Here is a 113,328-nt window from a genome sequence, read left to right as displayed (position 1 = left end):
CGGCGGTCTCGGCCAGCCGCTCGGCGGCGTCGTTCTTGCCGGCCCGTCTGGCCGCCGCCGACACGGTGGAGGAGGCGAGCTCGTCGGTGATCGTCGAGGTGACCCGGTCGGTCAGCTCGTGCGCCTCGTCGATGACGAGCAGGTCGTGCTCGGGCAGCATGAACCGCCCCTCGAAGGCATCGATCGCCATGAAGCTGTGGTTGGTGACGATGACGTCCACCTCGGCGGCAGCCGCCCGGGAGCGCTCGACGAAGCACTCGGCGACCACCGGGCAGCGGCTGCCGAGGCACTCGTGAGCGGTCACCGACACCTGCCGCCACGCCCGGTTGGTCACGCCCGGCACCAGCTCGTCCCGGTCGCCGGACTCGGTGACCTCCGACCATTCACGCAGCCGGGTCACCTCGTCGCCGAGCCGGGACCGCTCCCGGTCCACCTGGCCCATCGCGAGCAGCGCGTCCTCGTCGTCGTCCGGGAAGCCGCCGACGAGCTTGTGCTGGCACAGGTAGTTGGAGCGGCCCTTGACCAGCCCGAACGTCGGCCGTCGCCCGAGCAGCGGCTCGAGGGCCTCCGCGATCCGGGGCAGGTCCCGGTCGACGATCTGCGCCTGCAGCGCGAGCGTGGCGGTGGCGATCACGGCCGGCTTGCCGGTCCGCACCGCGTGCGCGATGGCGGGCACGAGGTAGGCCAGCGACTTGCCGGTGCCGGTGCCGGCCTGGACGAGCAGGTGCTCCTCCCGCTCGACCGCGCGCTCGACCGCCCTCGCCATCTGCAGCTGTCCCGGTCGGTCGCTGCCGCCGACGCCCCCGACGGCCGCCCGGATCAGGTCCTCGAGGTCGTCGGTCGCGGGCATGGAGCCAGGGTATGCCGTGGCGCCCACGCCCGCCGCCACCGTCCACAGGCTCGGCCGAGCGCCCCGGTCGGGCCCCTGCCAACGGCGCCTGAGCAGAGAAGCACGCTCGGCGCAGGGGTTGCTGCACCTGTCTCGGGCACCCTTCTCTGCTCAACTGGGGTGCGGGGGCCCACGGAGCTGCCCTCGCCTGCCCCCGCCCTGCTCAGGCCCCGACGGCCAGGACGCGCTCACCGCCGGTGTAGACGTTGAGGCTTTCCCCGCGGTTGAAGCCGACGAGGGTCATCCCGGTCTCCTCGGCGAGCTCGACGGCGAGCGAGGAGGGGGCGGAGACCGCCGACAGCATCGGTATGCCGGCCAGCGCCGCCTTCTGCACCAGCTCGAAGGACGCCCGTCCGGACACCTGCAGGACCGCGCCGCGCAGCGGCATACCCCGGTCGCGCAGGGCCCACCCCACGACCTTGTCGACGGCGTTGTGCCGCCCGACGTCCTCGCGCAGGCAGGCCAGGTCGAGCGCGCCGTCCTCGCTGCGGAGGAACAGCCCGGCCGCGTGGACACCGCCCGTCCGGTCGAAGACCGCCTGCGCCGCCCGCAGCCGGTCCGGCAGCGCGAGCACCTCCGGCAGCGGGTATACCGCCGCGTCCTCGCCGAGGTCGTGCGCCCCGGTGCGGCGCACCGACTCGATCGAGGCGGTGCCGCACACGCCGCACGAGGACGAGGTGTAGACGTGCCGCTCGAGGGACGGGTCCGGCGGCGCGACGCCCGCGGCGAGCTGCACGTCGACGACGTTGTAGTCCCGCAGCCCGTCGGCGCCGATGCCCGAGCGGTAGTCGATCTGGGCGACGTCCGCCCAGGACCCCACGACCCCCTCGCCGTGCAGGAAGCCCACGGCGAGGTCGAAGTCGTCACCGGGGGTGCGCATCGTCACCGAGAACGACCGGCCCCCGACCCGGATCTCCAGCGGCTCCTCCCCCGCCACGACGTCGGCCCGGTCGCGCTGCGTCCCGTCCGCGCGCAGCCGCCGCACGCGCCTGCGCTGGGTGACCCTCGCCATGGCTCCACGCTAGCGGTCCGCGCCGCCGCTCACCGCACAAACCCGTGGCCGGTCGGCCGGTCCGCCGCTACCGTCCGACCCATGGACCCCGCGACGCAGGACCCCAAGGCCACGATGCTGCGCTACCTGCGCGCCGCCCGCGAGAGCGTGCTGTGGAAGGTCGAGGGGCTGGACGAGCACGACGCCCGCCGTCCCCTCACGCCGACCGGGACGAGCATGCTCGGCCTCGTCACGCACCTGACCTGGGTGGACTGCGGCTACCTGGGCGAGTGCTTCGGCCGGACCTTCCCCGAGGCACCGCCGTGGGACCTCGAGGACCCGGCCACGGACCCCGACGCCGACCTGGTCGCCTCACCCGACCTGAGCCTCGCGGAGACGCTGGCGCTCTACCGGCGCGCGGCGCGGTGGTCGGACGAGACGGTGGAGCAGACCGCCCTGGACGCGACCGGGCACGTCCCCTGGTGGGGGCCGGACCGGGACCGCCCCACGCTGCACACGGTGCTGCTGCACCTCACCACCGAGACGCACCGGCACGCGGGCCAGCTCGACATCCTCCGGGAGGGGCTGGACGGCCGGATCGGGATGCGCCCCGACGTGCTCAACCTCGACCTCGAGACCGACTGGGCGGCCCACGTCGCACGGGTCCAGGCCGCCGCCGACCGCTTCGGCACCCCGGACGCCTGAGCCACCTCCTCGCCCGCAGGTATGCCGACCCTGTGGACAACTTCTGCGACCGGCGCCCGACCTGTGCTGGGCTGTCGCCATGGGGAACCGCACGCCACTGACCGCAGCAGCCCTGCTCGCCGTCGTGCTCGCCGCCTGCACCGGCAGCCCCGGCGAGACCGACGCCACCACCTCCACCGGGCCGACCCGCGACGACGCGGCGTCGACCTCGCGCGCCCCCGACGACCCCGCCGCCACGACCACCTCCGGCCCACCCGTGGCCGAGCCCGCCGAGCAGCAGTGGCAGATCGTCACGCAGCCGATGTCCGCACCGGTGGTGGAGGGCTCGACGGTGCTCTACTACGCCTTCGTCGCCGAGGCGATGCAGCTCGTCGCGGTCAGCGCGGCCGACGGGGAGGTCCGCTGGCGGGCCCCGGCGACGATGTCCTCGGCCGTCACCGGAGTCGGGGCGCGCGTGCAGGTCGTCGACGGGCAGGTGGTCCTGCTCAGCCCGGCCGAGGGTGGCTCGTCACGCCTCGCACGACTCGAGGTCCGTGACCCCGAGTCCGGTGACGTGGTCGTGCAGACCGACCCGCAGGAGTTCGCCGACCTGCCGGAGCGGTGCGCCGCGGACGAGGACCGCGTGTGTGCCCAGGTCTACCGCGGCGGCCCGTCCGTGGACGTCCGGCTGACCGACGACGGCACGCTCCAGGACGCCCCCGCCGAGGGCCTCCCCGGCTGGCAGGACATCGGCTCGCTCGGGATGGCCCGCGAGACCGGGCAGCACATCGGCCGGGTGGTGGACGGTGAGCTGCTGTGGGACCTCGACCTGGGCGAGGTGATCGCCCAAGGGGCCTCGACCAACACGGGATGGACCTTCCAGGACGTCCTCGACGAGGAGCTGATCGTGGCCTCGGTGGGCACCCGCGACGCGTGGTCCGGCGACACCGTGACCATCGACGTGACCGACTACGCCGCCTTCGCCCTCGATCCCGCCGACGGGACCCTCGTCTGGAAGGAGGAGAGCACGGACGCCTTCTGCGACATCGCCGTGCCGGACCGCGAGCCGGCGGACGAGCCGCTGCTCGCGTGCCGGTGGAAGTCCGGCACCGTGGTGGCCGGGGACGGCGACGTGGAGGCGGAGGACCTCGACGTGGAGCTCGTCCGCCTGGACCCGCGCTCGGGCACGACGCTCTGGCAGCTCCCGCTGGGTGACGCGGAGGGACAGGTCGACGGCTGGCGCCCCGTCGTGCTCCCCGGGACCGAGGGCACCGCGGTGGTCGGCACCGGCGAGGACGCGCTCGTCGTGGACCTGGAGACCGGCGAGGCGAGCCCGGCGCCGCAGGACCTGGTCACCTGGGACGACGGCGCCGGGTCGGTCGACGTGCTGACCCACGGCGAGCGCCGCAGCGTCAGCCGCGTGGGCGTCGTCGACCCCAGCACGGCCGACGGCTCGGACACCGTCACCTGGCCGCTGGCCGGGCACGTCGGCGCCGAGGTGGAGGTGGGCGGCACCGAGCTGCGGGTCGTCTCCCAGGACCGCTCCGTCACCGCCTACCGCTCGCCCTGAGCGCCACGCGTCAGCGGTTCGGTATGCCGTCCGGCGCGCAGATGAAGTGCGCCACGAGCGCGGTCCAGCCGGTCTGGTGCGAGGCACCGAGGCCGCGACCGTCGTCGCCGTGGAAGTACTCGCTGAAGGTCGGGTGGACGTCCCACAACGGCCCGGTCGGGTGGTGCCGCGGCGTACTGGGCCGCCGCCCGTCCGGCCCGGGGCGGAAGAGCGAGACCAGCCGCTCCTCGACCTGGTGCGCGACCTGCTCCATCCCCATCCGGCGCCCGGACCCGGTGGGGTACTCCACCTCGACCCCGGCCCCGGCACCGCGGCCGTAGATCCGTAGGGCGTCCAGCAGCAGCGCGTTGACCGGCAGCCAGACCGGTCCGCGCCAGTTGGAGTTGCCGCCGAACATCCCCGAGTCGGACTCGCCGGGCACGTAGCGCAGCGACAGGTGGTGCCCCGCGATGTCGACCTCGACCCCGTCGCGGTGCGCCGCGGACAGCGAGCGGATCCCGTGCGGCCCGAGGAACTCGCCCTCGTCGAGCAGCGGCGCCAGCAGCGCCTGCCACTGGTCCCGGGAGATGAGCGACAGGGTGCGCAGCGCATACCCGCGGTGGTTGGTGTGGATGAGCGCGTCGGCGAGCTCGGGGCGCCGCTCGGTCCATCCCTGGAAGAAGTCGGTGAGGTCCGGCAGCTCGGTCGCCACCCAGTTCGGGACGATCGAGATCCCGGTGAGCGGCAGCAGCCCGACCATCGAGCGCACCGGCATCCGGTGCGCCGTGCCGTCCTCGCCGACGAGCACGTCGTGGAAGAAGCCGTCGTCTGCGTCCCACAACGAGGTGTGGTGGGTGCCGAAGTCGTCCAGCGCCTCGGCGATCGACAGGAAGTGCACGAGGAACTTCGTCGACACCTCGTCCCACGCGTTGTCGTGGCGGGCCAGCTCGGCCGACATGCGCAGCATCTTGAGGCAGAACATCCCCATCCACGCCGTCGCGTCCGCCTGCTCCAGCCGCTGCCCGCCGGGCAGCTCCTCGCTGCGGTCGAAGAGCCCGACGTTGTCCATCCCGAGGAACCCGCCCTCGAAGACGTTGGAGCCCTCGGAGTCCTTGCGGTTCACCCACCACGGGAAGTTGAGCAGCATCTTGAGCACGATCCGCTGCAGGAAGTCGCGGTCCCGCCCGCCGTCGATGCTGTAGACCTGCCACGCGGCCCAGGGGTGCACGGGCGGGTTCACGTCGGAGAAGTTCCACTCGTAGGCCGCCAGCTGACCGTTGGGGTGCATCACCCACTCGCGGCACATGAGCAGCAGCTGCCACTTGGCGAAGAACGGGTCGACGTGGGCGAGGGCGACGCAGTGGAAGGCGAGGTCCCAGGTGGCGAACCAGGGGTACTCCCACTCGTCCGGCATCGAGATAACCTCGGCGAGGTTGACGTGCCGCCAACGGGTGTTGCGGCCGGACTGTCGGGTATGCCGCTGCGGTGGGGGCGGCGGCTGCGCCGGGTCTCCCTCGATCCAGCGACGCAGGTCGTAGAGGTAGAGCTGCTTGCCCCACTGCAGCCCCGCGAAGGCGCGGCGCGCGATCAGGGTGTCTTCCTCGCTGGTGCCGGCGGGGATCACCGCGGCGTAGAACGCGTCGCACTCCCGGCGGCGAGCGGCGAGGACGTCCTCGAATCCCGCTGCGGGAGAAGGCTCCCCGTCCAGATCGGTCAGCCGTAGCCGGACCGTCACGCTCGCACCCGGCGCAACCTGCTCAAAGGCCCACCACAGGGCCGCCTTGGTGCCCTCCTGGTCCGGGTTGGTGGCGTCGGCCTGCCCGTGGACGACGGCCCGGTTGATCGCGTCCTTGGGGTAGGCCGTCGTCCCCTCCCGGACGGCGCCCTCGCCGTAGAGCGCGGCCACGTTGGTCTCGTTGTCGCAGAAGAGAAGTCGGGCCTGCGCACCCTCGGCGCCCGGGCCCGCCGACCCCGAGAGCCGCACCCGACCCAGCTCGTGGTGCTCGCCGACGATCGCGACGTCATACCCCTCGCGCGGGTCGCCGGCCCACAGTCGCGGACGACGTTCGTCGAGCCCCCAGCTCCACGTGTTGCGGAACCACAGCTGCGGGACCAGGTGCAGCTCAGCGGGATCCGGCCCGTGGTTGGTCGCGGTGATCTCGACGCACAGGTCGCTTGGGCTGGCCTTGGCGTGCGTGACCTGGACGTCGAAGAAGCGGTCCTCGTCGAGCACCCCGGTGTCCGCGAGCTCGTACTCCTCGTCCCCGACACCGCGCTCGCCGTTGACCCGCACCAGCTCCTCGTAGGGGAAGGCCGCCTGGGGGTAGCGGTAGAGCCAGGAGGCGTACGAGTGCGTGGGGGTGCCCTCGAGGGCCCACCAGTACTCCTTGACGTCCTCTCCGTGGTTGCCCTGAGGGTTGGTCAGCCCGAAGAGCCGCTCTTTGAGCCGGTCGTCGCGACCGTTCCAGACCGCGAGCCCGAGGTTGAGGTAGCCGTCCAGGTCGCAGAGGCCGGCCAGACCGTCCTCGCCCCAGCGGTAGGCGCGCAGGTGGGCGTGGTCGAAGGGGAAGGAGGCCCAGGCGTTGCCGTCGGCGGAGTAGTCCTCCCGGACCGTCCCCCACTGTCGGGCCGAGACGTAGGGGCCCCAGTGCCGCCAGGCGGCGCGCGAGTCGTCGGAGTCGGCGAGGCGGTCGTGCTCAGCGGTGCTCACGGCCGCCAGCGTGCCACACGCGCGCCGTCGGCAGCCCACACGGTGAGGCCCCGGCAGGACGGCCCACGCCCGCGCGTCTAGCGTAGAGGTATGCCTGCACGTGACCTCTCCGGCCAGCGCGTCGCCGTCGTGGGTGCCAGCGGCGCCCTCGGCTCACGCATCGCCCAGCACCTCGCCGACCACGGTGCCCGCCCGCTGCTCGTGGGCCGCGACGAGCAACGGCTCCGCGACACCGGCCTGGAGGCCCCCGTGGTGGTGGCCGACCTGGTGGACGCCGGCGCGGGCGACCAGGTGGCCGAGGCCGCCCAGGAGCACCTCGGTGGGCTCGACGGCGTCGTCAACGCCGCCGGCGTGGCCGCCTTCGGCGCGCTCGTCGACACCCCCGACGAGGTGATCGAGGAGGTCTTCGCCACCAACGTCATCGGCCCCGCCTTCCTGCTGCGCCGACTGCTGCCGCTGGTCCAGGAGTCGCAGGGCTTCGTCGTCAACCTCAGTGCCATCCTCGCCGAGCGGCCGATGGCCGGCATGGGCGCCTACTCCGCGAGCAAGGGCGCGCTCACCGCCCTCGACCGAGCGCTGGCGACCGAGCTGCGGCGCGCGAAGGTGCGGGTCATCGACGTGCGGCCGCCGCACACCGAGACCGGGCTGGTCGACCGCGCCATCCACGGCGAGGCACCGAAGCTGCCCGACGGGCTCGAGCCGGACGAGGTCGCCCGGCGGGTGGTGCGCGCGATCGCCGAGGACGACTCCGAGGTCGCCTCGGACGACTTCGGCGGCTGACCAGCCCCAGCCCTCCCGCTCCCCCGCCCGGCCCGGTCGGGCTGTGCCACACTGCGCCGATGCGAGCGGTGCTGGTGGTCGGGGCCGGGGTGCTCGGGCTGACCTGCGCCATCCGGCTGCTGGAGGCCGGTCACCGGGTCGACGTCGTGGCCGCCGACCCGCCGCCGGCCACGACCTCCGCGGTGGCCGCCGCCCTCTGGTACCCCTACCGCGCGCTCCCGCAGGACCGGGTCACCGCCTGGTCCGCGACGACCTACGACGTCCTCGCCGACCTGGCGCACGACCCGACGACCGGCGTGGCGATGCGCGTCGGCACCGAGCTGCTCCGCACGCCGCAGCCCGACCCGTGGTGGGCCGACGCGGTCCCCGACCTCACCCACGTCACCGACGTGCCCGGGTATGCCGGTGGCTGGCGGTTCACGGCGCCCGTGGCGGAGATGGGGACGCACCTGAGACTGCTGGCGGCGCGTCTGGAGGAGCTCGGCGGCACCCTGACCCGGGCCTACCTGGACCGGCTGCCCGAGAGCGAGGACGAGGGCGTCGACGTGGTCGTCAACGCCTCCGGGCTCGGCGCCGAGCGGCTCGGCGCCGACCCGACCCTGTCACCGGTCCGCGGCCAGGTGGTGGTCGTCGAGCAGGTGGGGCTGGAGCAGTGGTGGCTCGACCCGGGTGCGCCCGGCGGCCCGACCTACGTCGTCCCCCGCCGCGACGACATCGTGCTGGGCGGCACCGACCAGCCCGGCGAGCGGGACCGCGAGCCCGATCCCGCCACCGCCGAGGACATCCTCGCGCGGGCCGCCGCGCTGGTGCCCGCCCTCGCCGGGGCGCGGGTGCTGCGGCACGCCGTCGGCCTGCGACCGGTGCGCCCGCAGGTGCGGGTCGAGCGGGTGGGTGACGTCATCCACTGCTACGGCCACGGCGGCGCCGGCGTGACCCTCAGCTGGGGCTGTGCCGCCGAGGTCGTGGAGCTCGCCGGATGAGCGACCTGCAGTGCCCCGCCCGGATCGTGATCCATCACGATGCCGATGTCCTGGTCGGCGCTCTGTCCCGAGAACGGGTGCTGCACGTCTACAGCGGCGCGGACCCGGCTGCCGCTGCGATCGCGGAGCGTCTCGCGGTGGAGCTCGGGGTCGCCGGCACACGGTGGGCGGAGGGGACGGGCGCCCCCGCCGGGTCGTGCATCGCGCGAGAGGTGCTCGAGGACCTGGCGGACCGGCACCGGGGCGAGACGGTCGTGGTGGTGAGCCACGGCGGCGCGATCCTGGCGACGTTGGCGGCGCTGGAATGGCCGGGCCTCGCCGCCGAGCTGGCCCCCGGTGCGGGCGTGGTCCTGGAGCGCGACGGCGACGGCTGGCGGCATACCGGCACCGTGTGAGTCCCGCTGCCCGCCGCCGATCCCGGACCGACGTCGGGATAGCACAACCTGGATCGGCGAACGTCCCGATGACGGTCCTGCTGTCCCGTGGTCACTCCCGAGACGGAGCTCAGACGGCGTAGGCGCCGAGCTGCCCGTGCAGGTCGGGGTCGACCTTGGCCTCGACCCGGGTGCCCTCGGCGGTGTGCTCCTCGCGCAGGATCTCGCCCTCGTCGTAGAGCCGGGCGACGAGGTCGCCTCGGTCGTAGGGCAGCAGGACGTCGACGAGGATCTCCGGGCGCGGCAGCGCCGCCTCGACCGCCTCCAGCAGCTCCTGCACCCCGTCACCGGTCTTCGCCGAGACGACGACCACCCGCGGGTAGGCCCGCCGCAGCCGGTCGAGCACCTCGGGGTCCGCGAGGTCGGCCTTGTTGACCGCCACGACCTCGGGGATCTTCAGGGCGGCACCCTCGTCGATCTCGGCGAGCACGGCGTGCACCGCGTCGACCTGGCCCTCCGGGTCCGGGTGCGCGCCGTCGACGACGTGCAGGAGCACGTCGGCGTCGGCCGCCTCCTCCAGCGTGGAGCGGAAGGCCTCGACCAGCTGGTGCGGCAGCCGCTTCACGAAGCCGACGGTGTCGGAGAGCGTGTAGGCCCGGCCCTCCTCGCTCTCGGTGCGCCGGACAGTCGGGTCCAGCGTGGCGAAGAGCTGATTCTGCACCAGCACGCCCGCCCCGGTGAGCCGGTTGAGCAGCGAGGACTTGCCGGCGTTGGTGTAGCCGACGATCGCGACGCTGGGCACCTTGTTGGTGCGGCGGGAGGAGCGCTTGGTGTCGCGCACCGTCTTCATGCCGGTGATCTCGCGACGCAGCTTGGCGATGCGGGTGTTGATGCGGCGCCGGTCCAGCTCGATCTTGGTCTCACCGGGGCCGCGGGAGCCGATGCCCTCACCGCCGGCGACCCGACCACCGGCCTGCCGTGACATCGAGTCACCCCACCCGCGCAGCCGCGGCAGGAGGTACTGCAGCTGCGCCAGCTCGACCTGGGCACGCCCCTCCTTGCTCTTGGCGTGCTGGGCGAAGATGTCCAGGATCAGAGCGGTCCGGTCGATGACCTTGACCTTGACGACGTCCTCCAGCGCGCGCCGCTGGGACGGACCGAGCTCGCCGTCGCACACCACGGTGTCGGCGCCCTCGGCGGCGACGATCTCCCGCAGCTCGGCGGCCTTGCCGCTCCCGAGGTAGGTCGCCGGGTCCGGCTTCTGCCGCCGCTGGATCACGCCCTCGAGGACGGTCGACCCCGCGGTCTCGGCGAGGGCCGCGAGCTCGCGCAGCGAGTTCTCCGCGTCGGCCAGCGTGGTCTGCCCGTTGTCCTCCCAGACGGAGGCGAGCACGACGCGTTCCAGCCGCAGCTGGCGGTACTCGACCTCGGTGACGTCCTCGAGCTCGGTGGACAGCCCGGCGACCCGGCGCAGCGCGGCGCGCTCCTCGCGGTCGAGCTGGTCGCCGTCCCGCGCGGTCTCCTCCCCCCAGGACCCCCAGTCCACCTCCCGCAGGTCGATGTCGCTGTCCTCGCCGAGCGCCTCGGCGCGGCGCCCGAGCAGCTGGCGGCGCTGGGCGGTGGTGTCGTCGTGCGGCTGAGCCATGATCTCCTTCTGGTCCGGTGCTCGCAGGTATGCCCGCGCCCCGGCTCACGTCCCGGCTGGGTAGTCTCACCGCAGCCTCTCACTGGTGCAACGCCAGGAGCCAGAGATTTGTTGCCCGCGCCTCACGGGGTCACCTCGTCAGGTCCGCGAAGCGGTAGCGCGTCGGCCGGAAGGTGAAGCGTTCCTCCTCCCCGAGATGGTCCGCGGCGAACTGCAGATAGGCCTCCAGGGCGTCACCGCTCCGGTGGCGCGAGGCGATCGCCCGTGCCTCCTGCACCGTGGCCGTCCGGAAGAGCGCCCCACCGATCCGCACGCCGGGGTGGGAGACTGGCCGCGATGCCGACCGACCACTACTTCTCCGCCCAGCCGGCCTCCGACGACGGCCTGCGGCACGTGCGGACCCGCCTGGCGGGCCGCGACGTCGAGGTGGTGACGGCCGCCGGCATCTTCTCCCCCGACGGGATCGACAAGGGCACCCGCGTGCTGCTCGACCAGGCGCCCGCCCCGCCGGCCGCCGGCACCTTCCTCGACCTCGGCTGCGGCTGGGGGCCGCTCGCCCTCACCCTGGCGCTGGAGTCGCCCGACGCCCGGGTGCACGCCGTGGACGTCAACGAGCGGGCCCTCGACCTCGCCCGGCGTAACGCCGCCTCCCTCGACTGCGGCGAGGTCCGGGTCGACCGCCCCGACGACGTCGACCCGCAGACCCGCCTCGACCTCATCTGGTCCAACCCCCCGATCCGGGTCGGCAAGCAGGCGCTGCACGAGTTGCTGCTCACCTGGCTGCCCCGGCTCGCCGAGCACGACGACGCGGCGGCCTACCTCGTCGTCCAGAAGAACCTCGGCGCCGACTCGCTGCAGACCTGGCTGCAGACCAGCCTCCCTCCGGCGATGGGCCCGGTGCAGGTCACCCGGGAGGCGAGCAGCAAGGGCTTCCGGGTGCTGCGCGTCGCCCGCGCCTGACCCGCCATCTCACCCGGCGGCGACCACCGCGAGCGCCCGGTCGAGCAGGTCCGGCGCGTCGTGCTCGAGCCACGTCACCCTCGGGTCGGGGCCGAACCACGACTGCTGCCGGCGGGCCAGCCGGCGGGTCGCGGCCGCGGTGTCCTCGACCGCCTCGGCCTCTCCGAGCTCGCCGTCGAGCTGGCGCAGCGCCTGGGCATACCCCACCGCCCGCGAGGCGGTCCGCCCCTCCCGCAGCCCCTCCCGCTCGAGACCGCGCACCTCCTTGAGCAGCCCGTCCTCCCACATCCGCGCCGCGCGGCGCGCGATCCTCGCGTCCAGGACGTCCCGGTCCGCCCGCAGCCCGAGAATCACCGTCGGCTCGACCAGCTCGCGCGTCGGCAGGGTGGCGCTGAACGGTCGCCCGGTGAGCTCGATCACCTCCAGCGCCCGCACCACCCGGCGGCCGTTGCGCGGCTCGATCCGGGCGGCGGCCGCGGGGTCGCGGCGCGCCAGCTCTGCGTGCAGTTCCTCGGCGCCCCTCGCCTCCAGCTCGGCCTCCCAGGCCGCGCGCACCCGGGGGTCGGTCGGCGGGATGTCCAGCCGGTCGAGCAGCGCCCGGACGTAGAGCCCGGACCCCCCGACGACGACCGGGACCCGCCCGCGGGCCCGGATCGCCGCGAGGTCGGTCCGCGCCGCCCGCTGGTATGCCGCCACGCTCGCCTCCTCGCGCACGTCCAGCACGTCGAGCTGGTGGTGCCGCACCCCCTGCCGGTCGGGCACGGTGAGCTTGGCGGTGCCGAGGTCCATCCCCCGGTAGAGCTGCGAGGCGTCGGCCCCCACGACCTCCCCGCTGAGGGCCAGCGCGAGCCGCACCCCGAGGTCGGACTTGCCCGTCGCGGTGGGGCCGACCACAGCCACGACGGGGTGGTCGGCCGGCTCCCGCTGCTGCATGAGGAGCAGTCTGGCACCGGATCGCCACTGGCCCGGCCGGGCCGGTCCCCGTAGCCTGCCTCCATGACCTCCGAGCAGCCCTCCTCGCACCCTCAGCCCGACCGTCCCCGCACCGACGGCGGGCTCAGAGCCCTCTTCGACTTCAACTTCGACACCTTCGTCACCCCCAGCATCGTCAAGATCGTCTACGTCATCGCCACCGTGCTGGTCGCCCTCTTCACCGTCGTGCTCGCCATCGGCGGGTTGACGACGATGTTCCAGGGTGGCACCTCGACGCTCATCGGCCTGCTGACGCTGCTCGCCTCACCAGTCATCGGCCTGGTCTACCTCGCCTTCGTGCGGATGAGCCTGGAGCTGTACTACGCGGTGATCCGACTCTCGGAGGACGTGCACCACCGCGGTCGCCTCTGACCCGCCCCGGTTGCCGCCGGGTCCGGCGCGGTGCAGGCTGGCGTCATGAGCCAGCACCCGAGGGATGCGCAAGGACCCGAGCAGGGCACCTTCGTCGGCAGCAGCTTCGGCTCCGACGAGGACACGCAGGCCAGCGTGCCCGTCGAGGACGAGCACCAGGACCAGGGGGACCTCGCCGACGCCCAGCCGCCCGGCGAGGAGCCCGAGTCGGCGGCCGACCCGGTGGCCGGCCCAGCGCTCGCCGGCGACGTCGAGGGGATCGCGACCGAGCCCGCCCCGGGCGACCGCAACGAGCCGGTCTGAGCCGACGGCATACCCTCGGCCCATGGCGCGCCCCCCGATCGAGCTGCACATCATCGCCGACTCCACCGGCGACACCGCCGCCCGCGTGGCCCGCGCCGCCGCCGCGCAGTACCACGAGCACGACATCCGCATCGTGCGCCACCCGCGGCAGACGTCGTTGGACGGGCTGCACGACTCCTTCGCCCGCATGCGTCCGGACCAGGTGCGCACCGTCGTCTTCTCCACCGTCGTCGACGAGGCCCTGCGGCTGCGGGTGACCCAGCTCTGCGAGGAGCAGGGGGTGCCGCACGCCGACCTGCTCGAGCCCGCCGTGACGGCGCTCAGCGCGGTCACCGGGCAGGACCCGGAGCGGGTGGTGCGTCCCGTGGGCGTCGGCGAGGACTACTTCAAGCGGGTCGCGGCGATGGAGTTCTCCATCGCCAACGACGACGGCAACCTCTCCAACCACCTGCGCGAGGCCGACATCGTCCTCATCGGGGTGAGCCGCACCGGCAAGACACCCCTGTCGATGTATCTCGGCTACCTCGGCTACCGCACCGCCAACATCCCTCTCGTCCCGGGGATCGCCCCGCCCGAGCAGCTCTTCGACGTCCAGCGGTGGAAGATCGTCGGGCTCACCCTCGACCCCGAGCGGCTGCAGCAGATCCGGGGCCGCCGGGTGCGGGCCATGGGCAGCACCCAGGGCCACCGCGACGGCTACACCGACCTGGTGAAGATCTTCGACGAGCTGGACCAGGTCGCCCAGCTCCAGCGCAGCCTGGGCTGCCCGGTGATCGAGACCACCGACCTGGCGCTGGAGGAGGCGGCGGGGCGCGTCATCGAGGTGGTGCAGCGTCGCCGGCAGGCTGCCTCCGGCGGGGGGCGCGGAGGGCGGTAGGCTCCGAGACACCAAGCTCCGGGGCAGCGCGGCCCCGCCGAGACCGCGAGGAGACCGATCGACGATGGCCGGACAGGAACAGACCTACCTCTACGACATGTCCGAGGGCAACGCGCAGATGCGCTCCCTCCTCGGCGGCAAGGGCGCCAACCTGGCGGAGATGAAGCGGCTGGGCATACCTGTCCCGGACGGCTTCACCGTGAGCACCGCCGCCTGCATCGCCACGATGGAGTCCGGCGGCGAGTGGCCCGAGAACCTCTGGGAGGACGTGCTGTCCTCGCTGGAGCGGCTGGAGGAGCGCACCGGCCGCTCGCTCGGCGGTGACGCCGAGGGACGCAACCCGCTGCTCCTGTCGGTCCGCTCCGGTGCCGTCGTCTCGATGCCCGGGATGATGGACACCATCCTCAACCTCGGGATCGGCGACGACACGGTCGAGGCGCTCGCCGCCGAGGCCGACAACCCCCGCTTCGCCTGGGACTCCTACCGCCGCTTCCTGCAGATGTACGGCGAGGTCGTCGAGGGGGTCGCCCCGCACGCCTACGAGGACGAGCTCACCGCGCTGAAGTCGCGCCGCGGTGTGGAGCAGGACACCGAGCTGACCGTCGAGGACCTGCGCGAGCTCGTCGAGACGTTCAAGGACGTCTCCCGCCGCGAGCTCGGCCGGGACCTGCCGACCGACCCCCGCGACCAGCTCAAGGGCGCGATCTCCGCTGTCTTCGACTCGTGGGACACCCCGCGGGCCCGCGTCTACCGGCGCGCCAACGACATCCCCGACGACCTCGGCACCGCGGTCAACGTCATGCAGATGGTCTTCGGCAACCGTGGCGACACCTCGGCCACCGGCGTGTGCTTCACCCGCAACCCCTCCACCGGCGGCAAGGAGCTCTACGGCGAGTTCCTGCTCAACGCCCAGGGCGAGGACGTCGTCGCCGGCATCCGCACGCCCAAGTCGCTGGCCGAGATGGAGCAGGTGCTGCCCGAGGCCTACGAGCAGCTGCTGCAGACCATGCGCGACCTCGAGGCGCACTACAAGGACATGCAGGACATCGAGTTCACCGTCGAGGACGGCACGCTCTACCTGCTGCAGACCCGCAACGGCAAGCGCACCGCCGCGGCGGCCCTGCGCGTCGCGCGCGACATGGTCTCCGAGGGCGTGCTGACCCAGGAGGAGGCGCTGGAGCGGGTCGAGCCGAGCCAGCTGGACCAGCTGCTCCACCCGGCCATCGACCCCGAGCACGGCAAGGAACCGCTGGTCAAGGGCCTGCCCGCCTCTCCCGGCGCGGCCGTCGGCGAGATCGTCTTCGACGCCGACACCGCGGCGCAGCGCGGCGGCGCCGGCGACCCGGTCGTCCTCGTGCGCTACGAGACGACGCCGGACGACATCCACGGCGTCATCGTCGCCCAGGGCGTCCTCACCGCCCACGGCGGGATGACCTCGCACGCCGCCGTCGTCGCCCGCGGCATGGGCAAGCCCTGCGTCGCCGGCGCGAGCGGCATCCGCATCAACACGGCCGACAAGACGCTGACCGTCGGCGACCGGACCTTCTCCGAGGGCGACCAGATCACGCTGGACGGCTCCACCGGCGAGGTCTACGGCGAGGCGCTGGAGCTGGTGCCGCCGCAGATCAACGAGGACTTCGAGGCGATCGTCACCTGGGCCGACGAGGTGCGCCGGCTCGGGGTTCGCGCCAACGCCGACACCGGCGAGGACGCGGCGAAGGCCCGCGAGCTCGGCGCGCAGGGCATCGGGCTGTGCCGCACCGAGCACATGTTCATGGCCAGCGACCGGCTGCCGGCCGTCCGGCGGATGATCCTCGCCGACACCGAGGAGGAGCGGGCCGCGGCCCTGGAGGAGATCCTGCCGATGCAGCAGGAGGACTTCGAGGCGATCTTCACGGCGATGACGGGGCTGCCGGTGACGGTGCGCCTGCTCGACCCGCCGCTGCACGAGTTCCTCCCCGACCTCGTCGAGCAGTCGCTGCTCGTCCAGCGGCTCGAACTCACCGACGGCGACGCCGAGGAGCTGGCCTCCGCCCGGACGCTGCTCGCCCAGGTCAAGAGGCTCCACGAGCAGAACCCCATGCTGGGCACCCGAGGCTGTCGGCTCGCCATGCTCTACCCCGAGATCCCGGAGATGCAGACCCGCGCCATCGTGCGCGCCGCCCTGGCCGTGCGCGAGCGCGAGGGCGAGACGGCCGACGTGGAGATCATGATCCCGCTCGTCGCCTACGCCGCCGAGCTGAAGGCCCAGCGCGAGGTGGTCGAGCGCGCGGTCGCCGAGGAGCAGGAGGGCGCCGGCGCCCAGCTGGACGTCACCGTCGGCACGATGATCGAGCTGCCGCGGGCCGCCGTGGTCGCCGACCAGATCGCCGAGCACGCCGACTTCTTCTCCTTCGGCACCAACGACCTCACGCAGACCGGCATCGGCATCTCCCGGGACGACGCCGAGGGCGGCTTCCTCGGCGCCTACGTGCGCGACGAGGTCATCCCCCACAACCCGTTCGAGTCGATCGACCGGGACGGCGTCGGCGGGCTGGTCCGGATCGGCGCCGAGCGCGGCCGCAGCACCAGGCCCGAGCTCAAGCTCGGCGTCTGCGGCGAGCACGGCGGCGACCCGGCCTCGATCGGACTCTTCGAGGAGCTCGGTCTCAGCTACGTCTCCTGCTCGCCCTACCGCGTGCCCATCGCGCGCTTCTCGGCCGCCCGCGCCGTGCTGAGCCAGCGGGAGGGCGCCGAGGTGCGCACCGACGGCTGAGGACGACCGTATGCCCGCGACGGCCCCGGCCGGGCTGCTGCCGAGCCTGCAGGACCTCGGCGGCTTCTTCGCCCTCGCCGACCCGGCCGGGGAGCACGGGGACGCCCTGCCCTGGGTGGAGGTGCTCAGCCACGAGCGGCTGGCGGCACGCGCCGCGGACGTGCGGGCGGCGATCGCCGCCTCCAGCGGCGCACCTCTGGAGGACGTCGATCCCAAGGTCGCGATGTCGGCGCTGCAGGTCGGCCTCGCCTCCCGACTGTGGTCGGTGACGATGGCCGGCGCCGTGCTGCACGACTGGGTCCCCGACCTGGCCGCCGAGAACCTCGTGGCGAGTCCCGGGCACCGCGGACCCGTCCCGCTCGGGCTGAGGGACCCGGACCGGGGGTATGCCGTCCGCGGCACCGACGAGGCGACGCGCGTCGTGGGTGAGGTCGTGCTGGAGGACGGCCTGGCCGCGCTCGACGCCGGCTGCGCCCGGGTGGGGCGGGTGTCGGCGCAGGTGCTGCGGTCCAACTCGGCGTCGAGCCTGGTCGGGGCGGCCCGGGTGCTCAGCGCCCTGCGACCGGCTGCCGCCACCTCCGCCTGGGCGCTGGCGCGGGCGCTGCTGGGGCACCCCGGGCTCGCGCCCGGGGGACGCGTGGTCGAGCGGGCCGGGCTGCCCGAGGGCACCGGCGGGGCCATGCAGCAGCCCGAGGAGGCCTTCCTGCGCCGCGGCTGCTGCCTGTTCGACCGGCTGCCGGGCCATGGGCTCTGCCCCGACTGCGTGCGCGCCGAGCGCCGCCCCGACCTGGTGACGCCGGGCCACTGAGTCGAGTCCACGTCGAGGGGCTCCCGTGGGTCGACCCCGGCGGGGCCCTCAGCGGGGCCGGACGCTGCCCGTGCCCGCTTCCTGGTCGTAGGTGTAGACCTCGACGCCGTCGATCCAGGTGCGCAGCACGCGGGACTGGAGGTCCAGCGGGTCCCCCGACCACCACGCCAGGTCCGCGTCCTTGCCGACCGCCAGCGAGCCGACCCGCTCCTCGACCCCGAGCACCCGCGCCGGGTTGATGGTGACCGAGCGCAGAGCGGCGTCACGGTCCATCCCCTCGCGCACGGCCAGGGCGACCTGGGTGATGAGGTGATCGATCGGCACGACCGGGTGGTCGGTGATGATCGAGACCGCCACGCCGGCCCGGTCCAGGATGCCCGGGGCCCGCGGGGTGCGGTTCCGGACCTCGACCTTGGACCGGCTCACGATCATCGGGCCGTAGAGGACCGGGATGTCGTGCTCGGCGACGACGTCGGCGAGCAGATAGGCCTCAGTCCCGTGGTCCAGCACCAGGCGGTAGCCGAACTCCTCGGAGAGCCGGATCGCCGTCGCGATGTCGTCGGCGCGGTGGCAGTGCTGACGCCAGGGGATCTCGCGCTCGAGCACCTGCACCAGGATCTCGCTGACCAGGTCCGTGTCGACCGGGGTCTCCGACGCGGCCTGCCTGGCCTGGTAGCTGCGGGCGGCGGCGAAGGCCTTGCGCAGCACCAGCGCGACACCGAGCCGGGTCGACGGCGTCTTCTGCTGGTCGCCGTAGACCCGCTTCGGGTTCTCCCCCAGGGCTGCCTTGACGCCCGAGGGGTTGCGGAGCACCATCTCGTCGACGTAGCGACCGTAGGTCTTGAGCGCCACCGCCTGACCCCCGATGGGGTTGGCCGAACCGGGGTTGACGTTGACCGTCGTGACCCCGGCTCCGAGCGCGTCGTCGAAGCCCTGCTCCCGCGGGTTGATGGCATCGATGGCCCGCGCCGCGGCCATGACCGGGTCGGTCGCCTCGTTGCCGTCGACGCCGGCCCAGCCCTCGCCCTCCTCCCAGACGCCGAGGTGGACGTGCGCGTCGATGAGGCCGGGCAGGAGCCACCCACCGGCGGCGTCGACGACCTCGACGCCGTCGGGGACGTCCACCTCCGTGCGCGGACCGACCGCCGCGATGCGGCCCTCGCGCACGAGCACCGTCCCGTCCTCGATCACCTCGCCCTCGACGGGGACGACGCGGGCGCCGACGACGGCCAGGCTCGGGCTGCTGCTGCTCACGACAGGGACTCCTCTGCTCGGTGGATGACGTCCGACCCACCCTACGCAGGAGGTCTCGAGTGTGATTGACGCCTCACCCGGACCGGCCAGGTGGCGCGAGTTGACCCTTGTGCTACGGCGTGTCGCGATGGGAGGATGGGAACACTGACCTTGGCCCCGGCGTTGGCACAGGCAGTGACCGCGGTGCCGACCCCCGACCTGGCACCGCTCTCGAAGACGGACAACGAGGTGTCGTCGCCGCCCGGTGTGCACCGCTGATCCGGTTGCGGGCGACGACCACGACGACCCGCCCCGACCGGGGCACCGACCAAGGAGCAGACACTGATGGACTGGCGCAACCGCGCGGCGTGCCTCGAGGAAGACCCCGAGCTCTTCTTCCCGATCGGCAACACCGGCCCGGCGCTGCAGCAGATCGAGGAGGCCAAGGCCGTCTGCCGCACCTGCCCGGTGATCGACACCTGCCTGAAGTGGGCGCTCGAGACCGGCCAGGACGCCGGCGTGTGGGGAGGGCTCTCCGAGGACGAGCGCCGCGCCCTCAAGCGACGCAAGGCACGCGCCCGCCGCGCCAGCTGAGGCGCCGCCCCCCTCCGCACCCGTACCCCGTCCCCGCCCGAGGCCGTGACCCTCAGGCGGTGACGGACCCGCGAAGCCGCACGGTGAACCGCACGACGGTCCCGTGCGGCTTCGCCGTCTCCCAGCTGATCTGACCCCGCAGGTCGCTGATGAGGGCCTCGACGATCTGCGTGCCCAGGCCGTGACGCTCGGTGCCGGACGGGGCATACCCCGTGCCGTTGTCCGCGACGCTCACCTCGAGCAGGTCCTCGCCCGCCTCGGTGTCCCGGTGCCGGTGCGCGCTCACCACGACCCGGTAGCCCCCGCCACGCTCCTCCCCCTCCTCGAAGCCGTGCTCGACCGCGTTGTGGACGAGCTCGGCCAGGATCATCGCCAGGTGCGTCGCGTCGTCCGGGGGCAGCCAGCCGAAGGACCCCTCGAGCACCGGCTCCACCACGGCCTGGGTCGAGGCGACCTCCACCGTGGCCCGCAGCATGCGGGTGGCGACGTCGTCGAAGTCGACCTGCTCGCTGAAGCCCTGGCTGAGGGTGTCGTGCACGAGGGCCACCGTCGACAGCCGACGTCCCGCCTCGGCGAGCGCCTCCTGCGCCTTGGGGTCGTCCAGCCGCCGGGACTGCAGCCGCAGCAGTGCCGCCACGGTCTGCAGGTTGTTCTTGACCCGGTGGTGGATCTCCCGGATCGTCGCCTCCTTGCTCAGCAGCTCACGCTCCCGCCGTCGGATCTCGCTGACGTCCCGCAGGAGCAGCAGCGCCCCGACCCGCTCGCCGCCCCGGGTGAGCGGCACCGACCGCAGCGTGAGGTTCATGGCCCCGGTCTCGATCTCGGTCCCCCACGCGCCCGACCGGTGAGCACCAGCGGCACGGTCTCGTCGACGCTGGAGCCGCGGGCCAGCCGGGCCGAGACGATCTCCGCCAGGTCGGCGCCGTTGACGTGGTCGGTGTGCCCGAGCCGCCGCAGCGCCGAGACCGCGTTGGGGCTGGCGTAGTCGATGATCCCCTCCGCCGTGAGACGCAGCACCCCGTCACCGACGCGGGGCGTGCCACGGCCCACCCCGGTCGCGGTGTGGTCCATCGGGAAGGCACCTTCGGCGATCATCGAGAACAGCTGCTGGCTGATCTGGAGGTAGTTGACCTCCAGGCCACCCTGCTGGCGCATGTTCTGCAGGTCGGTGTGCCGGACCAGGACCGCGATGGGGCGCCCGGTGCGCACGACGGGGACGTACTGCTCCCGGACGAAGCCCACCTCGTCCGGGGTCGTGGACCGGCCGGTCTCCATGACCTGCGTCAGGAGCCGCTGCCGGCCCTCGTCGGGCGTCTGCCCGATGACGTCGTCGTGGTAGAAGTTGGGCCCCGTCGAGGGACGGGCGTGCGCCGCAAGGAACCACGGCGAGACGTGCGGGTCCGCGGCGTCGTCCCGCTGGACCGGCAGCCAGAGCGTCAGGTCGGCGAAGGCCAGGTCGGCCAGCATCTGCCAGTCGCCCACCAGCCGGTGCACCCAGTCGACGTCCGCTCCGGACATCGACGACCGCGACAGGGTCTCCCGCAGAACAGCCACGAGGAGAGTGTCGCAGAGGTCAGTCGGCCGATCCCTGCCGGACCAGGCCGCGCAGGGTCCGCAGCGCCACCGAGAGCGGGGCGAGGTCCGGCTGGTCCATCGCGCTCACCGTGCGCAGCACCTGGCTGGTCCGCACCAGCGCCTCTCGGTTCTCCGCCATCCACTCGCGGACCCGCTCCAGCGCCTCGGCGGACTCGCCGGAGTCGGTGCGCTCGACCACGGTGCGGGTGAGCCCGCGCATGACGCCGTAGAGGTCGTCCCGCAGCGCGCCCCGGGCCAGGGAGGACCAGCGGTCCTCGCGCGGCAGGTGCGAGACGTGGGTGAGCAGGTCGTCGATCCGGAAGGCCTCGGAGACCCCGAAGTAGACCTGGGCCACCTCGTCGACGTCCCGGTCCATGTCCTGGGCCAGCTCGACCACGTCCAGCAGCGAGTAGCTGTCGAGCAACGAGGCGAAGAGCGCCGCGAGCTCGTCCGGGATGTCGTTGGCACGGGCCCACTCCGCGCGCTCCTGCCACCGCTCCCGCTCGCTGCCCTGCAGCAGCTCCGGCAGTGCGGGGACCAGGCGTCGCACCGGCTCCGTGAAGCGCTCGATCTCGGCGTCCATCCCGGTGGAGAGCGACCGGTTGTTGAGGAACCACCGGGTCGCGCGGTCCAGGAGGCGGCGGAACTCGAGGTAGAGCTCGGTCTGGACATCGGTCGGAACGGTGTTGTCCAGCCGCTCCACGGCGGCGGTGAAGTCGGCCAACCCGAAGACGGAGCGGACGACGTGGAACGCGCGGGTGATCTGCGCGACCGTGGCGCCGGTCTCCTCCACGGCCCGGAAGGCGAAGGACACCCCACCGCGGTTGACCATGGCGTTCGCGATCTCGTTGACCACGATCTGCCGGCGCAGCGGGTGCTCGGTGATCTGCTCCGCGGCGACCTCCCGCAGCGGTTCCGGGAAGTAGGTGAGCAGCGACTCCGCGAGCGCCGGGTCGTCCGGCAGCTCGGTCTCGATGAGCGCATCCTTCAGGCCCAGCTTGGCGTAGGCGACGAGCACGGAGAACTCGGGGCTGGTCAGTCCCAGGCCCTCATTCTCACGACGCTCCCACTCGGCGTCGTCGGGCAGGAACTCCAGCTCGGGGTCGAGCCCTGCGTGCTCGCTCAGGTAGCGGATGAGCCGCTGGTGGACGGTCACCATGACCTCGCGCTGGTGACGGCCGTTGCCGATGAGGACGTTCTGGTCGTAGTTGTGCCGCAGCACCTTGTCCGCCACCTCCTCGGTCATCGAGGCGAGCAGCTCGTCACGCTCGGCCATCGACATCGTGCCGTCCTGGACCAGGGGGGTCAGGGCGATCTTGATGTTGACCTCGTGGTCGGAGGTGTCGACCCCGGCGGAGTTGTCGATGGCATCGGTGTTGACGTGCACCCCGTGCTCGGCCGCCTCGATGCGACCGCGCTGCGACAGCCCGAGGTTGCCGCCCTCGCCGACGACCCGGACCCGCAGGTCCTGGCCGTCCACCCGGATCGGGTCGTTGGCGCGGTCGCCGATCTGGGCGTCGGTCTCCGTGGAGGCCTTGACATAGGTGCCGATCCCGCCGTTCCACAGCAGGTCGACCGGGGCGCTCAGGATGGCGCGCAGCATCTCGTGCGGCGTCATCGACGTCACCTCGTCGGGGAGCCCGAGGCGCGCCCGGACCTGCTCGCTCACCGGGAGCGACTTCTGGCTCCGGGGGTAGACCCCGCCCCCTTCGCTGATGAGCGAGGTGTCGTAGTCCTCCCAGCTCGACCGGGGCAGCTCGAAGAGCCGTCGACGCTCGGCGAAGGAGGTCGCCGCGTCGGGGTCGGGGTCGAGGAAGATGTGCCGGTGGTCGAACGCCGCCACCAGCAGGATGTGCTCGGACAGCAGCATGCCGTTGCCGAAGACGTCGCCGCTCATGTCGCCGATGCCGACGACGGTGAACTCCTCGGACTGGGTGTCCAGACCCAGCTCCCGGAAGTGCCGCTTGACCGACTCCCAGGCGCCGCGCGCCGTGATCCCCATGCCCTTGTGGTCGTAGCCCGCCGAACCTCCCGAGGCGAAGGCGTCGTCCAGCCAGAAGCCGTAGTCCCGCGCGACCCCGTTGGCGATGTCGGAGAAGGTGGCGGTGCCCTTGTCCGCCGCGACGACGAGGTAGGGATCGTCGCCGTCGTGACGCACGACCCGATCGGGCTGCTGCACCTCGCCGCCGCGCCGGTTGTCGGTGATGTCGAGCATCCCGCTGATGAAGGTGCGGTAGGCGGCCCTGCCCTCCTCCATCCACGCCTCGCGGTCCGCCGCCGGGTCGGGCAGCTGCTTGGGGAAGAAGGCACCCTTGGACCCGGTCGGGACGATGACGGCGTTCTTGACCATCTGCGCCTTGACCAGGCCAAGCACCTCGGTGCGGAAGTCCTCGCGCCGGTCGCTCCAGCGCAGCCCGCCTCGGGCCACCGGCCCGAAGCGCAGGTGACTGCCCTCCACGCGCGGGGCATACACCCAGATCTCGAAGGCGGGGCGCGGCTCGGGGAGGAGCTCGAGCTCGCGCGGCAGCAACTTGAGGCTCACCCAGGCCTTGGGCTCACCGTCCTCGTCCCCCTGGTAGAAGTTGGTGCGCAGCGTCGCCCGGACGACGTCCGCGAGGCTGCGCAGGATGCGGTCCTGATCCAGGCTCGCGACCCCGTCGAGCGCGCGGTAGAGGTCGTCGGAGACATCAGCGGTCCGCTGCTCGCGCTCCTGCTCGCCCCCCTCGGCATCAGGGTCGAAGCGTGCCGCGAAGAGGTCGATGAGCAGCCGTGCGATGCCCGGGTTGGCGACCAGCGCCTCCTCGAGGTAGTCCAGGCTGAAGGTGCCGACCTGGCGCAGGTAACGCACCAGCGTGCGCAGGATGACCACGCGCCGCCAGTCCAGTCCCGCCGTGAGCACGAGCGAGTTGAGCGTGTCCGACTCACTGGCCCCGCCCCAGATCGCGGTGAAGGCGTCCTCGAAGGCGCGGGCCGCCTCCTCCTCCGTCCGGTGCTCGCCACCGGTCCAGACCGACTCCTCGCGCGCCCGCAGGCCGAAGTCGTAGATGTAGTCGGAGGAGCCGTCGTCGTCGCTGCCGTCGAGCTCGTAGGGGCGCTGGACGGTCACCTCGAGCCCGAGGTCGGCGAAGACCGGCAGGACGTGGGTGAGCGACATCGGGTCGGAGCGGTAGACCTTGAGCCGTCGCTCGGTGGCGGCGTCGCCCTCCCCGCGGTAGACGTGCGGCCGGGCCGAGGCCTCGCTGCCGTGCAGCTCACCCATCCGCTGCAGGTCCAGGTAGGCGGCCTCACCGTCGAAGTCCTCCTTGTAGGCCTCCGGGAAGGCGTCGGCGTAGCGGGCCACGAGGTCGCCCGTGGCCCCCTCGTCCTCGACGTGCGCCGCGACGGCGTCCGACAGGCCCTCCACCCACGTCCGGGTCACCGCCGCCAGCCGCTCCTGCAGCTCGGCCTGGTCCACCTCCGGCAGGTCGGCGTCCTTGGGGACCGAGATCACGAAGTGGAGCTGGGCCAGCGGTCCGTCGCCCACCCGGGTGGCGTAGTCCGCCAGCTCGCCGCCGTAGGCCTCCTCCAGCAACCGCTGCACCCGGAGCCTGTTGGCGGTGTTGTAGCGGTCTCGCGGCAGGTAGACCAGCGCGCTGACGAAGCGCCCGAACTCGTCGGGGCGGACGTAGACCTTCGCCGCCGGACGCTCCAGGAGCCGGACCACGTCGCCGGCCGTCGCCGCCAGGTGCTCCACCGAGGCCTGGAAGAGCTCGTCCCGGGGGTAGGCCTCCAGGATGCTCAGCAGGTCCTTGCCGCTGTGGCTGTCGGGCGCGAAGCCGGACTCCTCCAGCACCTGCTGCACCTTGGCGCCGACGATCGGGAGCCGCTGGGTCGACTCTGCGTAGGCGCTCTGGGTGAACAGCCCGAGGAAGCGGTGCTCCCCGACGACCTCGCCCTGCTCGTCGAAGCGGCGGATCCCCAGGTAGTCCAGCGGCACGGACCGGTGGACGGTGGCCCGGGTGTTGGCCTTGGTCACGGTGAGCAGCTGCGGCTCCCGCGCCGTCCGGGCCGCGACGGGCCGCAGCACCGTCGGCGACGGCTGGGCCCCGGTCTCCCGCAGGATGCCCAGACCGCTGCCGGGCACCGCCTGGAGCGCGAGCCCGTCGTCGGTGTCCACCAGGTCGTAGCTGCGGTATCCCAGGTAGGTGAAGTGGTGGTCGTCGATCCAGGTCAGGAAGTCGACGACGGGGCCGACCTCGTCCGACGGCACCGACCGGGGTGGACCGATCTCGAGCTCGGCCACGATGGCCCGGGCCCGCTGCCGCATGGCCTTCCAGTCCTGACAGGCGCGGCGCACGTCGGCGAGCACCCGCTCGAGGTCGTGCTGCAGCGCCGCGCGCCGGTCCGGGTCCGGCACACGGTCCACCTCGACGTGGATCCAGGACTCGACCCGGTGCCCCTCGCCCACCTGCGCGGTGTCGACGTCCAGCACCTCGCCGGAGCCCTCGTCGACGACGAGGCGCGGGTGCAGGAGTTGGTGCACCCCCAGTCCGTGGCGGGCGATCCCGCCGAGCACCGAGTCCACGAGGAAGGGCATGTCGTCGGTGACGACCTGGACCACCGTCTGCCGGCTGGTCCAGCCGCCGTCCTCGAGGGTGGGGTTGAGGACGCGCACCGCGGCCCGTCCTTGGGCCCGCTCCCCGGACAACCGGGCCATCGCCCCTGCCATCGCCGAGCGTTGCCCCTCGTCCCGCCCGGCCAACGCGGCCGGGGCCAGGTGGTGGAAGAACCTGTCGGTGAGCGTGTCGGTGGACGTCATCTGGTGCGAGCACTCCTTCAGGTCGCGGCATCAGGCCACGGGCGCACCACGACGTGCACCCCTGCCGTCAGGGTACCCGCCTGGGGACGAGCGCCGCACAGGACCCGGGCGGCTGCCTAGAGTGGTCTCATGTCCGTCCCCCGGTGGCCCTCCGACCCCGCGGACGCCACGGCCCCGGCCCCGGTCGACGCCGACCCCGGCCGGCTGCTGCGCGCCGCCGAGGAGATCAGCGGGCTGGCCCCGGACCTCGGGTGGGCCGAGGCCAGCGGACTGACGGAGGGGGTGCTCGACGCCGTGTCGCACCTGCTCGCCGATGCCGCGTCCAGGCGGGACACACCCCGTCCCCAGCCGCTCGTCGTCGGCGCCATCGGTGCCACCGACCGCCTCCCGGACCACGCCGGCTGCCGGGCTGCCGCGGCACGGCTCCGAGCCCACACCCCCGCCCTGGGCGACCACCCGGTCCCCTGGGTCGCCACCGCGGCAGGCGTGCTGGAGGAGGTGGCGGACCTGCTGGACCAGGTGGCGGACCGGACTCGACGCGGCGTGCTCGGGCCGGGCGACAAGGGCGTCGTGCTCCGGCGGCTGCACCGGTGCCAGCGACGCCTGCGCGCCGCGCTGCCCGCACCCTGACCTCAGGTCGTACCGTGAGCCCATGAGGATCACCGAGACGATCTCGCACCCCGCGGACCCGCAGCGCACCTTCGAGATGCTGACCGACCACGGCTACCAGGTGCTGCGCTGCGAGCGGTCGGGAGCGCTGGACCAGACCATCCAGATCGAGCCCGCGGCGGACGGCAGCACCACGGTGACCACGCGTCGGCACCTCCCGAACGACGGCATACCGGACATCGCCAAGACCCTCGTGGGTCCGCAGCTGCTCGTCGTCGAGACGGTGCGGTGGGGCTCCCCGGACGCCGACGGCGAGCGGGAGGGGGCCATGAGCCTGGAGCTGCCGGGCCTGCCGGTGTCGTTCACCGGCGGCATCCACCTGCGGCGTGCCGGGGAGGGCACGACAGACCACGTCGTGGACGGCGACCTCGAGGCCCGCATCCCCTTCCTCGGCCACCGCATCGAGCGCGAGGTGGCGGCACGGGTCAAGGAGTTCGTGCAGCTCGAGGAGGGCGTCGCCCGCGAGTGGCTGACCCGCGACTGAGTCCTCGGCGCCCCAGCCTCACCCCATGTGCGGGTAGCGGTAGTCGGTCGGCGGCACGAAGGTCTCCTTGATGACCCGGGTGTTGACCCACCGCTGCAGGTTGGCGGCCGAGCCCGCCTTGTCGTTGGTGCCCGAGGCCCTGGCGCCGCCGAACGGCTGCTGGCCCACGACGGCGCCGGTGGGCTTGTCGTTGATGTAGAAGTTGCCGGCGGCGAACCGCAGCCGCCGCACCGCCTCGTTCACCGCCGCACGGTCCTGGGAGATCACCGCGCCGGTGAGGGCGTAGGGCGTCACCGACTCCATCTGGTCGAGCATGGCGTCCCAGCCGTCGTCCGGGTAGACGTGCACGGCGAGGATCGGCCCGAAGTACTCCGTCGTCATCATCTCGTGGCTGGGGTCGTCCACGACAGCGACGGTCGGGCGGACGAACCAGCCCACCGAGTCGTCGTAGGTGCCTCCGGCGACGACCTCGACCCCGTCGTCGGCGTGCGCCCGGTCGATGACGTCCTTGTGCTTGGCGAAGGCCTTGGCGTCGATCACCGCACCCATGAAGTTCGACAGGTCGCGGACGTCACCCATGGGTATGCCCTCGGTGGTCTGCACCAGGTCGTCCTTCAGCCGGGACCACACGGAGGCGGGGACGTAGGCGCGCGACGCGGCCGAGCACTTCTGGCCCTGGAACTCGAAGGCACCGCGGACCATCGCGGTGCGCAGCACGTCCAGCTCGGCGCTGGGGTGGGCGACGATGAAGTCCTTGCCACCGGTCTCGCCCACGATGCGCGGGTAGGAGCGGTAGGTCGACAGGTTGCTGCCGATCTGGTGCCAGAACGAGTTGAAGACGGCCGTGGAGCCGGTGAAGTGCACCCCGGCGAGGTCGGGGTGGGCGAGGGTGACCTCGGAGATCGCCGGCCCGGTACCGGTCACCATGTTGACGACGCCGTCGGGCAGGCCGGCCTCCTGCAGCAGCTCCATGATCATGCTGGCGGCCCGCTGCTGGGTCGTGGCCGGCTTCCACACCACGGTGTTGCCCATGAGTGCCGGCGCGGTGGGCAGGTTGCCGGCGATGGCGGTGAAGTTGAAGGGGGTGACCGCGTAGACGAAGCCTTCCAGCGGCCGCTGGTCGATGCGGTTCCACGACCCGCGCGGGTTGCGCAGCGGCTGCTCGGTGAGCAGCTGCCGGGCGAAGTGCACGTTGAACCGCCAGAAGTCGGCCAGCTCGCAGGCGGCCTCGATCTCGGCCTGCAGCGGGGTCTTGCTCTGCCCGAGCATGGTGGCGGCGTTCATCCGCGCCCGCCAGGGACCGGTCAGCAGGTCCGCCGCCTTGAGGAAGATGGAGGCCCGCTCCTCGAAGGACATCGCGCGCCAGCCCTCGCCGGCGGCCAGCGCGGCGTCGACGGCGGCGGTGGCGTCCTTCTTGGTCCCGTCCCGCATCGTCCCCAGCACCTCGGCGTGGGCGTGCGGCTGCACGACGTCGATGGCCTTGCCGCCGCCGGTGACCTCCCGGCCCCCGATGACGTGGGGCAGGTCCACGGGGGTCGCCGCGATCTCGGCGAGCGCCACCTCGAGGGCAGCGCGCTCGGTGCTGCCCGGCGCGTAGTCCAGGACCGGCTCGTTCAGCGGGGTGGGGACGTCGACGATGCCATCCATCGGCACAGCTCTCCTGTCGGTCGTGGCCGGGCTCAGCCGGCGGTGTCGGTGCGCGCGAGGCGCTCGGTCAGCTCCAGCACGTGGTCGAGCTCGGTGGTGTCGAACCAGGACAGCTCGAGGTCCTCCCCCGGCGCGGGCAGCGGCTCGCGCCTCCCGGAGACGACGTCGTCCCCGAGGTGGAGTGCGGCCACCCGGGCGAGCTCGAGGACCCCGTCGACGTGGATCCACCCGCCGCCGTCCGCCCGGACGTCCCGGTCCTGCACGTCCGCCGCCGCGACGACCACGGGCGCGCCGCTGCCGGCGAGCGAGGCCGCCGCCGCCTGGGACGCGGCATACTCCAGCTCGTCCTCGTCAGCGGTGGGCTCGGCGGCGCGAGCCTGCTCGGTCACCGCCGTCGCGCGGAGCGGACCGGTCAGGCGACGCTCGTCCCGCAGGCGGACCAGGCTCTCAGCGCTCAGCGGCAGGTAGCAGCGCACGGTGGTCATCTGTGCCCTCCTCGTCACCGGTGGTGGCCTGGTCGCGCACCGGACCGGGTGCGGACGCCGCCATGGTGTCAGATCCGCGGTGCGCGAGCATGTCCGGGGCCGTGGGCGCCGGACCTTCAGCGTCCGACGCCCAGCAGCCCGGCCCAGCGAGAGCGACGGGGCGGGGCGCTCCCGGCTCCGTCCAGGTCCCGGGCCAGCTGCTGGATCGAGGTGCGGGCCGGACTGCCCGGCCGCGTCTCGGCGAGGGTATGCCCGTGCAGCAGCGCGGCGTCCAGCGTCTCCCGGTCCTCGGGGACGAGGCGCACCTCGTCGGTCCGCGCGAAGCGGCGCAGCGTCTCGGTGATCCGCCGCCCTGGCTCTGGCCCGACCGGTCCGGACCGCACCCGGGTCACGACGACCTGGTGCCGCGCCGTCGTCAGCGTCGGCAGCTGGTCCAGGGCCCGCACGAGCCGCTGCAAGCCCACCGGGTCGCCGGTGCCCACCACGACGACCCGGTCGGCCTCCTGCAGCGCGCACAGGGCTGCCCCGTTGCGCCGGGGCGCTCCGGTGTCGAAGGAGAGCTCCTCGTCCTGCTCGACCGTCGGTGCCACGTCCACCACCACCCAGCGTGCGACGGACCGGGCCTGCTGCAGCACCTCCGACAGGGCCGCCTCCCGCAGCTCGGTCCAGCGGTCCGCCCGGGGCAGCCCGGTGAGCAGCCGCAGCCCGGGACGGACCTGCGGGGCCAGTCGGAGCAGGGCCGTCTCGTCCAGCGACCCCTGGTCCGCGGCACGGGCGGCGGCGGCGCCCCCCGGCGACTCGTCCAGCACGGCGAGCGCCTGCGCCACCGTGGCGCCGTAGGTGTCGGCGTCGACGAGCACGACCGGGCGGACCGGGTCGGCCAGCTCGGCGGCGAGGTTGACCGCGACCGTGGTCCGGCCGGTGCTGCCGTGCGGGCCCCAGACGACGACCACCTCCCCCTCGCGCTCGTCGTCGTGGGTGGCCTCAGGGTCGTCCGGCGGCGTCGCCGCCGTCTCGTCGAGGTCGTGCTCGTCGGCCTCCGTGACCGGTGTCGACCCTGCCTGGGAGCGGCCGCGCCACCGGCCGAGCCGCCCACCCGTGGGCCGACCACCGGCCCGGGCGTCGGCAGCGTGCTGCTGGGCGGCGCGGCTGACCTCCAGGGAGCTCTCCTCGACCCCCTGCCCCGGCGCGAGGCCGTCCACCCCGTCAGCGGCCGCACCGTCGTCGAGCCCGGCGAGCGAGGCGTCCAGGTCGGAGGTCGAGCCGTCCATGGCCAGCGTCGCGTGCGCTCCCCAGCGGAGCAGCACCCGGGCCGCCTCGTCGTCGCCCTGCGGGTGGAGCCCCACGACCTGCGCACCGGCGTCGACGAGCGCGTGCACCATCTCCCGGTCCAGCCCGCGCACGTCCCAGGAGACCAGCGCCACCTGCGCGAGCCCGGCACGGCACACGCCGAGCAGCTCGGCGAGATCCGCGCACCGACGCACCAGATGCGCCTGGCCCGATCCGTCGAGGAGGGTCGCGACCTGGCTCTCCCACCGGGGCGCCACCGCGGTGACGAGCGGGCGGCTCACCCGTCCGACCCCACCTGCGTCCGCGGGGCCGGCACGAGGGTCAGCCGGGAGTCCTGGTCGACCGCCCCGATGACGTCGCCGACGCGGTCGGCCGGCACCACCAGCGACACCGACGAGCCGCCGATCTGGGCGCCGAGACCACCGGACTCCTCCGACACCCGGTCGACGACCGCGCCCGCGAGCAGCAACTCGGGGTCGAGATAGGCCTCCCCGACGGCCTCCGTGTCACGGCGGCTCACCCAGACGTCCACCGGCGTGCCCGAGGTCAGCCCGGAGACCGCCTGGGCGTCCACCGGCACGTTCACCGTCTTGTCCAGCGCCTCGCGCTCGGTGCCCACCGCCGCGCCCGGCACGAGCTCGCCCTCCATCACCCCGCGCAGCAGGTAGGTGCCCTCGGAGACCGGGGTGCCGGCGTCCAGGTAGTGCGAGGCCCCCTCGCCCAGCCGGACCTGGACGGGCACGAGGTCACCCTCCTCCAGCGGCTGCCCGGGCACGAGGTCCCGGGCCGCGGCATAGACCGGGCGGGTGTCGTCGAGCCCGGCGACCAGGCGCGCTCCGCCGGCCACCGAGAGCACGACCAGCAGCAGCCCCACGAGCAGCCTCAGGTCGCGCCACCCGGGCGCACGCAGCCGGCGCACCGTGCGCGGTTGCTCGCCCTGCCCTGTCGGTCCCATCTCCCGACCCCCTTCGTCGTGCGGCTCGCCCGCACGATAACCCGCGGCGGGCCGGTGAGGGCAGCCATCGTCCACAACCGTCCTCACGCACCGGGTGCGACGACCGTAGGATCGGACCGGACGACCGACGAGAGGAGGCCGGCGTGCCCGGGCCACGATTCCTGACCCTGCCCGACGTGGCGGACACGTTGAACGTCTCGCTGTCGCAGGTCAAAGCACTGGTCCGGTCCGGACAGCTGGCCGGCATCAAGCTCGGCGGGCGCGGCGTCTGGCGGGTGGAGAGCACCGAGCTCGAGGCCTACATCCAGCGGATGTATGCCGAGACGCGAGAGTCGTTGCACCAGGGCGAGGAACCTCGCTGACACCCTTCATCGCCGGTCGGCGGGGGTCCGGTCACAGGCGTCGGAGCATGGACACGGCGGCGTAGGGCACGGACACCGTGCCGCGCACGGCAGCGGCCCGGCGCGCCTCGTCGTCCGCGTGCCGGGCCAGGTCCAGGTGGTCGGCCAGCACCCGGTCGATCGTCCCGCTCAGGTGGTCACCCTCGCGGTCGTGGATCCGCACCGGCGCCCGGTCGCGGCTCACGGCGCGCAGCGCCTGGCGCAGCGACCGGCGTCGTGGTCGCTCGTCCACGCGTCCGGTCAGTCCCTCCACCGAGCGGAGCGCACCGGTCAGCACCAGGCTCTCCTGCTGCTCCCGCCGCTGCGCGTCGTGCAGCAGCAGCCAGTCGGGCCCGACGTCCACGAGGGTCCCCACGACCGGGCCGACCCCGCTGACCCGTACCCGCAGCGTCCGTCCGACGTCGGCCGCCAGCCGGTCGCCGAGATGGACCCGGGCACGTTCGGCCCGGGTGTGATCCGCCGCCTCGGTCTCGACCTCACGGCGCAGCCACTCGTGCTGCTGCGCCTCGAGGTCCTCGAAGAGCTGGTCCCACCGCATGAGGTCATCGTGCCACCGCCGCCGGACCGCCACGTGCGCCGTCCACACCCCTTGACTCCCCCGCTCCCAGCCACCTACGGTGCCACCAGTGGACGCAAACGTCCGCAAACGAACGCATCAGACCGTCGACGACGGTCAGAGGGAGGGGAGATGGATCCGTCGGGAAGCGACCTGCGGACGCGCGGGGCGGGGCCGGCCGGGTGCGGACTCGTGGGCACGGTCGGGGCCACGGTCGCGGGGACCGGACTGCTCGGACGAGCGGTGACCACGTGGCCGGGAGGCGGCCCCGGCCCGCTCGGCCCTGCGCTGCTCAGCGCGATGCTCCTGCTCGCCGCCGGGCTGCTGCTGGCGACCGGAGCGGTCCTGGCCGCCGCGACCTGGCACCTGCGGCCCGGCACCACCGGCGCCACGCGACGCACCACGCCATCGGCCCCGGTCCGCCTGGCGAGCGCGCTGCTCATCTCGATCTCGGCGTCGGCCGCCGCGGCCACCGGGGCAGCAGCGCTCGCCGCACCGCCGCAGACACCGGTGGTGCTCCAGCCCGGGGTGACCGAGGACACCCCCTCGGACGCCGAGCAGCCCTCGGGGACGCCGTCGTCCGCACCTGTCCCGACGCCCGGGTGGACGCCGACCTCCGGCCCCACGCAGCCGGCCCACGCGGACGTGGCTCTGGTCAGCGGCCGGGTCGCGGACGACCTCCCCGACCGTCACGTGGTGCGCCGCGGTGACACCCTGTGGGACCTCGCGCAGCGACACCTCGGTGCGGACGCGACGGCGGCGCAGGTCGCGCAGGAGTGGCCGCGGTGGTATGCCGCCAACCGCGGCGTGATCGGTCCGGACCCGGACCTGCTGCTGCCGGGGCAGGAGCTCGTGGTGCCCGGCACGACGGGACCGGGGCGATGAGCCGCGCGACCTCGGTGCCCGGCGTCCTGCACCTCACCCCCGTCGTGCCGCCCGAGCCGGGTGCCGATGGTGGCGACTGGCGATCGGGTCGACGCACGGCAGCGCCCGCCGAGGACTACGTGCAGGGGGCACTGGCCGTCGACTTCCGGCACGACGCCTACGACAGCTTCTTCGGGCCGCAGGCCACGCCCACCACCGACCTGCCCGAGGCCTCGGCCTGGGCGGAGCGGATGCTGCGTGCCGTGCTCGAGGTCTGCGCCGGCAGCCGTCCGGTGGAGCAGCTGTCGCGGTGGCTGTCACCCGACGTCCGGGACCGGATCGGCCGGCGAGGGCAGCTGGCCCGACGTCGGGCCGGGCGGCACCGGCCGCCCCGCGTCCGCACCCTGCTGACCTGCCACCCCGCCGACGGGGTCTGCGAGCTGTCGGCCGTCATCCTCCTGGACGGCCGGGTGCGCGCTCTCGCGGTGCGGATGAGCGGCGTGGACGGGCGGTGGGTGATCACCGCCTTCGAGCTCGGGTGAGCGCGAGACCACGGGCGATGACGTGACGCCCGGCTCCCCGTCCGGCGTCAGCGGCGCTGGCCCTGGGCGGCACGCCGCCGCTGGGCCCGATTGCCCGCCGCTGCCCCGGAGGCCGGCGCCTGGTCCCGGTGGCTGCCGTCGGCGCGCACGCTGCTCGGGCGCGCCTCGCCGTCCTCCGTGGGGGCCACGAAGGTCAGCGACTGCGGCTTCTGCGCCTGCTGGTCCCCGGAGGCCGCGACCTCGGCGAAGAAGAGGTAGCGGACGGACTCCTCCTTGATCGCCTCCATGACGGCCTGGAAGAGCTGGTAGCCCTCGCGCTGGTACTCCACGAGGGGCTCGCGCTGAGCCATCGCCCGCAGTCCGATCCCCTCCTTGAGGTAGTCCATCTCGTAGAGGTGCTCGCGCCACTTGCGGTCCAGCACCTGGAGCACCACGCGCCGCTCCAGGTCACGCATCATCTCCTCGCCGAGCTCGGCCTCCCGGGCGTCGTAGGCGTGCTGCGCATCGCTGGTGAGCTCCTCGACGAGCAGGTCGGCGGTCACCGCGGCCCGGCCACCGGCCCGGGCGACGACGTCGTCGATCGTCAGCCCCACCGGGTAGACCTGGCCCAGCTCGGACCAGAGACCCTCCAGGTCGAGACCGTCCGCGAGACCGCTGCCGCCGGCGCTGGTGACGTAGTCGGCGACGACGTCGTTGACGAAGTGGCGCACCTGCTCATGCAGGTCCTCCCCCTCCAGCACCCGCCGCCGCTCGGCGTAGATGACCTCGCGCTGCCGGTTGAGGACGTCGTCGTACTTCAGGACGTTCTTGCGGGTCTCGAAGTGCTGGGCCTCGACCTGGCTCTGAGCGCTGGCGATGGACCTCGAGACGATCCTGGACTCGATCGGGACGTCGTCCTGCATCCCCGAGGTGGACATGACCCGGTCGACCATCCCGGCGTTGAACATGCGCATCAGGTCGTCCTGCAGCGAGAGGTAGAAGCGGGACTCGCCGGGATCGCCCTGCCGCCCGGCGCGGCCGCGCAGCTGGTTGTCGATCCGGCGGGACTCGTGCCGCTCCGTGCCCAGCACGTAGAGCCCGCCCAGACCGACGACCTCCTCGTGCTCGGCCTGGACCGAGGACTCGGCCTGCTCCAGGGTGCTGTCCCACGCCGCCTCGTAGTCCTCCGGCGTGTCGTGCGGGTCCAGGCCCCGCGCCTGCAGCGCCGCGACGGCACGGAACTCGGAGTTGCCCCCGAGCATGATGTCGGTGCCGCGGCCGGCCATGTTGGTGGACACCGTGACCGCACCCTTGCGTCCGGCCTCGGCCACGATCGAGGCCTCCCGCTCGTGGTGCTTGGCGTTGAGCACCTCGTGCTTGACGCCGCGCCGGCGGAGCTGGTCGGAGAGGTACTCCGACTTCGCCACCGAGGTCGTGCCCACCAGGACGGGCTGCCCGGCGCGGTGCCGCTCGACGATGTCGTCGACGACCGCGGCGAACTTCGCCTCCTCGGTGCGGTAGACCAGGTCCGAGCGGTCCGCGCGGATCATCGGCATGTTGGTGGGGATCGACAGGACGCCCACCTTGTAGATCTGGTGCAGCTCGGCGGCCTCGGTCTGCGCCGTCCCGGTCATCCCGGCGAGCTTGTCGTACATGCGGAAGTAGTTCTGCAGGGTGACCGTGGCCAGGGTCTGGTTCTCGTTCTTGATCTCCACCCCCTCCTTGGCCTCGATCGCCTGGTGCATGCCCTCGTTGTAGCGACGCCCGGGCAGGATGCGACCGGTGTGCTCGTCGACGATCATCACCGAGCCGTCCATGACGACGTAGTCCTTGTCGCGGGTGAAGAGCTCGCGCGCCTTGATGGCGTTGTTGAGGTAGCCGATCAGCGGGGTGTTGGCGGACTCGTAGAGGTTGTCGATCCCGAGGTAGTCCTCGACCTTCTCGATCCCGCGCTCGAGCACGCCGACCGTCTTCTTCTTCTCGTCCACCTCGTAGTCGCCGGTGGACTCGATCCCGCGCAGCGGGTCCGCGGCCTCTCCGCGCTCCAGCCGTCGGACCACCTTGGAGAACTCGGTGTACCACTTGGTCGCCTGGTCGGCCGGGCCCGAGATGATGAGCGGGGTCCGCGCCTCGTCGATGAGGATGGAGTCGACCTCGTCGACGATCGCGAAGTGGTGCTCCCGCTGGACGAGGTCCTTGAGGGCGGTCGCCATGTTGTCGCGCAGGTAGTCGAACCCGAACTCGTTGTTGGTGCCGTAGGTGATGTCCATGGCGTACTGCTCGCGCCGTTGCGCGGGCGTCATGGACGACAGGATGCAGCCGGTCTCGAGGCCGAGGGCCCGGTGCACCCGCCCCATCAGCTCGGACTGGTACTGCGCGAGGTAGTCGTTGGTCGTGATGACGTGCACGCCCTTGCCGGTGAGCGCGTTGAGATAGGACGGGAGCGTCGCGACGAGGGTCTTGCCCTCACCGGTGCGCATCTCCGCGACGTTGCCTGGTGCATCGCGGCACCGCCCATGAGCTGCACGTCGAAGTGCCGCTTGCCGATCGTCCGCTTGCTGGCCTCCCGGACGGCGGCGAAGGCCTCGGGCAGGAGCTGGTCGAGGGTCTGGCCGTCGGCCAGCCGCGCCTTGAACCGCTCGGTCTCCTCGCGCAGCTCGGCGTCGGTCAGCTTCTCGAAGTCCTCCTCGAGCGCGTTGACCTGCTTGGCGACGGTCTCCAGCCGGCGCAGCGCGGACTTCTCCCCGGCGCGCAGGATCTTCTCGAAGAGGTTCGGCACGCGTCTAGGCTAACGGGCATGGCTGAGGATGCCGCATCGACGGCAGGGCCGGTGCGCGACGGGGACGGGGTCCGGCTGGTGCCTCCCGGCCCGGAGCACGTCCGGATGCTCGTCGGGCTCGGGCAGGACGAGCTGGCGCGCCGGTGGGGCGACGCGGTCCCCGTCCGTGACGAGACGCAGGCCCGCGCCGCGGTGGCCGTCGCGTCGCAGGGCTGGGCGGAGCAGCGGCCGTGGACACCGCGCCGCTGGGTGGTCGAGACGCGCGCGGGCGACGACGGGTGGCAGGGCGCCGGCACCGTGGAGTACCGCCCCGACGGTCACGGCGGCGTCGAGGTCGGCTTCGCGGTCCACCCCGAGCACCGGGGCCACGGGGTCGCCACCACAGCACTGGGTCTCGCGCTCGGGTATGCCTTCGAGCAGGACGGGGCGGCGTTGGCGCGGTGGCGCGCCGAGGTCGGCAACTGGGCCTCGCGCCGGGTCGCCTGGCGGCTCGGCTTCTCGGTACCCCAGCGGGTGCGTGGCCTCATGCCCGGGTGGGGTGAGGACACCGGTCCCCGCGACGGCTGGATCGCGACGCTGGCGCGCGAGGAGCCGCGGCGACCGGCATACCCCTGGCTGCGGACCCCGGTCCTGCGGGGTGAGCAGGTCGTGCTGCGCCCGTGGCGCGAGGACGCCGACGACGCCGCGGCACTGCTGTCGGTGGACGACCTGGCGCGCAGCTTCGTCGGGCCGGTGCTGCCTCCGGCGACCCAGGAGGGGGTCGCGTCGTGGCTGGCCGCACAGCGCGAGGGTGCTGCCGGCGGCACCGGGCTGCGGTGGTGCATCGCCGACGCCGAGGACGACGCCGCGCTGGGCCTGATGTCGGTCTTCGGCCTGCGCAGCCCGTTCGAGATGGGGTGCGGGACCGTGGGCTACTGGCTGCTCCCCTCGGGGCGCGGCCGCGGCGCGGTGACCGAGGCGCTGACCCTGGCGAGCCGGTATGCCTTCGGCGAGCTCGGCCTGCACCGGCTCGCCGCCGACGCCGACGTCCGCAACGCCGCGTCGCACCGGGCACTGCTGCGCGCGGGCTTCCGCTGGGTCGCCACCGAGGCGCAGGCCTGCGTCTACACCCAGGACGGCGAGCGGGAGGACAACGTGCGCTTCGAGCTCCTCGCCGACGCCGAGGTCCAGCAGGCTCCCCGCCCCGGACCCCCGGCGTCCGTGCTCGGGTCCGCGGGCGTGGACGGGACCGGGGACCGTGGCATCCCCACGCTGCGGACGGACGGGCTGGTGCTGCGGCCCTGGCGGTCGGACCCGGGCGAGGCTGACCGGATGGTCGAGGCGGCGACCGACCCGGTCACCCGGCAGTACCTGCCCGAGCTGCCCGACCCCTACACCTGCGCCGAGGCGCTGGGCTTCATCGACCGTGCGCTGCTCGCGGCCCGCCGAGGCGAGCAGCTGACCTGGTGCGTGGCGGAGGAGGGCTCGGACGTCCCCCTCGGCAACGTCTCGTTGAGCGGGCTCGACCGCGGGATGCGCACCGCTGAGGTCGGCTACTGGGCCCACCCGCAGGCCCGCGGCCGGGGGGTCGTCACGCGCGCCGTCGCTGCGGTGCTGCGGCACGCCTTCGCGGCGGAGGAGTCGTCCGGTCTGGGGCTGCGCCGGGTCTTCCTCCGGGCGGCCGCGAGCAACGTCGCGAGCCAGCGCGTCGCCCGGGCCGTGGGGATGCGCGAGGTGGGCCGGGACCGCCTGGCCGAGACGCTGCGGGACGGCACGGTGGAGGACATGGTGCGCTTCGACCGGCTGGCCGAGGACGACGAGCCGTCGGCACCGACCGACCGCTGAGGACCGCCCTCAGGCTGGCAGGTCGACCCGACCCAGTGCCAGCCACCCGGCCATCGCCTCGAGCTCGGCGAGCAGCCGCGGCGCGGCCCGGGCGACGTCGGCGCCGGGCTCCCAGTGGACCGCCCGGGCGACCAGCGCGCCGGCCTCCCGGTCGGCCTTGAGGTCCACCCGCCCGACGAGCTCCTCGTCGAGGAGGAAGGGCAGCACGTAGTAGCCGTGCACCCGCTGCGGCGCGGGCACGTAGATCTCCAGCCGGTAGCGGAACCCCCAGAGCTGCTCCACCCGTTCCCGCTGCCAGACCAGGGAGTCGAACGGGCTGAGCAGCGCCGCCCCCTCCACCCGGCGCGGCCGGCGGGCCTGCGGGTCCAGCCACACCGGACGGTCCCAGCCGCGGACCGTCACCCGCTCCGCCTCCCCCCTGACCTCCAGCCGCTCCAGCGCGGTCGCGACGAGCGGTCCCCGGACCCGGAAGTAGTCACCCAGGCAGCGCTGGCTGCCCAGCCCGTGTGCGCGCAGCGACATCCGCAGCAGCTCGGTGACCGACTCCAGCTCCTCCGGTGCCTGCGGCCCGCCGGGTGCGCGGAGCAGGACCTTCGGCGGCAGCACGCGCCGCGGCTCGGCATACCAGCGCTCGAACTGGCTGCTGCGCCCCGCGCTGGTCACTTCGCCGGTCTCGAAGAGGCACTCCAGGGAGGTCTTGACCGCCGACCAGTTCCACCCCCAGTGGTCGGTGCGTCGCGTCGCTCCGTGCGGCAGGTGGACCTCGACCTCCCTCGCGGTGAGCGGACCGTGCTCCCGGACCACGGCCTGGACCGCGTCGAGCAGCCCGGGGTGCTGGCGCTCCAGGTCCGCGCGCCAGGCCAGGGTCCGCGGGCGGCGCATCCGGAAGCCGAGGTGGGGCCACGTGTCCAGCCCGACCAGCGAGGCTTCGTGCGCCCAGTACTCCACCATCCGCCGGCCGGCACGGGCCCGGCCGCGCACCCCGGACCCGTCACGCAGCCGGTCGAGCAGGGTCTGGTCGTAGGGGCCGAGGCGAGAGAAGAACGGCAGGTAGTGGCTGCGCGTGAGCGCGTTGACGCTGTCGATCTGGACGACGCCCAGTCGGTCCAGCACGCCGCTCAGCTGCCGGGTCCCGGGCTCGCTCGGGCGTGGTCGGCCGAAGCCCTGTGCCGCGAGCGCGATGCGCCGCGCCTGGGCGGGGGAGAGTGTCAGCACGGTGCTCACCCTGCCACGGTGCACCGACGGGCCCGGCCCGGGTCGTTGTCGTCGTCGTCCTCGGGACCCGGGCCGGTGCGGGGGTCACCCGCAGCGGCGCGTCGACCCGGCCGCCATCAGGAGGCGACCGCCTCGGCGGCTGGCTCCTCCGAGGCGTCCCCGGGGTCGGCGTCCGCGTGGTCCAGCCGCAGCACGCCGTAGGACCAGCCCCTGCGGCGGTAGACCACGCTCGGCCGGTCGGCGTCGGCGTCGTGGAAGAGGAAGAACTCGTGGCCGACCAGCTCCATCTGGGACAGCGCCTCGCCGACGGTCATGGGCGGTGAGGAGTGCACCTTCTCCCGGATCTCGATCGGGCTGTTGCCCTGGGTCTGCAGCGCCTCGTCCACCGCCTCCTCCGGGTCCCGGGGGGCGTCGGGTGCGCTCGACCCGTTCGCGCGGTCGGCCAGCGGCTCGGTGGGGAGCCCGAAGGTCGCCTCGGCCACCGACGGGAGCCGGTGCTTGCCGGTGTGCGAGACCCGCCGCTTGTCGTGGATCCGGCGCAGCCGCTCGGTCAGCTTGCCCATCGCGAGGTCGAGGGCGGCATACTCCTCGTCGGCCGCGGCCTCGGCGCGGACCACGGTCCGGTGCACGTAGCAGGTGATCTCGCAGCGCTCGGCCTCCTTGGCCTGGCGCGGGTTGGCCTCGTGCGTGAGCACCACCTCGGTACGCCGGACGCGGGGGGCCAGCTGCGGGATCTTGTCGAGCTTGTCCTCGATGTGGCGGCGGAATCGCTCCGGGACATCTCTCTTGCGACCGGTCACGGTGAGTTCCATCAAAGTCCTCCATGCAAGACGGTGTGATGCGGGGTATGGCGTCGGCTGCGGCGCCTGCTCTCGTCCGGCCTCACCCCCTCACGTCTGCTCGCGAGGTGCTCCATGGACCAACACTAGTCCGCCGTCCGCGCTCACGGTAGAGGGTGCTCGGCACGGTCCCGCTCGGCGCCGTGACGGCTCGTCGCGGCGACCGTCGCCGCCACCACCGGACCCGCACCGCCCGCGGCCAGCGCGCGGGCGCAGTCGGTCAGCGTGGCACCGGTCGTCACGATGTCGTCCACCACGACGCAGGGCAGGCCCGCCAGCCGCGCCGCGGCACGGGGCGCCAGGTCGACGGCCCCGGCGAGGTTGCTCTCCCGCTCGGTCGCCGACAGCCCGGCCTGGTCCCGCACCCGCCGGCGCAGGACCAGCCCCGGCACGACGGCAGCCGGACCGGCGGCGGCCCGGGCGAGGTCCCCCACCGGTGAGCGACCGCGCGCGCGGGTGCTGCGGCGGGAGGAGGGCGCGGGGAGCACGGCCACGGGGTGGCCGACGGCGAGGGCGGCGCGATGCTCCGGCGACGCCGCGATCGCCGCCCGGAGCGACCGGCGCAGGACCTGCGCCAGCGCACCGGTCGCGGCGACGCGGTCCTGCTCCTTCCACGCGACGAGGCCCGCCCGCACGACGCCGGAGTAGTCCGGGCCGGTCCACGTCGGGGGGAAGCCCGCAGGACAGGGCGTGGGGCGCCAGGGCCGCGGCGGCACGCTCAACAGGCTCTCACAGGCCCCGCACCAGACGGACCCCTCCGCCGCGCAGCCCGCGCAGTCCTGCGGGGCGAGGAGGTCGAGCAGGGCACGCAGGTCGACACCCGGGCGCCACGGCATACCCGAGCCTGGCACGCACAGAGGGCCGGTGACACCCGTCCACAGGTCAGCCGCCCGGCACCACGACCTGGTCGGCGTTGCGCACCGGCTGCCAGCCGCTCTGGCCCTCCGGGACGTAGACCCCGCCGTCCCGGGTGCGTGCGATCACGTCGACACCGGTCGCGCCGGGCACCGGCACCGCGTCCACCAGGCCGGGGAGCTCGCCCAGCGGTTCCAGCCAGCCGCCCAGCGGCAACCGGAAGGGGTGGGGTCCGGCGTCCGTCGCTCGCTGCCCGACGAGCAGGACCTCACCGGCGCCGCTCCAGCGGGCCGAGGTGACGTCCTCCAGCTGGGCGGCGACCGGGGCAGGGTCGGTCAACCCGACGGGGCGGCCCTGACCGTCGCGGACGATGCCGCTGAGGACGAGCGGGTGGGGTCCCTGCTCCTCCTGCCCGTCCTGGTCGACCTGCTCCAGGACGACCAGCGCGCGGCTGCCGTCGGGCGAGATCGACAGGCCGTGCACCCGGTCGTCGTCGGCGAGCCAGGGCGTCTCCACCGGACGGGCCACCCCGTCGAGGTCCGCGCGGTCCACGACCCAGATGCGCGGGGTCTGGCTGCTGCGCTGCAGGCCGCCCAGCCAGAAGGCCTCGTCGCCGTCGACCGCCGGGGTCGTCAGCTCGTCCCCGATCCCGGCGTTGGTGTGCACCTCCTCCCCGCGCCACCGGCGGAAGGAACTGCCGTCGGTCGACACGGCGGTCAGGTCCTCCAGGTCCGCCGAGGCGGCGATCCCGGTCCAGTCCAGCCCGACCGTGGGGAGCCGGTCCTCACCCGTGGAGGGCAGGTCCCGCAGCGCGTACTGCGCCGGGTCGACCCCGGTGAGCTCCTCGCCCACGCGCAGCAGGACCTGGTCGGTCGACTGCTCGAGCTCGGCGTAGGGCAGCTGCGTCGCGCCGGTGATCGCGCCCTCGACCCCCTCCAGCGCCAACGGCTGACCGGCCACCTGGACATCGACCCCGGCCACGGACGTCAGCCCCAGCAGGCTGTGCGCGAGCTGGCTGCTCAGGTCCGCGGCCAGGGTGTCGTCCTGCGCCAGCGTGGCGCCCCGCAGGTTGACCGTCGCGACGAGCGTCGAGGGGTCCACCGGCACCGCCGGGGTGGCCAGCCGCAGTCCCTCCTGCGCCCCGGTGCGGACCGCGCCCTCGAGGTGCGCGGGCAGCGGGGCGAGCTGCGCGCGGGTGACGGCCGTCGGCAGGCCGTCGCTGTCGGGCAGCCACCGCAGCTCGGGGACGAAGAGGTCCCGCTGCGGGTTGAGGTAGGAGATCGTGGTCGGCCGGAAGGCCCGCGCGAACTCGGTGTCGGACAGCCACAGCCCGGCGTCGTCGGGGAAGGCGCTGATCCGGGGCTCCCCGTCCACCCGCGTCAGCCCGAAGGTCACCGTGGTGGTCCGCGGGGCGAGCTCGGTGAGCCGCCCCCGCTCGTCCACCCGGCCCACGGCCAGCATCTCGACGCTCACCTCGCCCTCCTCCGTCCGGGTGAGGGTGAGGCCGCCCCCGCCGTCGTAGACGATCACGTCCGAGGTGGGCACCCAGTCGCTGGCGAGCTCGTCGGTGAGGTAGGTGCGCGACACGTCGTCGTCGCTGGCGAAGCCCTCCCCCGCGCGCAGGAAGCCCTGGACGATCTCCATCTCGGAGTCCCCGGCCTGGGCGGCCGGGAGGAAGCGCTCCACCTGCCGCTCGGACTGCTGCGACACGGCGAGACCGGGGCGGGGGTCGGGGGTCATCGGCAGCTGCCCGGAGCAGCCGGCCAGGGTGAGCACCGAGGCCGCCGCGAGCAGCGCGGCCGGTCGGGTCATGAGTCGTCCTCCCTCGTGTCCAGGGCCAGCACCACGGCCGGGACCTCCGCGTCGGTCGCCGCCGAGCCCGTCGACGGCACCGGCGAGGGCTCCTCCGCGATGACGTGGGTATGCGTCCGCGGCAGCAGCAGGCGGAAGCAGGCGCCCTGCCCGGGCTCGCTGCCGACCTGCAGCCAGCCACCGTGCACGCGGGCGTCCTCCAGGGCGATGGCCAGCCCGAGGCCCGTCCCACCCGTGGTGCGCGTGCGCGCCGGGTCGGCGCGCCAGAAGCGGTCGAAGACCTGGCGTCGTTGCTCCTCGTCCATGCCGATCCCGTGGTCCCGCACGGAGATCGACGCGACCTGCGGGGTCACCGCCACGGTGACGTCCACCGGCCGCCCCTCGCCGTGCTCGACCGCGTTGGTGAGGAGGTTACGCAGGACGCGGGAGACGCGACGTCCGTCCATGCATACCTCGACCCGCTCCTGCGGCAGGTGCAGCCGCAGCGAGGTCCCGAGGTTGTCCGCGAGGGTCCGCACCCCGTCGACCGCGGCCCGGACGGTGGGCACGATGTCCTCCTCGTGGCGCTCGACAGTGACCGCCCCGGAGTCGAACCTGCTGATCTCCAGCAGCTCGGCGAGGAGGTCCTCGAAGCGGTCCATCTCCTGGTCCAGGAGCTCGGCCGAGCGGGCGACGGGGGCGGTGAAGTCCTCCCGCGAGGCGTGCAGGACGTCCCCGGCCATCCGCATCGTCGTCAGCGGCGTGCGCAGCTCGTGGGAGACGTCGGAGACGAAGCGCTGCTGCAGCTGGGAGAGTGAGCGCAGCTCGCGGATCTGGTGCTGGATGGAGTCAGCCATGGTGTTGAAGGACGTCGCGAGCTGGGCGATCTCGTCGTTGCCGACCACCGGCAGCCGCTCGTCGAGGTGACCCAGCGCCACCTCCTGCGACGCCTTGGCGACCTCCTCCACCGGTCGGGTGACCATCCTGGTCGCGAGCAGGGCGAGCCCCACGACCAGGGCGACCAGACCGAGCCCGCCGAGCAGGAAGAGCTGGCGCACGAGGTCCAGCGTCTCCTGCTCGCGCAGCAACGGGTAGACGAGCACCAGGTCGTAGGGGCCGGCGCGCAGCAGCGACACCCGTGACCCGACGACGACGGCCGCCGCCCGCTCCTCCCCCTCCTCGAGGGAGACGGGCACCACGACGACCTGCTGGTTGGCCGGGTCGGCGTCGATCGCCTCCTGCATCGAGGACGGGATGTCCTCGGCCGCCACACCGGTCGCCATCCGCTCGACGACGCCCCGCTCGTTGCCGAGGGCCGGGAGGAGCTGCACCCGGCGGCCGTCCTCGGCCGACGGACCGCTCATCGACTGGATCTGCTCCTCGGCCAGTCCGCGCAGCCCGCTGTCGTCCCGCCGGTCGGTGGAGTCGAAGGCCCGCTGCGCCGTGGCCACCTGCTGGGACGCGTCCCGCTGGGCGCTGGCGATCGCCTGGTCCACCAGGCCCCGTGCGACCTGCTGGTAGAGCACGCTCCCGAGCAGCACCGCGAGCAGTGAGCCGAGGAGCACCGTGGAGGTCACCACCCGGGCCCGCAGCGAGCCACGCCACCACTGCAGCAGCCGCCGCACCGCGGGCTGCTGCGGCGCCTCAGGGGTGTCCGGCCTTGTACCCGACGCCACGCACCGTCACCACGATCTGGGGGTTCTCCGGGTCCTTCTCGATCTTGCTGCGCAGCCGCTGGACGTGGACGTTGACCAGCCGTGTGTCCCCGGCGTGCCGGTACCCCCACACCTGCTCCAGGAGCGACTCCCGGTCGAAGACCTGGCTCGGCTTGCTGGCCAGCGCGACGAGCAGGTCGAACTCCAGCGGGGTCAGCGGGATCTGCTCGCCGCCGCGGGTCACCTCGTGCCCCGCGACGTCGATGAGCACGTCGCCGACCTGCAGGCGGGTGTCGTCGCCGCTCTCGGACCGGCGCAGCCGGGCCCGGAGCCGGGCCAGCAGCTCCTGCGGCTTGAACGGCTTGACGACGTAGTCGTCGGCCCCCGCCTCCAGGCCGAGCACGACGTCCTTGGTGTCGGTGCGGGCGGTGAGCATGACCACCGGCACGCCGGACTCGGCGCGCAGCTCATGGCATACCTCGATGCCGTCCTTTGACGGGAGCATGACGTCGAGGAGCACCAGGTCGGGCCGGAACTCGCGGAACATCGGCATGGCCCGGCCACCGTCACCGCAGGTGGCCACCTCGTAGCCCTCCTTGCGCAGCACGATGCCCAGCATCTCGGCCAGCGCCTGGTCATCGTCGACCACGAGTACTCGAGCGCTCACGGGTTCCTCCTGCTTCCCTGCCCCTGCGCGGGGATCAGTAGCGGTAGTGCTCAGGCTTGTAGGGGCCGGCCACGTCGACCCCCAGGTAGGCAGCCTGCTCCTTGGTCAGCTCGGTGAGGTCGGCGGCGACCGAGGTCAAGTGCAGCCGCGCGACCTCCTCGTCCAACTCCTTGCGCAGCGTGTGCACGCCGAGCGGGTAGTCCTCGATCCGGGTGTGCAGCTCGACCTGGGCCATCACCTGGTTGGCGAAGCTGGTCGACATGACGAAGCTGGGGTGGCCGGTCGCGTTGCCGAGGTTGAGCAGCCGCCCCTCGGACAGGACGATGATCGAGCGGCCCTCCACGGTGGACCACTCGTGGACCTGCGGCTTGATCTCGACCCGGCGGACGTCGGGCACCCGGGCCAGGCCCGCCATGTCGATCTCGTTGTCGAAGTGCCCGATGTTGCCCAGGACCGCCTTGTCCTTCATCGACATCATGTGGTCCACGGTGACGACGTCCTTGCAGCCGGTCGCGGTGATGACGAAGTCGGCGCTGCCGACGACGTCCTCCAGCCGGGCCACCTGGTAGCCGTCCATCGCGGCCTGCAGCGCGCAGATGGGGTCGATCTCGGTGACGATGACGCGGGCGCCCTGCCCCCGCAGCGCCTCCGCGCAGCCCTTGCCGACGTCGCCGTAGCCGCAGACGACGGCGACCTTGCCGCCGATGAGCACGTCGGTGGCCCGGTTGAGGCCGTCGATCAGGCTGTGCCGGCAGCCGTAGGTGTTGTCGAACTTGCTCTTGGTGACCGAGTCGTTGACGTTGATCGCCGGGAAGAGCAGCTCACCGGCCTCGTGCAGCTGGTAGAGCCGGTGCACCCCGGTGGTGGTCTCCTCGGAGACTCCGCCGACGCCCTCGGCGACCCGGGTCCACCGGGTGGGGTCCTGGGCCATCGTGGCGCGGACGGTCTCCAGGATGACCTTCCACTCCTCGGGATCCTCCTCCTCGGCACCCGGCACCGCTCCCTGCCGCTCCCACTCACGTCCCTTGAGCACCAGCAGCGTCGCGTCGCCGCCGTCGTCGAGGATGAGGGTGGGGCCGGTCTCTCCGGGCCACTCCATGATCCGGGTCGTGCACCACCAGTACTCCTCCAGCGTCTCGCCCTTCCAGGCGAAGACCGGGACGCCCCGGGGCTGCTCGGGCGTGCCTTCGGGACCGACGACGACCGCGGCGGCGGCCTCGTCCTGGGTGGAGAAGATGTTGCAGGAGGCCCAGCGGACGTCCGCGCCGAGCGCGACGAGGGTCTCGATGAGCACGGCGGTCTGGACGGTCATGTGCAGCGAGCCGGCGATCCGGGCGCCCGCCAGCGGCTGGTCGCGGGAGAACCGCTCGCGCAGCGCCATCAGGCCGGGCATCTCGTGCTCGGCCAGGCGTATCTGGTGGCGGCCCTGCTCGGCGAGCGACAGGTCGCGGACCTGGTGCTCCAGCTCCGTGCCGGTGGTCGTCATCGTGTCGGGCATGCCCGCCATGCTACGTGGCGTCCCCGACGTCGCCGGGGACGGTGAGGCCGAGCAGCGCGTTCTCCAGGACCTCGGAGAGCGCGGGGTGGATCCAGTACTGCCCCCGCGCCAGCTCGTGCGCGGTGACGTCGGGGCCCAGGCTGAGGGCCTGGATGGCGGGCTGGACGAGGGTGCTCGCGTGGGCCCCGAGGCAGTGGACGCCGAGCAGCCGGCCGGTGGCGGCGTCGCCGACCGCCTTGAGGATGCCGGTCGTGTCCTCCATCGCCCAGCCGTAGGCGGTGTCGCCGTAGCGCTGCACCTTGGTCGTGACGTCGTAGCCCTGCTCCCGCGCCTCCTCCTCGCTCAGGCCGACCGTCGCCACCTGCGGGTGGCTGAAGATGGCGGCGGGCACGAAGCGGTGGTCGAAAGGCCGTAGCTCGTCCGGGTGCGCCAGGTTGTGCGCGACGACCCGCGCCTCGTGGTTGGCGACGTGCTTGAGTTGGTGCTCGGACGAGGCGTCCCCGAGGGACCACACACCGGTCACGTCGGTGCGACCGAAGCGGTCCACGACCACCCTCCCGTCGTCGTGGGTCCGCACGGCCGTGCGCTCCAGCCCGAGGTCGTCGGTGTTGGGCGCGCGTCCGGTGGCCACGAGGAGCGTGTCACCGGTCGCGACCGAGCCGTCGGAGAGGCGCAGCTCGATGCCGGCCTCGTCCTGCCGGGCGTCGACGGCCTCCACCCCGGTGCGGACGTCCCACTGGGCGCGGGCCAGGTCGGTGTAGGCCGCCGCGATCTCGCGGTCCAGCACCCGCAGCAGCCCGTCGCTGCGGTTGACGATGGTCACCGCGACACCCAGGGCGGAGAAGATGTGCGCGAACTCCGCGGCGATGACACCGCCGCCGAGGACGACCAGGCGCTCGGGCAGCTCCTCGAGGCGCATGACCGTGTCGGAGGTCTCGAAGGGCACGCCGGAGGCCCGGATGACCTCCGGCACCACCGGGCTCGCACCGGTGGCGATGACGATCTGCTCACCGCTGATCCGGTGCACCGACCCGAGCGCGTGCTCGCCGCCGTCATGGGTGATCTCCACCTCGAGCTCGTGGTCCCCCACGAAGCGGGCGTGGCCGAGGTAGGCCTCGGTGTGCTCGCCGGTGACCCGGTAGTCCCGGCCGCCGTCGCTGATGGGGTCGATCCGCCCGAAGACGCGGTCGCGGATGTCGGCCCACCGGACCTGGTCCAGCGTCGCGTCGATCCCGAAGCGGGCGGCGTCGCGGATGGTCGTGGCGACCTCGGCGGCATACACGAACATCTTGGTGGGGATGCAGCCCACGTTGAGGCAGGTGCCGCCGAAGACGCCCCCCTCGACGATCGCGATGCGTCGCCCCTGCAGCTCCGGCGTCACGAGCGAGTTGCCCGAGCCCGTGCCGATGACGACCAGGTCGTAGTGGGAGGTGTCGCTCACCCGACCAGCGTAGATCGCCGAGGGAGGACATCCACCCAGGGTCCTGCTCTCGTACATGTGTTCGAGTAGGATGAAGCTGTCAGCTCGTCGCAGGGGCAGCGCCACCACCGGCTCAAGACCCTTGGACTCGCCACCGCCAGCATCAACCGGCTCCGCGACCTGATGTGGACGAGACCGCACCACCACGACCCGCACCCACGACTACCGGCACTACCAGGCACCCCCCACCCCGTCGCGACGGCCGGGACCACCGGGCGGGGGACACCTCTGCCCGTCAGGCGCCCGATCCTGACGACCAGCGCGACCCTTCTGACGGGCACCGGACGGACGTGCCAGGGCTCAGCGCTGCAGCTCCTCCAGGATCGCCGCGAGCCCGTCCCACACCTCGACGAAGGTGGTGGACAGCGGGGACAGCCCGAGCCGCAGGCCGTCCGGGGAGCGGAAGTCGGGAATCACCCCGCGATCCCACAGCCGGGGGTAGATCTCCTCGAAGGCCGGGTGGCGCAGCGTCAGGTGGCCCCCGCGACGGGCGTGCTCGCGCGGGCTGGCGACCACCACCCCCAGCTCCTCCGGCCAGCTCTCCACCACGGACCAGGCGAGGTCGGTGAGCGCCAGACTCTTGGCCCGGACCGCCTCGATGCCGGCCTCGGCCAGCATCTGCGCGCCCAGCCGCACCGGCACCATCCCCACGATCGGCGGGGTGCCGCTCACGAGTGCCCGGATGCCGGCAGCGGGCTGGTAGCCCTGCTCCATGAGGAAGGGATCACGGCGGCCCATCCACCCCTGGATCGGCTGCTGCAGCGTCGCCAGATCGTGATGGCGCCGGGCCAGGTAGGCGTGCGCCGGTGCCCCCGGCCCGCCGTTGAGGTACTTGTAGTCGCACCCCACCGCCGCGTCCCACCCCCACGCGTCAGCGCGCACCGGCACGGACCCGGCGCTGTGGCAGGTGTCCCACAGCACCAGCGCCCCGGCCTCGTGCGCCACCCGGGTGATGGCCTCGGCATCGGCGACGAAGCCGGACCGGTAGGCCACGTGCGAGACGAGGACTACACCGGTGCGCTCCCCCACGACCTCCCGGACCTGGCCCTCGTGCACCCCCGACGCCGGGTCGGCGTCGATCCACCGCAGCGTGAGACCACGCTCCGCCGCGATCCCCTCGGCGACGTAACGGTCGGTCGGGAAGTTGTCGGTGTCGAGCACCAGCTCGGTGCGCCCCGGGTCGACGGCGAGCTGGTGGTCGACGAGGGCGCGGAGCACCTTGTAGAGCAGCACCGTGGTCGAGTCGGCGACCACGGTCTGGCCGGGGCCCGCCCCCAGCGCGGCGGACCCGACCAGATCCCCGACCTGCTCGGGCCACCCCATCCAGCCCTCGTCCCAGGACCGGATGAGGCGCGTGCCCCACTCGTCCCGGACGAAGGAGGCCATCGCCTCCGCGGCCCCCGCCACCGGTCGCCCCAGCGAGTTGCCGTCGAAGTAGGCCACCACACCGTCGGCGCGCTCGAAGCGCTCGGCATAGGCGGCCAGCGGGTCCTGGTCGTCCAGCCGTGCGGCCCTCTCCCGCGACGATGCCTGCTCAGCCACGTCCGTCACCCCCGTGGTAGCCCTCCGGCGTGACGTCCTGGATGGCCGAGCGCACGTCGTAGAGCTCGGGGAAGAACGTCAGCTCCAGCGCCCGGCGGAGGAAGGGGACACCGCTGGATCCCCCGGAGCCCCGCTTGCTCCCGATGATGCGCTCCACCGTCTTGAGGTGACGGAAGCGCCATACCTGGAAGTTGTCCTCGAGATCCACCAGCTCCTCGGCCGTCTCGTACTCCGCCCAGTGCTCCTGCGGGTCGGCGTAGATCCGGCTGAGGGCCGCCACGACCCCCTCGTGCGCCCGGTACGGCTCGGACACGTCCCGGGTCAGCACCTCCTCCGGGACGGGGTGCCCGCGGCGCGCCAGCCAGGCGAGCACCTCGTCGTAGAGGCTGGGCTCGTGCAGCAGCCGCTCCAGCTCGGCGTGCTGCTCCTCGTCGTGGGCGAAGACCGGCAGCATCGCCGCGTTCTTGTTGCCGAGCATGAACTCGACGGCGCGGTACTGCCAGCTCTGGAACCCGGATCCGGTGGCGAGGAAGGCCCGGAACTGCGCGTACTCGCTGGGCGTGAGCGTGGCCAGGACCGACCACTGCTCGGTCATGGAGGCCTGGATGTGCTTCACCCGGGCGATGCGCTTGAGCGCCTGCCGGTGGTCGTCGGCCGCCAGCAAGGACCGAGCACTGGTCAGCTCGTGGATGACCAGGCGCAGCCAGAGCTCGGTCGTCTGGTGCTGGATGATGAAGAGCAGCTCGTCGTGCTGCGGCGGGGTCGCCCGAGGGTGCTGGGCCGAGAGCAGGGTTGGCAGGTCGAGGTAGGCGCCGTAGGACAGGTTCTGCCCGAAGTCGCGCTCGATCCCCTCCTCGAGGTCGCGTCGGGAGCGGGTATGCCGGGTGATCGGGTCGAGATCGGGCCCGGCGTCGTCGGTGCTTCCCGGCATCTGGCTCACCGCGTCCGGTCCCTGAGGTCGGCGACGTGCGGGGACACCGAGGGATCGAGCCCCAGCCCGATCGCCAGGTAGGTCGCCGCGAAGTCCAGGGCGGCGACGTGGTCGGCCAGCCGCACCACCGGTGCGCCGTCCTCGGCCTGCACCTCCATCACCCGCGCCCCGGCCTCGCGCGCCGTGGTGAGCACGGCGTCGGTGAGCGCCTCGGCCTGCACCGACTCCGGTGTCGCCGGCGACACCGGCGCGTCTCGCAGCATGAGCAACCCGAGGCGCGGCGGCGCCGGGCCGTCCAGGTAGGGATCGGCGAAGATGTCGTCACCGCCGCGGCCGGCCTCCGGGCCACGCGGGCGCTCCATGAGCTCGCCCTCCGGCTCGGCGAAGTGGTGCGGCTCCCAGCCCGAGGTGTCGATGTCGCCGAGACGGATCCGGGCGTCGTCGTAGGTCCCCGCCCGTCGCCCGCCGATCGCGGTGTAGGGCCCGTCGAAGCACGCGACGATCCCGCTCGCGGCGTCCGGGAGCTCACCGAAGGTTGCCGGGATGCGGGCGGTGCGGGCCAGCATCGAGGCGGCGCGCGCCGCGGCGACCCCGCCGAGCGGCCCGTCCCCGAGCACGACCGGCACCGTCTCGGCGAGCTGGACGGCGAGGATCTTGGCGGGGTTGACGAAGGCGTCGGAGGACGGCCGGAACTGCTCGGCACGGTGGTCCAACCGCTCGGCGACAGCCCGCACCACGTCGGCCGGGGCGTCCAGCAGGCCCAACCGGTCGGCACCGATGAGCACCGGGGCGAGCAGCGTCCACAGCGCCGTCCGCGAGCTCGTGCGTCCGCCGGAGCCGACCCCGACGTGCACCCCGCGGGCGCTGCGGCAGACCTGCGCCAGCGGCGAGTCGTCGGCGCCCACGGTCAGCAGCATCGCGCCCCGGCGGGCCGCCTCGGCCGCCACGGCCAGCGGTCCCGGTGCCCGACCGGAGAGCGAGACCGCCACCACGAGATCGAGCGGCCCGACCCAGCCCGGCAGCGGGAGGTTGCGCCGCGCCTGCACCGGCACCGGCGACCCCGGCTCCGCGAGCAGCTCGAGCACATCGGCCACGATGGAGGACCCGCCGATCGCCGCCACCAGCACCGAGCGCGGCCGCTCGGTGCTGGCCAGCCGGTCGATGCCGGCCTCGTCGGCCAGCGTCATCGCCTCGCGCACCTGCGCCCCGGCGCTGGCGAGGGCGCGCAGGGTGTCCCGCGAGTCCTTGCGCTGCAGCTCCTCCGGGTCGTCGAGGAGCGCTTCGTCGATGTAGGGCATACCCGCTCTCCTCAGGATCCGTCGGCGACCGTGACGACCACCGCGTCGTCGGCGAGCAGCACCGGTATGCCCTCCCGCCACGGGTAGCGTCGGCGGCGCCCGGGACCCTCGCAGTCCTCGGCGCACTGCAGCGCGGGCTCCCCCTGCTCGTCGGTCACGTCGACCAGCTCGTGGCGCCCCACGGGGCAGCGCAGGATGCTGCGCACCCACGGGTCGAACTCCGGTCGTGCCATCGCGTCAGTCCTCCTGCTCCACCACGGCCAGGACGGCGTCCCGGACCTGCTCCATCCTCGCACCGTCGCGCGCCTCGACGGTGAGCCGCATCACCGGCTCGGTGTTGCTGGACCGCAGCGAGACCCACCAGAAGGCCACGCTGCCCTCGTCCTGCCGGCCGAGCAGGCCATCGGTGTCGTCGACCCTCGCCCCCCGGTCGAGCGCCCACCGTCGCACCCGCTCGGTCGCGGGGGCGGCGTAGTCCGCGAGCAGGTCCACCTCCTGCCGCCGCCCCGCCGAGGCCGGGGCCGTGAGCTGGTGCAGGTCGCCGCGGTCCAGCAGCCACTGCGCGAGGTCCCGGATCTCGGCCAGCCGGGAGTCCTGTCCGACGGGCGCGGCGGCCGCCCGGCACAGCTTGATCCCGTTGTCACCGGCAGGGTTGTGGCTCGCGGTGACCATCGCCCCCGGCAGGTCGCGGGTGCCGCTGGCGTAAGAGAGACCGTCGGTGGAGCAGAGCCCGATGTCCATCACGTCCACGCCCTGCTCGAGGACCCCGCCGGCGAAGGCGTCGGCGAGCTCCGGGGAGGTTGCGCGCATGTCGCGGCCGAGCACGATCCCGGCGTGCCCCTCGGGACGGACCACCACCTGTGCGAAGGCGGAGCCCAGCGCTCGTGCCGTCCCTGCGTCGAGCTGCTCGGGGACCAGCCCACGCACGTCGTAGGCCTTGACGACCGCGGCGACCTCGACCACGAGCAGGTTCCGTGGCCGTCAGCGGTCGCGCAGCACCCGCAGGTGTCCGCGCCGGGCGATCTCGGTCACGGTCGCGCCCTCGTGCGGGCTCTGCGGGGAGTCAACCCGGACGATGGTGCCGCGGTGCTCGCGCACCGCGTCGGCCAGCGCCGCGAGGTCGTCCACCGGCGGGCGGGGCTCTCCCTCGGGCAGCTCCAGCCGCACGACGTCCCAGCCGCGTGGCGCGGTGAGCCGGGTCGCGTGCTCCTCGCACAGGTCGTAGCTGTGGGGCTCGGCATACGTCGCCAGCGGCCCGAGCACCGCGGTCTGCTCCGCGTAGACGTAGGTGAGCGTCGACGTGGCGGGGCGGACGCACGCCGTCTTGGAGCACTGGCGAGTCAGGGTCACGCCCGACACTCTAGGCGCCCCCGCCCACGATCCCGTGGTGCCACCCCGACCGGGCGCCGCCCCTGGTGATCTATCGTCGCGCCATGGCCACGCACCGGGACCGCCGCGGACGGGGGGTCCGCGGACCTCTCGCCTGGCCTCGGGTGCCGGCCATGAGCAGCCGGCGCGACCGGTTCGACGAGCTGGTGCTCGATGCCGCCGAGACGGTCGAGCAGCGCTGGGGCAGCCCGCTGGGCCTGGAGCTGGCGGTGGAGGAGGTGCCGCCCTCCGACCCCGCGCCCTGGGAGCACGACGTCGCGCTCGGCCGGTTGTTCCCGGCGCAGGGGGGTATGCCGGCGCGGCTGGTGGTCTACCGCCGCCCGGTGCTGCACCGGGCCGCGGACGAAGTCGAGCTGGGCGCCCTCGTCACCGAGGTGGTCGTCGAGCAGGTCGCCCGGATGCTGGGGCGCGACCCCGAGGACCTGGTGTGAGGCGCCTCAGGGCACGACCCGGCTGACGCCGGTCACCTCGCGGGACCACGGGACGGCCGCCAGCGCGGCCGCCGCCCGGTAGGGGCCGAGGTCGTCGGACCCGGTGAGGTGCACGGCCGCGGCGACGACGCCGGTGCCGCCCTCCTCGGCCGGCCGGACCCAGACCCCTCTCACGTCCGGGGCCAGAGGGAGCAGCGTCGTCGAGTCGTTGCCCAGCTCCAGGGTCTCCACCCGGGTGCTCCCGTCCGCCGAGCGCAGCAGCACCTCGACCGCGGTGGCGTCGAGGACCGCGACGGACAGCGACGTCTCGGCCCCTGGCACCGCAGCACGGTCGGGCAGGCCGATCCCGACGGGTTGCGTGGCCGGACCGGCGGCGGGCACCCAGGCCAGCTCGCCGGCGGGTCGGACCAGTGGCTGCTCCTGGTCCTGCAACGAGCCGGTGGCGGTGGCCCCGTCCGGTGCGGCGGTCGCCGTGGCGGCCTCACCGTCCGTCGTCTCCTGCTCCGCGACCTCCTGGTCCACCGGCTCGTCACCGGAGGGCGCGAGCCGGACCTGCAAGGACGCGGTGACCGGGTGGTCCGAGCGCACCCGGAGGCCGACCGCACCCTCGGGCAGCCCGTCGAGAGGGACGTCCGCGGTGGTGCCGGCGGCGACGCGGACGGCGGAGGTTCCCGGTGTCGCGGCGCCGTCCTCGGTGAGCGCACCGAGCTCGACCACGGCGTCCGCCTCCGGCGCGAGCAGCCGCAGCACCGTCTCCGTCCCGTCGGCACCGGCGTCCGGCAGGGGCGGGATCACCAGGTCACGGGCCGCCTCGGCGCTCGGGCCGGTCACATCCACGCCCAGGTCGGTCGTGCCCTCGCGCGAGATGTCCACGAGGTGCGCGGTCACCGGCCCACCCTCCGCGGCGACGTGGACGGCCGGTGCGGCGGTCCGGGGCGCCAGGGCGTCCAGCGGGCGGACGAGCCGGCCGCCGGCGGGGACGACCAGTCCGGAGGCACCGGTGGCCTCGACCGGCCCCTCGGTGCCGTGCACCTCCAGATCGACGCGCACCGGGTCGGTACCGGGGTTGGTGAGCACGACCTGCTCGGTGCGACCGGCTGCGGCGTCACCGCCGAGCAGCCAGTGCTCCGCAGCGGCCGCAGCGCACCCCACCAGGGCGGCTCCCCTCGACCCGCTCCCGGTGCTCACGGACAGGTGACCCCCCACGAGGCCGGGGGCACCGGGCCCGGCCGCGGTCAGCAGCGACGTGGCGTCCTCGGCCGGTGGGGTCTCGGCGACCTCCTCGTCCGCGCGCAGCTCCAGCACGTCCGACCCGGCCGACCCTGCCACCGGCGACAGCGTGGCCGATCGCTGCCCGGTGGGCTGCTCGGCGAAGAGCTCGGGCGGTGCGAGGGCGGCCGCATCCGCCCCCGGCGAGCCGCTGACCCCGGCGCACGCCAGCCGTGCCTCCTCGACCAGGACCGGCTGGTCGCCACCCCCAGCGGCGGTCTCGGTGTCGGGGGCCGTCGACGCGACGCTCTGCCCACCGTCGCTGCCCGGCCCCCAGGCGCCGGCCTGGACGCTGCCCCAGGTGAGCAGCCCGAGGGCCAGCAGGCCGCAGCCGAGCCGCACCCAGGCACCACGTCGGGGCGCGGCGCCGCTGCCGGTGTCCGTGTCGCTCATGACTTCTCCTGCGGCTCGTGGGTGCCGGGGGTCGCCGCGTCCTCGTCCTCGGCCTCGTCGGTCCGCCCGACCGGGAGCGCCAGGAAGGCCGTCACGACTGCGACGGCGAGGGCCAGCAGGTGCCAGGGCAGCCCGGGGGTGGGCAGGGTGACCTCGACGGTGTGCCGCCCGGCGGGCAGGCTCGTCCGCGATCCCTCGAGGTCCAGCTCGTCGCCGTCGACGGTGAGCTGCGCGACCTCGGCCCAGCCGGCCGCCTCGGCGACGTGGAGCGAGCTCCCGACGGCACGTCGACCCGGCCCGCGGCCTGCCCGTGCGGGTCGGTGCTGGGCAGCACCTCGACGGTCGCGCCGTCGGCGTCGACCACGCGCGTGCGTCCCGGGTCGCCCTCGACCATCCGCCACAGGACGCTGCCCTCGGGGCTGGAGACCCGCGCCAGACCGGCGACCCGGTCCAGGTCGTCGGCCGCGGGATGGGTGTCGGACGCCTCGAGCTCGACGTAGCCCACGCCGAGGCCGAGCAGCTCCTGGCGTGCCTGGTCCGACGAGGCACCCCCGACGAGGGCCTGGACCGCCTGCTCGACCTGCCCCTGGCCGGGGACGCCCCGCGCGAGGTCGGCGGTCCGGTCGCGCAGGATGCGGGTGGCCTCCGGCTCGCTGCCCCGCAGGTCGACGAGCAGGCCGTCCTGCTCCGGGGTGAGCAGCAGCGTGCGCAACGCCTCGGGTCCTCGGGCCTGCTCGGCGGCGACCGGCGGGAGCGGCTCGGTGGCGACCGTGAGCCCGGGGGTGACCCGGCTGCTCAGGACGGTCCATCCCGCGGCGACCACGGTGGCGGCGAGCACGACCACCGCGCCCGTCGAGGCCAGCGCCCGGGCCGGCACCCGCAGGACCCTCCCCCGGCGGGTCGCCAGGAGATCCTCGACCAGCGAGGCGGCGGCGAGGAGCAGCGCGGCGCCACCGACGGACAACAGGGTCCCCGGCCAGGCCGAGACCACCGATCCGGCCTCGGAGTGCCCGGCGGGGAGCACGCCCAGCGAGGTGCGCACCGCGACCTGCGCCAGGACGAGGGCGACGATGCCGACGGCGACGAGCACGCCTGCCCGCCGGCCGCCGTCGCCCGGCCGCAGCAGCGAGGCCAGCGCCGCCAGCCAGAGCGGCACCTGCAGCCACAGCAGGAGGCCGTCGAGCCCGGAGGGGTCGACGCCGGCAGGGTGGAGCAGGAGCAGCTGCCAGGCGTCGGGCGTCGCGGGCAGCCGGGGGGTGGCAGAGGTCGCGCCGGCTCCCCCCAGGAGCTGGACCGGCCCGGCCAGCAGGCTCGGCCACCAGGGCAGCAGCAGCACCCACGGCAGGACCGCGACGACCGCGCCGCGCCACCGGGCGCTCCCCCGGCCCACGCCGAGGACCAGCAGCCCGGCCACGGTCCCCAGCACGAGCACGAGCGGCAGCCACTGCGCGGCGATCGCGAGGCCGAGGGCGGTGCCGAAGGCCGCCGCGGCCCTGCGGACCCCGCGGGACCGGTCGCTGACGACGAGGATGCCGGCCACGAGCAGCGGCGCGAGGACGTGCACCACGGCCGGTCCCACCCTCCCCTGGGACGTCGCGACGACGAGCGCCGGCGCCAGGGCCCAGCCCAGCGCGAGCACCGCCCGGACCCAGCGTCGCCGGGTGCTCCGACGCAGCGCGAGGTATGCCGTGAGGACGCTCAGCACCGGCGCGGCGGCGAGCAGCCAGGCCAGGGCGGGCCCGGCCGTGGTCGGCCCCGCACCGGGCAGGAGGCCGAGGAGCCAGGACAGGACCGTCGCCTGCGGCAGCCACGCCGGGGCGGGGTCGCCGTGACCGAGACCGGCGCCCCGCCAGCCGTCCACCGCGGCGGACCACAGCCCCGCGGCGTCCGTGGCGGCGACCCCCAGCTGTCCTCCGGACAGGCCGACGCCCGCGAGGTCGAGACCGGCCGGCGAGAGAGCACCTCGCCCCATCCAGGCGGTGGCCGCCGCCACGACCAGGACGGACAGCGCCAGCGACCAGCTCCACCTCCCCGACCGACGGCCCTCCCCGACCGCGTCGTCGAAGTCGTCGGACACCGGACCGGTGCGAGGCGCCCCGGTCCGCGGCAGCGGCGCGCCCGAGCCGCGTCGGGAGCGCGGGTCGAGGGCCTCGCCCACCGTGTCCACGGTCGCGCGCCAGCCCGTCGCACGGGGCTCGTGCAGACCCGCGAGGTCGCGGGGCGCCACCCGTCGGCGGCGGCGGAACCGCCGCCGCGCGGACCACCCGCGCCCCGGTCGCAGCACCGCCCGGACGTCCGCCCACTCCCCCGCGGCCTCGGCGGGGCGCTTGACGAGGAGCAGGAGCAGCGCGGCGGCCAGGCTGGTGACGAGGACGCCCAGCGCGCGCCAGGGCGCCGCCCAGGACGAGCCGCGGGCCAGGGCCACCTGGCGCACCCTGGCGCGGGTCACCAACGGGTCGACGACGCCCAGCCCTGCCTCGCCCTGCCGGACGACGGCCTCGGGCGCGACGACCGTCCGGTGACCGGCGAGGTGGGCCCGCCAGCCCAGGTCGAGCCCGTCGACACCGTCCTGCGCGAAGGCCGGGTCGATCCCGCCGACCTCCTGCAGCACCCGGGCCTGGACGAGGGCCCCGCTCAGCGGAACTCCGAGGACGTCCTGCCGCAGGTCCAGCTGGCCCTGGTCGACGAGGGCGGCGCGGGTGGGGTCGACGACCCGGCCGGCCGGCGTGACGCGGTGACCGAGCGAGCGCAGCAGCCGCGGCTGGTCGGCGTGCACGAGCTTGGGGCCGACGACGCCGACCCGGCTGCTGCGCCGGACCGCGGCGGTGAGGGCGGCCAGCGCCTCCGGCTCGGGCCGGGCGTCGGCGGTGAGGAACCAGATCCAGTGCCCCGGCTGGTCCGGCAGGACGTCCAGGGCGGTGCGGACGGCCGCCACCCGGTCCTGCTGCGGGTGGGAGCGGACGCTCAGCGGCAGACCCAGCTCCCGGGCCAGGTCCTGGAGCGCGGCCACCGGTCCCCCCTCGGGTTCGGGATGCAGCAGCAGCACCCGTTGCGGTCGGCGCCGGCCGGCCGCGACGGCCCGCAACACCCCGGCCAGCTCGTCCTCGCCGTCCCCACCACCCGCCGGGAGGTCCACCGGCAGGAGCACGACCGAGACGTCGTCGACAGCGGCGCGACCACCGGCACGGGGCCGCTGCGGGAGCGACTCGTCGGGGTGCGTGGGCATCGCTGCGACCGGCGCGTCCGGACCCTGCCCGGCGACCGGCGTGCGTCGGGTGCTCAGACCGCGCGCTTCTTCAGCTTGCGCCGCTCACGCTCGGACAGTCCTCCCCAGATGCCGAAGCGCTCGTCGTGGGCGAGCGCATACTCCAGGCACTCGGCCCGCACCTCGCACCCGACGCAGACCTTCTTGGCCTCGCGGGTGGACCCGCCCTTCTCGGGGAAGAAGGCCTCCGGGTCGGTCTGCGCGCACAGGGCACGCTCCTGCCAGTTCATCTCCTCGGTGTCATCGATACCGTGCATCAACGACATCAGCTCCAGCTCGTGCATGGCTCCTCCTCGACCTCTCGCCTACACACTTCTCGCCGGCCGCGCACCCCGCCGGCTCGCCCCGGCAGCAGATGGCAACACCTGAATTACACGCGTGTCATCCGCCGGAGTCAACCCCGGATCTGCTACAACCTGCCCCGGCACCGACAATGGGGGCATGCAGATCACCGTTCTGGCCGGTGGCGTCGGCGGCGCCCGCTTCGTCCGCGGCCTCCTGTCGCACCTGGCGACCCGCGAGGCCCCGGAGCCGACCACGGTGACCGTCATCGGCAACACCGGCGACGACATCACGCTGGTCGGGCTGCGGGTCTGTCCGGACCTGGACACGCTGCTCTACACCCTCGGGGGCGGTGTGGACGAGGACCAGGGCTGGGGCCGGGCCGGGGAGAGCACACGGGTCGCCGACGAGCTGGGAACCCTCGGGGTGGGGCCGGACTGGTTCACCCTCGGCGACCTGGACCTCGCCACCCACCTGGCGCGCAGCCGCTGGCTGGCCCAGGGCCTGACGCTCAGCGAGGTGACGGACCGGCTGGCGCAGCGGTGGGGCCTGCCCGAGCGAGGGGTGCGGCTCCTGCCGGCGACGGACACCCCGATCGAGACCCACGTGGTGGTCGACGACGACGCCGGGGGCGAGCGGGCCATCCACTTCCAGGAGTGGTGGGTGCGGCACGGCGCGTCGCTGCCGGCGCGGCGCTTCTCCGTCGCCGGGCTGGGCGGGGCCACCGCCGCCCCGCACGTGCTCGACGCGGTGCGCGGGGCCGACCTCGTCCTGCTGCCCCCGAGCAACCCGGTCGTCTCGATCGGCATCATCCTCGGCGTCCCCGGCATCCGGGAGGCGGTGCGCGGCACCCGCGCCCCGGTCGTGGGGGTCAGCCCGCTGCTCGGCGGTCGCCCGGTCCGCGGTCACGCAGACGCCTGCCTCGCCCCGTTGGGGGTCGAGGTGAGCGCGGCCGGGGTCGCGGGGATCTATGCCGACTTCCTCGACGGGTGGCTGGTCGACGACGCGGACGCCGACGCGCGGTATCCCGCCGGGGTGCGGGTCCGCTCGCTGGACCTGCTCATGCGGGACGGCGCCGGTGCCGCCCGGCTGGCCGGCGCCGCCCTCGACCTCGGGCAGGAGCTGGCCGGCACCCCCGTGCCCGCAGGCCGGGACCGGAGGTGAGCCCCGCCCCGACCCCCGGCACGGTGCAGGTGATCCCCCTCCCCGGGCTCCCCGAGGTGACCGCCGGTATGGATCTGGCCGCCGCCCTCGCCGAGGCCGTCGCGCGTGCCGGCGGGCTGCGCGACGGCGACGTCCTGGCGGTGTCGAGCAAGCTGGTCTCCAAGGCGCTCGGGCTGCGCGTCGGCGCTCCGGCCGACCGCGAGGACGTCGTCGCCGCCCAGAGCGTGCGGGTGGTGGCCGAGCGGCTCACGCCGGCCGGGGTGACGCGGGTGGTCGAGTCCGTGGCCGGCCCGGTCCTGGCCGCCGCGGGGGTGGACGCGAGCAACACCGGCCCCGAGGGCGGGCTGCTGCTGCTCCCCCGGGACCCGGACGCCGTGGCCCGCGACCTGCACGCCGCGCTGCGTCGGACCCCCGGCGCGGCGGCCCGCTTCGGCCTGCTCCTCACCGACACCGCCGGCCGCCCGTGGCGCGAGGGTCAGACCGACCTGGCCCTGGGTGCCTGCGGCCTGCGGGTCCTGGAGGACCTCCGCGGCGGCGAGGACGCCGACGGTCGGCCGCTGTCGGTCACCAGCCGCGCGGTCGCCGACGAGCTCGCCGCTGCCGCCGACCTCGTCAAGGGCAAGGCCTCCGGCACCGGGGCGGCCCTGGTCCGGGGCCTGCCGGAGCTCGTGCTCGGCACCGGTGCCGACGGGAACGGCGGGTCGGGCGACGCCGCCGCTGCCGGCGCACGGTCCCTGGTGCGCACCGGCCCCGGCGACTGGTTCGCGCTCGGGCACCGCGAGGCGCTGCGCTCGGCCCTCGGTGCGCCTCCGGGCAGCCCGGCCGCCGCGGAGGTCGGCCTCCCCTCGGTGCTGCCCGAGAGCGGGGCGGCACGCACCGCGCGGGCGACCCGGCTGGCGCTGCTGGGCCTGGCCGCCGACCACCGGGTCGAGGTGCAGGGCTCCCTCGACGAGGGCCTCGTCGTCCGCGCCGAGGACCCCGTGCTGGCCGGCCGCGTCGCCACGCGGCTCGAGCTCGCCCTGGCCGCGGAGGACCTGTCGGTGCAGGTCCGCGTGGTCAGCCGCCCCGGGACCGACTGACCGGCAGGTGCCCCCGCGGTGCCATCCGCGGCCCCCGCCGGGGACGGCCGGCACCCGAGAGCCCCAGCAGCCGCTGCACCCGGTAGCGGTGACCGGCATACGGGGCGAGCAGCTCGACCAGGCCGTGGTCGTCGACCGTCTCGCCGGTGAGGGCATACCCGATGTTGGCCGCGACGTGGTAGTCGCCGAAGGAGACCGCGTCGGCGTCCCCGAGGGCGCGCTGCGCGGTCTCGGCGGCCGTCCAGACCCCCACCCCCGGGACGGCGGTCAGCCGGGCCCGCGCCCGGGAGGAGCTCATCCCGACGCACTCCTCCAACCGTGCCGCCACCTGCACGACCCGGGCGACGGTGTCCGCGCGCTGCGGGCTGACCCCGGCGCGCAACCACTCCCAGGACGGTATGCCCGACAGCGTCGGCACCGAGGGCGGCACCCGCAGGCGCAGCGCGGCCCCGGGGCCCGGCGCGACGTCCCCGAAGCGCTGAACCACCCGCCGCCACCCGGAGAAGGCCTCCTGGCCGGTGACCTTCTGCTCGACCACGGCCGGGACGAGGGACTCCAGGACCAACCCGGTCCGGGGCGTCCGCCACCCGGGATGCCGCCGGAGGGCGTGGGCCACCGGCGCGTGCACCGGCACGAACCCCTCGTCGTCGTCCCCCTCGCCGAGCATCCCCGGCAGCCCGTCGAGCAGCCACTCCGCTCCCGGCCCCCAGGCCTGCGCCGCGACCGGGGAGTCGGGGGACCGGCGGGCCAGCCGCAGGGTCGCCGGGCCGGTCGGCGCCCGCACCCCGCGCCACAGCTCGCCGTCGACCACGCGCCAGCACGGGTCCCCGGCACCGCGCCGCAACGTGCCCCAGGTCGCGGCGACGTCCAGCGGGCGCGCCGGACGCCAGACACGGTGCCGGGCGGTGCTCACGAGGGAGCAGCCTGCCCCGCTCCTCGCCCGCCGCGCAACAGCACCCACTACCGTGGCCCCCGTGCCGCAACCCTCCGCGATCCTGAGCCAGGCGGTCGCCGCCGACGCGACCCGCCCTGCCCTCACCTTCTACGACGACAGCCCTGGGGGCCCCGGCGAGCGCATCGAGATCTCCCGCAAGGTGCTGCGCACCTGGGTGTCCAAGGCCGCCAACGCGCTGCAGGAGGGGCTGGACGTCCAGCCGGGCTCGGTGGTCCTGGTGGACCTGCCCGCCCCGCACTGGCGCCTGGCCTACTGGGCCCTCGCCGTCTGGTCCGTCGGGGCCACCCTGACGGTGGACACGCACGAGGGCGCCGACGTGCTCGTCACCGACGACCCGGACAGCGAGGTCGCCGGCGACTGCGACGAGGTCGTGGCGGTGGCCCTGCCCGCCCTGGCGCGGGCCTTCGACGGCGAGCTGCGCTCCGGCGTCATGGACGAGGCGGCCGAGCTGGCGAGCTACGCCGACGACTTCACCGCGTGGGACGAGGCCGAGGAGGAGGACACCGCGCTGGTGAGCGGCGGCGAGCGGGTGACGTATGCCGACCTGCTGGCCGACCTGCCGCCGGCGCCCGAGGCGCCCGGTCCCTGCTCGGCACCACCGACCGGGGACTGTTCGTGCGCCAGGTGCTGCAGCTGCTGGCGGGCGAGGGGTCCGCTGTCCTCGTGCTCGGCGCGGAGGCCGTCGGGGACGACCCGCGCTGGGAGGCTGAGGGCGTCGACCACCGGGCCGGCGGGTAGCCTCGGCGCCATGGACAAGGTCGTCGCCTCCGCCCAGGATGCGCTCGAGGGGCTCATTGACGGGATGACCCTCGCCGTGGGCGGCTTCGGGCTCTCGGGCATCCCCACCGTGCTGATCCACCAGGCCCTGCAGCAGGCACGAGCGACCTGGAGGTCGTCTCCAACAACTGCGGCGTCGACGGGGCCGGGCTGGGGCTGCTCCTCGCGCAGGGCAGGATTCGTCGCGTCATCGCCTCCTACGTCGGGGAGAACAAGGAGTTCGCCCGGCAGTACCTCTCCGGCGAGCTCGAGGTCGAGCTGACCCCGCAGGGCACGCTCGCCGAGAAGCTGCGCGCCGGGGGCGCGGGCATACCGGCCTTCTTCACGCCCACCGGCGTCGGGTCGCAGGTCTCCGAGGGGGGTATGCCCTGGCGCTACGACAGCGACGGCGAGGTGGTCCTGCGCTCCCCCGCCAAGGAGACCCGCGAGTTCTCGGTGCGCGACCACGCCCGCGACTACGTGCTCGAGCACGCGATCTTCGCCGACTTCGCGCTGGTGCGGGCGGCCAAGGGCGACCGGCACGGCAACCTGGTCTTCAACCAGTCGGCCCGCAACTTCAACCCGCTGTGCGCCATGTCCGCGCAGGTCGCGGTCGCCGAGGTGGAGGAGCTGGTCGAGCCGGGTGAAATCGACCCCGACGAGGTCCACCTGCCCGGCATCTACGTCCAGCGCGTGCTCGCCCTGACCGCCGAGCAGGCCGCCGACAAGGACATCGAGAAGCGCACCACCCGCCCGCGCCCCGGGAAGGACGACTGAGAGACATGGCCCTGACCCGTGAGGAGATGGCCGCGCGCGCCGCGGCCGAGCTGCGCGACGGCGACTACGTCAACCTCGGCATCGGGATGCCGACGCTGGTCCCCAACTACGTCCCGGACGACGTGGAGCTGGTCCTGCAGTCGGAGAACGGCATCCTCGGCGTCGGCCCCTACCCCTACGAGGGCGAGGAGGAGCCCGACCTCATCAACGCGGGCAAGGAGACGGTGACGGTCCGGCCCGGCGCCAGCTTCTTCGACTCGGCCACGAGCTTCGGCATGATCCGGGGCGGCAAGGTCGACGCCGCGATCCTCGGCGCCATGCAGGTCTCGGCAGCCGGCGACATCGCCAACTGGATGATCCCCGGCAAGATGGTCAAGGGCATGGGCGGCGCCATGGACCTCGTGCTCGGCGCCAAGAAGGTCGTGGTCCTCATGGACCACGTCGCCAAGGACGGCTCGGCCAAGATCGTGGACGAGTGCGACCTGCCCATCACCGGCCTGCGGGTCGTGCAGCGGATCATCACCGACCTGGCCGTCATCGACGTCACCGACGACGGTCTCGTGCTGCGCGAGCTGGCACCCGGCGTGTCCGTCGACGAGGTCGTCGCCAAGACGCAGCCGCCGCTGCGCGTCGCGGTGGACGAGCCCACCCCGGAGGCGACGCCCCCCACCGAGGGCTGACGGCGCGGAGCTCAGCGGCGCGGCGGCTCAGCGGCGGGGCCGCGCAGGAAGCCGGCTCCCCAGGTGAGGTGCATGGTCGCCAGCACCCCGGGCATGCGCGCCACCACGCCGGGCTCCTGGCCCCGGGCGACCCAGGCTCCCCCGACGGTGACGGCCGCGGCATACCCCAGCGGCAGCAGCCACAGCGGGCGCCAGACGAGACCTCCGACGGCCCCTGCGGCCACCGCGCAGAGCGCGACCGGCGGCGCGAGGTAGCGGGCGTTGACCGAGTCGGGGTGCTGGCGCACGACCTGCCGGCGCCACTGGCCGCTGGTGTAGAACTGGCGGGCCAGGTCGCGGAAGGTGGAGCGGGGCCGATAGGTCACGGTGAGCTCGGGGGTGAACCAGATGGTGCCGCCGGCCGCCCGGATCCGGTGGTTGAGCTCCCAGTCCTGGGCACGGGTGTAGGCCGGGTCGTAGCCCCCGACCCGGTCCAGCCACTCCCGCCGGAAGACGCCGAGGAAGACCGTGTCGGCCGGCCCCTCCGCGCCCCCGGTGTGGAAGCGCTCGCTGCCCATGCCCAGCGGCGAGCGCATCGCGAGGGCCACGGCCTCCTGCACCGGCCCGGAACCCTGGGCGAGCATGATGCCGCCGACGTTGGCGGCGCCGGTCCGCTCCAGCAGCGCGACCGCGCGCCGCACGTAGCCCTCGCTCAGCTCCCCGTGGCCGTCCATGCGCACGACGACGTCGTGCCGCGACGTCGCCACGGCAGCGTTGAGCCCGTCCGGGGTGCGCCCGGAGGGGTTGTCGACGACGACCACGCGCGGGTCGGCCGCGGCGAGGGCGTCGGCGACCTCCCGGGTCCGGTCACGGCTGGGCCCGACCGCGACAACGACCTCCATCTCCCCCGGGTAGTCCTGGGACAGCACCGAGCGCACGGCCTCGGGCAGGTGGGTCTCCTCGTCGAGGACGGTCATGATGACCGAGACGGGCGGGTGGTGCCGCTGGTCACGGGAGTCGGCAGAGCTCACGCGGCGAGGCTACCCCGCAGGAGGGCACGGCTCGTGGCGCGGCGCTCCCAGGGCGCGGCAAGGTGGACCCCGTAGTCTTGCCTCTCGTGCCCCACCACCCCGAGGACGACTGGACCCGTCCGATGCCGCGGACGCCGCGCAGCGGGCAGCGCCGCGACCCCGATGCGACGGAGCGCATCCCGCGGGCCTCAGCGCCACGCGAGCCCCGGGACCACGACGACCGCTACGCCGAGGACGGGTGGGACCGCGGCGAGGCCCGGCACGACGACCGGGACTGGGACCGCGACGACGACCGCGGCTGGGACCGTGGCGACGACCGGTATGCCGCGCCCCGCCGCCCGGCCGGACGGCCGCCGCGCCGCCGTAGGCCCCGCTACGGGTTCCGGCGCGCCATGGCGCTGCTCGTGCTCGCCGTCGTCGCCTACGTCGTCGTCATGGCGGTCGTGGTCGCGACGGTGTGGGGCAGCGTCAACCGGATCGACGCCACCCCCGACGTCTCCGACCGTCCGGCCGCCGCAGAAGGCGCCAACTACCTGCTGGTGGGCACCGACAGCCGGGAGCAGCTGACCGAGGAGCAGCGGGGCGAGTTCGGCACCGGCTTCACCGAGGGCCACCGGGCCGACACGGTGATGCTGCTGCACGTGCCGGCCCTCGGGGAGCCGACCCTGGTGAGCCTGCCCCGCGACAGCTACGTCGAGATCCGGGACAGCGGCTGGAACAAGCTCAACGCCGCGCACTCGAACGGCGGGCCCGAGCAGCTCGTCGACACCGTCGAGCGCAGCACCGGGCTGCCGGTCGACGGCTACATGGAGATCGGCTTCGGCGGCTTCGTCAGCGTCGTCGACGGCGTCGGCGGGGTCGAGATGTGTCTCGACGAGCCGGTCGCGGACGAGAAGGCGCACGTCGACCTCCCCGCCGGGTGCCAGGAGCTGGCCGGTGAGCAGGCGCTGGGCTACGTCCGGATGCGCTACAGCGACCCGCGCGGCGACATCGGCCGGGTCGAGCGGCAGCGCGAGTTCCTCTCCGCCCTCGTGGACAAGATGCTCACGCCGAGCACCGTGCTCGTCCCGTGGCGGCTGCACGAGGTGGGCACCGCCACCGGGTCCGCCCTCAGCCTCGGCGACGACACCTCGATGCTCGAGGCGGGCCGGATGGCCTGGGCGATGCGCCAGGTCGCGGCCGGCGAGGGCAACTCGGTGACCGTCCCGGTCGCCGACCCCAACTACCAGACCGAGGTGGGCAGCGCCGTCCTCTGGGACGAGCAGGGCGCCGCGCAGCTCTTCACCGCCCTGCGCCAGGATCAGAGCATCACCGTCGACCCCTGAGCGGCCTCGGGCTACCCTTGCGCTGATCGGAGGCGACCATGGCGGATCCCCGCGACGACCACGGCGACCACGACGCCGAGACGACGGCACCGGCCCCCGCCGACCAGGACCCCACCCTGGTCGCGGGCCGTTACCGCATCGTCCGCATGCTCGGCAGGGGCGGCGGCGGCCAGGTGTGGTTGGCGACCGACGAGAACCTCGGCCGGCAGGTCGCGCTCAAGCAGGTCGCCGGCGAGGCCGACACCGAGCTGCTGCTCAGCCGCGGTTTCCGCGAGGCGCGGACCAGCGCCACGCTCGCGCACCAGCACGTCGTGCGCGTCTACGACGCCTTCGAGCACGACGGGTCGCCCTGGATCGTCATGGAGTTCGTCGCGGGTCCCTCGCTGGCCGAGCTGATCGCCGACGGGCAGCGGTTGCCCCCGGCCCAGGTCGCGGCGATCGGGGCGCAGATGGCCACCGCGCTCGCCGCGGCCCACCAGGCGGGCATTCTGCACCGGGACGTCAAGCCGGCCAACGTGCTGCTCACCGGGGGCGCCGGGCACGACGCCAAGCTCACCGACTTCGGCATCGCCCGCGCCGACGAGGACCCGCAGCTGACCCGGACCGGTTTCGTCTCCGGCACGGCCGCCTACTTCTCCCCCGAGCTGGCGCGGGGCGAGGAGCCCAGCACCGCCTCGGACGTGTGGGCGCTGGGCGCCACCCTGTATGCCGCAGTCGAGGGGCGCCGCCCGTTCGAGGAGCGCGCCAACGCCGTCGCCCAGCTGCACACCATCGCCCGGGACGACCCGCGGCCCCCGCAACACGCGGGCGAGCTGACGCCCGCGCTCGCCGGGATGCTCGACCCGGACCCGGCGACCCGGTGGGACGCGCAGCGGGCGGCGCGTGAGCTGGAGCAGCTGGTCCGCGGTGGCCGGGTCGGACCAGCGGGCGTAGCGGGAGCAGCGGCAGCGGGTGCCGCGGCAGCGGGCGCCGGTGCAGGCATGCATACCGAGCGGGTGCCCCGGGCCGACCCCACCCGGACCTTCGCCCAGCCCACGCCGGCGCCGACACCGACGGCGCAGGCAGCGCGGCCGGCGGCGTCACGGGCAGCACCCGCCGCGGCAGGTCAGCACGACGAGGGGCGGCGCACGGCACCCTCGGGTCGCCGTCCCGGCCCACGACGCGGGGTGTGGTTGAGCTGGCTGCTCATCGTGCCGCTGGCCCTGCTGCTCGGCTGGCTGGTGTGGACCATCGCGACCGGCTCGGAGGGTGGCACCGGCACCGCCGACCCCACCTCATCGGCGTCGGCGTCAGGGACCGACAGCGAGCCGGTCGCCGCCGACGAGGCGCGGGACCTGGCGCAGCGGTTCTACACCACGCTCGCCGACGGGGGGCTGGACTCGGCGCGGCAGCTGACCCTGCCCGAGGCCTACATCGCCTCCGACATCGAGGTGGGGCTGCAGTCGATCTCGGCCGGTGACCTCTCCGCCCAGGAGCAGGCTGACGGGAGCGCCACCGTGACCGGCCTGGTGACCTACACCTACGACGTGTCCGTCATCGAGCAGGAGGAGACGCTGACCGTCGTCCGTGGCCAGGACGGGCCGGTCGTCGCGCTGCGTCAGGCCGAGGAGGTGCAGAGCACGCCTCGCACCGACGGCGGCGGCTCCGGCGACGACGAGGACGAGGCGGGCGGGGACGACGACGCTAGCGCGGCGCCGTCCCCTCCGGCGTCAGCCCTTGAGCAGCTGGCGCGCCATCACCACGCGCTGGACCTGGTTGGTGCCCTCGTAGATCTGGGTGATCTTGGCGTCGCGCATCATGCGCTCCGCCGGGAAGTCCTTGGTGTAGCCGTAGCCGCCGAGCAGCTGCACCGCGTCGGTGGTGATCTCCATCGCGACGTCCGAGGCGTAGCACTTGGCGGCGGCACCGAAGAAGGGCAGGTCGTCGTCGCCCCGCTCGGACTTCGACGCCGCGACGTAGACCAGCTGCCGCGCCGCCTCCAGCTTCATCCCCATGTCGGCGAGCATGAACTGCACGCCCTGGAAGTCGGCGACGGCCCTGCCGAACTGCTGGCGCTCCTGGACGTATCCCAGGGCCAGGTCCAGCGCGCCCTGGGCGATCCCCACCGCCTGGGCACCGATGGTGACCCGCGTGTGGTCGAGCGTGCGCAGCGCGATCTTGAGGCCCTCGCCGAGCCCGCCGACCATCCGGTCACCGGGGATCCGGCAGTCGTCGAAGTGCAGCTCACGCGTGGGGCTGCCCTTGATCCCGAGCTTCTTCTCCGGCGCACCGAAGGTGAAGCCCTCGTCGTCCTTCTCCACGACGAAGGCCGTGACGTTGCGGCCGCGCGGCCCGTCGGGGTCCGTGACGGCCATGACGGTGTAGAACTCGCTCACCCCGGCGTTGGTGATCCACGACTTCTGGCCGTTGAGCACGAAGCTGCCGTCGGGCTGCTCCAGCGCCTTGCACGTCATGCCCGCCGTGTCCGAGCCGGCGCCCGCCTCGGACAGGCCGTAGGAGAACATCGCCTCGCCGCGCGCCACCGGCGGCAGGTAGCGGGCCTTGATCTCCTCGGAGGCCGCCAGGATCAACGGCATGGTGCCGAGCTTGTTGACCGCGGGGATCAGTGAGCTGCTCGCGCAGGCCCGCGCCACCTCCTCGATGACGATGCAGGTCGCCAGCGCGTCGGCGCCGGCGCCGTCGTAGTCCTCCGCGATGTGCGGGGCGTGGAAGTCGGTGGCCGTGAGGGCCTTGAGCGCCTCGTCCGGGAACCGGCTCTCCTCGTCCACCGCTGCCGCGTGGGGGGCGATCTGCTCCTCCGCGATCTCGCGGACCGCCTCGCGCAGTGCCTCGTGGTCCTCACTGATCCGGAACAGGTCGAACTCGCTCATGGAGCGCAGCCTAACGCGGACGTCAACCGCGACGTGCCCGTCCTCCGACGGGTCTCAGCGTGACGTCCGGCGCCCCCGCAACCTCTCGCCCTTGGCGTGGGCCTGGTCGCGCAGGTCGTCGGCGAAGCCCGCCAGCCGCTCCCGGAGCCGTGCCGCCTGCTCGCCCTCGCCGGCGCCCAGCATCCGGACCGCCAGCAGGCCGGCGTTGCGGGCGCCCGCGACCGACACCGTGGCGACCGGGATCCCGGCCGGCATCTGCACGATCGAGAGCAACGAGTCCATACCGTCCAGGTGCTTCAGCGGCACCGGCACCCCGATGACCGGCAGCACCGTCACCGAGGCGAGCATGCCCGGTAGGTGCGCCGCTCCCCCGGCACCGGCGACGATCACCCGCAGTCCGCGCTCCTGCGCGCCTGCGCCGTAGTCGATCATCTCGGTCGGCATCCGGTGCGCCGAGACGACGTCGGCCTCGTAGGGCACCCCGAACTCCTCGAGCACCTCGGCGGCGGCCTCCATCACCGGCCAGTCGCTGTCGCTGCCCATCACCAGGCCGACGACCGGGGCCTGCTCGCCCCCGGTGCTCTGCTCTGCCGGTGTGCTCACTCGGTCACCACTCCTCGCAGGTAGTCGGCGGCATGGGTGCTCCGCCCGCGCAGCTCCGCCAGCGAGGACGCGCTCCCGTCGCCGCCGCAGACCGTGACGTGCCCGAGCTTGCGCCCGGGTCGCACCCCCTTGCCGTAGAGGTGGATCTTCAGGCCCGGGTCGCGCGCCATGAGGTGCTTGTAGGTGGCGTACAGCTCGGGGTAGTCGCCGCCCAGCACGTTGGCGGAGGCGGTCCACGGGGCCCGGGCCGAGGGGTCGCCGAGCGGCAGGTCCAGCACCGCTCGCAGGTGCTGCTCGAACTGGCTGGTCACCGCGCCGTCGATGCTCCAGTGCCCGCTGTTGTGCGGGCGCATCGCCAGCTCGTTGACCAGGTAGGTGGGGTAGGCCGACCCGTCCGGCCGCCGTCCGGTCACCTCGAAGACCTCGACGGCCATGACGCCGGTCACGCCGAGCTCACCGGCGATGCGCAGCGCCCCTTCGGCGAGGGCCACGGCGAGCTCGTCGTCGAGGCCGGGCGCCGGGGCGATCACCTCGGTGTTGATGCCGCCCTCCTGCACGGTCTCCACGACCGGCCAGGTCGCCGCCTGCCCGGAGGGGCTGCGACCGACCATGACCGAGAGCTCGCGGGAGAAGTCCACGGCCTCCTCCAGCAGGATGCCGTCGGCGAGACCGCCGGTGCCCACCTCGCCGAGCCACGGCTGCACGTCGGCGAGCGACCGGCAGACCAGCACCCCCTTGCCGTCGTAGCCGCCGCGCGGGCCTTGGCGACCAGCGGCCAGCCGACCTGCGCGGCGAAGTCCTCCACGTCGGCCCCGGTGCGAGCCTGCGCCCACCGGGGGCAGGGGAGCCCGAGCTCGGTGAGCCGCCGCCGCATGGCCAGCTTGTCCTGCGCGAAGACCAGCGCCTGGGGACTCGGGTGCAGCTCCACCCCCTCCTCCTGCAGCGCGAGCAGCACCTCCTGCGGGACGTGCTCGTGGTCGAAGGTCACGACGTCGCAGCCGCGCGCGAACTCCCGCACCGCCGCGAGGTCGGTGTGCTCCCCGACCGGGCTGTGCGGCACGACCAGCGCGGCGCTGGCCGTCGGCGACTCGGCGAGGACGGAGAGGGTGAGAGACAGGGCGACCGCCGGTGGCTGGCACATCCGGGCGAGCTGGCCACCGCCGACGATGCCCACCACGGGGAAGCCGCCCTCGGCGCGGACGGGGCTGGGTGACGTCACGCGACCACCCTATCCAGCGAGCGCGCCTACACTGCGGCCCCGTGACCCCCTCCACCCCCGGGCTGCTCGCCCGCGCCCGCGCGGCCTACCGCGTCGTGGTCGCCGAGCTGGCCAAGTTCGGGACGGTGGGCGCGCTCGCCTTCGTCCTGGACACAGTGCTCTACAACGTCCTCGTCTTCGGGGTGCCCGGGGTAGCGGAGGGCCCGATGGCGGCGTCGCCGCTGTGGGGCAAGGTGGTCGCGACGAGCGTGGCGACCGTCCTCTCCTGGGTGGGCAACCGGCTGTGGACCTTCCGGCACCGCCGCAGCGAGCCGGTGGCCCACGAGTTCGCGCTCTTCGTGGTCTTCAACGCGCTCGGGCTGCTCATCGCGCTGGCGTGCCTGGGGTTCTCCCGCTACGTCCTCGGGCTGGACAGCCAGCTGGCCGACAACGTGTCGGGCAACGGCGTGGGGCTCGTGCTCGGCACGCTGTTCCGGTTCTGGGCCTACCGCACCTTCGTCTTCCGTGGCGAGCTGGACCTGGAGGGCAAGGGTCAGGGCGTCGTCGCCAGGGGCAGGTAGCAGGCGAAGACCGGCGGGAAGGTGTGGACCAGCTCCACCCGCCCCCCGATCGACTCGGCGGTCTCCCGGGCGACGGCCAGTCCGAGGCCGGTCCCCGCGCCGGTGGTGATGCCGCGGTCGAAGATGGTGCGCGCCAGGTCACGGGGTATGCCCGGCCCCTGGTCGGACACGGTGAAGATGGCCGAGGGGCCGGAGCGGTAGACGTGGACCCGCACGTCCCCGCGCCCGTGGACGAGGGCGTTCTCCACGAGGGTGTTGAGGACCTGGGACAGGACCGAGGCGCTCGCCTCGACGATCACCCCGCGCTCGCAGGTCAGCTCGACCACCCGGCCGCGCTCCTCGAAGGCGGGGGTCCACTCCTCGTCGAGCCCCGCCACGACGGCGTCGGCCGCCGTGACCGCACCGCCGCTGGCATGACCGGCGCGGGTCCGCTGCAGCAGGTCGTCCACGACGCCGGTCAGCCGCTCCACCTGGCCGATGGCGATCTCCGCCTCGGAGCGGGCCACCGCCGCGTCGTCGGACTGGGCGATCTCCTCCAGCCGCAGCAGCAGCGCGGCCAACGGGGTGCGGAGCTGGTGCGAGGCGTCCGCGGCGAAGGATCGCTCGAAGACGAGGGCCTTGGCGAAGGTGCTGTGGTGCCGGTCCACGACGCGGGCAACCGCGTCGATCTCGGCGATCCCGGACCGGAAGGGCTCAGGCTCGACCAGCCGCCCCGGCCGCGCCTCCGGGTCCAGGGCGAATCCACCCGAGGCCAGCTCGTCGGTGCGGTGGGCGAGCTGACGCAGCGGCCCGGCGGTGGTCTCGGCCGCGCGGTCGGCGAGCGAGCGGGCGATCGGGACCCCGGCCGCCAGCACGAGCATCCCGCACAGCACCATGATGAGCGGCAGCACCCACTCCGGCACCGCCCCCGCCCCGCCTGGCCAGGCGCTCTCCCGCACCTGCGGGAGCAGCCAGGCGACGAAGATCGCGAGCAGGAGGGCACCACCGGTGACGACGAGCACGATCCGCACCGCGAGCTCGCGCAGGATCCGGCGCACGGGTCAGTCCGTCGCCTCGGCGTCGTCCCCGTCCGGGTCGTTCTGGAAGCGGAAGCCCACGCCACGCACGGTGACGATGTGCCGCGGGTCGTGGGCGTCGTCGCCGATCTTGCGGCGCAGCACCGACACGTGCATGTCGAGGGTCTTGGTGGACCCGAACCAGGTGTCCCACACCTCGCGCATGAGGACCTCGCGGGAGACGACGCGGCCCTCCTCGCGCATCAGCACCCGCAGCAGGTCGAACTCCTTGGTGGTGAGCCGCACCTCCCGGTCGTGGAGGAAGACGCGGCGCGCCTCCACGTCCATCCGCAGGGCAGCACCGGTCGAGCTCGGAGCGGCGCCCGGACCGCGCCGCAGCAGAGCGCGCACCCGCGCCAGCAGCTCGCCGAGCCGGAACGGCTTGGTGACGTAGTCGTCGGCCCCGGCGTCGAGACCGACGACGGTGTCCACCTCCTCGCTGCGCGCGGTCAGCATGAGGACGGGCATCCGCACGCCGGAGTCGCGCAGCGAGCGGCAGACCTCGACCCCGTCGAGCTGGGGCAGCCCCAGGTCGAGTACGAGCAGGTCGTGCGGCAGGTCGCCGGTCGCCTCGGCGAGGGCCTGGCGCCCGTTCGGGGCCAGGGTCACCTCGTAGCCCTCGCGGCGCAGCGCTCGCGCGAGCGGCTCGGAGATCGTGGGGTCGTCCTCGGCCAGCAGCACTCGGGTCACGTCGTCTCCTCTCGGCAGGCGGGCTGCCAGTATGCGTGGTCGGTCACCCTCCGGGCCACTGCGGCGTCCGCTTCTCCGCGAAGGCGGCGACGCCCTCGGCGCGGTCCCGGCTGAAGGCCGTCGCGCGCCAGCAGCCGTCCTCGATCTCCAGCCCCGCGGCCAGGTCGGTGCCCTGGCCCAGGCGCATCGCCCGCTTGGCGTTGCGGACCGCCACCGGGCTGTTGCCGGCGATGGAGGCGGCCAGCTCCAGCGCCCGCTCGCGGGCGCTCCCCGCGTCAACCAGCTCGTCCACCACCCCCAGCTCGTGGCCCTCGGTGCCGGTGAGCCGGCGGGCGGTGAAGATCATCGACGCCGCCCGGGACCAGCCGACCCGGCGGGTGAGCAGCTGGGTGCCACCGCCGCCGGGGATGACGCCGACCCCCACCTCCGGCAGCGCCAGCGTCGCCTCACGACCGGCGACGAGGAGGTCGCAGGAGATCGCGATCTCCAGGCCGCCGCCCAGGGCATACCCCTCGACCGCGGCGATCGCCGGCATCGGCAGGTCGAGCACCCCGCGGTAGGCGAGCTTGGACACCAGCCGGTGGTCCATCATCTCGGCGTCGCTGAAGCCGTTGCGCTCCTTGAGGTCGGCGCCGACGCAGAACGCCGTGGCGTGGGTGCTCGTGACGACCACCGCGCGCACCGAGGCGTCCCGGGCCAGGTCGGCGGTGGCGGAGGTGATCTCCTCGGAGAAGGCCGTCGAGACGGCGTTCATCGCGTCCGGGCGGTCCAGGGCCAGCTCGACGACGTGGTCGCCGTGGCGGGTGAGCCGCAGCATCGTGGGTGCGTCCATGCGGGCGACGTTACTGCTCGCGCAGGTGCTCGACGTCACCGGCGTCGTGGACGCTCTCGCCACCGTCGGGCGGGGAGACGGCCACGACCAGCGCGCCCCGGTGGTCGACGCGGAGCGCCCGGCCGTGCGTCCGTCCGCCGTCCGGTCGGTGCACGACGACGTCCCGACCGAGGGTGGCGCAGCGGCTGCCGTAGGCGGCGTGCAGCGTCTCGTGGTCACCCTCGGCCACGGAGCGGTGCAGGTCGCGCAGCCGGTCCAGGTAGTCCTCGAGGAAGGACTCCCGAGCCCCGGGCGGCAGCGGGGAGCTTCCGCGGGCGAGCCGCCAGGAGGTCGCGGTGGGGACCGGCAGCCGGGTCCGGTCGTGGTCCACGTTGAGGCCGGCGCCGACGACGACCGCGCCGTCGTCGGCGACCTGGGTGAGGATCCCGCTGATCTTGCCCGGTGCCGGACCGTCCGCCACGAGCACGTCGTTGGGCCACTTCAGCCGCGCCTCGACCGGCCAGCGGCTGACGGCCAGCGCGTCGACCACCGCGACCCCGGCGGCGAGCGGGACCCAGCCGGCGAGCTCGGGCGCCACCGCGGGCAGCACGGCGCTGATCGCGAGGCAGTCCCCCGGCGGCGAGGACCACGAGCGGCCGCGCCGTCCCAGGCCGGCCGACTGGTGGTCGGCGACGACGACCCGGCCGGGGCGCGGGTCGCGCAGCGCCTCGAGGTTCGTCGAGGGCAGCGACTCGTGCCGCTCCGGCGCGGCCCAGCGCAGAGATGTCATGCGGCAAGGCTAAGTTGGGACCATGAGCGACACGCCGCGCGCCGAGCGCCAGGACGAGGACGGGCCGGATCTGCGCACCACCGCGGGTCGGCTGGCCGACTTCCACGCCCGCGCGCAGGAGGCGGCGCACGCCGCCTCCGACAAGGCGCTGGACAAGCAGCGCGCCAAGGGCAAGGGCACCGCCCGGGAGCGGGTCGAGGCGCTGCTCGACGAGGACAGCTTCACCGAGCTGGACGCCCTCACCCGCCATCGGAGCACCGCCTACGGGCAGGAGCGCCACCGGCCCTACGGTGACGGCGTGGTCACCGGTTACGGCACCGTCGACGGTCGGACGGTCGCGGTCTTCGCCCACGACTACACCGTCCTCGGCGGGTCGTTCGGCGAGGTCTTCGGGGAGAAGATCACCAAGGTCCTGGACCTGGCGATGAAGATCGGTTGCCCGGTCGTCGGCATCCACGACACGGGCGGGTCCCGGATCCAGGAGGGCGTGGCCTCGCTGGGCCTGACCGCGGAGATCTTCCGCCGCCAGGTGCACGCCTCGGGGGTCATCCCGCAGATCTCCCTGGTCATGGGTCCCTGCCCGGGCGGAGCGGCCTACTCCCCCGCGCTCAGCGACTTCGTGGTCATGGTCGAGGGGACCTCCCACCTCTTCCTCACCGGCCCGGACGTCATCGCGACGGTGACCGGCGAGGACGTCTCGCTGGACGAGCTGGCGGGGGCGCAGACCCACGCGACCCGCAGCGGCGTGGCCCACTACGTCGCCAGCGACGAGGACGACGCCTTCGACTACGTCAAGGAGCTCCTCGGCCACCTCCCGCAGAACAACCTCGAGGACCCGCCGGCCTACGACGAGGAGCCGGACACCGAGGTCGACGAGACCGACGAGGCGCTCGACAGCCTCGTCCCGGATGCCGCCGGCGCGGCCTACGACATCGTCGAGGCGGTCCGGGCGTCGTGGACGACAGGGACTTCCTCCAGGTGGCCGAGCAGTTCGCGCCCAACGTGGTCGTGGGCCTGGGGCGGGTCGAGGGCCGGCCGGTGGGCGTCGTCGCCAACCAGCCGATGCACCTCGCCGGGACGCTGGACATCGACGCCTCGGAGAAGGCCGCCCGCTTCGTGCGCACCTGCGACGCCTTCAACCTGCCCGTGATCACCCTCGTCGACGCCCCCGGCTTCCTGCCCGGCACGGACCAGGAGCTCGGTGGCATGGTGCGGCGGGGCGCCAAGCTGCTGTATGCCTACGCCGAGGCCACCGTGCCGCTGGTCACCGTCGTCGTCCGCAAGGCCGTCGGGGGCGCCTACGACGTCATGGCGTCCAAGCATCTGGGTGCCGACGTCAACCTGGCCTGGCCGACCGCCCAGATCGCGGTCACCGGGGCGCAGGGGGCGGCGAGCATCCTGCACCGCCGCGAGCTCGCGCAGGTCCGCGCCGACGGTGGCGACGTGGAGGCCGAGCGCGCCCGGCACGTCCGCGACTACGAGGACACCGTCGCCACAGCCTACCTCGCGGCCGAGCGCGGCTACGTCGACGCCGTCATCGCGCCCTCGCAGACCCGGGTGGAGGTCGCCCGTGCCCTGCGCCACCTGCGGACCAAGCGCTCCAACCGCGCCCCGCGCAAGCACGGGAACATCCCGCTGTGAGCGGGCAGGAGACGCCGGACGCGGTGGACGCGCCCGTGCTGCGGGTCGTGCGAGGCAACCCCACGCCGGCCCAGCTGGCGGCGCTCACGGCCGTGCTCGCCGGGCTCTCCGGGGACGGCGACCGGTCCGGCCAGAGGGGGTCAGGCTCCCGGCCGCGGACGTTGTGGACGGCGCGGTCCCGCTTCGCCCGCCCCCGCCCCGCGGTCGGACCCGGCGGCTGGCGGGCTTCCTCGCTGCCGCGCTGAGGACGGTCGCGGCCGGCCTGGGCGCCTCGCGACCGCGTGCTCAGGTCGCGACCGCGTCCGCGCCCTCCTCGCCCTGCTCCTGCAGCTCACGGCGCTCGGCCTCCGCCCGGGGTTTGAAGACGAACCAGCCGATCGCGATCGCCGTGAGGAAGAGCACGAGCATGACCGTGAACAGCGGCCAGATGCCGGTGAGCGCGATGACCGGCACGGCGAGCGCCGTCACCAGCCCGCCGCCGAAGAACGGCTCGAAGACGAGCTGCTTGTAGCCGAAGGCCTCGAAGGCCGGGCTCTCCGCGTCCGGGTCGGTGATCCGCATGAGGATGAGGCCGGTGGCGGTGACGCCCATCGACTGCCCGAAGTCGCCGATCCCGCGCTCGAACCAGTAGCGGCCGATGATGCGCGGGGCGAACCACAGGAACAGCCCCACGTTGAGCGCGATGCCCGCGATCGACAGCAGCACGAACGAGCCGATGTTGGACCCGATGGCCTCGAGCGAGAGCGTGCCGATGGCGGCGACGATGAGGAAGTCGAGGGCCCAGCCCTGGATCCGGAGCATGATCTGGTGGTCGATGAGGTGGTCCACACCGAGCGCGGAGGCGACCGCCTGGATCGCGACACCGCCGAGCAGGGCCAGCGGGAAGAGCGGGACGAAGGCGAAGATCTCCAGCGGGGTGTCGCCGTTGATGAGGACGCTGGAGTAGGTCTGCGCCTCGATCCAGCGCAGCGCCTCCAGCACGCACCACCCGATGAGGATGGCCACCGACACCAGGGCCATGTGCAGCGACAGCGGCTCGACCGAGGCGGGGCGGCTGGTCATCGTGCCGGCCGGGTAGTGCTCGTCCTTGCGGAACAGCCCCTTCTGCTCCTCGACCGAGGCCTTGACGTCGCCCTTGAGGATCTCGGTGCGCCCGGTCCGCACGCCCCAGTTGATGAGCGCGATCCCGATGACGACGCCGGCCACGATCCCCACCGTGGCGATCCCGACCGCGAGGTCGGCACCCTCGGCATACCCGAGGTCCTCCAGCACCGGGCGCATGCCGGCGGCCGTGCCGTGCCCGCCCTCGAAGCCCATCTCGAGGAGCGCGCCCACCATCGGCTCGGCGGCGAGCAGCGGCACCAGCACGAGCGCGGCGAGGCCCAGACCGACGACGTACTGCCCCGATCCCATCGCGACACCGAGCGAGAGCTGCGGGCCGACCAGCTTGCCGGCGCGCTTCGGGCTCGGCAGGTCCTGGCCGAGGAACATGGTGGCGAAGACGATGCTGATGAGCAGGCCGGGCAGCGCGCTCCACACCTCGAGCATCGAGCCGGTGAAGAGGCCGTTCTCCCCGACCGGGCCGCCGACCCGGCCAAGCACCTGCGGGCCGAGCAGCAGGAGCAGGAAGCCCCCGATGATCGAGCTGGGCAGGAAGAGCTTCTGCACCCAGCCGACCTTGACCCGGATCACCTTGCCCAGGAGCAGGAACAGGCCCAGGACGATCAGTGCGAAGCCGATCTGGTCAGCGGACATCGGTCACCCTCCCTCGTGTGCGTGGTCCGCACACTCTGGCACAGCGCGGGACGCACGGGAAGGGTCGACGACCGTCGCGTCAGGCCCGTCGGGCAGCGAGCCGGCGCTCCATCGGCTCGTGGAAGCGTTGCGGCAGGCAGCGGGCCGCCACCACCTCGCGCGCGGCCGCACCGTCGCCCATCGCGGCGGCGAAGGCGGTGCGCATGGTGACGCCGTGGCCCGGCGGCGGGCCGATCTCGAGCGGGTCGCCCGCCTCGATCCGTCCTGGCTCGACGACCCGGAGGTAGGCCCCGCACGCGCCCCGTTCGGTGAAGCGGCGCACCCAGCGCTCCTCCCCCAGGTGCCGGGCGAAGGTCGCGCAGGGCTGACGGGGGACGGAGACCTCCAGCAGGCTCGAGCCCACCCGCAGCCGCTGCCCGAGCTCGAGCCCGTCCACGTCGCAGTCCGCGGTGGTGAGGTTCTCCCCGAACATCCCGTCGCGCATCACGCGCCCCAGCTCGGACTCCCACCAGTCCAGCTCCTCGCGCGCCACGGCGTAGACGGCCTTGTCGGCCCCGCCGTGGTGTCGCGCGTCCCCGATGTGGTCGCCGACGGCACCGGAGCCGTCCCCGTGGTCCGGGCCGGGCGCGACCACCTCGATCCCGCTCACCGGCTGCTTGTCGATGCCGGTCACGCGCCGCGTGCCCGGGTCGGGCTTGGGCTTGGCCAGGTTGGTCGACCGCACGCGGGGGCTCATGCCCTCACGGTATGCGCTCCCGCCCCGTCGTCCCCGTCACGTCGGCGCGCGACGGCGAAGACCCGCCGGAAGGGCAGTACGACGCCCGCCTCGGAGCGGGGGTAGGCCCGCCGCAGCGCGTCCCGGAACTCGACGGTGAACTCCTCCCGCAGCCCCTCGGGCAGCGCCTGCAGGGTGGGCCGGGCGCCGGTGGCGGAGACCCAGGTGAAGACCGGGTCCGGGTCGGTGCCCGCCGGGTCGAGGACGTGCAGGTAGGTGGTCTCCCAGGCGTCGACCACGCAGCCGGCGGCGGTGAGCACCCGTAGGTAGTCGGCCGGGTCGTGCGACGACGGCGCGGCGATGCCGTCCAGGTGCGCGGCATACCGCGGCCGGTCCGCAAGCTCCCGGCGCAGGGTGTGGCTCGGCTCGTCGAAGTTGCCCGGCACGGTGAGCGCCAGAACGCCGCCCTCGCCGGGGCGCACCCGGGCGAAGAGTCCAGGCCCAGCACCTCGGCGTCCGGCCACCGCTCCCGCAACCACCGCAGCCCGTGACCGGGGCCGCAGCCGAGGTCGACGACCCGCCGTGGCTCCACCTCGGGGACCCGCGCCATGAGCTCGACGAACGGGCGGTCCCGCTCCGCGGCATACCGCCCGTAGTGCGCCGGGTCCCACCCGTGCCTGCCGGTGCTCATGCGACACCCTCCTCCTGCGCGCGCAGCGCGCGGTAGACGGCCCGGACCCCCACCGCCCGCTCCAGCTCCTGGGTGACGACCGAGAAGAACTGGTGCCGGTAGGTGTCGTCGGTGACCGCGCTGACGATGAAGTAGAGGCCGGAGAAGGAGGCGAGGAAGAGCGAGACCTTGACCAGCTCGGCCGACACGCTGCCCAGGTAGGGGACGTGGTGCGTCCGCTCCAGCCCGGTCCAGGCCAGCTGGGTCTCCTGCTGCATGATGATCGACCCGAAGACCAGGAGGAAGACGAAGACGGCGCAGATGAGCGCCACGACCTGGACCAGCTGGATGAGCAGCAGCGCGATGATGAGGTTCCACCGCTCGAAGCCGGTGACGCGGGCGTAGGCGGGGACGTCGACCCGCGGGTCCGCCGCCAGCGCGGCCTGGGTGGCCTCCATCGGGGTGCCGCGGCAGGCGCGCTCGAGGAAGGCGGCGTCGACGGCGTCGTCGGCCTTGTCGACCTCCTCAGGCAGCCGGACGAGCTGGAAGACGACCCCGATGCCGAGCAGCAGCAGGACGACCAGCCAGTGTGTGGCGAAGGGCAGGCTGGCGCTCATCTCCCAGGCCTCGGCGTTGATGAAGAGGAAGGCGACGAAAAGCAGCAGCAGCGGCAGCGCGCGCATCGCGGTGCCGACGAGCAGCGGGGCGCTGCGCACCGTGCGGCGCAGCGCGAAGGTGAGGATCGGCCGCGCGTGCAGGGCGGTCGAGGCATACCAGAGGGCGGCGAGGATGACGAGCGTGAGCCAGACCGCGGGGGCAGCGCTGACCTGCTGCGACACCCAGCCGAGGGTGCCGCCCAGCGCGGCGGTCGCCAGCAGCACGAGCGCCGCCAGCGGGAGGAGGTGGCGAGGCCGCAGGGCGGCGCGGGCCGCGGCCCGCTCGCCGGGCACGAAGTAGGACAGGCCGTTGGCCAGAAACCAGCGCTCGGTCTCGCGGCGGGGATCGGCGGGCTGGCGACGTCTGGGCACCGCCCCAGGGTAGGCGGGTAGGTTGGGCTCCCGTGACGACGTCGACCCGCACCCCCACCGACATCGACCGCCTCGCCGAGGAGCACCTCGACGCCATGGTGGCGCTCAGCCCGCTGGAGGCGACCTACCTCGGCGTCCCCGGCCGCGACACCGAGATCGACGACCTGTCGGTCGAGGGACTCCGGGCGCACCGGGACCAGGCGGCGCGGACGCTGCACCGGCTCGACACGGTCGAGCCGGAGGACGACACCGACCGGGTCACCGCGGCGGCGCTGCGCGAGCGGCTCGGCCTGGAGGTCGAGTCGCTGGACCTGGTGCTCGCGGGCCAGGCGCCGGTCGAGCTCAACGTCATCGCCTCGGCCCCGCAGGCGGTCCGGGACATCTTCGACCTCATGGCCAAGGACACCGAGGCGCACTGGGAGACGATCATCGCCCGGCTGGAGGCGGTGCCGACCGCGCTGGAGCAGTACCGCTCCGCGCTGCGCTGGTCGGCCGAGCAGGGCCAGCTGGCCCCGGTACGGCAGGTGCGCGCGGTCGCCGGGCAGTGCCGCGACCAGGCCGGGGACGAGGCGAGCAGCTTCGACGCGCTGACCGAGGAGAGCGCCGGTCAGCCGGAGGCGATCCGCACCCACCTGGCGAGCGCCGTGGGCGGTGCCAAGCAGGCGTTCGGCGCGCTCGCGGCATACCTCGAGGAGGAGCTGGTGGCGCGGGCGCCGGAGTCCGACGCCTGCGGCATCGAGCGCTACCGGCTGCACTCCCGCAGCTTCCTCGGTGCCGAGATCGACCTGGAGGAGACCTACCGCTGGGGGCAGGAGGAACTGGCCCGGATCACCGCGATGATGCGCGAGACCGCCGAGCAGATCCGGCCGGGCGCGTCCGTGGCGGAGGCCGTCGCCGTCCTCGACGAGGACCCGGGGTATGCCCTGGAGGGCACCGAGGCGCTGCGCGAGTGGATGCAGGTCACCGCGGACCGCGCGGTCGCCGAGCTGACCGACAGCCAGTTCGACGTGCCCGAGCCGGTGCGGCGCATCGAGTGCATGATCGCGCCCAGCCAGACCGGGGGGATCTACTACACCGGCCCCAGCGAGGACTTCACCCGGCCGGGGCGGATGTGGTGGTCGGTGCCGAAGGGGGTCACCCGCTTCTCGACCTGGCGCGAGCTGACGACCGTCTACCACGAGGGCGTTCCGGGCCACCACCTGCAGATCGGGCAGACGGTCTACCGCTCCGAGCTGCTCAACCGCTGGCGGCGGCTCGCGTCGTGGACCTCCGGGCACGGCGAGGGGTGGGCGCTCTATGCCGAGTGGCTCATGGCCGACCTCGGTTACATGGACGACCCCGGCAACCGGATGGGGCTGCTGGGCGGCCAGTCGCTGCGCGCCGCCCGCGTCGTCATCGACATCGGGGTGCACTGCGGCTTCGAGGCGCCGGCCGAGGTCGGGGGCGGGCAGTGGACCTACGACAAGGCCTGGCAGTTCCTCACCACGCACGCGCACGAGAACGAGGAGTCGCTGCGCTTCGAGCTCGACCGCTACCTGGGGTGGCCGGGGCAGGCGCCGAGCTACAAGATCGGCGAGCGGCTGTGGCTCGAGCTGCGCGAGGAGTGCCGGCGCCGCGAGGGCGAGGACTTCGACCTCACAGCCTTCCACCGGCGGGCGCTGGACATCGGCGGGGTCGGCCTGGACACGCTGCGGGCGGCGGTGCTCGGCGAGCTGTGAGCGGCCCGGCCAAGACCGTGTCCTTCACCCCGGCCGTCAACACGGCGCCGCTGCGCGTCATGGCCAAGATCGGCCTGGTGCACGACCCGGCACGCGACGTCGACCACCCCCGAGTGGGCGCCACGGCATACCCTCGGCTCGTGCGGCACCTCTTCCACGCGACCGGCGAGTTTGGGCAGGCACACGTGGTGCTGGCCGGTATGCCCCTCGCCCAGCTCGTCCAGGTCCGTGCCGAGCGCGCGCAGCTCGGCGGCGGCATACGTGATCGTGGGCCTCGAACCCGCGGTCGGCGAGGTAGGCCGCTTCGAGCCTGGCCTCGATCTTCGCCCGCGAGCGCGAGCCGCACGTTGCCCGTGTTGATGTAGGCGGCGAGGCTCTGGAAGCCCGCCTCCTCGGTCACCCGCAGGATGTCGTCCTGGGGAACTGCTGGCGCGCGCCGAGGTTGATGGCGCGGAGGAAGGCGACGTGGGTGGCCATGCCGCGATCCTGCCACCTGGCCGCACCCCGTCTGGCGGTGGGAGCACGTGACAGGCCCGCGACGACGAGGGTCTGTCGGTGGCTACTCATACACTTGTTCGGAAGACGGGCCACCTTCGCGACGGCTCGGAGGCCCGGGGAGGGGGTGACGCACGATGACCGATCCAGCGCGGGACGGGCGAGCAGCGGACCAGGACGACCAGCAGGGCGCGACCGGGGAGCGGGGGCGGGGTGCTGCGCTGCTGGCCGAGCTCGGGGAGGTGTCGGCGACGCGCTCCCGGGCCGAGCGTCGCCTGCTGGAGGTGGCGCACCAGCTCGTCGCGGCGACGGGTGCTGCGCTGCTGGCGCAGAAGGGGTTCAGCAGTCTCGAGGAGCTGACCGCCACGGAGCGACGCCGTTGGCGGGCGGAGGCGAAGCGCCTGTGCGTCGCCGAGATCCGGCTCCGGCTGGGCGTCGGTGAACGGGAGGCGCGCGCGATGACCGGACTGGCCTGCTCGCCGGTCGACGTGCGCGGTCAGGTGCTGGGAGCGCTGGACCGGGCCGAGGTGACCTGGGGTCTCGTGCGCGGCTACTGGGACCGGTGCGGCTCGTTGCCCGCGGAGCGGGCTGCGCTCGTGGCGGAGGTGCTCTTCGGCACCGACCCGGCCACCGCGGCGGTCGAGCGGCTCGACAGCGAGGGCGACCTGCGGGAGGAGCCCTGGCAGCACGCCGACTACTGGGCGAGGCTGGAGCGGGAGGCCGTCCGGGCCGAGGGTGAGGACGTGCAGGCTGAGCGGGAGCGGCGCCGCGCCGCCTACCGGGCGCGGCGGTCGTGGTTGTCCGTGCACGACGACGGGACCGCCACCCTGAGCGTCACCGGAGCGCTGACGACGATGAGCGGGATCCATGCGCGGATCGAGCATGCCGCGCGGGCCCTGCGGTCGGCCGGCGACGAGCGGACCCTCGACCAGCTGCGCTCGGACGTCCCCGCAGGCCTGCTGCTCTACGGCACGGTGCCTATGCCGGAGGCAGAGGTCGAGGAGGACCTCACCCTGGCCGACCTGGCGGCGATCCATCGGGTCACCACCGCACAACCGCAGGTCGAGCTGCAGGTCGTCGTGCCGTGGGAGTCGCTGGCTGGGCGCGCGGCGTCCGACGCGCACGGCATGGATCCGCCGAGCCACCGAACGGCGTTGCCGGACCGGACTCCCCGTACAGGTGCCGAGGGGGACAGGACGCCCGAGGTGAGTGCCGCACCGGACTGCACGCCCGCGGGAAGTGCTGAGCCGGACCGCACGCCCGCGGGAAGTGCTGAGCCGGACCGGACGGCCGGGACGGATGACGGGCACGGGCGCCTCGGCCCGGTGCCGCGGCTCGGGTCGGTGGGCCAGGTCCTGGGGCACCACCCTGTCTTCATCTCACCCGGCCATGCCCGCGAGCTCGCCCTGGCCCCGGGGACGACTCTGTCCCGGCTGCTGGTGGACCCCGCCGACGGTCGGCTCATCGAGCGGACCATCACCCGCTACCGTCCGGATGCCGACATGCGTCGGCAGGTGATCGCCGCCGACGTCCACTCGCGGTCACCACTGACCAGGGTGCCCGCCTCCCGGTGCGAGCTCGACCACGTCGTGCCCTTCGGCGCCGTCGGCGGGGTGACCGGCGAGCTCAACCTGGGCTCCCTCGACGTCCGCACCCACCAGTTCAAGACCGCACGCACGTGGTCGGTCACGATCAACCGGCGGCGAGACCTGCGCTGGTGCACGCTGCTCGGCCAGAGCACGACCACCCGGGTTCACGACTACCGGCAGTACCTCGAGCGGGCGGTCCTCGCCCGCGGCTCGGGTTCAGGTGGTCACGCGACGGGTGGTCACGCGACAGGTGGTCGAGTGACGGCCGGTCAGGCGACGGCTGGTGAGGCGACGGCCGCTCGTCCGACGGGTGGCAGCGCCGCCGACGATCACCCGACAGACAGCCCCGCGGTCGATGGCTCAACCACGCAGACCTGGGAGTCCCGCCGCGACCTCGCCTGCCAGGCGCTCTACGCCGGCCTGGTGCACCGCGGGGCCGACGCCCTCCTCTCGGACCTCGACGACGACGCCGACGACGGCACTCCTCACACCGGCTGGTGCTCGGTCACCCGTCGTCGCTCAGACACCCCCGTGCCGACGCCGGAGGAGGTGCTGGGCCTTCCGCTGGACGTCACCGAGCATGCCCACGGAGAGCCGGAGGAGCACGACACGACGCGTGGGACCGGCCGGGGCGATGCACCCGGCGCCCCGTGGTCATCACGCGAGACCGAGCCTCCCCCGTTCTGAGTCCCCATCTGACCCGGCGCTACCTCCCCTCCCCCCCGGCACTTCCCTTCCCGCAGGGGCTCCCTGACGACCGCGGGCTGATCACGGAGTCCACCGCCCCACGCCTCGACCTCCCGCCCGAATCCTGCTCAAGCGGTGACGTCACGCCCCGTAGGCTGTGCCCCGTGATCCCGCTCGTGCTCGCGTCCGCGTCCCCGGCCCGCCTCACCACTCTGACCAGGGCCGGAGTCCGGCCCGAGGTGATCGTGTCGGGTGTCGACGAGGACGCGGCGATCGCCGCGGCACAGGAGCGGCACGGAGAGCTCGAGGCCGCCGACGTCGCGCTGACCCTCGCCCGGGCCAAGGCCGAGCAGGTGAGCGCCGAGCACGACGTCGACGCACTCGTGCTCGGTTGCGACTCGGTGCTCGAGCTGGACGGCGAGATCTTCGGCAAGCCGCACTCCTCGCAGGTGGCCATCGAGCGCTGGCAACGCATGCGGGGTCGCTCCGGGGTCCTGCACTCGGGCCACTGGGTCATCGACGACCGGAGCGAGGGCTCCGGCGCGACGCTCGGCGGGACCGCCTCGACCACCGTGCACTTCGCCGACCTCACCGACGCCGAGATCGCGCACTACGTCGCCACCGGCGAGCCGCTCCACGTCGCCGGCGGCTTCACCGTCGACGGCCTCGGCGGCCCCTACGTCACCGGCATCGAGGGCGACTACCACGCCGTGGTCGGTGTCAGTCTGCCGCTGCTGCGCGACCTGGTCGGTCAGCTCGACCTCGCCTGGCACGAGCTCACGGACCACGCCTGAGCCGCATGCGCGGCGGCAGTCCCCGGGCGTGACCCGGACCGCTGCCGCCGTCGGCGGCCGAGCACGCCATCGACCTCGTCACCGTGGACCGGGACGACGAGGCAGGGGTAGAGCAGCTCGTGGGTGACGGGGTCGACCTCCTCGTCGATGCCCTCGGGTATGCCCCCTCGCAGGCCGAGCACCTGGCCCGCCTCTCGCGTCGCTGCGGCGGGACGGCATACCTCAGCGCGAAAGCCGTCTACGTCGATCCGTGCGGCCACCACCTCAACTCCCCCGGCGGCGCCCACTTCACCGCGCCGGTCCCCGAGAGCACGCCGACGATGGCCTGGGCCGGGCACGAGGTCAGGAGCCGGGAGGGCTACGGCGCCGGCAAGGCGGAGTCCGAGCGTGTGCTGCGGGACCACGGCGAGCGCGTCAGCGTGCTGCGACCGAGCACGATCCACGGCGCCTGGGTGCGGCGGGTGCGCACCGCCGCAGTGCTCGACCTCGCCCGCCGGGTCCGCCGAGGGGAGGGACCCACGGTCGCGGTCCTCCCGCGTCCGGGGCGGCGACGTGGTCGAGTCGACCACGTCCACCGAGGTCCTCGCGGGTGCCGTGCTCGCCCGCGCCGACCGCCCCCGGACCTCCCCTGGCGCGTGCCCATGGTGCTCGACACGACGCGCCTCACGCACCTCGGTGTCACCCTGCCGACGTCCACGGACGCGCTGGAGCAGGAGGTCCGCTGGCTTCTCCACCAGCGAGGAGACTCCCCCGGCGCCGCGTCCTCCCCCGGTCAGGCGTCGTAGTCGATGGTGACCGTCTCGGTCACCGGGTGCGACTGGCACATGAGGCGGTAACCGCGCTCGACCTCGTCCGGCTCGAGGGCGTAGTTGCGCTCCATCCGCACCTCGCCGTCGACGACCTTGGCCCGGCAGGTGCCGCAGACGCCGCCGGTGCAGGAGAAGGGGGCGTCCGGCCGCTCCCGCAGCGTCGCGGCGAGGATCGTCTCGGCCGTGGTCTGCATCGGCACGGTCGTGGTCCGACCGTCCAGGGTCACCGTGGCGACCGCCTCCGGCGGCGCGCCCGGGTCCACCGGTTCCACAGGCGTCTGCTCCGTCACCGGGGCCCCGTCGCCGTCGACGTGGAAGATCTCGTGGTGCACGTGCTCGGAGTCCACACCACGCTCGGCGAGGATCTCCCGCACCGTCTTCACCATCCCGAACGGCCCGCAGAGGTACCACTCGTCGACCTGGTCCTCGGGGATGAAGGTGGCGAGCAGCTGCTCGACCTTCTCCCGGTCGATACGGCCGGTGAGCAGCTCGGCGTCCTGCGGCTCCCGGGAGAGCACGTTGAGCAGCGTGAACCGGCTGGGGAAGCGGTTCTTGAGGTCCATCAGCTCCTCGAGGAACATGACGGAGTCGGTGCGGCGGTTGCCGAAGACGAGGGTGACCCGGGAGTGCGGCTCCTCCTCCAGGGCCGTCGTCAGCAGCGAGAGCACGGGGGTGATCCCGGAGCCCGCGGCGATGCCGACGTGGTGCCGCGTCGCGGTCGGCTGCGTCGGGCAGGTGAACGACCCCATCGGGGTCATGACCTGCACTGTGTCCCCCGCCTGCACCTGCTCGTTGAGCCAGGTCGACATGAGCCCGCCGGGCACGGTCGCGGTGGCGACCCGCAGCTCTCCCCGCTCCCGGGACTGCGCGCGCGAGATGCAGCAGGAGTAGGAGCGCCGGGCGTCCTCGCCGTCGATGGTGGCGCGCACGGTGAGGTGCTGCCCCGGCTCGAAGGTGAACTCCTCGCGCAGCTCCTCGGGGATCTCGAAGCTGATGGCGACCGCCTGGTCGGTCAGGCGGTCCACCCGGCGCACCGTGAGGTCGTGGAACCGCGCGCGACGGCGGGTCGGCTGCTGGATCAGGCTCAACGAATCGCTCCTGTCGGGGGTCTGGGGCGCAGCCCCAGCTGCGGGGGGACCCGGGGGCGGAGCCCCCGGGCGATCAGATCGTCTTGAACTCGTCGAACGGCTCCCGGCACGTACGGCACCGCCGCAGCGCCTTGCAGGCGGTCGACCCGAAGCGGGCGACCTCCTCGGTGTCCTGCGATCCGCAGTGCGGGCAGGCGACCACCCGGATCTGCAGCCCGATGGGCACCGGGCCGGCCGCGTGCGCCCGGTCGCCGGTGGGCGGCGCGATCCCGAAGCGGCGCAGCTTGGTGCGCCCCTCCTCGCTCATCCAGTCGGTGGTCCACGCCGGCGAGAGCCGGGTCACGACGTCGACGGGTATGCCGTGCCGCTGCGCCGCCTCGCGCACGCCGTCCTCCATCGCGTGCATGGCGGGGCAACCGGAGTAGGTCGGGGTGATGGTCACCCGGAGCCCGGGGCTGCCGTCGACGTCGGCGGGCTCGACGTCGCGGATGACCCCGAGGTCGTCGATGGTGATGACCGGGATCTCGGGGTCGGCGACCCCGCGGATCGCCCGCTCGGCGTCCGCTAGCTCGGCGTCGGTCAGCCCGGCGCGGGCCGGCTCAGGGCGGTCTCCTGGGGCAGCCACCATCACCAGGTCGCCCCGGGATGGCTGCGGTGGATGTGCTGCATCTCGGCGAGCAGGTAGCCCATCTGCTCGGAGTGGATCCCGTCGCGACCGCCGCGAGCGTGCCAGCGGGGCGCGTCGGGCATGCTCAGCGTGGCCCGCTCCAGCACCTGCCCGACGTGCTCGTTGACGGCCTCGGTCAAGGTCGACGGGAGCACGCCGATCCCCTGCTCGGCGGCCCAGCGCGCGGCGTCGTGGTCCTCGCCCAGCTCGGCGAGGTAGGGATGGACGGCGACGAGCCCCTGCTGCATCCGCTCGTGGCTCTCCGCGGTGCCGTCGCCGAGGCGCAGCACCCACTGCGTCGCGTGGTCGCGGTGGTAGTCGACCTCCTTGACCGCCTTCGCGGCGATGGCGGCCAGCGTCTCGTCGGCGGAATCGAGCAGGCGGGCATACAGCTCGCACTGGTAGGCGGAGAACCACAGCATCCGCGCCATCTCGTGCGCGAAGTCGCCGCGCGGCTGCTCGACGAGCTGCACGTTGCGGAACTCGCGCTCGTCGCGCAGCATCGCGAGGTCGTCCTCGTCCCGCACCGGGTCGGCGTCCTCCACCTCCCCGGCGCGGGTCAGCAGCGCGCGGGCCTGCCCGACGAGGTCGAGCCCGACGTTGCCGAGGGCCATGTCCTCCTCGATCTGCGGGGCATGGGTGAGCCACTCCCCGAGCCGCTGGGCATAGATGAGGGCGTCGTCGCCGAGTCCGAGGAGGTAGTCGACGTGGTGCTGCTCGCTCACAGGTACTCCACGTCCTCCGGCACGTCGTAGAACGTGGGGTGCCGGTAGACCTTGTCGGCGGCCGGGTCGAAGAAGCTGTCGCGCTCGTCCGGGCTGGAGGCGGTGATGTCGCTGGAGGCGACGACCCAGATCGACACACCCTCCTGCCGCCGGGTGTAGAGATCCCGCGCGTTGCGCAGCGCCATCTCCCGGTCGGGGGCGTGCAACGACCCGGCGTGCACGTGCGAGAGCCCACGCTTGGCCCGCACGAAGACCTCCCACAGCGGCCAGCCGGCGGTGGTCATGCGACCTCCTGCGCGGCCTGCTTGTCGGCATACGCCGCCGCGGCCTCACGCACCCACGCGCCGTCCTCGTGCGCCTGGACGCGGGTGCTGATCCGCTGCTCGTTGCACGGGCCGTCGCCCTTGAGCACGCGCCAGAACTCGTCCCAGTCGATGTCGCCGAAGTCCCAGTGCCCGCGCTCCTCGTTCCACCGCAGGTCCGGGTCGGGCAGGGTCAGGCCGAGCTTCTGCGCCTGCGGGACGGTCATGTCGATGAACTTCTGCCGCAGGTCGTCGTTGGAGAACCGCTTGATCCCCCAGGCCATGCTCTGGGCGGTATGCCCGTTGCTGGCGGCCTCGCCGGAGTCCGGCGGGCCGAACATCATCAGCGCCGGCCACCACCACCGGTCGGCGGCGTCCTGCGCCATCGCCTGCTGCTCCTCGGTACCGCGGGCCAGCGTCCAGAGGATCTCGAAGCCCTGCCGCTGGTGGAAGGACTCCTCCTTGCACACCCGGATCATGGCGCGGGCGTAGGGGCCGTAGGAGCACCGGCACAGCGGCACCTGGTTCATGATCGCGGCACCGTCCACGAGCCACCCGATCGCGCCGACGTCGGCCCACGTCAGGGTCGGGTAGTTGAAGATCGAGGAGTACTTCTGCTTGCCCTGGTGCAACTTGTCGAGCAGCTCGGAGCGGTCCACGCCGAGGGTCTCGGCGGCGGAGTAGAGGTAGAGCCCGTGGCCCGCCTCGTCCTGCACCTTGGCCATGAGGATCGCCTTGCGGCGCAGGCTGGGCGCCCGGCTGATCCAGTTGCCCTCCGGCTGCATGCCGATGATCTCGGAGTGCGCGTGCTGCGCCATCTGCCGGATCAGGGTGGTGCGGTAGGCCTCCGGCATGGCGTCGCGCGGCTCGACCCGCTGGTCGTCCTCGACCAGCCCGTCGAAGTAGGCGGCGAGCGCCTCGGTGTAGTCCTCCGTCTCCGCCGCGTTGAGCGGCGAGGGCTTCGCCTGGGTGTCGGTGCCTGGCTGGCCGAAGTCGTTGCCGTACATGACCTCAGTGTGCCAGAGATCCACGACTTTGTATAACGCAAGTCACGTCATTTGACGGTCACGGTGTAACAAACCGCGGGTGCGAGACTGGGACGGTGAGCCATCCGCACGAGCAGGCCCCCGCCGCCGACGCCAGCGTCCGCACCGCGCGCCCCAACGACGCGCCCGCGGTGGGGCTCGTGCAGGCCTTCGTCTGGCACCAGGAGTATGCCGACGTGCTCGACCCCGAGGTCCTGGAGGCGCTGACCGGCCCACGGTTCGCCTCGGCATGGCGCCAGTCGCTGGAGCACCCGCCCTCCCCGCGGCACCGCCTGCTGGTCGCGTGCGCCGGACCGCAGGTCACCGGCTACGTCGCGGTCGGCCCGGCGGAGGAGGAGCCCGGTCTGCCCGAGGGCACCTCGGCGCTGCTCCTCGACGGTGGCGTCCACCCCGAGGCGCGCCGTGCCGGCCACGGCTCCCGCCTGCTCAACGCTGCGGTCGACACCCTGCGCGCCGCCCACGACGAGCTCGAGGCGGTGGCCACCTGGGTGCTGGCCGAGGCCGAGGTCACGCGGGGCTTCCTCCAGGCCGCCGGCTTCGAGCCGGACGGCGCGTGGCGTGACCGGGTGGTGGCCGACGACGGGCGGACCGTCCGCGAGGTCCGCCTGGTGGCCTGGCCGTGACGCCGCCCACGGGCACCTGAGGCGAGGGTCCTGACGTGGCCGGCCGGCTGGTGGGGGTGGATCTGGCGCGCACGCTCGCGCTGCTGGGGATGTTCGCCGCCCACCTGGTCGAGCAGGAGGGGCCTGGGCCCGGTGGGGTGAGCTGGGTGTTCCAGACGGTCGCGGGTCGCTCCTCCGCGCTCTTCGCCGTCCTGGCCGGGGTGAGCCTCGTCCTGGCCTCGCCCCGGACCGAGGTGCTGGCCGATCCGCGCCTCCACCGCCGCCGGGTCCTGGTCCGCGCCGCGCTGGTCGGCGGCCTGGGGCTGCTGCTGGGACTGCCCAGCTCCGGGATCGCGGTGATCCTCACCTACTACGGCCTGCTCTTCTGCTGCGCCCTGCCGGTGCTCTCCTGGCGGGCGGCACCGTTGGCCTGGCTGGCGCTCGCCTGGGGGCTCCTCAGCCCGGTGCTCAGCCTCATCCTGCGCCCGGCGCTGCCCGAGCCCACGCTGGCCGTGCCGTCCCTGGCCACGCTGCTCACGGGGCCGCTCCAGCTCCTCGGCGAGCTCCTCGTCACCGGCTACTACCCGGTGCTCACCTGGGCGACCTACCTCTTCGCCGGGATGGCGGTCGGGCGCGTCCTGCACGACCGCGGGCCCGTCCCCGGGGTCACCCGACCCCTCGTCCTCGCCGCCGGGGCGACCGCGGTGCTGGCCCTCGGCGTCTCGAGGCTGGTCACCCGCAGCGAGGAGGTCCGGACCTCGCTGCTGGCCACGGTCGGCCTCGGCCCAGGCGACTGGGCGGTGCTCGACCACGAGCGGCGCACCGGCTTCTACGGCACCCACCCCGAGGGCAGTCCCTGGTGGCTCGGCGTCTGGGCGCCGCACAGCGGCAGCGTCGTGGATCTCGTGCACACGACCGCAGCGGCGACTTTCGTGCTCGGGTGCTGCCTCATCCTGGTCCGCGTCCTCTCCGTCCTGCCCTGGGCCCTGCTCGCGGGAGCCGGTCGCGCCACCCTCAGCCTCTACTCGGCACACGTCGTGCTGCTGGCCACACCCCTGGGCGACGCCGGCCCCTGGGCGCCGGACACCTCGACCGGTCTGCTGGCGCACAGCCTCCTCGCGCTGGTGGTGGGCGCCATGCTGGTGGCCGTCGGTCGACGCGGCCCGTTGGACGCGGTCGTCAGCGCCGCCGTGCGCTCCGTGGGCACCACAGCCGCCACACCCGCCACATCCTGAACGCGACGACGACGCGCGTTCACCTTGTGTTCACTTTTCGGTGAACTCTGGGGTAGGCTAGGTGAACAGAAGATGAACGACTCGACCCGAGACTCATCTCTCGGAGGAGGTGGACCCCATGGCGACCGTTCGCTCCCTGCGGACCGACACCACGCGCGCGACCCGGGCCCTCACGTGGGTCCCGGTCACCGACACCACCGGCCGCACCCGGATGGAGATGCGCTGGCACGTCGACAGCCCCGCACCCAGGATCCGGCGCAAGGCGCTGGCCTGAGCAGCCGGACGACGACACACGCGCAGGAAGGGCGGGCCCGATCGGGCCCGCCCTTCCTCACGTCATGCCTGCGGCAGCGTCGTACCGCGCCTCAGGTCGATCAGACCCCGGAGCCGGAGCCGTCCGACTCGGCGGAGTCCGAGGCGGCGCCGGTGCCACCACCGTTGCCGCCACGACCACGGCCGCCCCGACGGCGGCGCTGACGACGCGGACGCTCGCCGCCCTCGCCCTCGGCGTCGCTCCCAGAGGCGTCGCCGCCGTCGGCGTCACCGCTCGTGGCCGGCTCGGTCACCTCGGGCGCCTCGGCGTCGTCCGCACGGCTGGGCTCCCCGGCGGGCTGCCCCTGCTCCGGGGCCGGGGTCTGGCCCTCGCCCGACGCGCCCTGCTCCTGCGCGACGACCGCCGCGAGCGAGAGCTTTCCGCGAGGGTCGATCTCCTTGAGCTCGACCTGGACCTTCTGGCCCACGCCCAGCACGTCCTCGACCGCGTCGATGCGCTTGCCACCGACGAGCTTGCGGATCTCGGAGATGTGCAGCAGCCCGTCCTTGCCCGGCAGCAGCGACACGAACGCCCCGAAGGTCGTGGTCTTGACCACGGTCCCAAGGAATCGCTCGCCGACCTCCGGCATCTGCGGGTTGGCGATCGCGTTGATCGCCGCCCGCGCGGCCTCGGCCGAGGGGCCGTCGGTCGCGCCGATGTAGACGGTGCCGTCGTCCTCGATCGAGATGTCGGCGCCGGTGTCCTCCTGGATCTGGTTGATCATCTTGCCCTTCGGGCCGATGACCTCGCCGATCTTGTCGGTGGGCACGCGCACCGAGATCACCCGCGGGGCGTAGGGGCTCATCTCGTCCGGGGCGACGATCGCCTCGTTCATGACGTCCAGGATGTGCAGACGCGCGTCGCGGGCCTGGGTCAGGGCGCCGGCGAGCACGTCGGCGGGGATGCCGTCGAGCTTGGTGTCCAGCTGGATCGCGGTGACGAACTCCTTGGTGCCGGCGACCTTGAAGTCCATGTCGCCGAAGGCGTCCTCGGCGCCGAGGATGTCGGTCAGCGCGGCATACTTCGTCTCGGACGTCCCGGCGTCGTTCTTCATCTCCGCCGAGACCAGTCCCATCGCGATGCCCGCCACCGGCGCGCGCAGCGGCACACCAGCGTTGAGCAGCGACATCGTGGACGCGCAGACCGAGCCCATCGAGGTCGAGCCGTTGGAGCCGAGCGCCTCGGACACCTGGCGGATCGCGTAGGGGAACTCCTCGCGGGTCGGCAGCACCGGCATGAGCGCCCGCTCGGCGAGCGCGCCGTGGCCGATCTCGCGCCGCTTGGGCGAGCCGACGCGACCGGTCTCACCGGTCGAGTAGGGCGGGAAGTTGTAGTTGTGCATGTAGCGCTTGCGCGACACCGGGGAGAGGGTGTCCAGCTGCTGCTCCATGCGCAGCATGTTGAGCGTGGTCACGCCCATGATCTGGGTCTCGCCGCGCTCGAAGATCGCCGAGCCGTGCGCCCGCGGGATGACCTCGACCTCGGCGGACAGGGCACGGATGTCCTTGAGCCCGCGACCGTCGATACGGACCTCGTCGCGCAGGATGCGCTCACGGATGAGCTTCTTCTGCACGGCGCGGTAGGCCGCGGACAGCTCCTTCTCGCGACCGGCGAAGGCGGCGTCCGACCCGTCGTCGTCGCCGGCCAGCCGGGTCATCATGGCGGCCTTGATCTCGTCGACGCGGTCCTCGCGCTCGGCCTTGCCGGCGATCTGGAGCGCCGCGGCGAGGTCGCCGGAGACGGCCTCCTCGACGGCGGCGTAGGCGTCGTCCTCGTAGTCGAGGAAGCGCGGGAACTCCTGGACCTCCTTGGCGGACTCCTGGGCGAGCTGGGCCTGAGCGTCGCAGAGGGCCTTGATGAACTTCTTGGACTCCTCGAGGCCTTGGGCCACGACCTCCTCGGTCGGGGCCTGCTTGCCCTCGGACTTCACCAGGTCCCAGGTCGCCTCGGTGGACTCGGCCTCGACCATCATGATGGCCACGTCGTCACCGTCGACGACCCGCCCGGCGACGACCATGTCGAAGGTCGAGCGCTCGGCGTCGGAGAAGTTCGGGAAGGCGACCCACTGGCCGTCGATGAGGGAGATGCGCACGCCACCGATGGGGCCGCTGAAGGGCAGGCCGGAGATCTGGGTGGAGGCGGACGCGGCGTTGATCGCGAGCACGTCGTACTGGTGCTCGGGGTCGAGCGACAGCACGGTGATGACGACCTGGACCTCGTTGCGCAGCCCCTTGGCGAAGGTCGGGCGCAGCGGGCGGTCGATCAGCCGGCAGGTGAGGATCGCGTCCGTGGACGGGCGACCCTCACGCCGGAAGAAGCTGCCGGGGATCTTGCCGAGGGCATACATCTTCTCCTCGACGTCCACCGTCAGCGGGAAGAAGTCGAAGTGGTCCTTGGGGTGCTTGCCGGCCGTGGTGGTCGACAGCAGCATGGTCTCGTCGTCGAGGTAGGCGGTGACGGAGCCGCCGGCCTGCCTGGCCAGGCGTCCGGTCTCGAACCGGACGGTGCGGGTGCCGAAGCTGCCGTTGTCGATCGTGGCTTCGGCGGCGGTGATCTCTGGACCCTCCATGGGCCCTCCTTTTCTGCTCAACTCTGCTCACGGCGCGGGGCATCATCGTTGTGCCCGGCCGGTCCTGCAGGCGAGGGGCGTGTGCCGGCCCCCCACCTCATACGCGAAGGAGCGGTCCCCGTGACGGGAACCGCTCCCAGGCGAAGTCTCAGCGACGCAGGCCGAGTCGCTTGATCAGCGACCGGTAGCGCTCGATGTCGATCTCCTCGAGGTAGCGCAGCAGCCGCTTGCGCTTGCCGACCAGCAGCAGCAGGCCGCGGCGGCTGTGGTGGTCGTGCTTGTGCTCGCGGGAGTGCTCGGTGAGCTCCTTGATGCGGGCGGTCAGCAGCGCGACCTGGACCTCAGGCGACCCGGTGTCGCCCTTGGTCGTGGCGTACTCCTTGATGATGTCCTGCTTGGCGGCAGTGTCGATCGCCATGGGCGACTCCTTCGTGTTGTTGCGCGGCGCCAACCCGGGCCTGTTCACCGGGGCACTCTCGAATCCGCGGCCGTCATGACGGCACCGTTCAGGTTATCAGTGGGGCGGGATCGGCCCTAATCTGCGCGTATGCCCCGGTTGCGCACCGTCTCCCCCAGCTCGCCCGGCTGGACCCGCCGACGTTCCGGCCGTGGGTTCACCTACCTGGACGCCAAGGGCGAGCGGCTGCCGGACGAGGAGGTCGAGCGGGTCAAGGCGCTGGCCATCCCGCCGGCCTGGCAGGACGTCTGGATCTGCCCGCACCCGCAGGGGCACCTCCAGGCGGTCGGCACCGACGACGCCGGACGGCGGCAGTACCTCTACCACCCGGCCTGGCGGGAGAAGCGGGACCGGATGAAGTTCGACCGCGTGCTCGCGGCGGCGGCCGAGCTGCCCGCGGCGCGACGTCGGGTGGCCCATGACCTGGCGCAGGAGGGTATGCCCGCCGAGCGCGCCGAGGCGGTCGCCGTGCGGCTGCTGGACCTGGGCTACTTCCGCATCGGCAGCGACGTCTACACCGACGCGCACGGCAGCTTCGGTCTCACCACGCTGGAGCGCCGGCACGTCCGCGCCCGGGGTGACGTGCTGGTCTTCCGCTTCGTGGGCAAGTCCGGCGTCGAGCACACGGTCGAGATCGACGATGCCGACGTCATCGCGGCGCTGGACCGGATGCGGCGGCGCCGGTCCGGGCAGCGGCTGCTGGCCTACCAGGACGGGCGCCGCTGGATCGACCTCGACGCCGCCGCGGTCAACCTCTACCTGGACGAGCTGCTCGGGGGCGAGCTGACCGCCAAGGACTTCCGGACCTGGCACGCGACGGTGCTGGCGGCGACCTCGCTGGCGCTGACCGAGGAGGCGGGCGACACCCAGGCCTCGCGTCGGCGGGCGGTGAAGGCCGCTGTGGACGAGGTGGCGGCATACCTCGGCAACACCCCGACCGTCGCGCGCGCATCGTACATCGACCCGCGCGTCATCGACCTCTACGAGAGCGGCACGACGATCGCCGAGGTGGCGCGGCGGCGGCACCGCTCACCGGCGGCCCGGACGCGTGACCTGGAGAAGGCCGTGCTAGAGATGCTGGCATGAGCCTGGAGACCTTCCCCACGGACTGGCGGCGGGCGCTGTGCATCGCCGCCCACCCCGACGACCTGGAGTACGGCACGGCCGCGGCGGTGGGCCGGTGGACCGCCGAGGGCAAGGAGGTCACCTACCTGCTCGTCACGCGCGGGGAGGCCGGCATCGCCACGATGCCGCCGGAGGAGGCCGGCCCGGTCCGCGAGCAGGAGGAGCGGGACGGCGCCCGCGAGGTGGGCGTCGAGGACGTGCGCTTCCTCGACGGCTTCTCCGACGGAGTGCTGGAGGCCGACCTGCGGCTGCGGCGCGAGCTCGCCCGGGTGATCCGCGAGGTGCGGCCCGAGGTGGTGACCACCATCACGCACGCCGAGACCTTCCCGGGCGGTGGGCTCAACCAGGCCGACCACCGCGTCGTCGGCCTGAGCGTCATCGACGCCGTGGCCGCGGCGGGCAACCGGTGGATCTTCCCCGACCTCCTCGACGCCGGCCACGAGCCGTGGGACGGGGTGCGCTGGATCGCGTCCTCGGCCGGGCATACCCCCACGCACGAGGTCGACGTCACCGACACCTTCGAGCGCGGCGTCGCCTCGCTGGAGGCGCACCGGCAGTACCTCGCCGCGCTGGACGACGACTACCCCTCCCCGCGCGAGCTGCTCGGCATGATCCTGGGCAGCACCGACGGCGCCGGCGACAGCGCCGGCCCCACCCGGTATGCCTGGCGCGCCCAGGTCTGGCAGCGCTGAGCCACCCCGCCAGGCGCCACCGTGCCCCCGCGCCGCCCACTCCGGCCCGCACCCGACCATCGCCGACCTGAGCAGAGAAACGTGCCCGACGCACAGGTTGCAACCCCCGCCTGGGCCAGCCTTCTCTGCTCAGCAGGGACACAGCCACCCCTACCCGACCTGAGCAGAGAAACGTGCCCCACACACGCGCTGCAACCCCCGCCTGGGCCAGCCTTCTCTGCTCAGGCGGGACCGGAAGCACCGGCGGCCCCGGAAGCACCGGCGGCACTGGAGGCCCTGGCGGCGCACCGGCGCTCAGGCCGGTCGGCGGAGGGACGCCCGCGCGAGGGCCTGCCGGATCTTGGCCCGCACGAGCCCCGGCGTGGCCAGGTCTGCCCAGGTGAGTCGCACGACCTCGTAGCCCAGCTCCCGCAGCCGGTCCTCGCGCACCTTCTCGGCCATGAGCACGTCCCGGTCGTCGTACTTCACCCGGCCGTCGAACTCCAGCAGGACGTTCGTGCCCTTGATCCGGAAGTCCGACCGCGCCACCAGCCAGCCGGCGGGGCCGTAGATCTCGACCTGGCACTCGACCTCGATGTCGAGCAGGTGCAGCAGCCAGGCCGTGCGTGACTCCCCGGCGCTCTCCCTGCTGCCGTCGGCCAGGTCGGCCACCAGGCGCGCTGCAGGCCGGTCACGCCGCAGGCACGACAGGTCGACCAGGGAGCGGAGCTCCTCCGGGGTCGCGGCGCCGACCCGCAGGGCCGAGTCGGCGGCGACCAGCCCGCACTCGGCGCCGTGCACGACGGCCTCCTGGAGACTGGCGAGCGCGGGCCGGACCACGGGTATACCGTCCTGGTCGGTGACCTGTCCCGGCGGCACCGGCGCATGCACCCACAGGCCTCCCGAGCGGTGGCCACGGCCGCAGCCCACGCGGCTCCCGTGGACCTCGTCGTCAGAACCGTGCACGTCCAGGTCCTGAACCACCAGCCCGCTGCGGTGGCTGAGTGCGACCTGGCCAGGTTCGGTGCCCAGCGACGTCAGCGAACCCGCGACCGCGAGCGCGCGCAGGCGATGACGCTCCCACGGGGGCGACGCCTCCCATACCCGCCGGTCGACGAGGACCTCCCGGCGCAGGCGGAGGAGCACCCCCGCGGCGACCTGACTCCGGATGACCGTGTCGGACACACCGGCACGGTGCAGGTGGGCCGTCGTGAGCCCGTGCGGGTGCACCTCCAGCAGCCGACCCACCCGCGGGTCCATCGCGTCGCCCCTCATGGGACCAGCCTGCCGCGCCGCGACGACTCAGCGCCGGACTTGTCCACAGGTGCCGGATCCGCAGGTGGACCTGAGCAGAGGACGGCACGCCGGCTGGAGTCTGAGCAGAGGAAGGCGTGCCACGCAGGGGTTGCAGCGCCTGCCTCGGGCACATCTCTCTGCTCAGGCGGGAGGGGACCTCAGGTGCGGCGCTGGCAGTTGCCGCACCAGAAGAGGTTGCGGCCGGCGACGACCTTGTGCCGGATGCTCGCGCCGCAGCGCAGGCACGGCTGACCGGTGCGCTTGTAGACGGCGAACTCGCGGGGCACGTCGGGCAGCTCGCCGCGCTCCAGGGCCGCCTCGGTGTCCGCGGCCACGTCGTCCAGGGTGATGATCGTGCCGGTCCGCACCCCCAGCGGCATGAGCCGCACGAGGTCCTCCCAGATGAGCTGCCAGGATGCCGGCTTGAGCGAGCGGCCGGGCTTGAGCGGGTGCAGCCGGTGCCGCCACAGCACCTCGCAGCGGTAGATGTTGCCCACCCCGGCGAGCACCGTCTGGTCCATGAGCAGCTCGGCGACGGTCTTGCCCGAGCGGCGGATCTTCCGGTATGCCTCGTCCGGGTCGTTCAGCCCGCCCACCGGCTGCAGCGGGTCCGGCCCCTGCCGGCGCACCAGCCGGTCCACCTCCGCCTCGTCCACGAGCTCGCAGGCCATCGGGCCGCGCAGGTCGGCGACCCGGGTGTCCGAGAGCAGCCGCAGCCGCACCTGCCCGGTCGCGGGCGGCTCGCTGCCTGGCGGCTCCACCGGCAGCACGAACCACTTGCCGATGAGCCCGAGGTGGACGTAGAGGGTGCGCCCCTGCGCGAAGTCGACGAAGAGCAGCTTGCCGTGGGCCCACGACCCGTCCACGACCTGCCCGTCCAGGACGGCGGCCTCCTGCGCGAAGCGGCCCTGCGGGCTGCTGACCTGCGGCGTCGTGCCGCCGTAGGCGGCGTCGAGGGCGCGGGCGAGCCGGTGCAGCGTGTGTCCCTCGGGCATGACCCGATGCTCTCACGCAGCGCCGGCACCGGCCCTCTCAGCCGGTGTTGCGCAGACCTGCCGCCACCCCGTTGACGGTCACGAGCAGCGCCCGCTGCAGCTCGTCGACCTCGTCGTCGCCGGGTCCGGCCGCCCCCTCGTCGGCCGCGGCCGTCTCGTCCGGCCGCTCGCGCAGCCGGCGCAGCAGCTCCACCTGCAGGTAGGAGATCGGGTCGAGGTAGTTGTCCCGGACGGCCAGCGTGCGCTTGAGCACCGGCTGGTCGTCGAGCAGGTCCTCCTCCCCCGTCAGCGCCTTGAGCTCGGTGACGGTGAGCTCGAACTCCTCGCGGATGGTCGCGAAGACGTGCCGCAGCTCCTCCGGCACGAGGGTGTCGACGTAGTGCGCCGCGATGCCGAGGTCGGTCTTGGCGACGGTCATCTCGACGTTGGAGATCACCGAGCGGAAGAAGTGCCAGTGCTCCAGCATCTCGTGCAGCGTCTCGCCGTGCCCGGCCTCGCGCGCCGCCCGCAGCCCGGAGCCGACACCGAACCACCCCGGGACGATCTGCCGGGTCTGGGTCCAGCCGAAGACCCACGGGATCGCCCGCAGCCCGTCCAGGCCCTTGCCGGTGTCCGGCCGCTTGCTCGGGCGGGAGCCGATGTTGAGCGCGCCCAGCTGGTCGACCGGCGTCGCCGCGACGAAGTAGGCCGGCAGGTCTTCGTCGTCGATGAGGCTGCGGTAGGCCGCGAAGGCGGCGTCGCTGGCCACGTCCATGACCGCGCCGTAGCGCTCCCGCTCCTCGGCGGTGGTCCGTGGGTCGCGGTGCAGCGCCGAGGCCCGCAGGACCGCGGCGAGGGACAGCTCCAGGTTCTCCTGCGCGAGGGCCGGCAGCGAGTACTTGTCGGAGATGACCTCACCCTGCTCGGTGAACTTGATGTCGCCCTCCAGCACCCCGTTGGGCTGGGCGAGGATGGCGTCGTAGGTCGGGCCGCCGCCGCGGCCGACCGAGCCGCCGCGACCGTGGAAGAGCCGCAGCCGCACGCCGTGCTTCGCCGCGACGTCGCGCAGGGCCCGCTGCGCTTGGTGGATGCCCCACTGGCTGGTGAGCACGCCGGCCTGCTTGTTGGAGTCGGAGTAGCCGAGCATGACCTCCTGGACGTCCCCGCGCAGCCGCACCAGCTCGCGGTATGCCGGGGTGGACAGCATCGAGTCGACCAGCGCCGCGGCACCGCGGAGCTCGTCGATCGTCTCCAGCAGCGGCGCGAAGCCGATGAGCGCGAAGGCGCCCTCGCCCCCGGCGTCGCCGTGCAGGTCGACGAGCCCGGCCTCCCGCGCGAGCACGGCCGCGGCCAGCACGTCGTCCGGTCCCTGCGTCATCGAGATGATGTAGGTCTCGACGACGTCCTCACCGTAGGTCGCGACCGCCTGCCGGATCTCGTCGAAGACGGCCAGCGTCTTCTCCCGGGGTGCCGCCCGGGTGAGCAGCGGGCGGCGCGAGCCGAGCTCGGCGCCGAGCAGCTCCAGCCGCGCCTCGCGGTCCAGCGCGTCGTAGCCCACCTCGGCCGCAGCCCCGGCGGCGTCCAGCATCGGCGCCAGCGTCTCGTGGTGCTTCTCGGAGTGCTCGCGCACGTCGAGCGTCGCCAGGTGCAGGCCGGTGGAGGCGATGGTCTGAGTCGCGTGGGCCAGCCGCCCGTCGGCGACCAGCTCCCCGCCGTGCCGGCGCAGCGAGTCGGCGACCACCTGCAGGTCGGCGACGACCTCGTCCACCGAGGCGTAGTCGCGTCCCTCCTCGTGCGGCGTGCCCGCGTCGAAGCGACGGCGCGTGTTGAGCAGCTTGGCCCGCACGCAGGTCAGCTTGAGCCGGTAGGGCTCCTGGGCGTTCAGCTCGAGCACCCGCTTGTCGAGGCCGGGCAGGTGCGCGAGGTCCTCGCGCACCGACGCCAGCAGCTCCTCCTCGACGTCGACGACCAGGGTGGAGGAGGAGACCTGCGAGATCAGCACATCGACCAGCGCGAGCGCGACCTTGATGGCATGCGTGCCCTGCAGGGTGAGCACCTCGCGGGTGACCGCCGGCGTGACGTAGGGGTTGCCGTCCCGGTCCCCGCCGATCCAGCTGCCGAAGCGCAGCGGCGAGCGGGAGGAATCCATGCGGACGCCCTGCTCGGCGAGCAGGTCGGACAGGTGCCCGAGCAGGTTCGGCATCGTCGTGGTGAGCACCTCGTCGAGGTAGTACATCGCGTTGCGCGCCTCGTCGAGCGGGGTCGGGCGGTTCTGCCGCAGCTCGTCGGTCTGCCAGATCAGGTCGACCAGCTCGCCCAGCTCGCGGTCCTGGCGCCGCCGCGCGAGGGTCTCCGGCTCGGTGGTCGTCGCGAGCAGGTCGGACAGGTGCCGGATCTTGGTCAGCACGCTGCGCCGCGACGCCTCGGTCGGGTGCGCGGTGAAGACCGGCCGCATGTCCAGCTCGGCGACGCTGCTGGCCAGCAGCTCGGGGCCGCCGTGCTCGACGACGTCCCTGACCGCGGAGGTCAACCAGCCCTCGTCCTCGCTCCGGGCCGCGTGGGTGCGCACCCGGTGCACCTGCTCGGCGGCGTTCGCGAGGTGGAAGTATGCCGAGAACGCCCGGACGAGGTCGGTCGCCTGGTCCAGCGGGAGGCCGGAGAGGACCCGGCGGACGTCGGCGGCGGCCTGCTCGTCCCCCTCCTTGCTGGCCTTGGCGGCGAGCCGCACCTCCTCCACGGCGTCCAGGAGCTCCTGTCCGTGGTGCCGCACGAGCGACTGCCCGAGCAGGGTGGAGACCCGTCGGACGTCGGCACGGAGCTCGGGGCTGATGGGGTCGGTGGACGTCGGCTCGCTCACGCGTCGACCCTACGGCAACCAGGGTCGGCCTCCGAACCCCTCAGGGCTCCGCGACGTCCTCGGCGAGCGGCAGCTCCCACCAGTCGCACCCATGCCACCTGCCGAACTTGCGCCCGACCCGGGTGAAGGCGCCCACCTGGGTGAAACCGAGCGACCGGTGCAGGGCGGCGCTGCCCGGGTTCGGCGGGGTCATGCCGGCGACGGCGGTGCCGTAGCCGAGCTCGCGCAGCCGGTCCAGCAGCGCGCGGTAGAGCGCGGCGCCGATCCCCTGCCCGGCCGCCTCGGGCGCCAGGTAGACGCTGGTCTCCGCGGTCCGGGCGTAGGCGCGCCGGGGCCGGTAGGTGCCGGCGTAGGCATACCCGAGGAGCTCACCGTCCCGCTCGGCGACCAGCCACGCGTGCCGCTCCTGCGCGGCAGCGATGCGTCCGGCGAGGGCGACGTCGTCCGGCGGGTCGGTCTCGAAGGTGACCGCGGTGTCCCGCACGTAGGGCGCGTAGATCGCCGCGCAGCCCGCCGCGTCGGCGCCGGTGGCGTCACGGATCGTGACGGGCTCCGGTGTCGTCGTCATCGTCCCTCCTGCTCGCGCAACGTCTCCCAGATGGCCCGCGCGGCCGGTGCCGCGACGTCGGACCCGATGCCGCCCTGCTCGACCATGACGAGCACGACGTACTCCGGGTCCTCGACCGGGCCGTAGGACGCGAACCACGAGGTCGCGTCCTGCCCGAAGGACTCGGCCGACCCGGTCTTGCCGGCCAGCGGGTATGCCTCCTGCGGCCAGCCGGCGAAGGCGGCGGCGCCGGTGCCGTCGGTGACGACCGCCTCGAGGCCCGAACGCAGGATCTGCCAGGTCTCGTCCTCCAGCGACACACTGCCCTGGTCGGGCCGCTCCAGCTCCTCGACCACGGTGCCGTCGACGTGCACCAGAGCATCGGCCAGCTGCGGGGTCACGAGCCGGCCGCCGTTGGCGACGGCGGCGTAGACGACGGCCATCTGCAGCGGGGTGGTCGCGACGTCGCCCTGCCCGATGGAGAAGTTGGCCGCGTCCCCCGGCCGCCACTGGCCCCCGTCGACGCAGTTCTCCTCCGCCAGCTGCTCGAGGAACTCCCGACGGTCCTCGTCCTCGACCTCCGGGTAGCCCTCCTCGGCACGCGCGCAGGCGTCCTCCCGGGTGGTCTCCCAGTAGTCCTGCTTCCACGCCCGCGACGGCAGCGTGCCCGCGACCTCGCCGGGCAGGTCGACCCCGGTGCGCTGCCCGAGCCCGAACCCACGGGCCACCGCGAGGAAGCGGTCCCGGGCGTCGGCCTCCGCGCCGCCGCCCAGGCCGCCGAGCTGGCGCCAGTGGTCGTAGGCCCACCGGTAGAACGTCGTGTCGCAGGAGACCTCGAGGATGCGCGGCAGGTCGATCTCGCCGTAGGCCTCCGACTCGTAGTTGGTGAACCGCTGTCCGGCGATGGTCACGGCGCCGGGGCAGGCATACTCCCCCTCGGGGTCGATGCCGGTCTGCAGCGCTGCGGGCAGCGTGACGACCTTGAAGGTGGACGCGGGCGGGAAGGTCTCCGCGACGAGCCGGTTGACCAGGGGCGCCCCCCGGTCGGGATCGAGAAGCCGGTCGTACTCCCGCGCGCTCACGCCGCGCGTCCACAGGCCGGGGTCGTAGGTGGGGAAGCTGGCCGCGGCCACCACGGCGCCGGTGTCCGGGCGGAGCACGACGGCGGCGCCGCTGGTCGCGGGCGCACCCGCCCGACGGGCGGCCCGGACCGCCTCGACCAGGGCGGTCTCGCTCGCCGCCTGGACCTCCACGTCGAGGTGGGTCCGCAGGTCCGCCCCCTGCACGGGGTCGGTCCGCTCGAGGGTGCCGGTGACCACGCCCCGCGGGTCGACGGTCACCGTGGTCCGGCCGGCCGTCCCCCGCACCCCCGCGTCGTAGACGCCTCGAGTCCGGCGCGCCCCACCCAGGCCTCGGGGTCGAGCGCCCCGTCCGCCGCCTCGACCTCGGCCGCGGTCACCCGACCGAGGTAGCCCGTCAGGTGCGCCGCGTTGATCCCCTCCGGTGCCGGGTAGTCCCGGACGGGGATGCTGTCGACCCTGACCCCGGGGTAGTCCTCGGGCCGCTCGAGCAGGGCGAGGGCGTCGACCGGGTCGACATCGTCGACGATCGGGACCGGCTGGTAGGGCGACCCGCTGAAGCACGCGGGCACGGGCGGCGCACCCTCGGTGCCGCACACCCGGGTGCGGCCCCACAGCTCCTCCTCCGGCAGCCGGAGGGCGGCGGCGACCGAGGCGATCATCGCCCGGCCCTCGTCCTCCGCCTCCAGCAGGACCTGCGGGTCGACGGTGACGACGGACGAGGCGGTGTTGGTCACGACGGGGGTGCCATCCGCCGCCAGCACGCGACCGCGCAGGGCGGGGGTGACCACCTCACGGGTGCTCACCTCCGCGGCCTGCGTCGCGAGCTGCTCGTGCCGGGTCAGCTGCACCTGGCCGAGGCGCCCGAGGAGAACCCCGCCGAGCAGGAGCACCACGGCGACGGCGGCCCACAGCGGGCGCGTCGAGCGACGGCGCCGGACGCGGGGCGGGGTCACCGTGGGCCGGGGCACCCGCACCGGGGCGGGTCGACCCCGTCGCGGAGGCGACGGGCTCATGCCCACCCCCGTGCCGTCATCCACCGCTCGAGCGACATGAGCACGGGCAGGGCGAGCACCGCGACGAGCATGGTGACCACCCACGACCAGACGAGCTCACCGGGCAGCGCCCTCCCGAGACCGGCAGCCGCGCCGACGCCGCGCACCCCGAGCACGAGGGCCGCGGCGAGCGCGGTGGCCGCCCACGGCAGGAGCGGGGAGATCACGAGCGACCGCCGGACCGATCCCAGGCCGAGACCCACGGCGGCATAGCCGAGCGCGCTCGCCCCCAGCGGCTCGCCGCCCGGAGGGACGAGGTCGACGAGCCAGCCCCCCACCAGCCCGACGAGCAGACCCACCTGCGGGCGGTGCAGCAGTGCGGCAGCGGCCACGACGAGCAGGACGAGGTCGGGCCGCGCCAGTCCGGCGGGCCACGCGCTCGGCAGCAGCACCGCGAGCACCAGCAGCAGGGCGCGCACCGTCGGTCCGAGGACGCGGATCATCCGTCCGCCACCGTCACGACGGCGACGAGGTCCAGGGTGTCGGTGTCCACGTGCGGCCGGACCACGGCGGTCCGGCCGAGCTGTCCCCGGTCGGGGTCGACGTCGGTCACCGTGCCGAGCGGTATGCCTGCGACGTAGGGGACGTCGTCCGGACTCCCGAGGGTGGTCACCTCGTCCCCGACGGCGATCTCGCTGTCCCCGAGCGCGGTGAGCGTCAGCTCGCCGTGGCCCCGCGGGGGCAGCTCGGGCGGGGTGCCCGCCTGGACGTCGCCCAGCGCGCCCTCGTCGCCGAAGCGCACCCCGACGACGACCTGCGCGTCGCCGAGCAGCAGCACGTCAGCGCTGCGGGGGCCACCCGCAGGACCCGACCCACGAGCCCGTCGACGCTCACGACGGTCTGGTCCGGCGCGACGCCGTTCTCGCGGCCGACGTCGACGGTGACGGTCCGTGACCCGACCGGGGAGCTGCCGGAGGCGAAGGCGACCACCCGCGCGGGCAGCAGCCGGCGGTCCACCGCGGCCACCGTGCTCGAGCGCGCCAGCGCGTCCAGCTCGACGACGTCGCGCTCCCGTGCCTCCAGCCGGTCCACCTGCGCCGCCAGCTCGTTGCGCTCCTCGCTCAGCCGGGCCAGCTCCCCGTCGTCCCACCCGGCGAGCACCCGTTGCGCGGGGGCCGCCGCGACGGCCACCGCCTCGCGGACGGGGTCGGCGAGTCCCGGGCGGGCGAGGTCGACCACGATCGCCGCGGCGGTCGCCCCCGCCAGCAGCACCGAGACCAGGGTGAGCCGACGCATCAGGCCGGCGTCGCGGCCCGACGCGTCAGGACCTGTCGGAGCGCGCCCATGTCGTCGACGCAGGCCCCGGCCCCGCGGATGACCGCGCGCTGCGGGTCCTCGGCCAGCCGCACCGGCACCCCGAGCTCGTGCCGCAGCCGCTCGGCCCAGCCCCGGAGCAGCGCCCCACCCCCGGTGAGCGTGACCCCCGTGTCCAGAAGATCCCCGGACAGCTCGGGCGGGCACACGTCGAGCACCGAGCGCACCACCTCGACGACCTGAGCGGTGACCGGCTCGATCATCCGCCGCACCTCCTCGCTCCCGAGCTCGATCGTCCGCGGCAGCCCGGTGCCGAGGTCCCGTCCCCGCACCCGGGTCGTCAGCCTCTCGGCGACCGGCCAGACCGATCCCACCGCGTGCGTGATGTGCTGCGCCGACCGCTCCCCGAGGAGCAGGTCGTGCTCGCGGCGGACGCCCTCGGCCACGGCCTCGTCCACCTCGTCGCCGCCGACCCGGAGGCTGCGCGCGTTCACCACCCCACCGAGGCTGATGACGGCCGCGTCGGTCGTCCCACCGCCGAGGTCGACGACCATGGTGGCCGCAGCGCCCTCGATCGGGAGCCCGGCACCGACGGCCGCGGCCATGGCCTCCTCCAGGGCGTAGACGCGGCGCGCCCCGCACCGCATCGCGGCGTCCTCGAGGGCGCGGCGCTCGACGGCGGTGATCCCGCCGGGCAGGCACACGACGGTCCGTGGCCGCACCAGCCGGGTGGGACGCACCCGCTCCAGGAAGTGCCGCAGCAGCTGCTCGGCGAGGTCGCCGTCGCTGATGACGCCGTCGGCGAGCGGTCGCAGCGTGAGCACGTGCTGCGGCGTGCGCCCGAGCATCTCGTGGGCACTGCTGCCGGCGGCGACGAGCCGACCGGTGCCGGTGTCCACGGCGACCAGGGTCGGCTCGTCGAGGACGACGCCCCGACCCTGCACGTGCACCTGCGTCGTGGCGGTCCCGAGGTCGACGGCGAGGTCCCGCCCGAGCAGCGAGGACCCTCGCGCCCGCCGTCCTACCTCGATGCTCACCCCGGCATCGTACGCAGCGTCACCCGGGCGTCGGCCCGGCGCTCCAGGGCGCGCCCCAGGCCACGAAGGCACCCGCGAGCGGGTGGGCCCGCTGCGCCGAGCGGCTCAGCGCCTCGTCCGCCGGTAGGCCCGCCACGAGCAGCCGGTGGTAGTCCGGAAGGTGCTCGGCGGCGACCTGGTCGGGAACCCTGCAGGGTGCGGCGACGACGCTGGTGACGCCCAGCCACAGCAAGCCGGCCGCCAGTCCCAGGGCTGCCGACCCGCCGCGGTGGCGGGACCGGCCCGAGTCGCAGGCCGAGAGCACCACGTGGCTGGCCCGGCGGTCCTCGCGCTCCAGGTCGGCGAGGAAGTAGGGCCCGTCGGCGAGCCACAGCGAGGAGAAGAGCGGGCTGTCGTCGCGGTGCCGCCCGTGGGCGGCGACGTGGACGAGGTCGGCCCCGGCCAGCGCGGCAGCGAGGTCCGGCGCGGCGGCGTCGCCCACCGGGGTGGCCCGGGTCGGTCCCCACGCCTCCGACACCAGCGCGACCTCGTCTCGGGCCCCAGCCAGCTCCGGCCCGGAGAGGGCCACCACGGTGGGGGCCGGGACGGCGAGCTCCTGTCGGGCCCAGGCGGTGAGGCTCGGCGCCACCGGGGTGGGTTGGCCGGACCGGCTCGGGAGCATGCCCCAGGGCACCGCGGCCAGGCTCGGTGTGGGCACCACGAGGACGCGTCCGTCCAGCAGCAACGGCGCGAGCGTGGCGTCGTCGAGGATCCGCGCGGAGCGGCGCAGCGACCGGTGGAGCAGCTCCTCCATCGGCCCCCCGTGGGACCGTGCGCCGGTCTCCAGGTCCGCCGCCAGTCGTTGCGCCAGCTCGCGCACCGGAGCGACCGGCCCCAGCTCGACCGTGCGCATCCTGCCCTGTGCCAGGACCTCGGCCACCAGGGTGCCGGACGCCTCCACGAGGTAGACGAGCGAGGTGTCCCGCTCCCGCAGCCGGCCCAGCGCCCGGCCCAGCTGCTGGCGCGTGACGACCTCACGCCCGGCCGTGCCACCGGGTGCCGACCACGACAGGGCGGCCACCGAGCGCTCCAGCTCCCGCAACCGGGGTCGGAGCCGGTGGGCCCGGTCGAGGTCGTCCCGGACCTGCTGGCGCAGGTGGCGCAGCACCGTCGTGCGCCTGGCCAGCTCCGGGTCGGCAGGAGGCCGGACGGCGGGCGACCGGCTGGCCGCCTCGCGCCAGCGCTCGACGGCCAGCAGCCGGTCCCGGGAGCTGTCGGGGGCCACCGACAGATCCAGCGCCGCGAGCCCCTGGGCGTAGTGATGGGTCGCCGCGCGCAGCTCCAGGCTGGAGCTGCCGGCCACGGTCCGCGTCAGGTCGGTCAGCGCCGCCCGCAGGTGGCGACGGGCGGTGACGGCGTCGTCAACCGCCCGCGCGGCAGCGGCGAGCACCCCTCGGGCCCGCAGCCGCATGCTGAGCGACCCGGCGTGGGTGAGGTCTGCGGTGGCCCGCAGCAGCTGCACGGCCTCGGCGGACCGGTCCCGGTCCACCTCGGTCTCGGCGACGACCAGGCGGGCGAGGTCGGCCGCGACGTGGTCACCGTCGCGGTCGAAGGCCTCGACGAGGGCCAGACCGCGGCGCGCCACCTCCGGGAGCCGTCGTCCACGCCGACGACGGGCGTCCAGGAGCACCAGCTCGGCCCGCCGACGCACCCCTGGGGCGCGGCCCTGCAGGGAGCGGCGTGCCCCGGCCGCGGTGCGGGCCGCTGCCGCCTGGTCGCCGTCGATCAGCTCGGCGAGGGCCAGGTCGACCTGCACCTCGCCGACGACGAGGCGTTGTCCGGTCCGCCCGGCCTCCGCGACCGCGCGCTGCAGCAGCTCCCGGGCCTCGGTGACGAGCCCGGCGTCCAGGAGCGTGCGCGCCCGCCCGTGCAGGGCCACCGCGAGCGAGGCCTCGCCGCCCAGTCGCTCGATGTCGCGGAAGAGCCGGAGCGCCCGTGGCAGGTCGCCCTGCAGCGAGACGGCCTGCGCGAGGTTGTGCCGGGCCATGAACTCCTCGATCGCGAACCCGTGGTCGTGAGCGATCTGGGCCGCGGCCACGAAGTCGGCCTCGGCGTCCCCGGGGTCGTGGCCGTCGGTGCGGGCTGCCCCGCGGGAGAGCAGCAGGTCGAAGCGGTCCCTGGGTCCGAGCCGGTCGACGAAGAACAGGGCACGGTCGAGCTGGTTCAACGCGGCGTCGGCGTGGCCGGTGCGGCCGTGGATCATCGCGAGCTGCAGCCGGCACTTGGTCATGAGGAGCATCTGCTCCTCCTCGCCGAGCAGCGGTCCCTGGGCCAGGTGGAGGGCGCTGGTCGCGAGCTCGAGCGCAGGGCTCGCCCCGTGCCGTTGCACGAGCGAGGTGCTCAACGACAGCAGCACCCGGACGCGCGCCTCCACCACTCCTGCGTCGCCACCCCGCACCGAGCCGATGCCGGGCACCGTGTCGTCGGCGTGCCGGTCCAACGAGCGCAAGGCCCGTCGGAGCAGCCGCTCGCCCTCGGCCGGCCGCCCCGCGAGGTTGGCCTGCCGACCGGCGTCGAAGAGCGAGGCCGCCGTGGGCGACGCCCGTGCCGGAGCCCGACGGCCCACGTCAGATGGTGAAGGTGGGGGTCAGGACGGTGCGGTCACCGAGGGGGTGGACCACGAGGTAGGCGGGGCCGGTGCTCACTGCGGCGAAGGCGAACCGTCCGTCCTGGACCTCGACGCGGTCGCGACGTCCGTCCGGTCGGGCCAGCTCCACCTCGGACACCTCGCAGGTGAGCCAGCCGTCCACGCGCGCCGTGCCGTCGCCCAGCGGGCTGACCGTGATCATGATGCTCACGGAGTCGGTGCTGAAGGTCACCGTCATCGCCTGGTCCGGCTCGTCCTGGGCGTCGTCACCCCGGGTGAGTGCCGTCGGTGCCCGCGTGAGCTCGGCCACCTCGGCCTGGAGCGCCCGCACGGTCAGGGCGAACTTGATCCGGTCGGTGAGACCGGCCGGGGAGGGGTCGAGCCGGTCCACGGTCTCGCGCAGGTCGTGCAGCACGGCGACGTCGGAGTCGTCGAGCGGCGCCGACGAGAGGTCGTCGTAGGTCATCGGTCCTCCCACCTGTCGTCGGCCGCCAGCGACCGTCGCAGCTTGTCCAGGCACCGACCACGGGTGGGTCCGATGCTTCCTCTCGGCATGCCCAGCGCAGCCGAGATCTCGTCGTAGTCCGGCCGGTCGCAGAAGGCCACGATGCGCAGCAGCTGCCGGCACCGTTCGGAGAGCTCCTGGACCGCGGCCCAGAGCACCTGCTGGCGCTCGGTGAGGATGGCGGCTGCCTCGGGACCGGGCTCGGTCTCGCCGGGGTCGACGGTCCCCGTCGGGTCGTAGGAGGTGCGCCGTGCCATCTTGGCGGTGCGCCAGCTCTCCCGCTTGACCGCGATGACGAGCCACCCCAGCACCGCACCGCTCTCCCGGATGTCGGCCGCCCGGTCCACCAGCCTGATCCACACGTCCTGGACCACGTCCTCGGCGGCCTCCCGGTCGCACCCGTGGGCCCGCGCGACGTTCCACAGCAGCGGGCTCGCCAGGTCGACGAGCTCACCCAGCGCCTGGTCCTGACCCTCGCGGTACCGGTGGAAGCAGGCCCCGGCCTGGTCCCCGAGCGAGGGGGGATCCTCCTGGACGCCCACCTCCGGCTCGTCGTCGGTCAGCATCGTCCCTCCTCCACCAGCAGGGTGTGCAGGGCCGCCCCTGCCCGGCCGCGCAGTGCTGCCGCCGCGTCCCCGTCGTCGTCCGCCGCCAGCCGCGCCGCGAGGTGGTCTGCCAGCTGCCCGGCCAACCAGGGTGCGGCGAAGCTGGTCCCGCTCCAGACGCCGAACCCGCCCCGGAAGTCGTCCGGGTCCGGGGTGGCCCGGGTGCCCGGGTCGGTGCCGACCCGGCGGGCGGGCTGGGCCGAGGCGTCGAAGGTGACCGGGAGGGTGCTGACGATGTTGACGCCCGGGCGGTGGGTCGTGACCCACGGCCCGGCGTTGCTGAAGAGCGCCACCGAGCACCGGTCCGGGTTGAGCGCGCCGACGCAGACGAGCGGCACCGCCTTCCGGGTGTCCGGGGTCGTCCCGTCGGGCAGCGCCCACCCGGCGGGATACATCGGGGTCCTCGTCGCCTGGTTGCCCGCTGCGGCCACGACGCCCACCCCGGACCTGCCGAAGATCTCGAGCAGGGACCGCACCGGGTGCTCCTTCACCTTGCCGTCCTGGTGGTAGAAGCCGAGCGAGAGGTTGAGGACGTCCACGACGCCCCCGGCGTCGCCGAAGTCGTCACGTCCCTGCTCCTGCCGGATGAGGTGCAGGACGAGCAGGACGACGAGCGTGCGCACCACGTCCTGCTCGGCCGCCAGCCCTGCGGAGTCCAGCACCGGGAGCGCGACGATCCGCGCGCCCGGGGCGGCCTGCCGGACGACGCCGGCGATGAAGGTGCCGTGCCCGGACAGCGGGTCGAGCGCACCGGTCAGCTCGTCGACCACACCCGTACCCTCCGGCCACGGATCGGGCCGGCCGTCCGGCAGGACGGGCCAACCGAGCAGCGAGCGCCGCTCTGAGGCGAGGTCGCCACCCGCGAACCACGGGTGCTCCCCGAGCCCGGTGTCCGGGATGACGACGACCGGGGCTCGCCGACCGCGCGGCTTCCTCGTGGGGTCGGAGAGCGCCAGCTGCACCGGCGTCCGGTCGGGGGCCACGCCCGGCACCCCGCCCTGTCCGCCCCAGTAGAGCCCTCCGGTCTGCCCACCCCAGTAGAGCCCGCCCGTCTGGCCGCTCTTGAGGTGGCCACCGGTGCGGTGACCGACCAGTGCTACGACCGGCACGGCAAGGCCGAGTTCCTCGACTTCCTCAAGAAGGTCGCCAGGGCCTACCCGCGCCGGGAGCTGCACGTGGTCCTGGACAATTACCACACGCACAAGCACGAGGACATCAAGCAGTGGCTGGCCAAGCACCCGCGGATCACGTTGCACTTCACCCCGACCAGCGGGTCCTGGCTCAACCTCGTCGAGGTCTTCTTCGGGATCATCAGCCGACAGGC

At 73.8% G+C, this 113,328-nt stretch carries 100 protein-coding genes and 7 pseudogenes (1 of these 107 only partly in view); 40 read left to right on the top strand and 67 right to left on the bottom strand.

Features of this window, described 5'->3' with window-relative positions; translation table 11 throughout:
* Both BJF86_RS15930 and fdhD read right to left on the bottom strand, forming a co-directional pair.
* Positions 1 to 850: the beginning of an ATP-dependent DNA helicase gene (locus BJF86_RS15930; protein WP_075820456.1), read on the bottom strand. It extends 1,373 nt beyond the left edge of the window; 850 of the gene's 2,223 nt are visible here — the first part of the coding sequence; the start codon lies at positions 848 to 850; its stop codon lies beyond the left edge, outside the window.
* A 202-nt stretch (positions 851 to 1,052) separates the two neighbouring features.
* A complete protein-coding gene (gene fdhD / locus BJF86_RS15925; protein WP_075820384.1) occupies positions 1,053 to 1,901 on the bottom strand; it encodes a formate dehydrogenase accessory sulfurtransferase FdhD in 849 nt (282 codons plus the stop codon).
* A gap of 81 nt (positions 1,902 to 1,982) precedes the next feature.
* On the opposite strand from fdhD, the gene BJF86_RS15920 reads away from it, so the two are divergent.
* On the top strand, positions 1,983 to 2,585 hold the full coding sequence (locus BJF86_RS15920; protein WP_075820382.1) for a DinB family protein: 603 nt from the start codon (positions 1,983 to 1,985) through the stop codon (positions 2,583 to 2,585).
* Positions 2,586 to 2,664: 79 nt separating this feature from the next.
* Positions 2,665 to 4,134: a PQQ-binding-like beta-propeller repeat protein gene (locus BJF86_RS15915; protein WP_075820380.1), complete on the top strand. Its 1,470-nt coding sequence runs from the start codon at positions 2,665 to 2,667 to the stop codon at positions 4,132 to 4,134.
* Between the two features lie 10 nt (positions 4,135 to 4,144).
* On the opposite strand, the gene BJF86_RS15910 is transcribed toward BJF86_RS15915, so the two are convergent.
* Entirely contained in the window at positions 4,145 to 6,823 is a 2,679-nt protein-coding gene (locus BJF86_RS15910) for an MGH1-like glycoside hydrolase domain-containing protein (RefSeq protein WP_083653241.1), read from the bottom strand.
* Between the two features lie 90 nt (positions 6,824 to 6,913).
* Here BJF86_RS15910 and BJF86_RS15905 point away from each other — a divergent pair, with 90 nt between their 5' ends.
* The 3 genes from BJF86_RS15905 to BJF86_RS15895 are packed head-to-tail and all read left to right on the top strand — an operon-like array spanning position 6,914 to position 8,978.
* Positions 6,914 to 7,603, top strand: a complete 690-nt coding sequence (locus BJF86_RS15905; protein ID WP_075820378.1) for an SDR family NAD(P)-dependent oxidoreductase — start codon at positions 6,914 to 6,916, stop codon at positions 7,601 to 7,603.
* A gap of 59 nt (positions 7,604 to 7,662) precedes the next feature.
* Complete coding sequence (locus tag BJF86_RS15900; RefSeq protein WP_075820376.1) at positions 7,663 to 8,583, top strand: FAD-dependent oxidoreductase; 921 nt, start codon at positions 7,663 to 7,665, stop codon at positions 8,581 to 8,583.
* Positions 8,580 to 8,978: a histidine phosphatase family protein gene (locus BJF86_RS15895; protein ID WP_075820374.1), complete on the top strand. Its 399-nt coding sequence runs from the start codon at positions 8,580 to 8,582 to the stop codon at positions 8,976 to 8,978. Before BJF86_RS15900 ends, BJF86_RS15895 begins: the two co-directional genes overlap by 4 nt.
* 109 nt (positions 8,979 to 9,087) lie before the next feature.
* Here BJF86_RS15895 and hflX read toward each other — a convergent pair whose 3' ends face one another.
* Complete coding sequence (gene hflX / locus BJF86_RS15890) at positions 9,088 to 10,602, bottom strand: GTPase HflX (RefSeq protein WP_075820372.1); 1,515 nt, start codon at positions 10,600 to 10,602, stop codon at positions 9,088 to 9,090.
* Between the two features lie 130 nt (positions 10,603 to 10,732).
* Complete coding sequence (locus BJF86_RS15885) at positions 10,733 to 10,915, bottom strand: hypothetical protein (protein ID WP_075820370.1); 183 nt, start codon at positions 10,913 to 10,915, stop codon at positions 10,733 to 10,735.
* A 23-nt stretch (positions 10,916 to 10,938) separates the two neighbouring features.
* On the opposite strand from BJF86_RS15885, the gene BJF86_RS15880 reads away from it, so the two are divergent.
* Positions 10,939 to 11,562 (top strand): class I SAM-dependent methyltransferase, encoded by a 624-nt coding sequence (locus BJF86_RS15880; RefSeq protein ID WP_022924146.1) that lies wholly within the window; start codon positions 10,939 to 10,941, stop codon positions 11,560 to 11,562.
* Positions 11,563 to 11,571: 9 nt separating this feature from the next.
* Here BJF86_RS15880 and miaA read toward each other — a convergent pair whose 3' ends face one another.
* The gene (gene miaA, locus BJF86_RS15875) at positions 11,572 to 12,495 is read right to left on the bottom strand and encodes a tRNA (adenosine(37)-N6)-dimethylallyltransferase MiaA (protein WP_075820369.1); all 924 of its coding nucleotides are present in this window, start codon (positions 12,493 to 12,495) and stop codon (positions 11,572 to 11,574) included.
* Positions 12,496 to 12,558: 63 nt separating this feature from the next.
* Here miaA and BJF86_RS15870 point away from each other — a divergent pair, with 63 nt between their 5' ends.
* The 5 genes from BJF86_RS15870 (at position 12,559) to BJF86_RS15850 (ending at position 17,649) form a co-directional block, all read left to right on the top strand.
* Positions 12,559 to 12,906, top strand: coding sequence for a DUF4282 domain-containing protein (locus BJF86_RS15870; RefSeq protein WP_075820367.1), 348 nt, complete (start codon positions 12,559 to 12,561; stop codon positions 12,904 to 12,906).
* Between the two features lie 45 nt (positions 12,907 to 12,951).
* Positions 12,952 to 13,209, top strand: a complete 258-nt coding sequence (locus tag BJF86_RS15865; protein ID WP_075820365.1) for a hypothetical protein — start codon at positions 12,952 to 12,954, stop codon at positions 13,207 to 13,209.
* Between the two features lie 22 nt (positions 13,210 to 13,231).
* Positions 13,232 to 14,086, top strand: a complete 855-nt coding sequence (locus BJF86_RS15860) for a pyruvate, water dikinase regulatory protein (RefSeq protein ID WP_075820363.1) — start codon at positions 13,232 to 13,234, stop codon at positions 14,084 to 14,086.
* Between the two features lie 64 nt (positions 14,087 to 14,150).
* Positions 14,151 to 16,841, top strand: coding sequence for a pyruvate, phosphate dikinase (gene ppdK / locus BJF86_RS15855; RefSeq protein ID WP_075820361.1), 2,691 nt, complete (start codon positions 14,151 to 14,153; stop codon positions 16,839 to 16,841).
* Positions 16,842 to 16,851: 10 nt separating this feature from the next.
* Positions 16,852 to 17,649 carry a (2Fe-2S)-binding protein gene (locus BJF86_RS15850; protein ID WP_075820358.1) on the top strand — a complete coding sequence of 266 codons (798 nt, stop codon included), beginning with the start codon at positions 16,852 to 16,854 and terminating at the stop codon, positions 17,647 to 17,649.
* Positions 17,650 to 17,697: 48 nt separating this feature from the next.
* Here BJF86_RS15850 and BJF86_RS15845 read toward each other — a convergent pair whose 3' ends face one another.
* Entirely contained in the window at positions 17,698 to 18,903 is a 1,206-nt protein-coding gene (locus BJF86_RS15845) for an amidohydrolase (RefSeq protein WP_075820356.1), read from the bottom strand.
* A 324-nt stretch (positions 18,904 to 19,227) separates the two neighbouring features.
* Here BJF86_RS15845 and BJF86_RS15840 point away from each other — a divergent pair, with 324 nt between their 5' ends.
* Entirely contained in the window at positions 19,228 to 19,476 is a 249-nt protein-coding gene (locus tag BJF86_RS15840) for a WhiB family transcriptional regulator (RefSeq protein ID WP_010148753.1), read from the top strand.
* Between the two features lie 52 nt (positions 19,477 to 19,528).
* Here the strand turns inward: BJF86_RS15840 and BJF86_RS19200 are convergent, their stop codons facing one another.
* Genes BJF86_RS19200 through BJF86_RS15830 form a run of 3 tightly spaced genes read right to left on the bottom strand, consistent with a single transcriptional unit; the run spans position 19,529 to position 25,849 of the window.
* Positions 19,529 to 20,281, bottom strand: coding sequence for a sensor histidine kinase (locus BJF86_RS19200; protein ID WP_237768266.1), 753 nt, complete (start codon positions 20,279 to 20,281; stop codon positions 19,529 to 19,531).
* Positions 20,278 to 21,030, bottom strand: a complete 753-nt coding sequence (locus BJF86_RS19195; protein WP_237768265.1) for a histidine kinase N-terminal domain-containing protein — start codon at positions 21,028 to 21,030, stop codon at positions 20,278 to 20,280. The genes BJF86_RS19200 and BJF86_RS19195 overlap by 4 nt, the downstream gene beginning before the upstream one ends.
* A 19-nt stretch (positions 21,031 to 21,049) precedes the next feature.
* Positions 21,050 to 25,849, bottom strand: coding sequence for an NAD-glutamate dehydrogenase (locus tag BJF86_RS15830; RefSeq protein WP_075820354.1), 4,800 nt, complete (start codon positions 25,847 to 25,849; stop codon positions 21,050 to 21,052).
* A 129-nt stretch (positions 25,850 to 25,978) separates the two neighbouring features.
* On the opposite strand from BJF86_RS15830, the gene BJF86_RS15825 reads away from it, so the two are divergent.
* Both BJF86_RS15825 and BJF86_RS15820 read left to right on the top strand, forming a co-directional pair.
* Complete coding sequence (locus BJF86_RS15825) at positions 25,979 to 26,479, top strand: hypothetical protein (RefSeq protein WP_075820352.1); 501 nt, start codon at positions 25,979 to 25,981, stop codon at positions 26,477 to 26,479.
* A gap of 22 nt (positions 26,480 to 26,501) precedes the next feature.
* Positions 26,502 to 27,002, top strand: a complete 501-nt coding sequence (locus BJF86_RS15820; protein ID WP_022924157.1) for a DUF2505 domain-containing protein — start codon at positions 26,502 to 26,504, stop codon at positions 27,000 to 27,002.
* An 18-nt stretch (positions 27,003 to 27,020) separates the two neighbouring features.
* Here BJF86_RS15820 and pruA read toward each other — a convergent pair whose 3' ends face one another.
* The 4 genes from pruA to BJF86_RS15800 form a co-directional block, all read right to left on the bottom strand.
* On the bottom strand, positions 27,021 to 28,649 hold the full coding sequence (gene pruA, locus BJF86_RS15815) for an L-glutamate gamma-semialdehyde dehydrogenase (RefSeq protein WP_075820350.1): 1,629 nt from the start codon (positions 28,647 to 28,649) through the stop codon (positions 27,021 to 27,023).
* Positions 28,650 to 28,681: 32 nt separating this feature from the next.
* Complete coding sequence (locus BJF86_RS15810) at positions 28,682 to 29,134, bottom strand: DUF6912 family protein (protein ID WP_075820348.1); 453 nt, start codon at positions 29,132 to 29,134, stop codon at positions 28,682 to 28,684.
* Between the two features lie 116 nt (positions 29,135 to 29,250).
* Entirely contained in the window at positions 29,251 to 30,705 is a 1,455-nt protein-coding gene (locus BJF86_RS15805; RefSeq protein ID WP_075820346.1) for an AAA family ATPase, read from the bottom strand.
* Positions 30,702 to 31,379: an SAF domain-containing protein gene (locus BJF86_RS15800; RefSeq protein WP_075820344.1), complete on the bottom strand. Its 678-nt coding sequence runs from the start codon at positions 31,377 to 31,379 to the stop codon at positions 30,702 to 30,704. The genes BJF86_RS15805 and BJF86_RS15800 overlap by 4 nt, the downstream gene beginning before the upstream one ends.
* A 143-nt stretch (positions 31,380 to 31,522) precedes the next feature.
* Between BJF86_RS15800 and BJF86_RS15795 the strand changes: the two genes are divergently transcribed.
* The gene (locus BJF86_RS15795) at positions 31,523 to 31,741 is read left to right on the top strand and encodes a helix-turn-helix transcriptional regulator (protein WP_022924162.1); all 219 of its coding nucleotides are present in this window, start codon (positions 31,523 to 31,525) and stop codon (positions 31,739 to 31,741) included.
* Positions 31,742 to 31,772: 31 nt separating this feature from the next.
* On the opposite strand, the gene BJF86_RS17710 is transcribed toward BJF86_RS15795, so the two are convergent.
* Positions 31,773 to 32,318, bottom strand: coding sequence for a hypothetical protein (locus BJF86_RS17710; RefSeq protein ID WP_075820452.1), 546 nt, complete (start codon positions 32,316 to 32,318; stop codon positions 31,773 to 31,775).
* A 150-nt stretch (positions 32,319 to 32,468) separates the two neighbouring features.
* Here BJF86_RS17710 and BJF86_RS17705 point away from each other — a divergent pair, with 150 nt between their 5' ends.
* Entirely contained in the window at positions 32,469 to 33,221 is a 753-nt protein-coding gene (locus tag BJF86_RS17705; RefSeq protein WP_202817367.1) for a LysM peptidoglycan-binding domain-containing protein, read from the top strand.
* Positions 33,218 to 33,742 (top strand): Rv3235 family protein, encoded by a 525-nt coding sequence (locus BJF86_RS15780; RefSeq protein ID WP_022924165.1) that lies wholly within the window; start codon positions 33,218 to 33,220, stop codon positions 33,740 to 33,742. The genes BJF86_RS17705 and BJF86_RS15780 overlap by 4 nt, the downstream gene beginning before the upstream one ends.
* A gap of 47 nt (positions 33,743 to 33,789) precedes the next feature.
* Here the strand turns inward: BJF86_RS15780 and secA are convergent.
* Positions 33,790 to 36,500 (bottom strand): annotated as a pseudogene (secA, locus tag BJF86_RS15775) (preprotein translocase subunit SecA).
* Positions 36,501 to 36,518: 18 nt separating this feature from the next.
* On the opposite strand from secA, the gene BJF86_RS15770 reads away from it, so the two are divergent.
* The gene (locus BJF86_RS15770) at positions 36,519 to 38,324 is read left to right on the top strand and encodes a GNAT family N-acetyltransferase (RefSeq protein ID WP_083653236.1); all 1,806 of its coding nucleotides are present in this window, start codon (positions 36,519 to 36,521) and stop codon (positions 38,322 to 38,324) included.
* A 9-nt stretch (positions 38,325 to 38,333) separates the two neighbouring features.
* Here BJF86_RS15770 and BJF86_RS15765 read toward each other — a convergent pair whose 3' ends face one another.
* From BJF86_RS15765 to BJF86_RS15700, 14 genes are all read right to left on the bottom strand, one after another.
* Positions 38,334 to 39,548 (bottom strand): winged helix-turn-helix domain-containing protein, encoded by a 1,215-nt coding sequence (locus BJF86_RS15765; RefSeq protein WP_321166212.1) that lies wholly within the window; start codon positions 39,546 to 39,548, stop codon positions 38,334 to 38,336.
* 107 nt (positions 39,549 to 39,655) lie between these two features.
* Positions 39,656 to 40,351 (bottom strand): ribosome hibernation-promoting factor, HPF/YfiA family, encoded by a 696-nt coding sequence (hpf, locus tag BJF86_RS15760; protein ID WP_075814832.1) that lies wholly within the window; start codon positions 40,349 to 40,351, stop codon positions 39,656 to 39,658.
* 131 nt (positions 40,352 to 40,482) lie between these two features.
* Positions 40,483 to 41,214 carry a ComF family protein gene (locus BJF86_RS15755; protein WP_075820335.1) on the bottom strand — a complete coding sequence of 244 codons (732 nt, stop codon included), beginning with the start codon at positions 41,212 to 41,214 and terminating at the stop codon, positions 40,483 to 40,485.
* A 46-nt stretch (positions 41,215 to 41,260) separates the two neighbouring features.
* Positions 41,261 to 43,045, bottom strand: coding sequence for an LpqB family beta-propeller domain-containing protein (locus BJF86_RS15750; protein WP_075820333.1), 1,785 nt, complete (start codon positions 43,043 to 43,045; stop codon positions 41,261 to 41,263).
* A complete protein-coding gene (gene mtrB, locus BJF86_RS15745) occupies positions 43,042 to 44,649 on the bottom strand; it encodes an MtrAB system histidine kinase MtrB (RefSeq protein WP_083653234.1) in 1,608 nt (535 codons plus the stop codon). The genes BJF86_RS15750 and mtrB overlap by 4 nt, the downstream gene beginning before the upstream one ends.
* 19 nt (positions 44,650 to 44,668) lie before the next feature.
* A complete protein-coding gene (gene mtrA / locus BJF86_RS15740) occupies positions 44,669 to 45,346 on the bottom strand; it encodes an MtrAB system response regulator MtrA (protein ID WP_022924173.1) in 678 nt (225 codons plus the stop codon).
* Between the two features lie 34 nt (positions 45,347 to 45,380).
* Positions 45,381 to 46,844, bottom strand: a complete 1,464-nt coding sequence (ahcY, locus tag BJF86_RS15735) for an adenosylhomocysteinase (protein WP_237739992.1) — start codon at positions 46,842 to 46,844, stop codon at positions 45,381 to 45,383.
* Between the two features lie 10 nt (positions 46,845 to 46,854).
* Positions 46,855 to 48,285, bottom strand: a complete 1,431-nt coding sequence (locus BJF86_RS15730; protein WP_075820329.1) for a mycothione reductase — start codon at positions 48,283 to 48,285, stop codon at positions 46,855 to 46,857.
* A gap of 339 nt (positions 48,286 to 48,624) precedes the next feature.
* The gene (locus BJF86_RS15725) at positions 48,625 to 49,875 is read right to left on the bottom strand and encodes a kynureninase (RefSeq protein WP_414819951.1); all 1,251 of its coding nucleotides are present in this window, start codon (positions 49,873 to 49,875) and stop codon (positions 48,625 to 48,627) included.
* The gene (locus tag BJF86_RS15720) at positions 49,859 to 50,797 is read right to left on the bottom strand and encodes a tryptophan 2,3-dioxygenase (protein WP_075820450.1); all 939 of its coding nucleotides are present in this window, start codon (positions 50,795 to 50,797) and stop codon (positions 49,859 to 49,861) included. Before BJF86_RS15720 ends, BJF86_RS15725 begins: the two co-directional genes overlap by 17 nt.
* A 5-nt stretch (positions 50,798 to 50,802) precedes the next feature.
* The gene (locus tag BJF86_RS15715) at positions 50,803 to 52,095 is read right to left on the bottom strand and encodes an SIS domain-containing protein (RefSeq protein ID WP_075820327.1); all 1,293 of its coding nucleotides are present in this window, start codon (positions 52,093 to 52,095) and stop codon (positions 50,803 to 50,805) included.
* Positions 52,096 to 52,106: 11 nt separating this feature from the next.
* Positions 52,107 to 52,328, bottom strand: coding sequence for a Trm112 family protein (locus BJF86_RS15710; RefSeq protein ID WP_022924180.1), 222 nt, complete (start codon positions 52,326 to 52,328; stop codon positions 52,107 to 52,109).
* Positions 52,329 to 52,332: 4 nt separating this feature from the next.
* Entirely contained in the window at positions 52,333 to 53,058 is a 726-nt protein-coding gene (locus BJF86_RS19925; protein ID WP_075820325.1) for a hypothetical protein, read from the bottom strand.
* An 18-nt stretch (positions 53,059 to 53,076) separates the two neighbouring features.
* Positions 53,077 to 53,445, bottom strand: a complete 369-nt coding sequence (locus tag BJF86_RS15700) for a DUF3499 domain-containing protein (RefSeq protein ID WP_028130864.1) — start codon at positions 53,443 to 53,445, stop codon at positions 53,077 to 53,079.
* 152 nt (positions 53,446 to 53,597) lie between these two features.
* Between BJF86_RS15700 and BJF86_RS15695 the strand changes: the two genes are divergently transcribed.
* Complete coding sequence (locus BJF86_RS15695; protein WP_028130865.1) at positions 53,598 to 53,915, top strand: metallopeptidase family protein; 318 nt, start codon at positions 53,598 to 53,600, stop codon at positions 53,913 to 53,915.
* 6 nt (positions 53,916 to 53,921) lie between these two features.
* On the opposite strand, the gene BJF86_RS15690 is transcribed toward BJF86_RS15695, so the two are convergent.
* From BJF86_RS15690 to BJF86_RS15680, 3 genes are all read right to left on the bottom strand, one after another.
* Positions 53,922 to 55,577 (bottom strand): DUF5719 family protein, encoded by a 1,656-nt coding sequence (locus BJF86_RS15690; RefSeq protein ID WP_075820323.1) that lies wholly within the window; start codon positions 55,575 to 55,577, stop codon positions 53,922 to 53,924.
* Positions 55,578 to 55,668: 91 nt separating this feature from the next.
* A complete protein-coding gene (locus tag BJF86_RS15685) occupies positions 55,669 to 58,803 on the bottom strand; it encodes a glycosyltransferase (protein WP_075820321.1) in 3,135 nt (1,044 codons plus the stop codon).
* 53 nt (positions 58,804 to 58,856) lie between these two features.
* Positions 58,857 to 59,126 (bottom strand): WhiB family transcriptional regulator, encoded by a 270-nt coding sequence (locus tag BJF86_RS15680; protein WP_075820319.1) that lies wholly within the window; start codon positions 59,124 to 59,126, stop codon positions 58,857 to 58,859.
* A 157-nt stretch (positions 59,127 to 59,283) separates the two neighbouring features.
* Between BJF86_RS15680 and cofD the strand changes: the two genes are divergently transcribed.
* Both cofD and BJF86_RS15670 read left to right on the top strand, forming a co-directional pair.
* Positions 59,284 to 60,288 (top strand): 2-phospho-L-lactate transferase, encoded by a 1,005-nt coding sequence (gene cofD, locus BJF86_RS15675; protein ID WP_075820317.1) that lies wholly within the window; start codon positions 59,284 to 59,286, stop codon positions 60,286 to 60,288.
* Positions 60,285 to 61,367 (top strand): coenzyme F420-0:L-glutamate ligase, encoded by a 1,083-nt coding sequence (locus BJF86_RS15670; RefSeq protein WP_237768264.1) that lies wholly within the window; start codon positions 60,285 to 60,287, stop codon positions 61,365 to 61,367. Before cofD ends, BJF86_RS15670 begins: the two co-directional genes overlap by 4 nt.
* On the opposite strand, the gene BJF86_RS15665 is transcribed toward BJF86_RS15670, so the two are convergent.
* Positions 61,345 to 62,280 carry a DNA-3-methyladenine glycosylase family protein gene (locus BJF86_RS15665; RefSeq protein WP_075820314.1) on the bottom strand — a complete coding sequence of 312 codons (936 nt, stop codon included), beginning with the start codon at positions 62,278 to 62,280 and terminating at the stop codon, positions 61,345 to 61,347. The two genes, BJF86_RS15670 and BJF86_RS15665, sit on opposite strands and share 23 nt — an antisense overlap.
* Here BJF86_RS15665 and BJF86_RS19920 point away from each other — a divergent pair.
* From BJF86_RS19920 to BJF86_RS15650, 3 genes and pseudogenes are all read left to right on the top strand, one after another.
* Positions 62,213 to 62,821, top strand: a pseudogene (locus BJF86_RS19920) (TIGR03089 family protein); the annotation flags it as partial. The gene BJF86_RS15665 and the pseudogene BJF86_RS19920 sit on opposite strands and share 68 nt — an antisense overlap.
* Positions 62,822 to 63,070: 249 nt before the next feature.
* Positions 63,071 to 63,855: pseudogene (locus BJF86_RS15655) on the top strand (CoA transferase subunit A).
* A gap of 5 nt (positions 63,856 to 63,860) precedes the next feature.
* A complete protein-coding gene (locus BJF86_RS15650; RefSeq protein ID WP_022924191.1) occupies positions 63,861 to 64,535 on the top strand; it encodes a 3-oxoacid CoA-transferase subunit B in 675 nt (224 codons plus the stop codon).
* A gap of 11 nt (positions 64,536 to 64,546) precedes the next feature.
* Here the strand turns inward: BJF86_RS15650 and BJF86_RS15645 are convergent, their stop codons facing one another.
* Positions 64,547 to 65,545, bottom strand: coding sequence for a glycosyltransferase family 2 protein (locus tag BJF86_RS15645; RefSeq protein ID WP_075820312.1), 999 nt, complete (start codon positions 65,543 to 65,545; stop codon positions 64,547 to 64,549).
* 86 nt (positions 65,546 to 65,631) lie between these two features.
* Between BJF86_RS15645 and BJF86_RS15640 the strand changes: the two genes are divergently transcribed.
* Positions 65,632 to 66,870 (top strand): LCP family protein, encoded by a 1,239-nt coding sequence (locus tag BJF86_RS15640; RefSeq protein ID WP_075820310.1) that lies wholly within the window; start codon positions 65,632 to 65,634, stop codon positions 66,868 to 66,870.
* A gap of 38 nt (positions 66,871 to 66,908) precedes the next feature.
* A pseudogene (locus BJF86_RS19915) lies at positions 66,909 to 67,691 on the top strand (serine/threonine-protein kinase); the annotation flags it as partial.
* A gap of 888 nt (positions 67,692 to 68,579) precedes the next feature.
* Here BJF86_RS19915 and BJF86_RS15630 read toward each other — a convergent pair.
* The 3 genes and pseudogenes from BJF86_RS15630 to BJF86_RS15620 all read right to left on the bottom strand — a co-directional run bounded on the left by BJF86_RS15630 (position 68,580) and on the right by BJF86_RS15620 (position 71,484).
* Complete coding sequence (locus BJF86_RS15630) at positions 68,580 to 69,740, bottom strand: acyl-CoA dehydrogenase family protein (protein WP_075820309.1); 1,161 nt, start codon at positions 69,738 to 69,740, stop codon at positions 68,580 to 68,582.
* Between the two features lie 54 nt (positions 69,741 to 69,794).
* Positions 69,795 to 70,283 (bottom strand): 5-(carboxyamino)imidazole ribonucleotide mutase, encoded by a 489-nt coding sequence (gene purE, locus BJF86_RS15625; protein WP_075820446.1) that lies wholly within the window; start codon positions 70,281 to 70,283, stop codon positions 69,795 to 69,797.
* Positions 70,284 to 70,339: 56 nt separating this feature from the next.
* Positions 70,340 to 71,484, bottom strand: a pseudogene (locus tag BJF86_RS15620) (5-(carboxyamino)imidazole ribonucleotide synthase).
* A gap of 119 nt (positions 71,485 to 71,603) precedes the next feature.
* Here BJF86_RS15620 and BJF86_RS15615 point away from each other — a divergent pair.
* Positions 71,604 to 72,122 (top strand): GtrA family protein, encoded by a 519-nt coding sequence (locus BJF86_RS15615; protein WP_075820307.1) that lies wholly within the window; start codon positions 71,604 to 71,606, stop codon positions 72,120 to 72,122.
* Here BJF86_RS15615 and BJF86_RS15610 read toward each other — a convergent pair.
* From BJF86_RS15610 to BJF86_RS15595, 4 genes are read right to left on the bottom strand one after another with little or no spacing between them, the layout of a single operon-like run.
* A complete protein-coding gene (locus tag BJF86_RS15610) occupies positions 72,095 to 73,159 on the bottom strand; it encodes a sensor histidine kinase (RefSeq protein WP_075820305.1) in 1,065 nt (354 codons plus the stop codon). The genes BJF86_RS15615 and BJF86_RS15610 overlap by 28 nt on opposite strands.
* A 3-nt stretch (positions 73,160 to 73,162) precedes the next feature.
* On the bottom strand, positions 73,163 to 73,867 hold the full coding sequence (locus BJF86_RS15605) for a response regulator transcription factor (protein WP_028130868.1): 705 nt from the start codon (positions 73,865 to 73,867) through the stop codon (positions 73,163 to 73,165).
* Positions 73,868 to 73,910: 43 nt separating this feature from the next.
* Positions 73,911 to 74,699: an enoyl-CoA hydratase-related protein gene (locus tag BJF86_RS15600; protein ID WP_075820303.1), complete on the bottom strand. Its 789-nt coding sequence runs from the start codon at positions 74,697 to 74,699 to the stop codon at positions 73,911 to 73,913.
* Positions 74,700 to 74,709: 10 nt separating this feature from the next.
* Positions 74,710 to 75,468 (bottom strand): biotin--[acetyl-CoA-carboxylase] ligase, encoded by a 759-nt coding sequence (locus tag BJF86_RS15595; RefSeq protein ID WP_075820301.1) that lies wholly within the window; start codon positions 75,466 to 75,468, stop codon positions 74,710 to 74,712.
* A 22-nt stretch (positions 75,469 to 75,490) separates the two neighbouring features.
* Between BJF86_RS15595 and BJF86_RS15590 the strand changes: the two are divergent.
* Positions 75,491 to 77,109: pseudogene (locus BJF86_RS15590) on the top strand (acyl-CoA carboxylase subunit beta).
* A complete protein-coding gene (locus BJF86_RS15585) occupies positions 77,106 to 77,354 on the top strand; it encodes an acyl-CoA carboxylase subunit epsilon (RefSeq protein ID WP_075820299.1) in 249 nt (82 codons plus the stop codon). The pseudogene BJF86_RS15590 and the gene BJF86_RS15585 overlap by 4 nt, the downstream one beginning before the upstream one ends.
* Before the next feature lie 40 nt (positions 77,355 to 77,394).
* Here BJF86_RS15585 and BJF86_RS15580 read toward each other — a convergent pair whose 3' ends face one another.
* The 4 genes from BJF86_RS15580 to BJF86_RS15565 form a co-directional block, all read right to left on the bottom strand.
* Complete coding sequence (locus tag BJF86_RS15580) at positions 77,395 to 78,864, bottom strand: sodium/glutamate symporter (RefSeq protein WP_075820297.1); 1,470 nt, start codon at positions 78,862 to 78,864, stop codon at positions 77,395 to 77,397.
* 79 nt (positions 78,865 to 78,943) lie between these two features.
* Entirely contained in the window at positions 78,944 to 79,600 is a 657-nt protein-coding gene (locus BJF86_RS15575) for an MOSC domain-containing protein (protein WP_075820296.1), read from the bottom strand.
* The gene (locus BJF86_RS15570; RefSeq protein ID WP_321166211.1) at positions 79,597 to 80,061 is read right to left on the bottom strand and encodes a hypothetical protein; all 465 of its coding nucleotides are present in this window, start codon (positions 80,059 to 80,061) and stop codon (positions 79,597 to 79,599) included. The genes BJF86_RS15575 and BJF86_RS15570 overlap by 4 nt, the downstream gene beginning before the upstream one ends.
* Positions 80,062 to 80,266: 205 nt before the next feature.
* A complete protein-coding gene (locus BJF86_RS15565; RefSeq protein WP_075820294.1) occupies positions 80,267 to 81,277 on the bottom strand; it encodes a hypothetical protein in 1,011 nt (336 codons plus the stop codon).
* Between the two features lie 32 nt (positions 81,278 to 81,309).
* On the opposite strand from BJF86_RS15565, the gene BJF86_RS15560 reads away from it, so the two are divergent.
* The 5 genes from BJF86_RS15560 to BJF86_RS15540 all read left to right on the top strand — a co-directional run bounded on the left by BJF86_RS15560 (position 81,310) and on the right by BJF86_RS15540 (position 87,345).
* Positions 81,310 to 82,995 carry a DUF885 domain-containing protein gene (locus BJF86_RS15560; RefSeq protein WP_075820292.1) on the top strand — a complete coding sequence of 562 codons (1,686 nt, stop codon included), beginning with the start codon at positions 81,310 to 81,312 and terminating at the stop codon, positions 82,993 to 82,995.
* The gene (locus tag BJF86_RS17700; protein ID WP_075820290.1) at positions 82,992 to 83,360 is read left to right on the top strand and encodes a hypothetical protein; all 369 of its coding nucleotides are present in this window, start codon (positions 82,992 to 82,994) and stop codon (positions 83,358 to 83,360) included. The genes BJF86_RS15560 and BJF86_RS17700 overlap by 4 nt, the downstream gene beginning before the upstream one ends.
* A 267-nt stretch (positions 83,361 to 83,627) precedes the next feature.
* The gene (locus BJF86_RS15550; RefSeq protein ID WP_075820288.1) at positions 83,628 to 85,766 is read left to right on the top strand and encodes a hypothetical protein; all 2,139 of its coding nucleotides are present in this window, start codon (positions 83,628 to 83,630) and stop codon (positions 85,764 to 85,766) included.
* 164 nt (positions 85,767 to 85,930) lie between these two features.
* Entirely contained in the window at positions 85,931 to 86,560 is a 630-nt protein-coding gene (locus BJF86_RS15545; protein WP_075820286.1) for a Maf family protein, read from the top strand.
* Between the two features lie 83 nt (positions 86,561 to 86,643).
* The gene (locus BJF86_RS15540; RefSeq protein WP_075820284.1) at positions 86,644 to 87,345 is read left to right on the top strand and encodes a hypothetical protein; all 702 of its coding nucleotides are present in this window, start codon (positions 86,644 to 86,646) and stop codon (positions 87,343 to 87,345) included.
* Here BJF86_RS15540 and paaE read toward each other — a convergent pair.
* The 5 genes from paaE to paaA form a co-directional block, all read right to left on the bottom strand.
* Positions 87,333 to 88,457 carry a 1,2-phenylacetyl-CoA epoxidase subunit PaaE gene (gene paaE / locus BJF86_RS15535; protein WP_075820282.1) on the bottom strand — a complete coding sequence of 375 codons (1,125 nt, stop codon included), beginning with the start codon at positions 88,455 to 88,457 and terminating at the stop codon, positions 87,333 to 87,335. The genes BJF86_RS15540 and paaE overlap by 13 nt on opposite strands.
* 73 nt (positions 88,458 to 88,530) lie before the next feature.
* Positions 88,531 to 89,040, bottom strand: a complete 510-nt coding sequence (gene paaD, locus BJF86_RS15530) for a 1,2-phenylacetyl-CoA epoxidase subunit PaaD (protein WP_075820444.1) — start codon at positions 89,038 to 89,040, stop codon at positions 88,531 to 88,533.
* A 44-nt stretch (positions 89,041 to 89,084) separates the two neighbouring features.
* The gene (paaC, locus tag BJF86_RS15525; protein ID WP_075820280.1) at positions 89,085 to 89,849 is read right to left on the bottom strand and encodes a 1,2-phenylacetyl-CoA epoxidase subunit PaaC; all 765 of its coding nucleotides are present in this window, start codon (positions 89,847 to 89,849) and stop codon (positions 89,085 to 89,087) included.
* A complete protein-coding gene (gene paaB / locus BJF86_RS15520; protein ID WP_022924214.1) occupies positions 89,846 to 90,133 on the bottom strand; it encodes a 1,2-phenylacetyl-CoA epoxidase subunit PaaB in 288 nt (95 codons plus the stop codon). The genes paaC and paaB overlap by 4 nt, the downstream gene beginning before the upstream one ends.
* Positions 90,130 to 91,158, bottom strand: a complete 1,029-nt coding sequence (paaA, locus tag BJF86_RS15515; RefSeq protein ID WP_022924215.1) for a 1,2-phenylacetyl-CoA epoxidase subunit PaaA — start codon at positions 91,156 to 91,158, stop codon at positions 90,130 to 90,132. Before paaA ends, paaB begins: the two co-directional genes overlap by 4 nt.
* A 95-nt stretch (positions 91,159 to 91,253) precedes the next feature.
* Here paaA and BJF86_RS15510 point away from each other — a divergent pair, with 95 nt between their 5' ends.
* The 3 genes from BJF86_RS15510 to BJF86_RS18040 all read left to right on the top strand — a co-directional run bounded on the left by BJF86_RS15510 (position 91,254) and on the right by BJF86_RS18040 (position 93,308).
* Positions 91,254 to 91,820: a GNAT family N-acetyltransferase gene (locus BJF86_RS15510; RefSeq protein WP_075814884.1), complete on the top strand. Its 567-nt coding sequence runs from the start codon at positions 91,254 to 91,256 to the stop codon at positions 91,818 to 91,820.
* Between the two features lie 35 nt (positions 91,821 to 91,855).
* Positions 91,856 to 93,034, top strand: coding sequence for a heparan-alpha-glucosaminide N-acetyltransferase domain-containing protein (locus BJF86_RS15505; RefSeq protein WP_075814886.1), 1,179 nt, complete (start codon positions 91,856 to 91,858; stop codon positions 93,032 to 93,034).
* A gap of 118 nt (positions 93,035 to 93,152) precedes the next feature.
* Positions 93,153 to 93,308, top strand: coding sequence for a hypothetical protein (locus BJF86_RS18040; RefSeq protein ID WP_158068440.1), 156 nt, complete (start codon positions 93,153 to 93,155; stop codon positions 93,306 to 93,308).
* Between the two features lie 100 nt (positions 93,309 to 93,408).
* On the opposite strand, the gene BJF86_RS15500 is transcribed toward BJF86_RS18040, so the two are convergent.
* Complete coding sequence (locus tag BJF86_RS15500) at positions 93,409 to 95,916, bottom strand: polyribonucleotide nucleotidyltransferase (protein ID WP_075820278.1); 2,508 nt, start codon at positions 95,914 to 95,916, stop codon at positions 93,409 to 93,411.
* A 148-nt stretch (positions 95,917 to 96,064) separates the two neighbouring features.
* Complete coding sequence (gene rpsO, locus BJF86_RS15495) at positions 96,065 to 96,334, bottom strand: 30S ribosomal protein S15 (RefSeq protein WP_075820276.1); 270 nt, start codon at positions 96,332 to 96,334, stop codon at positions 96,065 to 96,067.
* Between the two features lie 129 nt (positions 96,335 to 96,463).
* On the opposite strand from rpsO, the gene BJF86_RS15490 reads away from it, so the two are divergent.
* Together BJF86_RS15490 and BJF86_RS15485 are read left to right on the top strand one after the other, a co-directional pair.
* On the top strand, positions 96,464 to 97,459 hold the full coding sequence (locus BJF86_RS15490; protein WP_075820274.1) for a DNA topoisomerase IB: 996 nt from the start codon (positions 96,464 to 96,466) through the stop codon (positions 97,457 to 97,459).
* Positions 97,456 to 98,190, top strand: coding sequence for a PIG-L deacetylase family protein (locus BJF86_RS15485; protein ID WP_075820272.1), 735 nt, complete (start codon positions 97,456 to 97,458; stop codon positions 98,188 to 98,190). The genes BJF86_RS15490 and BJF86_RS15485 overlap by 4 nt, the downstream gene beginning before the upstream one ends.
* Positions 98,191 to 98,484: 294 nt before the next feature.
* On the opposite strand, the gene BJF86_RS15480 is transcribed toward BJF86_RS15485, so the two are convergent.
* From BJF86_RS15480 to BJF86_RS15425, 14 genes are all read right to left on the bottom strand, one after another.
* Positions 98,485 to 99,444, bottom strand: a complete 960-nt coding sequence (locus BJF86_RS15480) for a hypothetical protein (RefSeq protein WP_143553887.1) — start codon at positions 99,442 to 99,444, stop codon at positions 98,485 to 98,487.
* 179 nt (positions 99,445 to 99,623) lie between these two features.
* Positions 99,624 to 100,460 (bottom strand): Fpg/Nei family DNA glycosylase, encoded by an 837-nt coding sequence (locus tag BJF86_RS15475; protein ID WP_075814894.1) that lies wholly within the window; start codon positions 100,458 to 100,460, stop codon positions 99,624 to 99,626.
* A gap of 37 nt (positions 100,461 to 100,497) precedes the next feature.
* Complete coding sequence (gene ppc / locus BJF86_RS15470) at positions 100,498 to 103,296, bottom strand: phosphoenolpyruvate carboxylase (RefSeq protein WP_075820268.1); 2,799 nt, start codon at positions 103,294 to 103,296, stop codon at positions 100,498 to 100,500.
* A 40-nt stretch (positions 103,297 to 103,336) separates the two neighbouring features.
* Positions 103,337 to 103,864, bottom strand: coding sequence for a GNAT family N-acetyltransferase (locus BJF86_RS15465; protein WP_075820266.1), 528 nt, complete (start codon positions 103,862 to 103,864; stop codon positions 103,337 to 103,339).
* Positions 103,861 to 105,210 (bottom strand): penicillin-binding transpeptidase domain-containing protein, encoded by a 1,350-nt coding sequence (locus BJF86_RS19170; RefSeq protein ID WP_237768261.1) that lies wholly within the window; start codon positions 105,208 to 105,210, stop codon positions 103,861 to 103,863. Before BJF86_RS19170 ends, BJF86_RS15465 begins: the two co-directional genes overlap by 4 nt.
* Complete coding sequence (locus tag BJF86_RS19165) at positions 105,180 to 105,938, bottom strand: hypothetical protein (protein WP_237768260.1); 759 nt, start codon at positions 105,936 to 105,938, stop codon at positions 105,180 to 105,182. The genes BJF86_RS19170 and BJF86_RS19165 overlap by 31 nt, the downstream gene beginning before the upstream one ends.
* A complete protein-coding gene (mreD, locus tag BJF86_RS17695) occupies positions 105,935 to 106,420 on the bottom strand; it encodes a rod shape-determining protein MreD (RefSeq protein WP_143553886.1) in 486 nt (161 codons plus the stop codon). The genes BJF86_RS19165 and mreD overlap by 4 nt, the downstream gene beginning before the upstream one ends.
* A complete protein-coding gene (locus BJF86_RS17690; protein WP_237768259.1) occupies positions 106,417 to 106,719 on the bottom strand; it encodes a rod shape-determining protein MreC in 303 nt (100 codons plus the stop codon). The genes mreD and BJF86_RS17690 overlap by 4 nt, the downstream gene beginning before the upstream one ends.
* Positions 106,635 to 107,213, bottom strand: a complete 579-nt coding sequence (locus tag BJF86_RS19160) for a rod shape-determining protein MreC (RefSeq protein WP_237768258.1) — start codon at positions 107,211 to 107,213, stop codon at positions 106,635 to 106,637. Before BJF86_RS19160 ends, BJF86_RS17690 begins: the two co-directional genes overlap by 85 nt.
* Entirely contained in the window at positions 107,213 to 108,268 is a 1,056-nt protein-coding gene (locus BJF86_RS15445; RefSeq protein ID WP_269087288.1) for a rod shape-determining protein, read from the bottom strand. The genes BJF86_RS19160 and BJF86_RS15445 overlap by 1 nt, the downstream gene beginning before the upstream one ends.
* A 19-nt stretch (positions 108,269 to 108,287) precedes the next feature.
* The gene (locus BJF86_RS15440; protein ID WP_075820262.1) at positions 108,288 to 110,873 is read right to left on the bottom strand and encodes a CHAT domain-containing protein; all 2,586 of its coding nucleotides are present in this window, start codon (positions 110,871 to 110,873) and stop codon (positions 108,288 to 108,290) included.
* 1 nt (position 110,874) lies between these two features.
* Positions 110,875 to 111,360: a hypothetical protein gene (locus tag BJF86_RS15435; protein ID WP_075820260.1), complete on the bottom strand. Its 486-nt coding sequence runs from the start codon at positions 111,358 to 111,360 to the stop codon at positions 110,875 to 110,877.
* Positions 111,357 to 111,965: an RNA polymerase sigma factor gene (locus BJF86_RS15430; protein WP_075820258.1), complete on the bottom strand. Its 609-nt coding sequence runs from the start codon at positions 111,963 to 111,965 to the stop codon at positions 111,357 to 111,359. The genes BJF86_RS15435 and BJF86_RS15430 overlap by 4 nt, the downstream gene beginning before the upstream one ends.
* Positions 111,959 to 112,966 (bottom strand): S8 family serine peptidase, encoded by a 1,008-nt coding sequence (locus BJF86_RS15425; RefSeq protein WP_414819950.1) that lies wholly within the window; start codon positions 112,964 to 112,966, stop codon positions 111,959 to 111,961. Before BJF86_RS15425 ends, BJF86_RS15430 begins: the two co-directional genes overlap by 7 nt.
* Before the next feature lie 93 nt (positions 112,967 to 113,059).
* Between BJF86_RS15425 and BJF86_RS15420 the strand changes: the two are divergent.
* Positions 113,060 to 113,328 (top strand): annotated as a pseudogene (locus tag BJF86_RS15420) (transposase); the annotation flags it as partial.

The organism is Serinicoccus sp. CNJ-927, assembly GCF_001942435.1.
GTDB lineage: Bacteria > Actinomycetota > Actinomycetes > Actinomycetales > Dermatophilaceae > Ornithinicoccus > Ornithinicoccus marinus.
Note: the sequence above shows the minus strand (reverse complement) of the source record. Positions and strands in the feature narration are given on the sequence as shown.

Coding starts and splice junctions, on each gene's coding strand:
- fdhD (WP_075820384.1), bottom strand. CDS start 1,901: ATGGCGAGGGTCACCCAGCGCAGGCGCGTGCGGCGGCTGCGCGCGGAC.
- BJF86_RS15920 (WP_075820382.1), top strand. CDS start 1,983: ATGGACCCCGCGACGCAGGACCCCAAGGCCACGATGCTGCGCTACCTG.
- BJF86_RS15915 (WP_075820380.1), top strand. CDS start 2,665: ATGGGGAACCGCACGCCACTGACCGCAGCAGCCCTGCTCGCCGTCGTG.
- BJF86_RS15905 (WP_075820378.1), top strand. CDS start 6,914: ATGCCTGCACGTGACCTCTCCGGCCAGCGCGTCGCCGTCGTGGGTGCC.
- BJF86_RS15900 (WP_075820376.1), top strand. CDS start 7,663: ATGCGAGCGGTGCTGGTGGTCGGGGCCGGGGTGCTCGGGCTGACCTGC.
- BJF86_RS15895 (WP_075820374.1), top strand. CDS start 8,580: ATGAGCGACCTGCAGTGCCCCGCCCGGATCGTGATCCATCACGATGCC.
- hflX (WP_075820372.1), bottom strand. CDS start 10,602: ATGGCTCAGCCGCACGACGACACCACCGCCCAGCGCCGCCAGCTGCTC.
- BJF86_RS15880 (WP_022924146.1), top strand. CDS start 10,939: ATGCCGACCGACCACTACTTCTCCGCCCAGCCGGCCTCCGACGACGGC.
- miaA (WP_075820369.1), bottom strand. CDS start 12,495: ATGCAGCAGCGGGAGCCGGCCGACCACCCCGTCGTGGCTGTGGTCGGC.
- BJF86_RS15870 (WP_075820367.1), top strand. CDS start 12,559: ATGACCTCCGAGCAGCCCTCCTCGCACCCTCAGCCCGACCGTCCCCGC.
- BJF86_RS15865 (WP_075820365.1), top strand. CDS start 12,952: ATGAGCCAGCACCCGAGGGATGCGCAAGGACCCGAGCAGGGCACCTTC.
- BJF86_RS15860 (WP_075820363.1), top strand. CDS start 13,232: ATGGCGCGCCCCCCGATCGAGCTGCACATCATCGCCGACTCCACCGGC.
- ppdK (WP_075820361.1), top strand. CDS start 14,151: ATGGCCGGACAGGAACAGACCTACCTCTACGACATGTCCGAGGGCAAC.
- BJF86_RS15850 (WP_075820358.1), top strand. CDS start 16,852: ATGCCCGCGACGGCCCCGGCCGGGCTGCTGCCGAGCCTGCAGGACCTC.
- BJF86_RS15840 (WP_010148753.1), top strand. CDS start 19,228: ATGGACTGGCGCAACCGCGCGGCGTGCCTCGAGGAAGACCCCGAGCTC.
- BJF86_RS19200 (WP_237768266.1), bottom strand. CDS start 20,281: ATGAACCTCACGCTGCGGTCGGTGCCGCTCACCCGGGGCGGCGAGCGG.
- BJF86_RS15830 (WP_075820354.1), bottom strand. CDS start 25,849: ATGACGTCCACCGACACGCTCACCGACAGGTTCTTCCACCACCTGGCC.
- BJF86_RS15825 (WP_075820352.1), top strand. CDS start 25,979: ATGTCCGTCCCCCGGTGGCCCTCCGACCCCGCGGACGCCACGGCCCCG.
- BJF86_RS15820 (WP_022924157.1), top strand. CDS start 26,502: ATGAGGATCACCGAGACGATCTCGCACCCCGCGGACCCGCAGCGCACC.
- pruA (WP_075820350.1), bottom strand. CDS start 28,649: ATGGATGGCATCGTCGACGTCCCCACCCCGCTGAACGAGCCGGTCCTG.
- BJF86_RS15810 (WP_075820348.1), bottom strand. CDS start 29,134: ATGACCACCGTGCGCTGCTACCTGCCGCTGAGCGCTGAGAGCCTGGTC.
- BJF86_RS15800 (WP_075820344.1), bottom strand. CDS start 31,379: ATGGGACCGACAGGGCAGGGCGAGCAACCGCGCACGGTGCGCCGGCTG.
- BJF86_RS17710 (WP_075820452.1), bottom strand. CDS start 32,318: ATGCGGTGGGACCAGCTCTTCGAGGACCTCGAGGCGCAGCAGCACGAG.
- BJF86_RS17705 (WP_202817367.1), top strand. CDS start 32,469: ATGGATCCGTCGGGAAGCGACCTGCGGACGCGCGGGGCGGGGCCGGCC.
- BJF86_RS15780 (WP_022924165.1), top strand. CDS start 33,218: ATGAGCCGCGCGACCTCGGTGCCCGGCGTCCTGCACCTCACCCCCGTC.
- BJF86_RS15770 (WP_083653236.1), top strand. CDS start 36,519: ATGGCTGAGGATGCCGCATCGACGGCAGGGCCGGTGCGCGACGGGGAC.
- hpf (WP_075814832.1), bottom strand. CDS start 40,351: ATGGAACTCACCGTGACCGGTCGCAAGAGAGATGTCCCGGAGCGATTC.
- BJF86_RS15755 (WP_075820335.1), bottom strand. CDS start 41,214: ATGCCGTGGCGCCCGGGTGTCGACCTGCGTGCCCTGCTCGACCTCCTC.
- BJF86_RS15750 (WP_075820333.1), bottom strand. CDS start 43,045: ATGACCCGACCGGCCGCGCTGCTCGCGGCGGCCTCGGTGCTCACCCTG.
- ahcY (WP_237739992.1), bottom strand. CDS start 46,844: ATGCCCGACACGATGACGACCACCGGCACGGAGCTGGAGCACCAGGTC.
- BJF86_RS15720 (WP_075820450.1), bottom strand. CDS start 50,797: ATGCCGGGAAGCACCGACGACGCCGGGCCCGATCTCGACCCGATCACC.
- BJF86_RS15715 (WP_075820327.1), bottom strand. CDS start 52,095: ATGCCCTACATCGACGAAGCGCTCCTCGACGACCCGGAGGAGCTGCAG.
- BJF86_RS15710 (WP_022924180.1), bottom strand. CDS start 52,328: ATGGCACGACCGGAGTTCGACCCGTGGGTGCGCAGCATCCTGCGCTGC.
- BJF86_RS15695 (WP_028130865.1), top strand. CDS start 53,598: ATGAGCAGCCGGCGCGACCGGTTCGACGAGCTGGTGCTCGATGCCGCC.
- BJF86_RS15690 (WP_075820323.1), bottom strand. CDS start 55,577: ATGAGCGACACGGACACCGGCAGCGGCGCCGCGCCCCGACGTGGTGCC.
- BJF86_RS15685 (WP_075820321.1), bottom strand. CDS start 58,803: ATGCCCACGCACCCCGACGAGTCGCTCCCGCAGCGGCCCCGTGCCGGT.
- BJF86_RS15680 (WP_075820319.1), bottom strand. CDS start 59,126: ATGCACGAGCTGGAGCTGATGTCGTTGATGCACGGTATCGATGACACC.
- cofD (WP_075820317.1), top strand. CDS start 59,284: ATGCAGATCACCGTTCTGGCCGGTGGCGTCGGCGGCGCCCGCTTCGTC.
- BJF86_RS15650 (WP_022924191.1), top strand. CDS start 63,861: ATGGCCCTGACCCGTGAGGAGATGGCCGCGCGCGCCGCGGCCGAGCTG.
- BJF86_RS15630 (WP_075820309.1), bottom strand. CDS start 69,740: ATGAGCGAGTTCGACCTGTTCCGGATCAGTGAGGACCACGAGGCACTG.
- purE (WP_075820446.1), bottom strand. CDS start 70,283: ATGGGCAGCGACAGCGACTGGCCGGTGATGGAGGCCGCCGCCGAGGTG.
- BJF86_RS15600 (WP_075820303.1), bottom strand. CDS start 74,699: ATGGACGCACCCACGATGCTGCGGCTCACCCGCCACGGCGACCACGTC.
- BJF86_RS15595 (WP_075820301.1), bottom strand. CDS start 75,468: ATGACATCTCTGCGCTGGGCCGCGCCGGAGCGGCACGAGTCGCTGCCC.
- BJF86_RS15580 (WP_075820297.1), bottom strand. CDS start 78,864: ATGTCCGCTGACCAGATCGGCTTCGCACTGATCGTCCTGGGCCTGTTC.
- BJF86_RS15575 (WP_075820296.1), bottom strand. CDS start 79,600: ATGAGCCCCCGCGTGCGGTCGACCAACCTGGCCAAGCCCAAGCCCGAC.
- BJF86_RS15550 (WP_075820288.1), top strand. CDS start 83,628: ATGACCGATCCAGCGCGGGACGGGCGAGCAGCGGACCAGGACGACCAG.
- paaB (WP_022924214.1), bottom strand. CDS start 90,133: ATGACCACCGCCGGCTGGCCGCTGTGGGAGGTCTTCGTGCGGGCCAAG.
- paaA (WP_022924215.1), bottom strand. CDS start 91,158: ATGTACGGCAACGACTTCGGCCAGCCAGGCACCGACACCCAGGCGAAG.
- BJF86_RS18040 (WP_158068440.1), top strand. CDS start 93,153: ATGGCGACCGTTCGCTCCCTGCGGACCGACACCACGCGCGCGACCCGG.
- BJF86_RS15500 (WP_075820278.1), bottom strand. CDS start 95,916: ATGGAGGGTCCAGAGATCACCGCCGCCGAAGCCACGATCGACAACGGC.
- rpsO (WP_075820276.1), bottom strand. CDS start 96,334: ATGGCGATCGACACTGCCGCCAAGCAGGACATCATCAAGGAGTACGCC.
- BJF86_RS15490 (WP_075820274.1), top strand. CDS start 96,464: ATGCCCCGGTTGCGCACCGTCTCCCCCAGCTCGCCCGGCTGGACCCGC.
- BJF86_RS15485 (WP_075820272.1), top strand. CDS start 97,456: ATGAGCCTGGAGACCTTCCCCACGGACTGGCGGCGGGCGCTGTGCATC.
- BJF86_RS15480 (WP_143553887.1), bottom strand. CDS start 99,444: ATGAGGGGCGACGCGATGGACCCGCGGGTGGGTCGGCTGCTGGAGGTG.
- BJF86_RS15475 (WP_075814894.1), bottom strand. CDS start 100,460: ATGCCCGAGGGACACACGCTGCACCGGCTCGCCCGCGCCCTCGACGCC.
- BJF86_RS15465 (WP_075820266.1), bottom strand. CDS start 103,864: ATGACGACGACACCGGAGCCCGTCACGATCCGTGACGCCACCGGCGCC.
- BJF86_RS19165 (WP_237768260.1), bottom strand. CDS start 105,938: ATGAGCCCGTCGCCTCCGCGACGGGGTCGACCCGCCCCGGTGCGGGTG.
- mreD (WP_143553886.1), bottom strand. CDS start 106,420: ATGATCCGCGTCCTCGGACCGACGGTGCGCGCCCTGCTGCTGGTGCTC.
- BJF86_RS19160 (WP_237768258.1), bottom strand. CDS start 107,213: ATGCGTCGGCTCACCCTGGTCTCGGTGCTGCTGGCGGGGGCGACCGCC.
- BJF86_RS15435 (WP_075820260.1), bottom strand. CDS start 111,360: ATGACCTACGACGACCTCTCGTCGGCGCCGCTCGACGACTCCGACGTC.
- BJF86_RS15430 (WP_075820258.1), bottom strand. CDS start 111,965: ATGCTGACCGACGACGAGCCGGAGGTGGGCGTCCAGGAGGATCCCCCC.